This is a genomic window from Vibrio ostreicida (assembly GCF_013074385.2).
In the GTDB taxonomy this organism is placed as follows: Bacteria; Pseudomonadota; Gammaproteobacteria; order Enterobacterales; family Vibrionaceae; genus Vibrio; species Vibrio ostreicida.
On sequence record NZ_JABEYA020000002.1, the window covers coordinates 288358 to 403700 of the forward strand.

A 115343-nucleotide genomic window follows, 5' to 3' on the forward strand; every position below is an offset into this window, starting at 1 on the left:
AAGCGATCGAGCTTGCAAAAGTCTTCGCTGCAGAAGAAAGTCACAAGTTCGTCAATGGTGTTCTGGACAAAGCAGCACCGCACGTACGTAAAAAGTAATTCGTTTCGAATCGAAAAGGTCAGCAAGCGCTGGCCTTTTTTATATCCGAGAGTACATTGAATACTATGACTGGTGAATTTAATCTTATTGAACAATTTTTTATTGGACGTCAATCTTTGCGAAAGGATGTACTGTTGGCGGCTGGTGATGATTGTGCGTTAGTGAATGTGCCCGAAAACCAAAGCCTTGCGGTCAGTACAGATACCTTGGTGGCAGGCACCCATTTTTTGAACAGTGCGGACCCTGCTTTGGTCGCTCATAAGGCATTGGTGTCTAACTTGAGTGATTTAGCGGCGATGGGGGCGACCCCTGCTTGGGTTTCCTTGGCAATCACCATGCCCGAACCCGATCAAGATTGGTTATCTTTTTTCTGTGATGCCTTTTTTGAGCTTGCGGACGCTTACAACATCCAACTGATAGGTGGGGACACGACGAAAGGGCCCTTGAGCTTAACATTGACCGTTCATGGATGGGTTGATCCCAGTAAGGCTTTGAGACGTGATGGTGCTCAAATTGGAGATGGGGTTTACGTCACTGGTGATCTGGGTGACAGTCAAGCGGGTCTTGATGTCATCCTTAATACTGAGCTCAAAAGCCAGCCTTATGCTGATTTACTCGAACAGCGTCATTACTTGTCAACGCCTCAGGTACTTATCGGCCAGGCTCTACTGGGATTGGCGAATGCTGCCATTGATATTTCCGATGGTTTAATCTCGGATTTAACGCATATTTTACAGCGCTCCAAAGTTGGCGCAAGTATCGATGTCTCTCAACTGCCTATCTCCAATGAACTTGTCAAATATTGCGGTAGTCGAGCCAAAGCACAGCGATATGCCTTGTCCAGCGGAGAAGAATATCAGTTATGCTTTACGGTGCCAGAGCAACATAAACAGGCTTTGGAAGCCGCTTTGGCGCACTTTGACAGCAAAATTACCTGTATTGGGCAGATTGTATCTCAAAACGAGATTAAGCTTCATCATCAGGGCCGAGCTGTAGACTGGCGTCTACAAGGCTATGATCACTTTGAAAACAAGTAATAAAATGACAAATCCACTTTCTCTCATTTCGTTAAAAAACCCTTGGCACCTGCTCGCGACGGGCTTTGGTAGCGGCCTTTCCCCAATTATTCCAGGGACGATGGGAACACTCGCGTCCATTCCGTTTTATCTGTTATTGGTGCAACTGCCTTTGCCTGCCTACCTTGTGCTGGTGATTGTATCTTGCCTGATCGGTATCAAAATATGTCAGATCACATCCGATGATATGGGAGTGCATGATCATGGCTCAATCGTATGGGATGAATTTTCCGGTTTTTGGATCACTATGCTAGTGGTTCCTATATTTCATCTCCCAACGACAGATTGGAAATGGCTTTTGAGCGGATTTGTGTTATTTCGGTTCTTCGATATGGTCAAGCCTTGGCCCATAGGCTGGTTAGATAAGCGAGTTCATGGTGGTATTGGGATAATGCTAGATGATATTGTTGCTGGAGTTATGGCGGGTGTTGCGCTTTACCTTGTTGGGTTGTACGCGGGTTGGCTCCATTAGTCATTAAGAGTTGTGAGAACAAAACTTTATACGATTAACGTTGCCAACGCCATTGATACTCTTGTTGCTATTTTAATTTGTCTAAATCGGCCTCAATTTCTGCAATTTTGCTAGAAACGACTTTTTCCAGATGATGCAGATCAGACAAAATTTTCTTTTTCACATCGAATTCTTCTAACTGAGCGGGCTTGGTGATTTTATTGAGCTCGTCAATGACCAACGTTAGGTTACGGTTGATCTCTGTAACTTCTTTGTATTGGTGACTGCCGCTATCCACGAGAACATTTTTTACCTGACGCGGGTATTTAAATTTAACGCTTTTGGCAAACAATTCGCCTTTCTGCTTGCGGAAATAGATTTTTAACACATCTTTGTGGGCTTCTTGGCGAAGTGAATAGCGCTCAATCTGTTTGGGATCTTGAATGCCTAAACCAGTGAGGTGTGGGAACATAGGCTACCTCTAAGTGTTGATAAAACGTCACATTCAGCCTGTTTGCTGAACAGAAGTATAACGTTAACGTGACTATAATTTAGCAGCCCATAAGCATTGTAGATAGTCGATTTTCGGGCCACCTTAGTAACTTGTGGGCTAGATCGCTTACGGCGCTAATTTAGCGACATTGGCTATCAAACGTTCGCTTAAACCGCTTTCTTGCTCTGGAGTTAGCTTGCCGCCGTGAACACCTGTAATGATAAATAAATCTTCAGCACGTTCCCCTATTGTGGTGATTTTTGCCCCATGAAGATGCAAGCCCATGTCAGAAAAAGTGGCGCCAACGATAGCAAGTAAGCCGGGGGTATCAAGCGCGACCAGCTCTAATAAGGTACGCTTTTTACCTTTAGTTGGTAAGAAATCTACGCGTGTTTTTACTTTGAAATGTTTTAAGTTCGTAGGGATTCGTCGTGTCTTTATTTTGGTTGGGCGGCCATCTTGCAGTACATGGATAAGGTGCTTTATTACGGCTTTATGGCGCCCTTGATCAATGACGTCCCCATGTTGGTCTAAGACAATAAAGGTATCAAGTACAAAGCCATCTTTGCTGATCATGACTTGAGCGTCATGAACGTTGAGATTGCGTCTGTCTAGCTCTGCGACGACAGTAGCAAACAAAGCATGTTGATCTCGGCTGTACACGAAAACTTCGGTCCCACCACGGGTGGCATTTTTTGAGATCAGGATAAGTGGCTTAGAGTGGTCTTGATGACGCAGAAGGTGAGTGCAATGCCAAGCAATCTGTTTGTGTGTGTGGCGCAGAAAATAGTCGGCTTTGAATCTCTGCCAGAGAAGGTGAATTTGTTGTGTACTAAAGCCTTCTTTACGCAGTAAAGCAGTAGCCAGTTGTTGGTTGTGCCGTATACGATCTCGGACATCGACAGGATTTTCAAGTCCGCGTCGCAGTGCTCTTTGTGTCGAATAAAACAGTTCTGCCAATAGCGTTCGTTTCCAACTATTCCAAAGCTCTGGGTTAGTGGCGCAAATATCGGCGACCGTCAGACACACTAAATATTCGAGGTACTCTTCATCACGTACCTTCTTGGCGAACTCTGTGATCACCTCAGGATCATAGATATCACGCCGTTGAGCGGTTATAGACATGAGAAGATGGTGTCTGACCAGCCAAGCGACCAGTTTTGCCTCGGGTTTGGATAAGCCATGCTCCATGCAGAACTGGTACGCTTCAACTTCGCCAATCATCGAGTGATCACCACCGCGGCCTTTGCCGATATCGTGAAAAATAGCAGCAAGTATCAGCAGTTCCTTTTTCTGAATCCTAGGATAGACTTCACAACATATCGGATGCTTTTCGTGATTTTTGGGATTGCTAAAGGTATGTATGTGATTTAATAAACGAACGCTGTGTTCATCGACCGTGTAGACATGGAACAAATCGAACTGCATCTGACCCACGATTTGGCTCCACTGTGGTAAGTAGGCCGCCAGAACACCAAGCCGATGCATTAAACGAAACGCCTTGTGCAAAGCATTAGGGTGGCGGCAAAGTTTAATAAATGTTTCTCGTGCTTTGGGAATAGTATGAAGAAACTTGTTGAGGCGCCGACGTGCACTGCGCAATTGCCTCAAGGTGGGTGGAGCGACGCCTTCGATACTAGAATCATTCGCTATATGGATGAACATGTCGAGGATCGTTTCCGGTCTGGACTGGAATAAGGCCGGTTTGCGTGCTTCTATCAGATGGCCTCTGCGCTGAAAGTCGTCGCTCAGCGGCAGTGGCTCACACTCCAACCCATTATTTAAAATTGCCTGATCGAAGAGCTTTAGTAGCATTTTATTGAGCTCCGCAACTCGCCGTAGCGTCCGATAAAATTCCTTCATCATCATTTCTACACCACGGTTACCTTCTCCCTCAAAACCGAGGCATTGAGCAACTTGAGCTTGGTGGGCAAACGTCAGGCGGTTGTCGTATCTTTTCAGTTGGAGGTGCAGGGCAAAGCGGACACGCCAAAGGTAGTCCTGACATTCGACCAATTCTCGGTATTCTGCATCGGTCAGGAAACCATATTTACTCATTTCAAGTAACGAGGTTGCGCCGAAATGACGACGTGCTACCCAGCTTAACGTATGAATATCGCGCAAACCACCGGGTGTGGATTTGATATCAGGTTCGAGATTATAGGTAGTATCATGGTATCTTGCGTGGCGTTCACGTTGCTCACGGACTTTCGCTGGATAGAAGGTATTGCTAGGCCAGAATTCGGGAGAATCAATTTCTTGTCGCAGTTTTTGGAATGTCGCTTCACAGCCGCAAAGTAAGCGTGCTTCTTGGAGATTAGTGGCAACGGAGAGATCTTCGCGGCCCAGTGCAGTGCACTCTTCAACGGTACGAACGGCATGGCCAATTTCGAGTTTCAAATCCCACAAAAGGGTGATGAAATTACTGACTTTACCCGCGAGTGTCGTCGATAGAGAATGCCGAGAAACCACCAAAATATCGATGTCCGATAGGGGGTGTAGTTCGCCACGTCCGTAGCCACCAACGGCAACCAAACTGATGTTAGGTAAGTGTGAAAATTCAAAATGTTGCCACAAACGATTGAGCAATAGATCGACATAATCTGAACGGCCAAGGACCAATTCAGTCACCGGTTGTTGTTTGAGAAAGGCTTCCTTCTGATAACGAGCGAAATCCTCGAGCTGGGACTTGAGTTCATTGATTGAAATTTGCTCGTCAGCAAAGGTTAAAGGAGACTGAAAGAGCATACTGCAATTCCTTGCAAAAAATCCATGTCGTATCAATTTAGCAAAATAATACCGATAAAAAAATATCCCCGCTAAGCGAGGATATTCATAAAGTATAGCGTGATTAGAGATTGTTCATTATTTTCGGTATGTTGTCGTCGCTTCGTATTGTCATGACTTCACAACCTGTCGCTGTCACCAAAATAGTGTGTTCGTACTGAGCGGATTTTTTGCCGTCTCCAGTATAGACAGTCCAGTCATCCTCGGCGTCGACAGATACGCCAAACTTACCTGCGTTAATCATCGGCTCGATAGTGAAGCACATTCCTTCTGTCAACACACGGCGATCATTGTTTTTGTAATGGACGATCTGTGGCTCTTCATGAAACTCATTGCCAATGCCATGTCCACAGAAATCTTTAACGATAGAAAATTTGTTGCGTGGATTCTTTTTGTTATTGTCCTTTATGTATTTTTCAATCGCGGTTCCAATATCTCCAACGGTTGCGCCGGGTTTGACCTTACGCATACCGACATAAAGCGCTTCTTGTGTCACCATGCACAGACGTTTGTCCGCAGGCGATACTTCTCCGACGAAGAACATCTTAGACGTATCGCCATGGTAACCCTCTGGACGCACACTTAAGTCGGCCTCTGGATCGTTAGGTACGATCACAGTGATATCAACATTGATGATGTCGCCATTTCTCAGAATCGCGGGTTTGGCTTGACCATTACTGCCAATCTCGTCCTCGGAAGCTGGAATACCATGACAAACAATATGATTAATTGAAGTGCATATCGATTTCGGGAAGCCATGATAATCAAGTGGAGCGGAGTAGGCCCCTTTTTCTATTCCGTAGTTGTGACAGATTTGATTGAGTTCATCTGTGGTCACACCTTCTTTGATATGAGGTTCGATCATCTCCAGGATTTCAGCGGCCAACGCGCCCGCTATGCGCATACGTTCGATTTCTTCAGCTGTTTTGATCTTGATTGACATCGGTTTTCTCTATTTCATTCATGGGCACTTGACGGTGCAATTGAGCGCATTCTAGCAGGAAGCGAACATAATGAGAATGATTCTTCCTGCATCCTTGTATACGTAAAAGGGGTGATTGAGATTCAATGAGCTTGCGTATTACCATTTTTTTACTAGCCATATAGGGCAATAATATGATATAAAGCGCGCCGGAAATGCTGTCAGTTCTCTCCAATTTGGCGAAGCGGGCGGCGTCCAATAAACTTTATCTTTAAATCACACACATTCCGTCACATATTCCGGGGTGCTGGGCTAAGACCTGGTCGGAATTATGGGGAGTGTGGAGGCCTAACCCCATAGAGGATTTTAAAATGGCAACTGTATCAATGCGCGATATGCTTAAAGCTGGTGTTCACTTTGGTCACCAGACTCGTTACTGGAACCCAAAAATGAAACCATTCATCTTTGGCGCTCGTAACAAAGTTCATATCATTAACCTAGAAAAAACTGTACCCATGTTCAACGACGCTCTAGCTGAGCTAGCAAAAGTTGGTGAGAAGAAAGGTAAAGTTCTTTTTGTAGGTACTAAGCGCGCAGCCTCTGAAGCTGTTAAAGAAGCGGCTATCGCGAGCAACCAGTTCTACGTTAACAACCGCTGGTTAGGTGGTATGCTAACGAACTATAAAACAGTTCGTCAGTCAATCAAGCGTCTAAAAGAGCTAGAAAGCCAATCTCAAGACGGTACTTTTGATAAGCTTACTAAGAAAGAAGCTCTAATGCGTACTCGTGAAATGGAGAAGCTAGAGAAGTCTCTTGGTGGTATCAAAGATATGGGCGGTCTTCCAGATGCGCTATTCGTTATCGATGCGGACCACGAGCACATCGCAGTGAAAGAAGCGAACAACCTAGGCATCCCAGTTTACGCTGTTGTTGATACTAACTCTAACCCAGATGGTGTTGACTTTATTATCCCAGGTAACGATGACGCGATCCGTGCAGTGCAGTTATACCTGAACGCTGCAGGTTCTGCAGTTACCGAAGGTCGTAACAAAGATGTTGCTATCGCGGCTGAAAAAGACGGTTTCGTAGAAGCTGAATAATAGCGGCTCCTTGTCGAACTTAACCGTGCGTAATCTCATTGTCGCATAGGCTAAGTTATAGTTATCAGCAGGGGCCAAATATAGAGGCCCCTGTTTTTTACCCAATCCAGAATAAACTGAGGAATAGAGAATGGCTGTGACTGCTGCTCTAGTTAAAGAACTGCGCGACCGTACTGGCGCAGGCATGATGGAATGTAAGAAAGCGCTTGTTGAAACGGATGGCGACATCGAAGTAGCGATTGAAAATATGCGTAAATCAGGCGCGGCAAAAGCGGCTAAGAAAGCCGGCAATATTGCTGCTGAAGGCGCAATTATTATCAAAGAAGAAGCGGGTGTCGCGGTTCTTCTTGAGGTTAACTGCCAAACTGATTTCGTTGCTAAAGATGCTAACTTCACAGCCTTTGCTGAGAAAGTAGCCCTTGAAGCTCTAGCCACGAAAGCAAGCGTTGAAGCGTTGCAAGAAAAATTTGAAGTTACTCGCGTTGAGCTAGTGGCTAAAATTGGCGAAAACATCAACATCCGTCGTGTTCAGTACGTTGAAGGCGCTGTTATCGCATCTTACCGTCACGGTGAGAAGATTGGTGTTGTTGTTGCTGGTGAAGGTGAGACTGAAACGCTGAAGCACGTAGCGATGCACGTAGCGGCTTCTCAGCCTGACTACCTAAACCCAGAAGACGTCCCAGCGGATGTTGTGGAAAAAGAAAAAGCGGTTCAAGTTGAAATCGCAATGAACGAAGGCAAACCAGCTGAAATTGCAGAAAAAATGGTTGTTGGCCGCATGAAGAAGTTCACGGGTGAAATCTCGTTGACTGGTCAAGCATTCGTTATGGAACCGAAAAAATCTGTAGGTGAGATCCTAAAAGAGCGCGGGGCTTCTGTCTCTACATTTGTTCGTCTAGAAGTCGGTGAAGGTATCGATAAAGGCGAAGAAATGAGCTTTGCTGATGAAGTTGCAGCGGCTCAAAAAGGTTAATCCTTAGAGACGCGAATAATGTTTAGACCGTAGCCAAGGCTGCGGTCTTTTTACGACTGATGATATAATGATGAGCGGTAATTGATACGGATTTGAGTATGATAAGTCTCTATCTGTGACTGTTAATCGACAACTTCTTTCGGAAGGAAAACTCCATGACTACGAACCCTAAACCCGCATATCAACGTATTCTGTTAAAATTAAGTGGTGAAGCACTTCAAGGCGAAGAAGGTTTTGGTATTGATCCTACGGTCCTTGATCGTATGGGACAAGAAGTAAAAGAACTGGTTGAACTGGGCGTTCAGGTTGGTGTGGTTATCGGCGGAGGTAACTTGTTTCGCGGTGCTGGACTCGCTGAAGCGGGAATGAACCGTGTTGTTGGCGATCATATGGGTATGCTCGCCACGGTGATGAACGGTTTAGCGATGCGAGATGCACTGCACCGAGCTTATGTCAATGCGCGTGTGATGTCTGCAATCCCTCTAAAAGGCGTATGTGACGACTATAATTGGGCCGACGCAATTCGTGAGCTGCGTCAAGGTCGCGTAGTGATTTTTTCAGCGGGAACAGGCAATCCCTTCTTTACGACGGATTCAGCTGCTTGCCTGCGTGGTATCGAAATTGAAGCAGACGTGGTTCTCAAAGCCACCAAAGTTGATGGTGTATTTACGTCTGACCCAGTAGCCAACCCAGACGCAGAGTTGTATGATAAGTTGAGTTACGCAGAAGTTCTTGATAAAGAACTGAAAGTGATGGATTTGGCAGCATTTACACTTGCTCGTGATCACAAAATGCCAATCCGAGTATTTAACATGAATAAACCAGGTGCCTTGCGTCGCGTGGTCATGGGTGAAGCTGAAGGTACGCTAATTAGCTCTGCTGAATAATTTCCACCATAGCCGGATAGTCCTGCTATGGTATTGCCTTTTGAAGGTGCCTAACAAGGCGATCTTCTGAAAAAGAACGACATATCAAGGTGATATTGTGATTGACGAAATCAAACAAGACGCTCAAGAGCGTATGGAAAAAAGCGTAGAAGCGCTCAAAAACAACCTTTCTAAAGTACGTACTGGGCGTGCGCACCCAAGTTTATTGTCAGGTATCTCTGTAGAGTATTACGGTGCTCCAACGCCGCTTAACCAAGTAGCAAACGTTGTGGCAGAAGATGCCAGAACATTAGCGATTACGGTATTTGACAAAGAACTGACTCAAAAAGTTGAAAAAGCCATTATGACGTCAGACTTGGGTCTTAACCCAATGTCTGCTGGCACTATCATCCGAGTTCCTCTTCCGCCATTAACAGAAGAGCGCCGTAAGGATTTAGTGAAGATTGTCCGTGGTGAAGCGGAAGGGAGTCGGGTTGCGATTCGTAATATTCGCCGTGATGCTAATGGTGATTTAAAAGGTCTGCTTAAAGACAAAGACATTTCGGAAGATGAAGATCGTAAAGCTCAAGACGAAATTCAAAAACTGACGGATGCCGCGGTGAAGAAAGTCGATGAGACTCTAGCATCAAAAGAAAAAGAATTGATGGAAGTTTAAGTCGATTCGCTTCTGAAATTAGAGACGCTGTGCTCACGGTACAGCGTTTTTTATGCTAATCTTTGACCCTTGCTGGTAATCATTAATCCTTGTATGCAAAACTTTCAACTCTCCCCAGAACTACTGCCAAAGCATATTGCAATCATCATGGACGGCAATGGCCGTTGGGCAAAATCACAGGGTAAACCACGTGTATTTGGTCATAAAAGCGGCGTAGCCGCGGTCAAAAAAGTCATCTCCTCCTCAGCGAAACTTGGGATTCAAGCGGTCACACTCTTTGCTTTCAGTAGTGAAAACTGGCAGCGTCCGGAAGAAGAGGTGGGTATGCTGATGGGACTGTTTATTACGGTTTTATCAAACGAAGTAAAAAAACTGCATAGGAACAACCTTCGGCTGAGAGTCATTGGCGATACAAGCCGCTTTAGTGATAGTCTGCAAAAGAAAATTGCTCAGGCTGAAGCCCTAACCGCAGACAACACTGGGATGGTCATCAACATAGCGGCTAACTATGGTGGAAAATGGGATATTGTCGAAGCCACAAAAAAGATTGCCTCGAAAGTAGAAAGCGGTGAACTTCGCGCTGAACAGGTGGATGAGTCCATGCTCACTCAACACTTAACCATGTCCGATTTACCAGAAGTCGAGCTCTTGATTCGCACCAGTGGAGAGTGCCGTATTAGCAACTTTATGCTGTGGCAAATGGCTTACGCAGAAATGTACTTTACCCCCGTTTACTGGCCTGAATTTGACGAAGATAGCTTAGTGGAAGCGGTGACTTGGTTTGTCAATCGAGAAAGACGATTCGGTTGCACCGGCGAACAAGTCAAAGCTTTATTGCAAAGTGACCAAAGGACCCAAGTTTGAAACAAAGAATTATAACAGCGCTTATCCTCGCTCCTTTAGTCATATTGGGTATTCTCGAGTTGCCTCTTCCCTTATTTATTCTTGCTGTTGCTGCCGTAACGCTAATTGGATTCTGGGAGTGGACTCAGTTTGTTGACCACAAATCCCGATGGATTGCGTTGATCCCAGGTGTTCTGGTGAGTTCACTGACCTTAGCTTTGATCCCCTTTGATGCTCTGAGCTTGAATATGGTGACACAAACACATTTTGCTCTCTTGATTGCGGGTGTGCTGTGGTGGTTGGCCTCAAGTAGTTTAGCGATTACTTACCCGACCTCTGCTCAATGGTGGACACATTCCAATGTACTTCGCCATCTTTTTGGTATGTTAACCTTATTGCCCTTTTTCTGGAGTGTGTTACTTCTCAGGGCAAAAGGGATAGAACAAGACGCTTACCACGGTTCAAAACTGGTACTGTTTGTCTGTTTGATTGTCTGGGCCGCCGATAGTGGTGCTTATTTCGCAGGTAAGACTTTTGGTAAACGTAAAATGGCGCCTCATGTTAGCCCAAATAAAACGATTGAAGGTCTTGTCGGCGGGATGATAACAGCCACCGCTGTCGCCTGGTGTGCCGCCAATTGGTTCGAAATAAAATTCAGTAGTTTTACCGCTATGGTTATCATCACTTTAATTACAGTGATCATCTCAGTTCTTGGTGACTTGGTTGAGAGTATGTTCAAACGTGTGTCTGGCATAAAAGACAGCAGTAATATTTTGCCAGGCCATGGTGGTGTTCTCGATCGGATTGACAGCTTGACCGCAGCATTCCCCGTCTTTGCGCTTCTATACTTTATTTTTTAATTCTTTAAGGTAGTCGATGACGGCCTCACATTTACGGGTTCTTCACTATGCGTAAGTTGACAATTTTAGGTGCCACCGGATCGATTGGTGAAAGCACTTTTAAAGTTATTGAACAGAATCCTCAGCAGTTTTCTGTGGTTGCCCTCGTTGCGGGCTATAACGTGGATAAAATGCGTCAGCTTTGTCAAAAATGGCAACCTAAGTATGCTGTCATGTCTGATGAGAACACCGCGCTTAAGTTAAAAACACAGTTGCAACAATTAAAGTTAAATACCGAGGTCTTAGCGGGGCAGGACGCGATGTGTCTTGTTTCTTCAATGGATGAGGTAGACACTGTGATGGCGGCGATTGTCGGGGCGGCAGGGTTGTTGCCTACTATGGCGGCCGTCAAGGCAGGAAAAAGGGTTCTTTTGGCCAATAAAGAAGCCTTAGTCATGTCGGGTCAATTGCTCATGGATGCCGCAAAAGAACACGGTGCAGAGCTTATGCCTGTCGATAGTGAGCACAACGCTATCTTCCAGTGCTTACCCGATAATATTCAAACTAACCTTGGCCATTGTGACCTTGATCAGCAAGGTATTGATCATATTCTACTGACGGGCTCGGGCGGTCCTTTTCGCTACAGCGATCTCAGTACTTTAGCCACCGTCACTCCAGAGCAAGCCGTGGCACACCCTAACTGGTCGATGGGGCCGAAAATTTCAGTTGATTCGGCGACTATGATGAACAAAGGTTTGGAGTACATTGAAGCAAAGTGGCTGTTTAACACGGTGCGAGAACAGTTGAAAGTCTTGATTCATCCCCAATCGGTTGTCCATTCAATGGTTCAGTACAAAGATGGCTCCGTACTGGCCCAGATGGGGCAGCCAGATATGGCGACGCCCATTGCGCTGACGCTTTCTTACCCAGAGAGGATTGCGGCAGGAGTACCAGCATTGGATTTTACCAAAGTTGGCCAACTGACCTTCTTAGAACCTGATTACCAACGCTATCCTTGCTTAAAACTTGCCATTGAGGCTTGCTATCAGGGGCAGCACGCAACGACAGCATTGAACGCGGTGAATGAAATGGCGGTGGATGCGTTTCTTCGTCGCAGGCTGTCATTCACTGATATTGCAGTGGTTAATGAGAAAGCGGTTGAAAAAGTTTGCTCTGATCATCGTGATTCTCAATGTGATAGCTTGGAAAGCATCTTAGAGCTAGATAGAATGTCGCGAGAATTCGCAGGACACATTATTAAAGAGCGTGCGTTATGACTGGCATTTTATGGAACTTCGCGTCTTTTATTATCGCGTTAGGTATTTTGGTGGCTGTGCATGAGTTCGGTCATTTTTGGGTCGCTAGGCGATGCGGCGTAAAAGTCGAGAAGTTTTCCGTTGGCTTTGGTAAATCAATCTGGAGTAAAATCGGCCGTGATGGCACTGAATATAGCCTTTCCGTTATTCCTTTAGGCGGCTATGTAAAAATGCTCGATGGACGAGTCGATGATGTCCCAGATGAGTACAAAAACCAAGCGTTTGATAGGCAGCCCCTGTGGAAAAGAACATCGATCGTTGCTGCGGGACCTGTATTTAACTTTCTCTTTGCGGTCTTTGCTTATTGGCTCGTATTTCTGATCGGTATCCCTGCGGTTAAGCCCGTTGTTGGGCATGTGATTCCGCAATCTATTGCTTCTCAAGCTGGATTGGAAGCCGGGATGGAACTAAAAGCCGTCTCTGGCGTCAAAACAGCGGATTGGGAGTCTGTTAATATGGGGCTCATCTCACACATTGGTGACTCTCAATTAACGATGACAGTCTCTCCAGCTGGTAACATAGGCTCAGAGCAAATTAAGACGTTGGATTTAAGTGATTGGAGCTTTAACCCAGAAACCGAGTCTGCTATGTCAGCCTTGGGCTTTAAACCCTACACACCTGAAGTACTCACTGAATTGGCTCACGTCTCATCAGGCGGGGCAGGGGAAGCGGCGGGGCTGAAGGCTGGGGATCATTTGCTTGAAGTCAATGGGCAAGTCATTAAGAGTTGGGCGCAGATTGTAGAGATCGTTCAAGCTCATCCAAATCAGAATATTGATTTGAACGTCGAGCGTTCTGGTCAAACCGTGGCCATGGTTTTGAGACCGAATAGCCGTGAACTTGGTGATGGGCAAGTGATAGGTTTTGCCGGAATCTCTCCGCAGGTCGCAGAATGGCCGGATAACTATCGCTTCGATTTAAAATTTGGTGTAATTGAATCTATTGGAAAAGCGGTTGAAAAAACAGGACAAATTATTGATCTGACGGCTAGCATGTTGAAAAAGCTGATCGTTGGTGATGTGGGCTTAAATAACCTCAGTGGGCCGATCTCAATTGCGAAGGGGGCAGGAACGACCGCAGACTATGGTCTGGTTTATTTTCTTGGTTTCCTAGCGTTGATCAGTGTTAACTTGGGGATCATTAACCTAGTGCCATTACCTATGTTGGATGGCGGACACTTATTGTTTTTTGCTATTGAGGCCGTGATCAGGCGTCCAGTACCTGAACGAATTCAGGAAATGGGCTACCGTATTGGCGGAGCAATTATTTTCTCTTTAATGGCAGTGGCGATATTCAATGATTTTGCTCGTCTCTAACTTGAGCAAAGGTTGTAGTAAGGAATAACGAAAACAAACATGGCGATAAATAAAATTCTATTTGCAACGCTATTGGCAACCAGCGTAGCGGCAAATGGTGCCGAGAACTTTGTTGTTGAAGACATTCAGATTGATGGTTTACAACGGGTTGCTTTAGGGGCGGCTCTACTGAAAATGCCCGTTCGTATTGGCGATTCAGTAAATAGTCAAGATATCTCTGATATTATACAAGCGCTCTACGCATCGGGTAATTTCGAAGATATTAAAGTCTTGCGTGATGGAAACCAGCTGCTTGTTCAAGTCAAAGAACGACCAACGATTTCCAGTATTTCGTTTTCAGGCAATAAGGCAATTAAAGAAGAACAATTACAACAAAATCTGGATGCTTCAGGTATTCGGGTTGGGGAAGCGCTTGATCGAACCACCTTATCTAATATCGAAAAAGGGCTGGAAGATTTTTACTATAGTGTTGGCAAATACAACGCAACAGTAAAAGCGGTAGTTACGCCACTTCCAAGGAATCGTTCAGACCTCAAATTTGTCTTTTCTGAGGGTGTCTCTGCGAAAATCCAGCAAATCAATTTTATTGGTAATAAGGTTTTCAGCAACGAAGAGCTGGTCAGTCGATTCAATCTAAATGTTGATGTGGCTTGGTGGAATTTTCTCTCGGATGATAAATACCAGAAACAGGTATTGGCTGGCGATATTGAGGCTTTAAAATCCTATTATTTGGATAGAGGTTATCTGAAATTTCAAGTGGATTCGACACAAGTCTCTGTTTCCCCAGATAAAAAAGGTGTTTACATTACTCTTGGCTTGTCTGAGGGGTTACCTTATCGAGTCAAAGGCGTCAAATTCCGTGGTGAACTGATTGGCAAAGAAGCTGAGTTTGAAGCCTTGGATCCTTTTGAAAGCGGTCAGGTATACAGTGGCTCTTTGGTTACAGTCTTAGAAGAAAATGTTAAACGTGTACTTGGAGAGGCAGGTTATGCTTATCCAAAGGTTCGTACTATTCCTGAGTTTGATGATGAGACACAAGAAGTTTCCTTGGTCGTCAATGTTGAAGCCGGCAAACGAATTTACGTTCGTGATATTCGTTTTACTGGTAACAACGCAACAAAAGACGAAGTCCTGCGTCGTGAAATGCGCCAAATGGAAGGAAGCTGGCTGAATTCGAAATCTATCGAAACAGGAAAAGGTCGACTGAACCGACTTGGGTATTTTGAAACTGTGGATGTGCAAACAGTGCGTGTTCCGGGCAGCGACGATCAGGTAGACCTTGTCTACAATGTCAAAGAAGCAAACTCGGGCAATGTTAACTTTGGTATTGGTTACGGCACGGAATCAGGGATTAGCTTTCAAGTCGGTTTGCAGCAAGATAACTTCTTAGGCTCAGGCAATCGTGTTGGTATCAATGCGATGATGAATGATTACCAGAAGAATATTAGTCTTGATTATCGCGACCCCTATTGGAATTTAGATGGGGTGAGTTTAGGAGGGAAAATCTTCTACAATACCTTCGAAGCTTCGGAAGCGGGCATCGTCGACTATACCAACGAAAGTTACGGAACCAGCCTATCATGGGGATTCCCTGTGAACGAGCTTAATAACCTTGAGTTTGGTATTGGTTACACACACAACAAAATTGGTAATGTCCCGACTTACGATCAGGCAAAATTATTTGCCCAAAGTATTGGCCAAGCTGATGGCGACATTATGACCAATGACTTTGACTTGAATATCTCGTGGACGCGAAATAACCTTAACCGAGGGTACTTCCCAACGGCAGGTAACTATCAACGCGCGTCTGCCAAGGCGACAATTCCTAGCTCAGATGCTCAGTACTTTAAACTCCAGTACGATGTCAGACAATATATTCCATTGACCAAAAAGCATGAGTTTACCTTTCTAATGCGTGGTCGTTTGGGCTATGGCAATGGCTATGGTAAGACGGATGGGAATGACAACCTATTCCCATTTTATGAAAACTACTATGCAGGTGGCTTTACCACTTTGCGTGGATTTAGCTCGAACTCTGCGGGACCTAAAGCGGTGTACACTACCAATAACGGAACTTGTGGAAACAACGGTTGTGTGACAGCGTCTGACGACTCTGTCGGGGGCAACGCGATCGCTTTGGCCAGTATGGAACTGATTGTTCCTACGCCATTTGCCTCAGATGAAGTCCGCAGTCAGGTTCGCACCAGTATCTTTGTCGATGCTGCAAGTGTCTGGGACACTGAATTCGTGCATAATGCTGCTTACGATAACTCACGATATTATGAAGATTATTCGGACCCGACTAACTATCGAGCGTCTTACGGCGCAGCACTGCAGTGGATCTCTCCGATGGGGCCGCTTGTCTTCTCGGTAGCGAAACCTATTGAAATCAGCGAAGGTGATGATGAGGAGTTCTTTACTTTCACCATCGGTAGAACCTTCTAAACCCAAAGGAACATAATGTGAATAAAATGATTAAATCGGCTGGTTTGAGCCTAGTTGTACTAACTTCTTCTTTCTTTGCTAATGCTGCTGAGGCGGCGCAGAAAGTTGGGTACATTAATACCGCTCAAGTTTTTCAGGCATTGCCTCAGCGCGAGGTAGTCCTGCAAAAAATGCAAGAAGAATTCAAAGATAAAGCGGGTGAACTAAAGTCTATTCAGGCCGAAGCGAAAACGAAAATTGAAAAGCTCAACCGTGATAAAGAACTGATGTCGTCTGAAGATCAGGAAAAACTGCGCATTGAGATTGCTCAGTTGGACAACGAATTTAAGCTCAAAGGGCAAGCGTTTGAGAAAGCACAGCAGCGCCGAGAGATTGAGGAAAAACAAAAGCTGTTTAAAGTGATTCAGGGCGCGGTTAAGACAGTCGCTGAGAAAGAAGGCTATGACATGATTGTTGATATTCAAACCATGCAGTACGGTAAACCTGAATACAATATCTCTGACAAAGTAATTAACGCACTGAAATAGTAATTATGACCACATTGACTTTAGAGCAGTTAGCAAGCATTACAGGTGGCGAACTTTGGGGTGACGCGAGTGCTGTCATTTCCAAAGTAGCGCCGATGGACAAAGCGCAATTGGGCGATGTGACGTTTTTGTCCGATTCTAAGTATGCGAAATACTTATCTGACTGTCAGGCGACCGTTGTTATGGTGAAGGCGGAGCATAAAGATTTATGTTGCAACAATGCGTTGGTTGTGTCGGACCCTTACGTCGCGTTTGCTCGTGTCGTGCAAGCCATGGATACGACGCCCAAACCTGCTGAAGAGATCGCCCCGAACGCCGTTATTGCTGACGATGCAGTGATAGGTAAAAACGTGGCGATTGGTGCTAATGCTGTGATTGAGTCTTGCGTTAAGCTAGCAGACAACGTTGCGGTAGGTCCTGGCTGCTTTATTGGCAAAAACGTTCAGATTGGTGAAAACACCAAACTGTGGTCGAATGTAAGTGTTTACCATGATGTTACTATCGGTTCATCCTGTTTGATTCAAGCGAATACAGTGATTGGTTCTGATGGCTTTGGTTATGCGAATGAAAAAGGTGAATGGATTAAAATTCCTCAGCTGGGTTCAGTGCGCATCGGTAATCGTGTTGAGATAGGCGCATGTACTACCATTGATCGCGGTGCTCTCGACGACACGATTATTGAAGATAACGTGATTATCGACAACCAAATTCAAATCGCTCACAACGTACACATCGGATATGGTACGGCTATGGCGGGTGGCACCATCGTTGCTGGCAGCACTAAGATTGGTAAATATTGCGTTTTAGGCGGCGGTTGTGTTGTTAATGGTCATATTGAAATTACCGATGGTGTGACCATTACCGGTATGGGCATGGTCATGCGCGGTATTGACGAAAAAGGTATTTACTCTTCGGGGGTGCCCTTGCAGCCTAACAGAGAGTGGAGAAAAACAGCCGCTCGTGTTCATCGGATTGATGCGATGAATAAACGATTGAAAAATTTAGAAAAACAGCTGGAAAGCAACGATAACAAGTGATGTTATTTTTGTTCGAAAAGGCTCGCAAAGTGCGAGTCTTTTTTTCTGATTTATTATGAAATTTGCCTGAGCCAACTTTAACGTAAAGCCAGCACTTGCGCTTAGCATATTGAGATGACTCAGGTATAATAGCGGCCAGTTATTTAAGCCTTCAATATAGGAACAAGACCTTGACTACTGAAAACAAGACGATGAACATCACTGAAATTCAGGAATTGTTACCCCATCGCTACCCATTTTTGCTAATTGACCGCGTGATTGATTTTCAAGAAGAGAAATACCTAACAGCGATAAAAAATGTTTCAGTGAATGAGCCTCAGTTTACAGGTCATTTTCCTCAACTCCCTGTCTTTCCAGGAGTTCTGATTCTTGAAGCGATGGCACAAGCGACAGGATTGTTGGCGTTTAGATCTTTTGGTGCCCCTTCGGACAACGAACTGTATTACTTTGCTAGTGTTGATAAAGCAAAATTCCGTAAACCCGTTGTTCCCGGTGACCAATTAGTTATTGAAGTCGAATTTTTAAAAGAGCGCCGTGGTATTGCTGCCTTTAATGGTGTGGCGAAAGTCGACGGTGAAGTGGTTTGTTCAGCAGAGCTAAAGTGTGCTCGTCGAGAGTTTTAATATGATTCATGAAACGGCTCAGATTCACCCATCAGCAGTGATTGAAGGTGAGGTTAACATCGCGGCAAATGTAACAGTTGGGCCGTTTACTTATATCTCCGGTACGATTGATATTGGTCAAGGGACCGAAATCATGTCGCACGTTGTCATCAAAGGTCACACAACCATTGGTGAAGATAATCGTATTTTTCCGCATGCGGTAATTGGTGAAGAGAACCAAGATAAAAAGTACGGGGGTGAGGACACGACAGTCGTCATCGGCGATCGCAACGTCATCCGTGAAGCGGTTCAGATCCACCGAGGAACGACACAGGATAAAGCCACCACGGTTATTGGTAATGACAATTTGTTGTGCGTCAATGCTCATATTGCTCATGATGTTATTATAGGGAACCATACCCACCTAGGAAATAATGCGATACTAGGTGGTCATGTCACGGTTGAGGATTATGCAGGGATTATGGCGCTTTCTGCAATACACCCATTTTGCAAAGTTGGTGCTTATAGTTACGTTGGTGGATGCTCTGCTGTTGTTAAGGATGTGCCTCCCTATGTTTTGGCACAAGGCAATCATGCCACACCATTTGGGCTGAATTTGGTGGGTTTACAGCGCAATGGTTTCGTCAAGGCGGAGCTTCGTGCTTTGCGCAACGCTTATAAAGAATTCTATCGTGCAGGCAAAACCCAAGCCGAAGCGAAAGAAGTTCTCGAAGAAATGTCACAGCAATGGCCCTCGATTCAACATTTTTTGGATTTTGTTGAAAGCTCTGAACGTGGCGTTATTCGTTAATCTAACATCTTGAACCAACAAAAGATCGCACTCATAGAATGCGATCTTTTTTGCGTTTTATAGCAATGAACTAAACAGGTTGTTCAGCAATGGAAAAGCCATTACGAGTTGGAATTATCGCGGGTGAACTGTCGGGAGATACCTTGGGAGAGGGGTTCATCAAGGCGGTGAAACGTCGTTACCCGAATGCCGAATTTGTTGGCATTGGTGGGCCGAAAATGATTGAACAGGGCTGTGAATCTCTTTTTGATATGGAAGAGTTAGCGGTTATGGGGTTAGTCGAAGTTCTGGGGCGATTGCCAAGACTGCTCAAAGTGAAGGCCCAGCTACTGCGTTATTTTATCGATAACCCGCCGGATGTTTTTGTGGGCATTGATGCCCCTGACTTTAATTTGCGTTTGGAACTCGATCTTAAAAACGCAGGGATCAAGACCGTTCATTATGTCAGCCCTTCGGTTTGGGCATGGAGGCCAAAACGTATCTTCAAAATTGATGCGGCAACGGATTTAGTATTGGCCTTCTTGCCATTTGAAAAGGCGTTTTACGATAAATATCAGGTCGCGTGTGAGTTTGTAGGCCACACACTTGCGGATGCGATACCCCTAGAGCCGGATCAGGCTCAAGCAAGAAAACAACTTAATTTGGCCGAAGACAAACAGTGGCTTGCCGTATTGCCGGGGAGTCGAGGTGGTGAAGTCGGTTTGATCGCCAAACCATTCATTGACACCTGCCGTGAGATCAAAAAACGACACCCAGAGATTGGATTTGTGGTTGCCGCGGTTAATGATAAGCGCAAACAACAGTTTGAAGAAATTTGGCAGCAAACGGCCCCTGAACTTGACTTTGTTGTCGTTCAAGATACCGCACGAAATGTCATTACTGCCTCAGATGCGGTACTATTGGCTTCGGGTACGGTGGCTCTGGAATGCATGTTACTAAAGCGGCCTATGGTTGTCGGCTATAAGGTCAACAGGTTGACAGGTTGGCTGGTGCAAAAATTGGCGATAACTGAGTTCGTCGCCTTACCGAATATTTTGGCAGGAGAGGCGTTAGTGAAGGAATTCATCCTAGAGCAATGTTCTCCTGAATATCTGGTGCCAGCAGTGGATGCGATGTTGAGTGAGTCTAACAAGGCGCTGATCGAGCGTTTTACAGAAATGCATCAATGGATTCGAAAAGATGCGGATGCTCAGGCGGCGAATGCCGTCCTTAAACTGATTAGCCGAGATTGAACTGATGACAGATAGCAGTCAGGTATTTGCTCCATTTGTCTACCCTCAAGGCTACCACCTTGTCGCGGGGGTTGATGAAGTGGGTCGAGGCCCCTTAGTCGGCGACGTTGTGACGGCCGCGGTCATTTTGGACCCTAATCAGCCGATTGAAGGGCTGAATGATTCCAAAAAATTATCTGAGAAAAAGCGCTTAGCGTTATTTCCTGAAATTAAAAATAAAGCGTTAGCATGGTCTATTGGCCGCTGTACGCCTGAAGAAATTGATCAGCTCAATATTCTTCAAGCTACCATGGTAGCAATGCAAAGAGCGATTGAAGGGTTGATTATTCAACCTGATCTGGCCTTGATAGATGGCAATCGTTGTCCAACGTTGATGATGGATTCGCAAGCCGTGGTCAAAGGAGATTTACGCGTTGCTGAAATCAGTGCGGCTTCGATCATGGCCAAAGTCGTACGAGATCAGGAAATGGAAAGTTTAGATATATTGCATCCTCAATATGGTTTTGCACAGCACAAAGGCTATCCCACCAAAGCCCATTTTGAGGCTATCGAACGTCACGGAGTGATAGCCCAACACCGTAAAAGCTTTAGGCCAGTTAAACGGGTGCTTGGTCTAGAGTAGAAACCCTTACCGTGGGGTGTATAAGTGGTCAATTTTCACTTAAAATACCCCTTACTTTCCGATTAAGTCACTTTTTGGACGCATTCATGTCAGACCCAAAGTTTATTCACCTTCGAGTCCACAGTGACTTTTCCATGGTTGACGGCCTGTCAAAAGTCCCGCCCTTGGTGAAGACAGTGGCTGAAATGGGAATGCCAGCTGTCGCTCTTACCGACTTCACCAATTTATGCGGACTCGTCAAGTTTTATAGCACAGCACATCGCTGTGGTGTTAAGCCAATTATTGGTGCAGATTTTGCCGTACAGTCGGAAGATTTTGGTGAGCAATTAACCAAGCTGACAGTCTTAGCCGCAGACAATGAAGGCTATAAAAACCTTACCCTTTTGATCTCAAAAGCGTATTTACGTGGTCACGTACAACACCAACCGGTCATCGACAGACAATGGTTAGTTGAGTTTTCTTCGGGTCTGATTATTTTGTCTGGCGGGAAAAGTGGTGAAATAGGTCAAGCGCTGCTCAAGGGAAATCAGCAGGTCGCAAAACGTTGTGCCGACTTTTACCATCAATATTTTTCTGAGCGTTTTTTCCTTGAGTTGACTCGTACGGGGCGTGCTGATGAAGAGACTTATCTGCACTTTGCGCTGGAATTTGCCGAGAAGAATGCCTTGCCTGTCGTCGCAACCAATGACGTCGTAATACTGGATGAGCAACTGTTTGAAGCCCATGAAATTCGCGTTGCCATTCATGACGGCTACACGTTAGAAGACCCCCGCCGTCCGAAACACTATAGCCCTCAGCAATACTTGCGAAGTGAAGCGGAAATGTGTGAGTTGTTCGCTGATATTCCCGAGGCGCTTGAAAACAGTGTTGAAATTGCCAAGCGTTGTAATGTGACGGTGAGACTCGACGAGTATTTTCTTCCTGCTTTTCCGACTGATGGGATGGAAGAAACCGAGTTTTTGGTGAATAAATCACAGCAAGGACTTGAAGAACGACTCGCCTTTTTATTTCCAGATCCTAAAGTGCGCGCGTCGCGTCGACCTGAATACGATGATCGACTCAACATTGAATTAGAAGTGATCAATAACATGGGTTTCCCCGGTTACTTTCTGATCGTCATGGAGTTTATTCAGTGGTCAAAAGACAACGATATTCCGGTTGGCCCAGGGCGAGGTTCTGGTGCAGGTTCATTGGTGGCGTACGCTTTAAAAATTACCGATCTCGATCCGCTTGAGTATGATCTTCTATTTGAACGTTTTCTGAACCCTGAACGTGTTTCCATGCCCGATTTTGACGTCGATTTTTGTATGGATAAGCGAGACCAAGTGATTGACCATGTCGCCGAAATGTACGGCCGAGACGCGGTATCGCAAATTATTACCTTTGGAACTATGGCGGCGAAAGCCGTAATACGTGATGTGGGGCGGGTACTGGGTCACCCATTTGGTTTTGTTGATCGTCTTTCTAAGTTGGTGCCACCCGACCCGGGTATGACCTTGGAAAAGGCGTTCAATGCAGAGCCTGCTTTACCCGAGCTGTACAATGCCGATGAAGAAGTCAAAGCACTTATCGACATGTGTCGTATCCTTGAAGGCTGTACTCGTAATGCGGGTAAACATGCTGGTGGGGTCGTGATTTCACCAACAACCATCACTGACTTTGCTCCGATTTACGCAGATGCAGAAGGCCATTTTCCGGTTACTCAGTTCGATAAAAATGACGTCGAAACGGCGGGTCTGGTTAAGTTTGATTTTCTGGGGCTACGTACCCTAACCATTATTGATTGGGCGATAGGACTCATCAATCCGCGTTTGGAAAAGCAAGGTCAATCACCGATTAATATTGAATCGATTCCATTGAAAGATGAGGCGTCATTCCGGCTGCTCCAGAACTCAGAAACTACGGCAGTATTTCAGCTTGAATCACGGGGCATGAAAGAGCTAATCAAACGCCTTCAGCCTGACTGTTTCGAAGATATTATCGCACTGGTTGCCTTGTTTCGACCTGGACCACTGCAATCCGGTATGGTTGACAACTTTATCGACCGTAAACACGGGCGAGAGGCTGTCTCATACCCAGACGAAACTTGGCAGCATGAATCGCTCAAAGAAACCCTTGAACCTACGTATGGCATTATTCTTTACCAAGAGCAGGTCATGCAGATTGCCCAGATTTTAGCAGGGTATACTTTGGGTGGCGCAGATATGTTGCGCCGAGCGATGGGTAAAAAGAAACCGGAAGAAATGGCTAAGCAGCGAGCCATCTTTGAGCAAGGGGCGATCAACAATGGCGTTGATGGTCAACTTGCGATGAAAATCTTCGATTTGGTAGAAAAATTTGCGGGATATGGTTTCAACAAGTCCCACTCTGCTGCTTATGCGTTAGTGTCATATCAAACGCTGTGGCTAAAGACGCATTATCCTGCTGAGTTTATGGCGGCGGTTATGACCGCGGACATGGACAACACAGAAAAGGTGGTGGGCTTAGTTGACGAATGCCTTCGCATGAAGCTTAAGGTACTGCCACCTGATATCAACGCGGGTCTTTACCGTTTCAATGTTGATGAACAGGGAGCGATCGTTTACGGTATTGGTGCAATTAAAGGGGTTGGTGAGGGGCCGATTGAAGCCATTCTTGAGGCTCGTAATAAAGACGGACATTTCAAGGACTTGTTCGACTTCTGTGCCCGTATCGACCTTAAAAAAGTCAATAAGCGTGTGATTGAAAAGCTGATTTACTCTGGGGCATTGGATCGCTTAGGTCCTCACCGAGCGGCGATGATGGCTTCATTAAATGATGCGGTTAAATCGGCCAGTCAATTTCATCAGGCTGAAGCGTTTGGTCAAAGCGATCTGTTTGGTGTCCTTACTGAAGCGCCAGAAGAAGTTGAACAGAAATACACTCAAGTTCCGGCTTGGCCAGAAAAAGTATGGCTGGAAGGAGAACGTGATACACTTGGATTATATTTGACTGGGCATCCCATAAATGCCTACATAAGGGAACTGGGCAAATACACCAGTTGTCGATTAAAAGACGCGACGCCAACAAGACGTGATCAGACGGTCACCATTGCAGGGCTGGTGATTGCAGCCAGAGTCATGACGACCAAGCGAGGTTCACGTATTGGACTGATGACTTTAGACGATCGCAGTGGTCGCATGGAAGTGATGCTATTTTCCGATGCGCTAGATCGATATGCGGAATTACTGGAACAAGATAAAATTTTAGTGGTTTCCGGACAGGTCAGCTTTGATGATTTCAATGGTGGTCTTAAAATGTCCGCTCGCGAAGTCATGGAACTGAGCGCAGCGCGAGAGAAACACGCGCGTGGATTGTCAGTATCGATTAAGGAATCTCAAATCGATGGTCAGTTTTTTGAGCGCTTCAGTCGAATACTGGAGCCTCACCGGGCAGGGAGCATCCCTGTCCATGTCTATTATCAACGTAGTGATGCTCAAGCACGCTTAACGTTAGGAACGGAATGGCGCGTAACGCCGAGTGATGAACTAATAGACAATTTGAAACAGTTGCTTGGTAACAGCCAAGTGGAACTCGAATTTAACTAAGTTCGGCAGCACACTGCCGAACCAGAAAGGATCTTTAGATGAGCCTGAACTTTTTAGAATTTGAAAAGCCTATCGCAGAACTAGAAGCGAAGATTGAAGCACTTCGTGGCGTATCTCGTCATGGCGGTGATTCTGGTGTTGATCTAGAAAAAGAGATTGAACAACTAGAGAAGAAAAGCTTAGAGCTGAAGAAGAAAACATTCAGTGACTTAGGCGCTTGGGAAACTGCGCAGTTAGCACGTCATCCTTTGCGTCCTTATACGCTAGACTACATTGAACACGCTTTTACGGAATTCGAAGAATTGGCTGGTGATCGAGCCTATGCGGATGACAAAGCGATCGTTGGCGGTATGGCGCGCCTAGAAGGGCGTCCTGTGATGATCATCGGTCATCAGAAAGGCCGTGAGACGAAAGAAAAAGTAAAACGCAATTTCGGTATGCCAAAGCCTGAGGGTTACCGTAAAGCCCTTCGTCTTATGGAGACTGCTGAGCGTTTTAACATGCCGATTATCACCTTTATTGATACGGCGGGTGCTTATCCTGGTGTCGGCGCGGAAGAACGTGGTCAATCAGAAGCGATTGCGAAAAACTTAAAAGTAATGTCTGGCCTTAAAGTCCCTGTGATTTGTAATGTCATCGGTGAAGGCGGTTCTGGTGGGGCATTAGCGATTGGGGTTGGCGATTATGTGAACATGCTCCAATATTCGACCTATTCGGTGATTTCACCTGAAGGCTGTGCGTCTATCTTATGGCGTGATTCTGATAAAGCGCCTCAAGCGGCAGAAGCGATGGGGCTAATCGCTCCACGTCTTAAAGAATTGAGCTTGATCGATGAAATTATTGAAGAGCCTTTAGGAGGCGCTCATCGTAATCCTGTGCAGATGGCGGCCAACATGAAGGCAACATTATCTAAGCAGCTTAAAGAGCTTGAACACTTCGATAACGAGGCGTTACTTGAACGTCGCTATCAGCGATTGATGAGTTACGGCTACTGTTGATCACTCATTATTTATCGAAAAGGCTGAACTGAGTTCAGCCTTTTTTGTTGGCAGTGATAAAATACCAGTATTAACTTCAAATGGCGTAAGTGATGAGTATCGAATCGACTTTTCAGACTGTGATAGAGAGATATTACCAACCAAAAGGCCGAATCGTTCTTGGGCTCAGCGGCGGGCTTGATTCGCGGGCAATGCTTGAACTGATGTCCAGTTATTGCCAAGAGAGACAGATTGAATGTGCCGCGATACATGTGCACCATGGTTTAAGTGTCAATGCAGATCTTTGGGCTGAGCAATGTCGTCAATGGTGCAAAGAAGCCGGAGTTGCCTTGAAAGTTAAAAAAGTGGCACTTGAAACAACGGGAAAAAGCCTTGAAGAAAGTGCACGTGAAGCAAGGTACGGCGTGTTGAGACAGTATCTGAGGGCTAAAGATCTGCTGTTAACCGCTCAGCATGGTGATGATCAAATCGAGACATTTCTGCTTGCGCTGAAGCGTGGCAGCGGTCCCAAAGGATTGTCGGCAATGGGTGAGGCGACGCCATTTGGTGACGCTACGTTAGTACGACCCTTGTTAACCGTCACTCGAATCCAAATCGAAAATTATGCTACGTCTCGTCAACTCACATGGGTTGAAGATGAGAGCAATCACAACATGCGTTTCGACCGTAATTTTCTTCGCCATTCTATTACTCCTACACTCAAGACACGTTGGCCTCATTTCTCACAGGCTGTGCATCGCAGTGCGGAGCTATGTGCTGAGCAGGAAACGTTACTTGATGAGTTGTTGAGTGAGCGTTTACAACAATCTTGCCATCTCGATGGCAGTTTACACATTGACTCTTTATCCAAAATGAGTGCCTTGATGCGTTCTCGTTTGATCAGAATGTGGTTAGGGCTCTGTAAAGTACGTATGCCTAGCCGACAACAGCTCGACATCCTTTGGCAAGAGGTGGCACTTAGCCGATGTGATGCAAACCCTGTTTTTTCTTTGCCTAATGGGCAAGTGAGGCGCTTTGAACAGCGTTTGTATTGGGTTGAGCAATGGCGAGATATCTCTCAATGGACGCAGAGCATTGCTTTTGATCAACCGATAGACTTGCCGGACCATTTAGGGACACTTTTGCTAACAGAGAGTCATCACGGAAGGTTATCTTTTAAGTCGTTGGAATCCAAACCGCTCATGGTTATTTTTGAACCGCAGGGATTGATCGCTCGGCCTTCTGAGCGAGCCCATAGCCGAAAACTGAAAAAATTGTTTCAGGAGTACTCAGTACCAAGTTGGTTAAGACGTCGTTTGCCGATCCTAATGTGTGGTGAGCAGTTGGTCGCCGTGGCGGATTTATTCGTTGAACATCAGTTTTCAGGCCAAGACTGTGAACTGATCTGGGACAAAGCGACATCAGTTGTGACAAAATTGCCGTTATAAACCATACAATAAAAATGGGCATAAAGGTGAAGCAATGAAAAACTATGTAATGGGAATGGCACTCTTGCTGGGTATGGTCAGTGGTCCAATTTTCGCGGCGGGTGATGTTGCGGCGGGCAAAGCAAAATCCTCAGTCTGTGCAGCCTGCCATGGTGCGGATGGTATCGCTATCATCCCAGGATACCCCAATTTAAAAGGCCAAAATGAACAGTACCTTGCTTCCTCGCTCAAAGCGTATCAAGCTAAACAAAGAAAAGGCGGGCTTGCTGCAGTGATGCAAGCTCAGGCCGCGATGCTCAGTGATGCGGATGTTGCGAATTTGGCGGCCTTCTACGCCAGTTTAAATTAGTTCGTCTCTTTGGTTGGGGCCAGTCGGATCGTCCTCGGGCTTTTTATTAGCGCTCGATCGTGGGATAATAACGAAAATTGCTTAAGTTTAAGGGATTAACATGAAAAAGATCGAAGCCATTATTAAGCCATTTAAGTTAGATGATGTTCGTGAAGCACTGGCGGAAGTTGGTATCACGGGCATGACGGTGTCTGAAGTTAAAGGGTTCGGCCGACAAAAAGGTCATACAGAGCTCTACCGCGGAGCGGAGTATATGGTCGATTTCCTGCCTAAGGTTAAGTTAGAAATTGCGGTTACTGATGATGTTGCGGATCAATGCGTTGAGACCATCATTGAAACCGCCCAGACTGGCAAAATCGGGGATGGTAAGATCTTTGTCACTGAGATTGAGCGTATCGTTCGGATCCGAACGGGTGAAGAAGACGAAGACGCTATCTAAATAGTTGAGAAGAGTCGTTTGACTCTTTTTTATTTTGGGGGCGTACGTTGAAGTTTCGAATTCTTCTGTTTCCGATTGCCCTAGTTGCCATTATGGTGACGGCTTTCGAAACCATTTTTACTCGTCCAGAATCTGCGCCGATCGTATCGATCTCGGCCCATGCCCAAAGCTCTTCTTTCACGTGTATTCACCACGATGATGCCCTCTCGATTGATAAAGAACGGCAAATCAATTTGTTGGTTTGGAATCTGTATAAGCAAAAGAAACCACACTGGCAGCAAAGTCTTGGCCAATATTCAATGGATAAACAACTGGTGCTACTTCAAGAAGCCAGTATGACTCCAGAATTCAAGCATTGGGTGATCCAACGACCATGGTTTGCAAATCAAGTCGAAGCCTTTAAGGTTTTTGACGTCAGTACGGGTGTCCTTAACTTGGCAGCGCATCGTCCGGCATTGGCATGTGCATTTACTGAGTTAGAGCCTTGGCTTGGTTTACCCAAATCAGCGCTCTATGAACAATACCCCTTAAGTAATGGGCAGAGTTTAGCGGTGGTGAACATTCATTCAGTTAACTTTACGTTTGGAATAAAAGAATATCAAACACAGCTGGACACCCTAGCTGCTCAACTGGCACGGCACGCAGGGCCTATGATTGTTGCTGGGGACTTTAATAGCTGGAGTGAAGAGCGGTTTGATGTACTGACCCGTGTGGTGCAAAAACTCGGTCTTAAAGAAGTCGAATATCGTCCGGATCGCCGTACACGGTTCCTCACCGGACTGCCCCTTGATCACGTTTTCTTTCGTGGTTTGACGCTTAAAAAAGCAGAAACGTCGCTATCCGACGCTTCTGATCATAACCCAATTGAAGTGACGTTTGAGTTAACTAAGCAAGATATAAAGCGCCCAAATCAGGTAGCAGGCAAGCCAAGGCAGCGCGGAGATCACCAGTGATTGGCCACGTGCAAACCCTGTCCAGGTGCTGACTGCGGTATAACCGAGCGCAATGTACCAAGGCAACAGCAGTGGCACAGCTCTGGCAAAATGGGACCATTCATTGGTGAGCGGGAGTTTGAGTAACCCATTTAAGCTGTTCAAATCTGCCGCAAATATCATGACATAGCCATGTTGCATCAGGACACTGGTGTAGCTGGCGATATCACCGATGACCGCTGGAAAGACAATAACACAACTTGCGGCGAACCAACGCCAGAACCCCTGCGGTACTGAGCTGGATTTTGTGGCGAAATAGAACCATACCGAGAGCATGAAGATCGTTAAGGTCCTTCCCGCCACATCACTAATGATTTCAATGGCCATCAGTGTGTTGGCATTGAGTAATTCCAGTTGTTGGGGTGCGTTTTGCGCGAGCTGGGTGGTTAGGTTTTCCTTCAACCAGACAAATGGAACGAGATCAAAGTAGGCACTCCAAAAAACAAAGGGCGAAATTATCAGCACTAAGTAAGCTTGCCAGCCCCATAAACCTCTCTGACTAAGCGCAAGAAAACAAGACACGGGCGAACGAAAAATATCCAGCAGCATGCTTATTGGATTGACAGATGGGTTCATACACTTACCTTGGTGACATCAATGTAGAGTTTGAGCCTTTGCCCAGGTTGCAAATACTTATTTTTACTGAGATCGTTCCATTTTAGGATGTCATGGGATTTAACTTTAAACTTGCTGGCGATACCGCTGATGGTATCGCCTGATTTGACACTATAAAAAACAGTTCGAATGACCAAAGCGTCAGAGTTGCTTTTCCAAATGACCAACTTCTGACCTACCCGCAGTGTATCTTTGGGTCCCATCCCATTCCATTTGGCAAGTGACTGATGCGACACTTTATGCGCACGCGCAATACTCCATAGGCTGTCTCCAGAACGCACAGTCTGCGTGAGTTTATATTGACCTTGAGAGACAGACTGGGTTTTTGCCAAACGATTAGTGGCACTTAACGTATAGGCTTGGCCCGCTTGTGAGGAGGTTGGGATCATCAGGTACTGACCGACACGAATACGACTGTCGGGGAGGTTATTGGCTTTTTGAATAACTTGAGCAGTTGTCCGATATTGCTTGGCAAGAAAGAGCAGACTGTCCCCAGACTTTACTCTATATCGGACCACTTTCATCCCTTTTCCGCGATTTTTCTCAACTTGTTGTGTGAAATTCGCTACTGTTTCTACAGGCAGAAGCAGTTGATGTGGGCCATCAGGCGGTGTCGCCCATTGATTGTAGGCTGGGTTAAGGTTTTGCAGCTGTTTTACACTGATGCCGGCATAGTTCGCGGCAATCGCCAAATCCAATTGTTCCTTGGGATCGACGAGTGAAACAGCCACTTGATTGTCTATCTTAGGCATTTCAAGGCCATATTCTTCTTGATTGGCGATAATATCAGCTAATGCCAGCAACTTCGGTACATATCCACTGGTTTCTTTTGGAAGATCCAAAGAGAAAAAGTCGGTTGGCCTACCGAGGTTTGTATTGTGACGAATGGCACGAGAAACGCGACCACCGCCACTATTATAGGCCGCAATCGCATGATTCCAGTTGCCTTCAAAACGTCGGTTGAGCGTCTCTAAATAGTCGAGTGCAGCATCGGTGGCGGCGGAGACATCACGTCTCCCATCATACCAAAAGTCTTGTTTTAATCCGTAATATTTCCCCGTACCAGGAACGAACTGCCAAAGACCCGAGGCACTCCCATGTGAATAGGCAAACGGGTCAAAAGAACTTTCGACAATCGGCAGTAGAGCCAATTCTAATGGCATATCACGTTGCTCAATTTTTTCTGTGATCAGATACAGAAAAGGTTTGGCGCGCTCAGAGACGGTTTTTAGGTGATTGGGGTGCGTAAGGTACCATGTACGATAGTAATCGACCATCTTGTCATCTGGAATAGGGAAGCGCAGTTGTAGGGCAATCCGTTGCCAGACATCTTGTTGGGACTGGGGATCGACGAGGGCATTAGACGTTGCTCCCGAGACATGATTCGCAGAACGAGTTGGTTCCACGGTCGATGTTTGATTCGTGACCGGAGATACGACGTTTCCGGTTTCAGTCTGCTGGGTTAGCTGACATCCTGTCAAAAGCAGTGCCAAGACCCAACTGTGTTTTACTTGCATTGCACAGCCCTTCTTCAAATTGGCTGCTGATAATACGTGTGTCATTGTGCCACTGACAAGTTTCAAAACGTTAAAATTCGTTTTTCCACTCACGCAATGCAGTAAAAATGGCTAAAGAGTCTGTTTTTTGCGTGCGATTTGCGACGGAGTGAATCACACTCGGTTGATCGGTTCTCAAAAACGGGTTGATCCATTTCTCCCTACGAAGAGTGGTGGGCAATGTGGGTTTGTCGTGGGCCCTCAGGCGATTGACTTCGTCCCGATATTGCTGCAATTGGGAATTTGTGGGCTCGACCGCCAAAGCAAAGGCGACATTACTCGCCGTGTACTCGTGAGCGCAGTATACTTGAGTTTCTTCGGGTAAGGCTGCGAGTTTGGCTAGGGATGTATGCATTTGCTCCATGGTCCCTTCGAATACCCTGCCACAGCCTGCTGAAAACAACACATCACCACAAAAAAGTTTCCCGTCACCGACAAAACCTATGTGTCCACGGGTGTGACCTTCAAGCCCTAAAACAAAAAAGATTTCACCGAACAACTCGATCTGCTGGCCTGGCTCTACGGCGTGTGTCAAAGTGGGGACCGGTTCGTTTGCAGGCCCGACAACATCGATATCGGGAAACTGTCTGACTAACTCAGGGACGCCACCAATATGATCGTTATGATGATGAGTAATTAATATCGCGTCTAAGGTTAATTGATGTTGCTTTAGGTAGGCGAGTACTGGTGCAGCGTCCCCAGGGTCGACAATAGCACAACGCTGATCGCTATTTTGAATCAGCCAGATGTAATTGTCGCTAAATGCAGGTATGCTTTTGATATCTAACATAGTTGTCTCTCCATTTGCCAAGAGTGAAGCAGGGTTAATATGACGCCAGCACGCAGCAGTAAGACACTAGAAAAGCCTCATTCATGGTCACAGCTCAAAAATGGCCAATGGGTGAGTGAGTCACTCCAAACCCGTTTCGATGAATGGAGCCCAAAACTATTTGGCTATCATATGCTTAAGTTAGGTGGACTGAGTTGCGAGTTAACCAGCTTTAACTGCAATATTCAACATCAAGTTCACCTTGATACCCAAAACCCTTTGCACAATGTGATTGCTGATAGCTACCATTTACCTTTTCTTGAAAAAAGTTTCGACACGGTTGTAATGGCACATCAACTCGACTTTTGTCATGATCCTCACCTCATTCTTAGAGAAGTCGACCGAGTGATGATTGATGATGGCTATCTTATCATCACAGGCTTTAATCCTATCAGTTTAACGGGTTTGGGGAGTTTGATGCCATGGCGACGCAACAATTTGCCGTGGAGTGGGAGGATGTTTACCCCAAACAGGGTCAAAGATTGGCTCAGTTTATTGAACTATCAAGTCATTGAATGTGATCGCTATGCGTTGTTTCCGATGCAAAAATATCGGACCTTTTGGACTTGGTTGGAAAACAGCCTCGGAGAATGGGCTTCTCCTGCTGGGAGTTTATATTTTATTGTTGCTCGAAAACGGACCTACCCACTTAATCCGATCAAACCTTACTGGAAGCTCAAACGAAAATTGACGCCTGTTGGCGTCAATTACAACATATCGAATCAGTGAGGCAATATTAGCTTGGCTGGTACCCAGTATCTTCATCGGTTGGGTTTTCTGCGGCCGTTCTGGCTAAGTCGTCACACATTTCGTTTTCTCTGTGTCCAGCGTGACCTTTTACCCAGCGCCAGTCGATTTGATGGCGTAGCGCTTCTTCATCAAGGGCTTTCCAAAGATCAGCGTTCTTGACTGGCTTTTTATCTGATGTCTTCCAGTCGCGCTTTTTCCAGTTATGAATCCATTGAGTAATGCCTTGTCGAACATATTGGCTATCGGTTGTGAGAATGACCTCACAGGGTTGAGTGAGGGTTTGCAGAGCCACAATGGTCGCCATCATCTCCATGCGATTGTTGGTGGTCAGGGCATAGCCCTTTGACAGTGTCTTTTCTACCTGTTTGTAGCGTAAGACGATGCCATAGCCGCCAGGCCCCGGATTGCCTAAGCAAGAACCATCTGTGAAAATTTCCACCTGTTTGGTCATGATTTGATACTATTGGGTTAAGCATATTATTGACATAGTCTGACACACAATTTGTTATGAATACCAGCAACAATTCTAATCAAAATCGTATCGTTGTTCTCGATACTGAAACCACGGGTATGAACCTGGAAGGTGGGCCGCATTATCAGGGGCATCGGATCATAGAAATCGGTGCTGTTGAAATCATTGATCGTAAGCTGACCGGTCGGCATTTTCACGTCTACATTAAGCCGGATAGACAGATCCAGTTAGAAGCGATAGAAGTTCATGGTATTACGGATGAATTCTTAGTCGACAAGCCTGATTATAAAACAGTGCATGATGAATTCTTAGCGTTTATCAAGGGGGCTGAGCTTGTCGCTCACAATGCCTCGTTTGATACTGGCTTCATGGACCATGAGTTTGCGATGCTGGATCCGAGTATCGGTAAGACAGAGCATTATTGTAAGGTCACCGATACCCTTGCCATGGCGAAGAAAATCTTCCCAGGCAAGCGCAACAACTTGGATGTCTTGTGTGATCGCTATGGTATAGATAATTCTCACCGTACGCTCCACGGGGCTTTACTCGATGCTGAAATTTTAGCTGACGTCTACCTTCTCATGACGGGCGGACAAACGTCACTTCAGTTTCATGCTGGTCGAGCCGAGGGAAGTGATTTGGGGGGAGAAATGATTAAACGTGCGGCTGGTGGTCGAAAAGCGCTAAAGGTTATCCATGCAACGGCCGATGAACTAGAAGCACATCAAAGTCGATTGGATCTGGTTGCGAAGAGCGGTAGTTGTCTCTGGCGTCAGTAGGAGGAGGAATGTTGAAGATTTGGTTTGCCCTATTGGGTCTGTTCGTCAGTACGTTTGGGTATGCTGAGGAATCTTCAATGTCGTTACTCGACAACCGTTTCCGCGTCGACCCGACGATCAAACAAATTACGTTTGTCATTTATCGGGCAGAGCGTTCCAAGCCAGTGGTATTGGTTCGTCCTGACGGTAAAAAATATTATGCTTGGCGAAGCCCAGATAACGTTCGTTGGTATCAAGAACCAGCAATGGATATCATATCAATCGAAAAGCCAATGCCAGGCCCATGGCAAGCGATAGGTAAAATCACGCCCAAAAATAAGATTACTTTGATCTCCCATCTTGAGTTGACTACTGACAAGATGCCCAATCGGTTATTTCAAGGAGAGTCGATTAAATTCACCGCTCGCCTCAGCGCTGATGGAAAGCCGCTGGTGCTGAGAGACTTTCTTGACCGTGTAAACTTGATGGTGACCTTTACTAAATATATTGAAAATGAAGACACCTTGATCCGAGAGGCGAAACCAATACCTTTTAAAATCGGTGAGTTTGCCGACGATGGCACAGGATTGGATGAAGTTGCGGGTGATGGCGTTTTTACCGTTTCTTTAAATATTTCCCCTGAACCGGGTAAATATCGGGTGAGAGTGACCACGGGCAATGGGGTGTTTTTGAGAGCACAAGAACAAGAAGTGCTTGTCTATCCAACGCCAGTTCAAGCCACATTTATTCAAAGCAGAGAAGAAAGTATCGCTCATAAGATTGTCATTTCTGGTGAGAAAGGCATGATCATGCCCGGTACGTTGGCGGCACAAATTGAACATCAGTCACCTGATGACAGCGACTTTAAGGTGTCTGGCAGCGCAGAGGAAGACCAAGAGAAAATGGAACTCGAGATCCCTTACAACGATACTCTCGGCAACTACCTTTGGCAAGGTAAGGTCTTCGCGACTGAAATGGGGTCAGGCCGAGCGCTGGCCTTCTCGCTAAAGCCACGTGGTTACAGTGTGCTTAAGGAAATAGATTTCGCAGAAACCCGCAGGTTGCAGGAGGAAGAACGAAAGCTGCAACAAAGAGAGATGGAAAAAATGCGTCTTATTCAGGTAAGGGAAGACAAACGCACCAGAAGTATCATTCTGATTGCAGCAGGTAACGTGGTGATGGTGATACTGGGGCTAGTGGCTTGGTTTATCAGGCGCAAGCTGAGAGCGACAAAAGAAATGCTTCCCGAAATGCAGCTCGATATGCCGAAGAAATAGCTATTACCATGACTTTCTAACGGGTGTCAGGTTTTCGTTTTCCGACGTTGTACCGTGATCTGGGCGAAGACGATATTGAGAGAGTAATAAAAAACCCCCGATAAAGAGTTTGTTCTTTATCGGGGGTTTTTATTGACCTTTTGATGTTGCTTAATGTTTTTGTGTTGGCACTTTATCCAGAGATGCTCACGGCCATTAAGGGCTGTGAGCGTCATTGTTTAGGCGACTTCGTCCATTTGAGTATTGGACTCAAGAGGTTTGGCCGCTAAGTCCTTTGGGTCAAAGTCATCCACATTGATCACATACAGACGATGAGTTTCTGCATCACGCAGCAACTGAGCATCAGCCGAATCGATAATGCCTTTATCCAAACCGATATCTGCAATCAAGTCGAGACGCAGGAAGGGGCGTCGCTCGTTAATTGACTTACACACTTTATTAAACACAGGCTCTGCTTCAATAATGATGTGCAACGCTTGTTCAATTTTTCCGGCTGGATTGTGTTCACTTGCCTCAAAGTATTGGTTGCGACCAATGCGATCGCGCGTCGCTGAGGGGGTTTGAAGAATTTGAGCGACCTGACTGTCTATCTTATCACTTGGCGCTTTGCGGATGCGGCCAAATGGCAGCAGAAGCACGCGAAGTGCTTTCCCTAACCATGGGTTAGGGAAATTAGCCAGTAGCTCATCAATTGCGATCTCTGTTCGTTGAAGGCTATCCTGAAGGCCCCAGTGAACCAAAGGGAGATCGTCGGCAATTCGACCCTCACTTTCATAGCGTTTGAGAGTCGCCGAGCTCAGGTACAATTGACTGAGAACATCACCTAAACGCGCCGAAATACGTTCTTTACGTTTCAGTGAGCCGCCAAGCACTGCCATAGAAACATCGGACAAAAATGCAATATTGGCACTGTAGCGATTGAGCTGCTGGTAGTAACGTGTCGTGGCATCTTTAACAGGGGCTGAAGAAAAACGTCCATCAGTCAAACCGAGCCATAAACTACGAACCAGGTTACTCATCGTGAACCCAACATGGCCTGCTAATGCGGCATCAAATTTGTCGAGTGCATCGGGTGAATCAGAATAAGCCGCGTTCATTTCTTCTAACACAAAAGGATGGCAGCGAATCGCACCTTGTCCATAAATAATCATCGAGCGAGTGAGGATATTTGCGCCTTCAACCGTGACTGCGATTGGTGCGCCTTGATAGCCACGAGCGAGGAAGTTCTTAGGACCGAGACAAATGCCTTTGCCGCCAACAATGTCCATGGCGTCAATGACGCTATGCTGCATTCGATGCGTACAATGATATTTGACGATGGCAGAAATAACTGAGGGCTTTTCGCCCATGTCGATTCCCGCGACCGTTAAGTTACTCGCGGCATCCATGACGTAGGCATTTCCGCCCAAACGTGCCAGTGGTTCTTCGATGCCTTCCATTAGCCCTATGGGTTGTTTGAATTGGCGACGGATACGTGCGTAAGCGCCCGTGGCCAAAGCCGCTGTCTTGATCCCACCTGTTGAGTTGGAAGGGAGTGTAATGCCGCGGCCGACTGACAGGCATTCAACCAACATACGCCAACCCTGTCCCGCCATTTTCGGACCGCCAATAATGAAATCAAGAGGGACGAACAGGTCTTCACCGCGCGTTGGGCCATTTTGAAAGGGCACGTTCAAAGGAAAATGACGAGTCCCGATCTCGACACCTTTTAGATTGGTCGGTATGAGCGCACAAGTGATACCAATTTCTTCTTGTTGACCTAGCAAATTATCTGGGTCACGCAGTTTAAATGCTAAGCCTAGTACTGTGGCTACGGGCGCTAACGTGATGTAGCGTTTATTCCACGTTAAACGCATACCTAAAATGTCTTTGCCTTTCCACTTGCCCTTGCAAACGACGCCGTAATCCGGAATAGAACCCGCGTCAGAGCCAGCTTCAGGGCTTGTTAGAGCGAAACAAGGGATTTCTGTACCTTCGGCAAGGCGAGGTAAGTAGTGGTCTTTTTGCTCGGTGGTGCCATAGTGTTGCAGTAGTTCACCTGGGCCAAGAGAGTTGGGAACCCCGACGGTGGAGGAGAGAACACTTGAGACGCCAGTCAGTTTTTGCAGTACCAGAGATTGTGCGTAGGCTGAAAACTCCAGACCTCCGTATTTTTTCTTGATGATCATGGCAAAGAACTTATGATCTTTAAGATACTGCCATACTTCCGGAGGCAAATCCGCTAATTCGTGAGTGACTTGATAATCGTTGACCATGGCACAAACGTCATTGACTGGGCCATCGAGAAAAGCTTGTTCTTCGGTGCTTAACTTTGGATCGTCAATCGCATGCAAGTGGTCCCAGTCAGGTTTGCCCTTAAACAATTCCGCTTCCCACCATACAGTGCCAGCGTCGAGCGCTTCTTTTTCGGTTTGTGACATTTCAGGAAGAACGGTCTTAAACATGTCCAGTGCTTTTTGGCTGATGAGGGATTGACGAAGAGAAGGGATCGCCAAAACCGCGCTCGCCGCAATAAACAAAACCCAACTCACGGAGCCAGCGGTGCCGATAAACGACAACATGGCCAAAGTGACGGCTAATAGTGAGATAGATTTGACCAAGGTCATTCGATGATAGAGGCAGACAGCCAACACAGTGGCGAATCCAAGTACAGAGAGCAAGATATCCATAGTATAAGTTCCTTGTCAGCGTTTCGTATTGAGGGTTATACGCTGTTATCTAAATAGAGGTCCAACCAGTTAGAGTGTAATCAATTTATTACAGAAATGTAAAACATAATTTAGAGTAAAAAGTGATCTTGGTAGAGTCATAGCTCTAAAAAGCTCAAAGAAATGAATTTGTCGATGAAGAAAGGGAATAAAGACGCAATTGTTTGCGGGCAGCTATCGACAGTCAGGATTGTTTGAGTAAACTCTGACTATAAACGTGGCGGCGGAACACGTCGGCCTTTTGATGGACAATAATTAGAGAAAAATCTATGTATCAGGATCTGATTAAAAATGAACTAACCGAAGCGGCGGACGTTTTGAACACATTTCTTAGCGACGAACGCAATATCGCTCAAATTGAAGCGGCGGCGACATTGCTTGCGGATTCTTTCAAGCAAGGCGGGAAAGTCTTGTCTTGTGGTAACGGTGGTTCGCACTGTGACGCGATGCATTTTGCTGAAGAGCTGACGGGACGTTATCGTGAAAATCGTCCTGGTTTTCCTGGCATCGCTATCTCTGATCCGAGCCACTTGTCTTGCGTAAGCAACGACTTTGGCTATGATCATGTGTTTTCTCGTTATGTTGAAGCCGTAGGTGCAAAAGGCGATGTTTTATTTGGGCTGTCAACGTCAGGCAATTCTGGCAACATTCTTAAAGCGATTGAAGCGGCCCAAGCAAAAGGGATGAAGACCATTGCCCTGACAGGTAAAGACGGGGGCAAGATGGCCGGGCTCGCGGATATTGAAATTCGTGTCCCTCATTTTGGTTATGCTGACCGAATCCAAGAAATCCATATTAAGATCATTCACATTGTGATTCAGCTGATCGAAAAAGAAATGGAAAAATAATTTTTTAAAGTGGTGTAAACAGTATCAGCGCCGACGTTGATACTGCTGTTGTTTATAGGAGCCTCTTAGGTCATGTGTGAATTGCTCGGAATGAGCGCCAATGTGCCAACGGATATTTGTTTTAGCTTTACGGGGCTGATGCAGCGTGGTGGTAATACCGGGCCGCATAGCGATGGCTGGGGAATCACTTTTTATGAAGGTAAAGGTTTTCGTAACTTTAAAGATCCCAAGCCAAGCTGCAATTCAAAAATCGCAGAATTAGTACAAAATTATCCGATTAAAAGTTGTGCGGTGATTAGCCATATAAGACAGGCCAATCGCGGTGAGGTTAACCTCGAAAATACACACCCTTTTACTCGTGAATTGTGGGGACGTTACTGGACTTTTGCCCACAACGGACAGCTTTGTGATTATCAAGACTTGCAAACAGGTCGCCATAGGTCGGTGGGTCAAACAGACAGCGAGCTTTCATTCTGCTGGTTAGTCAAACAGATGGAAGAACGCTACCCCCAACCACCTCAGAACATGGTGGAAATGTTCCGTTTTATCGCTGATTGTTGCCAAACACTCAGGCAGAAAGGCATATTTAATATGCTGCTGTCTGATGGCGAATACGTGATGACGTTCTGCACCAATCATTTATATTGGATCACCCGTCGTGCGCCTTTTGGTAAAGCGTCACTGATTGATGAAGATATGGAGATTAACTTTCAGGAAGAGACCACGCCCAATGATGTCGTCTCTGTCATTGCAACACAGCCATTGACCGACAACGAAGAATGGCACCGAATGAAGCCCGGTGAGTTTGGTATTTTTCATTTTGGTGAGTTGATTGATGGCAATGCGGATGAGCTGAAAGACGTTGCTTACGCGCCAAAGAAAGTCAAAAGCCAGGCGCCAACGGGCCCTTTGTCCTAACGGTGATTTGCAATAAAAAGGTTGATGAAATGCATCAACCTTTTTTATTTTTATTGCATTACGCTAGCTGTGCTTTGATATGTTCAAGGATGTCGTTGGTCGCAATGGCCGTTTTCTCGCCTTCGCGGCGATTCTTATATTCGACGTTGCCTTCTTTCAATGAACGGTCACCAATCACGATAGTGTGTGGGATACCAATGAGCTCGATATCAGAAAACATCACGCCCGGACGTTCTTTACGATCATCGAACAGGACTTCGATACCCAGTGCGGTCAGCTGTGAATACAGTGATTCTGCTGCTTGTTGCACCTCTTCTGATTTATGCATGTTCATCGGCACGATAGCGACTTGGAAAGGCGCAAGAGCATCTGGCCATATGATGCCGTATTTGTCGTGGTTCTGCTCAATCGCTGCCGCAACCACGCGCGAGACACCGATGCCGTAACAACCCATCTCAAGGATGGCGTTCTTGCCATCTGGGCCTAGGACGCCACAGTTCATTTTTTCTGAGTAATTGGTCCCCAACTGGAAGATATGACCGACTTCAATACCACGTTTTAGCAGAAGGTGACCGCTGCCACACGGGCTGGGATCCCCTTCGACTACATTGCGTAGATCTTCGACTTGGTTGAGCTCAACGTCGCGACCCCAATTGATACCAAAGTAGTGTTGGCCATCAATGTTGGCACCGGCTCCAAAATCACTCATTACGGCGACAGAACGGTCTGCGATAAAGGGAACGTTTAAACCCACAGGTCCTAATGAACCGGGACCGGCACCGACCAGGGCACGAATTTCTTCTTCCGTTGCCATTTCCAACGGCGCAGCGATCTGAGGTAAATTTTCTGCTTTGACTTCATTGAGTTCGTGATCACCACGAATAAGGAGGGCAACGAGCGGTGCATCGATGTTGTCTGATGCTTTTACAAACAGCGTTTTGACTGTTTTTTCGATCGCCAATCCATGTTGTTCAACCAGCTCTGCAATGGTTTTTGCATTGGGTGTGTCGACCAGCGTCATGGTTTGAGTCGCTGAGGCATTTTGCCCAGCAGGAGTAAGCGCTTCTGCCTTTTCGAGGTTTGCTGCGTAATCTGACTGTGATGAGAATGCGATCAAATCTTCTCCGCTTTCTGCGAGGACATGAAACTCCTGAGAGCCGCTGCCACCAATCGCTCCACTATCAGCCAGCACCGGACGGTAATCAAGGCCCATAAGGTCGAACGCCTTACAATAGGCGTCATGCATCGCTTGGTAGGACTTTTCCAGACCGTCTTTGTCAATGTCAAAGCTGTAAGCGTCCATCATCGAGAATTCACGTGCGCGCATCACTCCAAAACGTGGGCGGCGTTCATCACGGAACTTAGTTTGAATTTGGTACAGATTCAGTGGAAGCTGCTTATACGAGTTGACTTCGTTACGTACAAGACTCGTGATGACCTCTTCCGCGGTTGGGCTGAGTACAAACGGACGATCATGGCGGTCACTAAGGCGAAGTAATTCGGCTCCCATCTTCTCAGAACGACCGGTTTCTTCCCAAAGTTCAAACGGTTGAACCACGGGCATCAAGGTTTCAACGGCACCGGCATTATTGATTTCCTGACGAACGATGTTTTCGACTTTACGCAACACGCGTAGACCGGTAGGTAGCCAGGTGTAAAGACCTGAAGCCAGCTTACGGATCATACCCGCACGTAGCATGAGCTGGTGGCTCATAACTTCGGCGTCGTTTGGAGTCTCCTTCAGGGTAGAAAGAAGATAGTTACTGGTACGCATCTCATTTATCCGTTTTTATGATGTTTTTTAGAACCCCTCATCGTGAGGGAATAAAATTCAGCCCACTATAATATCAGCCATTGGCTTTGGTCAAAAGGCTTCAATCGCCGTCACCGTCACTAAGTTATCGTTGGCCGTGAATTTTACGTTCATATCGAACAAATTAACCGCATATTCTTTGTTATCACCTTGGCTTTTTTTGTAGGCGGGGCGTGGATCTTGTGCCAATACTTGCTCGATAACGGCCTGCTCGTGATCGCCAGAGGGTCTTTTACGGAGAATGTCGAGCGAGGCTGCTGAGAAATGTACGTCCGAGATGGGCGGTTGCTCGCTGGCGTACCCACCACTTGCGTTATCGATGGCGTCAGAATAGGGAATATAAGGCTTGATATCGATAATGGGCGTATTGTCGACCAAATCAACGTTACCAAGTTGCAAATAGACATGCCCATTTTCCACATTGACGCCCCTCAGTTCCACGGCTGACATGCCGATACCGTTGGGGCGAAATGTCGCACGAGAAGCAAAAACGCCAATACGTTGATTACCGCCAAGGCGGGGAGGGCGCACGGTGGGTTTCCAGCCCGCACTGAGGTTTTGGTCAAACATAAACAGCAGCCAAATATGGCTAAATTGCTCAATACCTCGCGTCGCTTCAACGCAATTGGCTGGGCCGACAAGTTTTACCCGAGACGTCGCTGTTGGGACCAACCCCGGTTGTCTTGGGACCGCAAATTTCTCTTTGTAAGGACTTTCAATGAAGCCAATCGGCTCAACTTGGTACATGAATCGGCACTCGCTACTTTCTGGTATTTGGCAAAAATATCACAAAATGTCTTGCAAAACTTCTTGATAATAGTTATCAAGTATTATGTTATAACATAACGTTTATGTATGAGGTTACTATGAAAGCAAACATTCATCCTGAATACCGTACTGTGGTGTTCCATGATACCGGAGCTGACGCGTATTTCTTGATAGGCTCCACGTTAAAAACCGACCAAACCATTGAATGGAAAGACGGTCAGACGTACCCCTATTTCACCGTGGAAGTCTCGTCAAAGTCTCACCCAGTTTACACAGGTAAACAGCGAGTGATTCAAAAAGAAGGACGTGTCGCGAATTTTACCCGACGTTTTGGCCTGTTTGGAAAAGGAGAAGAATAATGAAAGTAGTTAAGTCGTTAAAAAGTGCGAAGAGTCGACACCCTGACTGTCAAATCGTTAAAAGAAGAGGCCGTTTGTATGTTATCTGTAAATCGAACCCCAGATTTAAAGCAGTCCAAAAGTGATAATAATATCAATTTAATTATGAGTGCGTGTAATCTATAACACTGATGATTGTTTCATATCTGGATGATACTGCTGATTTTTTATTTATTTGACGTTGAATATAATGATCTAGATAACATTTTACAACATTTTGGATTTATTGCTGACCTCTTTGTCTAGTAACCTGCGCGGGTTTGTTGCAGCTCGTCACAAGACGTGCAGGAATTACTTCAAGGAGGAAACAGATGAGTTCATCTGCTTCAATAAAACAAAAATCGCCCAAGAAACCCGTCTTTACTCGCTTCTTGGACGGGGTCGAATATTTGGGGAATCTACTCCCTCATCCAATCACACTTTTTGCCATTCTTTGCGTTTTTATCTTGGTTGCATCGGGTATCGCTGGTTATTTTGACGTTGCCGTGGTCGACCCTCGACCTGAAGGGGCCGCCGGACGTGCCGCCGATGGTATGATACGAGTCGTCAATTTGTTGAGTGTCGATGGATTGCAGTTAATCGTCACTAATTTGGTCAAGAACTTTGTCGGTTTTGCGCCGCTAGGCACCGTGTTGGTTGCGTTGCTAGGGGTCGCAGTTGCCGAGTCTTCTGGTTTGCTGTCCGCTGCGATGCGTGGTTTGGTCATGGGTGCGTCAAAGCGCATGGTGACCGTGACAGTGGTGTTTGCAGGGATAATATCTAACACGGCATCTGAGCTGGGTTATGTGGTGCTGATCCCGCTGGCTGCGATGTTATTTCATTCTTTGGGGCGTCACCCTTTGGCGGGTTTGGCTGCCGCGTTTGCAGGCGTTTCCGGTGGGTATTCGGCCAATCTACTGATTGGGACAGTCGATCCCCTGCTTTCTGGTATTACAGAAACCGCCGCGCAATTGATGGACCCAAACTATACTGTTGGCCCTGAAGTCAACTGGTACTTTATGTTTGTGTCGACCTTTTTTATTGCAGGGGTGGGGGCGCTGGTCACGGAAAAAATCGTTGAACCGAAATTAGGCAATTATAACGATGAAGATGCTTCGGAAGATTTGAGTAAGGATACCTTGGGCAAGTTGTCTTCTATAGAAAAGAGGGGCCTAAAACTGGCCGGACTGGCTGTATTGTGTGTGTCCTTCCTGTTGGCGTGGACCATTGTGCCTGAAGATGGCGTTCTGCGTTCCGATACGGGGACAGTCGCGGGTTCGCCGTTTTTGAAAAGCATCGTCGCGTTTATTTTTGTTTTCTTCGCTATTCCTGGTTTGGTGTATGGCAAGGTTGTCGGGACCATGAACAATGATCGCGATGTGATTGACGCCATGTCTAAATCGATGTCATCGATGGGCATGTATATTGTTTTGGTCTTCTTCGCCGCTCAGTTTGTCGCGTTCTCTAAATGGAGCAACTTTGGTCAGGTGTTTGCAGTAGGAGGAGCGACCTTCCTGCAGGAGATTGGTCTGACTGGACCCATGTTGTTTTTTGCATTTATTCTGCTTTGTGGTTTTATCAACTTAATGATCGGTTCGGCCTCTGCACAATGGGCGGTGACAGCACCTATCTTTGTCCCGATGTTGATGCTGGTGGGTTATGCTCCCGAAACTATTCAGGCTGCGTACCGAATTGGGGATTCTGCCACCAATATTATTACGCCAATGATGAGCTATTTTGCTCTTATCCTTGCGGTGGCGACTCGCTACATTAAGAACTTAGGGATCGGGACGTTGATTGCGACGATGTTACCGTACTCTTTGTGCTTTATTGTGGGCTGGAGCCTGCTGTTCTACCTATGGGTATTTGTATTGGGTTTACCCGTGGGGCCAGGGGCGGCAACTTACTATACCCCTTAGACGCTAAGTTGGTCATATTGAAACCGGAAGCTTTTACGCTTCCGGTTTTTCCCTCAAGGGTTATTTAACGTCTGTCCTACCGCGACAACGTTAGTGTCCATGCCAAGGCAACTGTTTAGCTATTGATTGTCTTCACATGCGCTTTGCCATCGTTATCGATACGAATCGCCTGTTTTTGATGTACGCCTTGACGTTCGCGGTGACTAGGATCTGCCGTTGGTGGTGTTGGCGCTCTTAACATTTGAAGGCGAATCTCAATCTCTCTGTCAATGATCCGACCAGCTGCCTGTTGGGCCGCTTTCTCTGCCGCTTCGCGTGAGGCTTTTTCGGCTGACTTTTGCGCTTTGTTGGCTACGGCCTCTATACGATGATGTACCCGTGTATCCGCAGCACTCGACATGCGGCTATTTATTTGAGCGGTAGGTCCTGTAACTTGATCCATAGGTGGGATTATTTGCCAACGCTTTAGTCTCGACATAGTTACGCACTGTCTCTATAGTTTTCAGTTCGCGCATCACATCCTCAAGGGCATTGGGTGGCGGCGTCATCGGTAACTTGTCAGCCGCTTCCTGATAAACATTCGCATCTGTTGGCACTGACAGCACCTTGGGTATTGATGAGCTTAATAGAGTGAGGATATGGCCACAGTCATTGGTGCTAAAAGGATAAGAGAATCATGACTATGGTTAGGAAAGGCTGATACCTCAGGTATCAGCCTTCTGGGTGAGGCGTGCAATGATTACCAGCCTTTCACGACACCACCGTGGAAGATATCAGACGCTGCTGAGTAGACTTCATCGGTTTGGTAAGACTTGATAAAGTGCTGCACATTCTCTGCGTTGACGTTGTCTTCACGCGCGACAATGAGGTTAACGTAAGGAGATTGTTTATCTTCAACGAAGATTCCGTCTTTCTGTGGCGTCAGGTTAATTGAGCTTGCGTAAGTGGTATTAATAACCGACAGTGCGACATCATCCAGAGAGCGAGGCAGTTGGGCGGCATCCAGTTCAAGGATGTTAAGGTTCTTTGGATTTTCAGTAATATCACGAACCGTCGCCAGCAGCCCAACGTCTTCTCTTAGCTTAATCAGGCCCTGCTGTTCCAATAAGATCAATGAGCGCCCCAAGTTAGTTGGGTCATTAGGGACAGCGATCCGAGCACCATCTTTAAGATCGGCCACAGACGTCACCTGTTTTGAGTAGCCAGCGATCGGGTAGACGAACGTGTTGCCAGCCACTGAAAGTTTATAGCCGCGGTCGATGACTTGTTGATCTAAATACGGCTTGTGTTGGAAAGCGTTGATATCAATTGAACCATCATCAAGCGCGGCGTTAGGGGTGACGTAATCGGTAAAGGTCACCAGTTCAACGTTAAGACCATATTGCTCCTTGGCCACTTGCGCCGCCACTTCGGCAACTTGAGCTTCTGCACCGGCCATAACACCGACTTTGATTTTGCTGTTGTCTGTTTGCTTTTCACCACAACCTGCAAGAACGAGTGCAGATGCTGCCGCTGCTATTGTAAGCAGACCTTTTAAACCGAATTTCATGACTTTCTCCTTAATGTAAATCTGAATTTTTTATCTGTGGTCGACACGACGGACAATCGCATCGCCTATCGACTGAATGATTTGGACTAATACGATCAGCATGACCACGGTGACGGCCATGATCACGACATCGTAACGGTGGAAACCATACCGGATCGCGACATCGCCCAACCCGCCACCGCCAACGGTGCCCGCCATCGCTGAGTAACTGACCAGCGTCACTAAGGTTATGGTGACGGAGTTGACAATGGTTGGCATCGCTTCGGGTAGCAGTACCTTATGGATGATTTGTATCGGGGTTGCCCCCATCGATTGGGCGGCTTCCACTAGGCCTGATGGTACTTCCAGCAGTGCCCCTTCAATTAAACGAGCCACAAATGGAATCGCGCCTATGGTTAAGGGAACGATGGCGGCAGTTGTGCCAATAAAAGTGCCCAGCAACAGTTTAGTCAGAGGGATAATGGCCACCATCAGAACAAGGAAAGGCACCGAGCGACCGACGTTAACAACAGCACCAAGCACGCGGTTGAGTAGCGTATTTTCCAGTAAGCCACCGTGTTTAGAAGTATGCAGTATGACACCCAGAGGGATACCAACGGCAAAACCGACGACACCTGCGACAGACACCATATAAAGGGTTTCCCATGCAGCGCCCATGAGGAGGTTGCTGTTTAGGCTTAGCCATTGTGAAACCGTATTAAAGAACATAACCCAATACCTCTACTTTTACATTGTGCTCACGTAGGAACTCGATCGCTCCGTTATCGTCTTGCTCGTTGCCAAAGAGTTCTGCGACCATCATGCCAAATTTCACACCGCCCGCGTAATCAAGGTCTGAACTCAAGATACTGACATCAATATTAAATTTACGTGCAATTTGTGTCATTAGAGGAGCATCAACAGTTGCACCCGTAAATTCAAGGCGAACCAAAGGATAGCTGCCTTCCACACGGTTGGGTTGTAAACGAGACTGGTAATCTTCTGGAATAGAAAGATCCAACGTTGAGCGGATAAACTCGTGTGCCAGCTCTGTTTTGGGGTGTGCAAAAATTTCCCCTACTGTGCCTTTCTCGACCAAGACACCATCACCGATGATCGCCACCTGATGGCAAATACTTTTCACCACGTCCATTTCATGAGTGATCAGCAAAATAGTGATGTTGAGATCGCGGTTTATCTTTTTGAGGAGCTCCAGAATCGATTGGGTCGTCGCAGGATCGAGAGCGCTGGTCGCTTCGTCACACAACAACACTTTGGGGTCTGAGGCCAGAGCGCGGGCGATAGCCACACGTTGTTTTTGCCCTCCACTGAGATTCGAAGGGTAGCTTTCGTGTTTATCATCCAGTCCAACCAAGGTCAGCAATTCGGTTACTTTGGTCTCAATAGATGCTTTATCTGCTGACGCCAGTTCCAGTGGTAGTGCTACGTTTTCAAATACGGTGCGAGAAGACAGCAGATTAAAGTGCTGAAAAATCATCCCTATATTTCGTCGAGCATCGCTGAGTTGACGCTTTGACAATGTGGTTAAGTCTACGCCATCGACAATGATAGACCCAGTGGTGGGGGCTTCAAGCATGTTTACACAGCGAATAAGGGTACTTTTTCCGGCGCCTGACGAGCCAATAACACCGAAAATGGTGCCTTCAGAGATGTGCAGGTTAATGTCCTTTAAGGCCGCTATTTCCTTCGTTCCCTGAAGGAAGACTTTATTTACTTGATTCAATTCAATCATTGAGAAATCCGCTATCAGACTGCTTAGGGGAATAATAGATAATTTTGAACTATCTCTCATTTAGTCTTCGATGCTATGGGTTTGCGTTAAGAGTGTCAATAGATATTTTTACGTCTAGACGTCTAAACGTTTTTTTGTTTAAACGGATGAGTAATTAGATAGTGATGAAAGAAATAAACCATGTAATAATTCTGATATAAATCGCAGATAGAGATGTATATTTTGGCAAAACCCGCAGTCTTTTTAGATCGTGATGGCGTACTCAATGTTGATCATGGTTACGTTCACGATGAACACGACTTTGAGTTTATTGAAGGCGTGTTTGAAGCGACAAAAGCCCTCAAAGAATTAGGCTACCTGCTGGTATTGGTCACGAACCAATCTGGTATCGCGCGAGGTAAATTTAGCGAAGAGCGCTTCTTGTCGCTGACACAGTGGATGGACTGGAACTTTGTTGACAATGGGGTTGAGTTTGATGGCTTCTATTATTGCCCTCATCATGCGGAACATGGAAAAGGTCAGTACAAACAAGAGTGCCAATGCCGTAAGCCCCAACCGGGGATGTTTCTTTCTGCGCGCGATGATTTGCACATAGATATGGCCAATTCCGTCATGGTGGGTGATAAAGCCGAAGACATGATGGCAGCGCAAGCGGCCGAAGTCGGGACACGTATATTGGTGCGAACCGGCAAAACGGTCACTGAGAGAGGGCAGGCTTTGGCTTGCGTGGTGCTTGATAGCATTGCTGATGTCCCCCAATACTTAGCCAAACCCGCTGTTTGAGAATGAGGTCGCTTCCGCGGCCTTTTTCTATTGGAGAGTCTGTATGAGATTGATGCAAGGATTGAGCGTAGCGCTCGCGTTGATAAGCTTGGGGTGCAGCCCGTCTGGGGCTGAACATCTTTACCCGAACTCGGCTGAATTTGTCGCGTATGACTGTATGGCCAATCAGAGATTTGATATTGCGCTTTTACCTGACCAACAAGCCGTTATACTGCGTTTTGCTGATCAACGCCTGCGTCTGACTCAGGTTCCGTCGGGATCTGGTGTGAAATACGTGCGGTACGACCACGAGTCACTGCATCATCCTGCTGTGATTTTGCACACGAAAGGTGATCAAGCATTGCTTGAAATAGACGATCTGGTTTACAAAAACTGCAAGACCCATTAGCGTTAACGGGCTGCGTAGCGCGATTTTTTCAATTCACTCTATTGATATTATGACTAAAAAACTGACCATTCTCGATATTGCAAAGTTATCCGGTGTCGGAAAATCGACGGTATCACGCGTTCTGACCAATGATCCTAAAGTAAAGCCACAAACCAGAGCGAACGTTGAACGGGTGATTAAGGAATCCGGTTATGTGCCTTCAAAATCGGCTCAGGCGATGCGGGGAGGTAGCCAGAAAGTCGTGGGTGTGATTATTTCTCGATTGGATTCTCCTTCAGAAAATAAAGCCGTCGGAAGTATGTTGCAAGCGCTTTATCGTTTTGGCTACGATGCGGTGATCATGGAAAGTCAGTTTGATCGCGACAAGACCAATGAGCACCTTGACGTCCTTAATAAGCGCAACGTTGATGGCGTGGTCGTCTTCGGTTTCAGTGATTTTGATATCGAACGTCTCGAAAGTTGGTGCCATCGCTCCTTGGTCATTGCGATGGATACTAAAGTGACCTCCTCGATTAATTACGATAACGAGGGCGTGATCCGCTATGCGCTTGAGCATCTGATCGAAAAAAAAGTAACAAAGACGGCTTTTATTGGTGTCCACCCATCGGATCGCACCACTGGTAAATTGCGTCTTGAGGCCTATTTGAGGTGGTGTGACAAGTATCAATTGACCGCCAATTACCAGACCGGACATCTGCATCATGAAAGTGCTTATCAGCTCGTTGATAAAGTACTTACATCGGATATTGAGGCGATTGTTTGTGCCAGTGACACGCTGGCGCTGGGCGTGATTAAGCGCTTGCAGGAATTGGATCGGGAAGACGTTTTGGTGACAGGGGTCGGGGGCAATGAGCTGTTGTCTTTTCTCTTCCCTAAGGTGTTCAGTATTGATCCTGGTTACGCGCAAGCGGGAGAAAAAGCGGCTCAACTTTTGATTTCCCAGCTAAATGGTGACGCTGAAATCGTCCACATAACCCAAGCCCCTATTCTATAATAACGTTCTAATTATTATGAAACTTATAAATATAATGTGATCCCTCTCAATTAATAGGATTGTTCCCATTTATGTCTCAGGATGGCTTTGGCAGTATAATATATAGGTATGGGAATGTTCCCATAATGATTTTTACGCTTGTGATCAGAGAACTCTGATACCCGTTAAGAGCCAATCCAAGGTGGACAATGATATGAGCAAGATTGCGCCTAAGCAAGTAGAGCGTCTGGTGGAACTGGTGGGCGGTCGCGATAATATTGCGAGCGTGAGCCACTGCCTGACACGCCTTCGTTTTGTACTAAACGATACCGAAAAAGCGGATCAAAAAGCCTTGGAAAGCTTGCCGATAGTAAAAGGTTGCTTTACCAATGCCGGTCAGTTTCAAGTTGTCATCGGCACAGAAGTTGACGATGTCTATAAACAACTCGTTGCATTGACAGGGCAAAATGAAGCGTCGAAGGACGAAGCGAAGCAAGCTGCCCGCCAGAATATGAATGTATTGGAACGGGGAATTTCCCATCTGGCTGAAATCTTTGTCCCTTTGCTTCCCGCCATTATTACCGGAGGGTTAATCCTCGGTTTTCGTAACGTCATTGGTGACATCAAAATGTTTGATGGCCAATCATTGACAGAGATCAGCCAGTTTTGGGCAACGGTTCACAGCTTCTTATGGTTAATTGGCGAAGCGATCTTCTTTTTCCTGCCTGTAGGCGTGTGTTGGTCGACAGTGAAAAAACTCGGTGGAACTCCGATTTTGGGGATTACACTCGGTGTGACCTTAGTGTCACCGCAATTGATGAACGCGTATTTGATTGGCAAACAAATACCAGAAATATGGGATTTTGGCCTGTTTACGATAGAAAAAGTCGGCTATCAGGCGCAGGTCATTCCGGCGATGCTAGCGGGCGTCGCGTTGGCATTTATTGAAACCAATTTGAAGCGTATTGTGCCGTCTTACCTGTATCTGGTGGTCGTGCCTTTTGTCTCTATTATTGTATCGGTGGTTTTAGCGCACGCATTGATTGGCCCATTTGGTCGCGTACTGGGTAATGGGGTTGCCTTGGTGGCTAAAATCGCAATGACAGGCGATTTTGCGGTGATCGGGTCAACACTATTTGGCTTTATATACGCCCCCTTAGTGATCACGGGTATTCACCACACCACCAACGCTGTTGATTTACAGTTGATGCAAGAATTAGGGGGTACCCCAATTTGGCCATTGATTGCCTTATCGAACATTGCTCAAGCTTCGGCAGTCGTCGGGATCATCATCATTAGCAAAAAGCATGGAGAACGAGACATTTCCGTTCCGGCTGCGATCTCGGCCTATTTAGGCGTCACTGAACCAGCCATGTATGGAATTAACCTCAAGTATAAATTCCCGATGTTAAGCGCCATGGTTGGTAGCGCCATTGCAGCAGCGATCTGCGGCAGTGCAGGGGTCATGGCCAATGGGATTGGAGTTGGTGGATTGCCGGGGATCTTATCAATTCAACCCCAGTTTTGGGGCATCTTCTCGCTGGCAATGCTGGTGGCGATTACCGTTCCCGTTACGTTAACTCTATTCCTGTACAAGCGGGCGCAAAGTAAGGGTGAGCTTGCTTCTGCGAGCGTCTAATGATTTTGTTTAGGAGTGGCCATGGGCGGCTCCTTTTTTATATTGTTTTTGGTAAGTGAGTTTTGTAATGACAACCATGGTCAACAATGACAACTGGTGGAAAACGGCGTCTATCTATCAGATTTACCCGAAAAGTTTCTGTGACAGTGGCAGCAAGGGAACAGGCGATATTCAGGGTATTATATCCAAGCTTGATTACCTAAAATTATTAGGGGTTGACGCCATCTGGTTGACCCCAGTCTATCAATCACCGATGATCGATAATGGGTATGATATTTCAGATTATTATGCCATTAACCCAGACTTTGGCACCATGGACGATTTTGACCAACTCTTGGTCGAGGCCCACCAACGGGGAATTCGTATTATCATGGATATCGTGGTTAACCACACCTCGACACAGCATCACTGGTTTCAGTCTGCGCTCGGTGATCGACAAAGCCAATACCGTGATTATTACATCTGGAAAGATCCAAGCAATGGTGAAGTCCCGAACAATTGGCAGTCTAAGTTTGGTGGCAGTGCTTGGGAATTGGACGAACAAACCGGGCAATATTTTCTGCACCTGTTCGCAAAACAGCAGGCAGATTTAAACTGGGAAAACCCTCAGGTCCGCACTGAAGTGAAACGAGTGATTGATTTTTGGGCGTCAAAAGGTGTTGATGGTTTTCGTCTTGATGTCATCAATTTAATTTCAAAACAGCAAGATTTTCCCGATGATGACGAAGGGGATGGTCGACGTTTTTATACCGATGGTCCGCGGGTACACGAGTATTTGCAAGAGATAAGCAAAGCGGTATTTGACAAGTATGGGAGTGTGACGGTCGGTGAGATGTCCTCGACCACCTTAGAACACTGCCAACAGTACTCTTCATTGGATCAAAAAGAGTTGTCGATGGTATTTAACTTCCATCACCTGAAAGTTGATTACCCAAATGGAGATAAATGGACGCAAGCTCCTTTTGACTTTATTCAGTTAAAAAAGATATTTAACCATTGGCAAACGGGACTGAATGGAAAAGGGTGGGGGGCACTATTTTGGTGTAACCACGACCAGCCGCGGATTGTTAGCCGTTTGGGTAATGACCAAGAATATCGTGTTGAATCCGCCAAAATGCTGGGTGCGTCGATCCATATGATGCAAGGGACGCCGTATATTTATCAGGGGGAAGAAATTGGCATGACCAACCCCGGATATACCCACATTGATCAGTATCAGGATGTTGAAAGCACCAACATGTATGACATTATGGTCAATGAACACGGAATGCCAGCCGATGAAATGTTGGGTATTCTTGCTCAGAAATCGCGTGATAATTCCCGTGCACCCATGCAGTGGAGTGATGAAACGTATGCAGGGTTTTCGGCGGCCGTTCCTTGGCTCAAAGTCGCGGACAATTATCCTGATATCAATACTCGCCAAGCCATTGCAGATAAAAACTCAGTGTTCTATTTCTATCAGCGTTTGATCCAGCTAAGAAAACAGTTGGAGGTGGTGACCTGTGGGGATTACCTTGACCTCTATCCCATGCATACCTCGGTATTTGGGTATCAGCGCCAGTCACAGACTCATACGCTTATTTGTCTCAATAATTATTACGGTGAAGAAGCGGAATGCGTATTGCCTGAAAGCTTTGATACTGCCCAAGCGCGCTATGTGCTGGGCAACTATCCGCTTTCAGGGGTTAACGTGACTCAGCATCAGGTGCTGCGTCCGTATGAAACCCGAATTGTCCTTTTAGAGAGTTGAGGGGTAATTTGATAGCACCTGGCCCCGTGAGTTCGGGGCACTTTGCGTCGCGCTGATCGAAGGTTAAATCTCAGTCAATCTAAAACAAAAAAAACCAGCTCAATGAGCTGGTTTTTTAATGTGGTGGAGGGGGACGGATTCGAACCATCGAAGGCAGTGCCAGCAGATTTACAGTCTGATCCCTTTGGCCACTCGGGAACCCCTCCAAGGGTGTGTTCCGGCTCTTCGCAGAACAGGCTTAACTGATGATTTCCCAACTCAGCAGTTAAGGGGCCTCTCAATGAGAGAAAAATGGTGGAGGGGGACGGATTCGAACCATCGAAGGCAGTGCCAGCAGATTTACAGTCTGATCCCTTTGGCCACTCGGGAACCCCTCCAAGGGTGTGTTCCGGTTCTTCACAGAACAGGCTTAACTGATGATTTCCCAACTCAACAGTCAAGGGGCCTCTCAATGAGAGAAATATGGTGGAGGGGGACGGATTCGAACCATCGAAGGCAGTGCCAGCAGATTTACAGTCTGATCCCTTTGGCCACTCGGGAACCCCTCCAAGGGTGTGTTCCGGCTCTTCACAGAACAGGCTTAACTGATGATTTCCCAACTCAACAGTTAAGGGGGCTCTCAATGAGAGAAATATGGTGGAGGGGGACGGATTCGAACCATCGAAGGCAGTGCCAGCAGATTTACAGTCTGATCCCTTTGGCCACTCGGGAACCCCTCCAAGGGTGTGTTCCGGCTCTTCACAGAACAGGCTTAACTGATGATTTCCCAACTCAACAGTTAAGGGGGCTCTCAATGAGAGAAATATGGTGGAGGGGGACGGATTCGAACCATCGAAGGCAGTGCCAGCAGATTTACAGTCTGATCCCTTTGGCCACTCGGGAACCCCTCCAGGTATTTTTATACTTAGCTAATGATTTCCCAACCCAATAACCAAGTGCGGGGCGCATGATAGCAAACTCGCCAATGCTGTAAAGACTTTTCTTATGATTTTAAATTGAATGATGCCTTTTTGGACAAAGGTGCGAGGAATTAAGCGAAAAGGTCAGATAATCAAGGTATAAGCTTACAGTTTATTGCTCGCTCTTTACATTCCTTGACGTTTTGGGCGCGTATAAACCAGTACTATAGAATTCGTTTTAAGAGACAGAATAGAATCCATGAAAAACAACATTATTTTGAGTGTTTTATCACTATTGATAATGGTGATCTCACCGCTAACTCAGGCAAAACGTCCGGGCCCCCAGTCGGTCACCGTGGTGACGGAGCAAGTGCAAACCCACCAAGTTTCTCAGTCGTTGTCACTCGTCGGTAAGCTGGAGGCTGAGCAGTCGGTAACCATTTCCTCGGAGGTGACGGGCAGGGTTGAGCGCATCGCATTCAAAGCGAACCAAAACGTAAAGAAAGATCAGTTACTTGTTCAGTTGAATAGTGACAAAGCGGCGGCCACGGTTGCTGAAGCGAAGGCGTACCTCAATGACGAGCAGCGTAAGCTGAAAGAGTTTGAACGTCTTCGCACACGTAATGCTATTACTCAAACTGAAATCGATGCACAGCAAGCGAGCGTCGCGATTGCCAGAGCTCGCTTGGATGGGGCGAATGCTGACCTCAGTGATCTGACCATTACTGCCCCCTTTTCTGGCACGGTCGGCTTTGTCGATTTCAGTTTAGGGAAGTTGGTTAATGCGGCCGATCAACTGGTGGTCTTGGACGATCTTGCTGTAATGCAACTCGATTTACAGGTGCCTGAACGTTACTTAGCTCAAATTGAAACGGGTATGGTCGTCATGGCGACCACTGCGGCTTGGGATAAAAGGAATTTTGAAGGGCAGGTGGTAGGGATTGATTCAAGAATTGATCAGGAAACGCTCAACCTTAGAGTTAGGATACAGTTTGATAATGCGGACCGAGCCTTAAAGCCGGGTATGCTGGTCGCGGCGCAGATTGACTTTCCGCCAGTTGAGGCGCCGATTATCCCCGTTCAGGCTCTGGAGTACTCTGGCACGAAACGGTATACCTATGTGGTGGGCAACGACAATAAGGTTAAGCGCACCGAAGTGTTCCTTGGCGCTCGGATTGGCAATCAGGTTGTTATCGAACAAGGGTTGCAGATTGGGCAGAAAATCGTCGTTCAAGGCATCGTCAATATGCGTGATGGCGTGAGCGTGAAGGAAATGAATGCCGATGGCAACACTCAAATGAGTGAGCAAGAAGGAAACAACTAATGTGGTTATCTGATGTTTCCGTTAAGAGGCCAGTGGCAGCGGTGGTGCTAAGCTTACTTTTGTGTGTGTTTGGCCTTGTTTCTTTCAGTAAGCTGGCGGTTCGTGAAATGCCGGACATTGAAAGCCCAGTGGTGTCAATCAGTACGCGATATGAAGGCGCTTCGGCGACCATCATCGAAAGCCAGATTACATCGATACTGGAAGATCAATTGTCGGGGATCAGTGGCATTGATGAAATCGAATCGACAACCCGCAACAGCATGTCTCGGATCACGATCACCTTTGAACTGGGGTATGATCTTAATACTGGGGTCAGCGATGTGCGGGATGCCGTGGCGCGTGCTCAGCGTTCACTGCCTGACGAGGCAGATGATCCGATTGTTTACAAAAACAATGGTTCGGGTGAGGCGTCCTTGTACATTAACCTCAGCTCCTCACAAATGGACCGCACGCAGCTGACCGATTACGTTGATCGGGTGTTGCTTGACCGATTCAGCCTCATCAGCGGAGTGAGCTCGGTCGACGTGTCGGGAGGGTTGTACAAAGTCATGTACGTCAAACTCAAACCCGCTCAAATGGCTGGGCGGGCCGTGACGGCCTCTGACATAACCACCGCGCTAAACAGTGAAAATATAGAAAGTCCCGGGGGTGAAGTCCGTAATGACCAGATTGTCATGTCGGTGCGCACCGCAAGAAGCTATCAAATGGCCAAAGACTTTGAGTATCTAGTCGTTAAACGAGCCAGTGACAATAGCCCGATTTACCTCAAGGATGTCGCCGACGTTTATATTGGGGCAGAGAATGAGAACTCGACATTCAAAAGCGATGGCGTAGTGAACGTGAGCATGGGGATCGTGCCACAATCTGATGCCAACCCTCTCGATGTGGCGGATGCCGTTCACCAAGAGGTCGAACAAATCCAGCAATTTCTGCCAGCAGGGACCCGTTTGGCGATCGATTATGACTCCACGGTATTTATTGACCGTTCAATTAGCGAAGTTTACAGCACTTTATTTATCACAGGTGGACTCGTGATTTTGGTTTTGTACATCTTCATTGGACAGGCCCGAGCGACCTTGATCCCAGCGGTTACCGTGCCCGTGTCATTGATTTCCTCATTTATTGCCGCTTACTATTTCGGTTTTTCAATTAACCTCATTACATTAATGGCTTTAATCTTATCGATTGGACTTGTCGTTGACGATGCGATTGTTGTCGTGGAGAACATCTTCCACCATATTGAACGTGGCGAGAAACCTCTGCTTGCTGCCTACAAGGGCGCGCGTGAAGTCGGGTTTGCTGTGATTGCCACCACGTTAGTCTTAGTGATGGTTTTTCTGCCCATTTCCTTTATGGATGGAATGGTTGGGCTCTTATTTACTGAATTTTCAGTTCTTTTAGCAATGTCTGTGATTTTCTCTTCACTGATTGCTTTAACATTGACGCCGGTGTTAAGCAGCAAGCTTCTGCGGGCGAACGTCAAACCGAATCGTTTCAACCGTTTGGTGGACAAGGTGTTTGCGCGTCTTGAATCGAGCTATCGACACTTACTCGGTAAAGCACTCAAGTGGCGATGGGGCGCACCGGTTATTATTATGGCTTGTGTGGGTGGCAGTTGGGGCCTGATGCAAAACGTGCCCTCACAATTGACGCCCTCTGAAGACCGAGGTGTAATTTTTGCGTTTGTGCGTGGTGCCGACGCCACCAGTTATAATCGCATGGCGGCCAATATGGATATCGTAGAAGGCCGCTTATTGCCGATGCTTGGTGAAGGCTTTTTGAAATCATTCAGTATTCAGTCACCGGCTTTTGGTGGCAACGCTGGTGATCAGACAGGGTTCGTCATCATGATTTTGGATGATTGGAATGATCGGGACATCACTGCGCAGCAAGCGCTAGGCGAAGTAAGAAAAGCCCTAACAGGGATACCGGATGTCCGAGTGTTCCCATTTACGCCTGGTTTCAAAGGGGGCTCAAGCGAACCGGTCCAGTTTGTCTTGGGAGGTTCTGATTACCCCGAACTCAAACAATGGGCGGAAAAGCTTGAACAGTTGGCCGAAGCGTCACCGATGATGGAAGGCGCGGATATCAATTACTCCGAGCGAACTCCTGAACTGGTGGTCACGGTTGATAAACAGCGTGCCGCTGAATTGGGCATCAGTGTCGTGGAGATCTCCGATACGCTTGAAATCATGCTTGGTGGGAAAAGTGAAACGACCTTTGTTGAACGCGGCGAAGAATATGACGTTTACTTGAGAGGCGATGAAAACGCATTCAACAATGCGACCGATTTAAGTCAAATTTACTTAAGAACCGCAGCCGGTGAATTAGTGACATTAGACGCAGTGACCCAGATAGAAGAAATTGCTTCCTCGATTCGCTTATCGCATTACAACAAGCAAAAATCGATTACCGTGACAGCAAACCTGTCAGACGGTTATACCTTGGGGCAGGCATTGGACTTTCTGGACCAAAATGCGATCGAGATTCTACCGGGCGACATTTCAGTCAGTTATTCGGGTGAATCAAAAGATTACAAAGAAAATCAGTCAAGTATCGTGATTGTCTTTAGCCTTGCTTTGTTGGTGGCATTTTTGGTGCTGGCGGCGCAGTTTGAAAGTTTTATCAACCCATTGGTGGTGATGTTTACGGTTCCAATGGGCGTCTTTGGTGGCTTTTTAGGTTTGTTTGTTATGCAGCAGGGGCTCAATGTCTACAGCCAAATAGGTATGATCATGTTGATTGGTATGGTGACCAAAAATGGAATCCTGATCGTCGAGTTTGCCAATCAGCTGCGTGATCGAGGTTTTGAATTTGAGAAAGCCATTCTTGATGCTTCCGCACGCCGACTGCGGCCAATCATGATGACCGCGTTTACCACACTCGCCGGGGCGCTCCCACTTATTTTGTCGAGTGGGGCGGGCTATGAGAGTCGGGTCGCGGTCGGGACAGTCATCCTATTTGGAATGGGCTTTGCTACCCTAGTGACCTTGTTTGTCATCCCGGCAATGTATCGTCTGATCTCGGCCAGCACCCAATCGCCAGGGCATGTGGAAGCTGAGTTGAATCGAGAATTGAGTCATGATGTTAAAGCACGGACGTCTCACTGATTCAGTCAAACCCTTTAAGCGCCCGTTTTAACGGGCGTTAAAGGGCGACACGCTGTCGTGATAATGCCAAATAAAGCCTTTATGCGGTTAGTCGTGGTTGAGCAAATCTTACTTATCGGCTTCGGCGCGAATAGACACTGAGATATCGATGATAGCGGCAATGACAGCATACGAACCGAGACCCAATATTAGGTATGGCGACTACCGATAATTGACCGAATAGCGCGTCGGTTTATGGTTCATAGCGAGGACCATATTGAGTAAAACAGCGCCAAAAATCGACAGGCCTATCACCAACGGCGAGACAAAAAAGCATGATGCCGCCAGAATGCAACCATCGATGGCCAGTTGGGTTTTACCCACAGAAATACCGAATTTGTCCTGAATGAATAAACACAGCACGTTGAAGCCACCAAGGCTTGAGCGGTGGCGGAATAATATCAACATGCCAAGGCCCATTAAGAGCCCGCCCGCGACGGCGCAGTAGATGGTATTGACAGCGTCTAGGCTAATGACTAAATACAAGTGATCAGTAAAGATTGAGACCAAGGCGCCAGAAATCACACTATTAAAGGCAAATCGTGAACCAAACCGCTTCCAAGCGAGTAAGTAGAAGGGACTGTTGGCGATAAAATACAGCGTGCCAAAAGAGAGAGAGACAAACTGGCTCATGAGCAGAGCAAGGCCGGTGGTCCCGCCTGTCAGCAAATGTGCCGACTGAAGAAAGAAAACACCCTGAGCGACCAGAAATGTCCCAGTTAAAATTGCAATCCAGTCTTCTTTGTGTGTGTGTTTTTCCATCAATTTATAATTTAAACAGCAACTAGTGGCGCGCATACTAGTTAAAAAATGAGGATTTCGGTAGCTTGGGAGACAAATTTAAGGTAAACCTATGTAATTATAATTTTACGGGTGTAAAGGACAAAGTTGACACTTTTCTCATTTGGTGACCAAAAGAAAAGTGACATCATGATAATCCTTTTTGAACCTTATGAAAAATCTGCATGAGAAAAGTCTATTTTTCTCTTTATGACTGAGGTCAAATTATGTAGAATTTGCGCTATTAGCGTGATGCAAACGTTTGCTTTGTTGTCATTAGTCGATTTTTTGCAATTTCTAATTGAGTTTGAGTCAGGAGATACAGATGCTAAAGCGTGATATGAACATCGCAGATTACGATGCGGAATTGTTCGCAGCCATTGAGGAAGAAACCCTTCGTCAGGAAGAACACATTGAACTGATTGCTTCTGAGAATTATACCAGTCCTCGAGTGATGGAAGCTCAAGGTTCTCAGTTAACCAATAAGTATGCGGAAGGCTACCCAGGTAAGCGTTATTACGGTGGTTGTGAATTTGTGGATAAAGCCGAAGCACTCGCCATTGATCGTGCTTGTCAGCTGTTCGGTGCAGAGTACGCAAACGTGCAACCACACTCTGGCTCTCAGGCCAATAGTGCGGTTTACATGGCACTACTCAATCCAGGTGACACTGTTTTGGGTATGAGTTTAGCTCATGGTGGCCACCTGACTCACGGCTCTCCAGTTAACTTTTCAGGTAAGCACTATAATGTGATCCCTTATGGCATCGATGAAGCTGGCCAAATCAACTATGATGAAATGGAAGCGTTGGCGCTTGAACATAACCCTAAGATGATCATTGGCGGGTTCTCGGCTTATTCTCAGATTGTTGATTGGGCGCGCATGCGTGAAATCGCTGATAAAGCTGGGGCTTACCTTTTCGTCGACATGGCGCATGTTGCTGGCTTGATTGCGGCAGGTGTGTACCCAACACCGGTTCCTCATGCGCATGTGGTGACGACTACCACACATAAAACGCTTGCGGGTCCACGCGGCGGGCTTATTTTGTCTAACGACGGCGAAGACATGTACAAGAAGCTTAATTCAGCGGTCTTCCCTGGTGGGCAGGGCGGTCCATTGATGCATGTGATCGCGGGTAAAGCGGTCGCGTTTAAAGAAGCAATGGAACCAGAGTTTAAAGAGTATCAGGCGCGCGTCGTTAAAAATGCAAAAGCGATGGTTGCTCAATTTCAAGAGCGTGGATACAAAGTTGTATCGAATAGTACAGAAAACCACCTGTTTCTTGTCGATCTGATTGATAAAAACATTACAGGTAAGGAAGCCGACGCTGCGCTCGGTTCTGCCAATATTACCGTGAATAAAAACTCAGTGCCTAACGATCCTCGCAGCCCTTTCGTTACTTCAGGTATTCGTATTGGTTCTCCAGCGATTACGCGCCGTGGTTTCACTGAAGAAGACGTGACTCAACTGGCCAACTGGATGTGTGATGTGTTGGATAATATCGGTAACGAAGACGTGATCGCGTCAACAAAAGCCAAGGTGCTCGATATTTGTAAACGCTTGCCAGTGTATGCCTAGCGACAAAGCATCATCGGTTTTTTAAAGGGGCTTGTTTGTCCCTTTGTCGACGATAATGATGTGAAATAAAAAGGGCCGATAACATGTTATCGGCCCTTTTTTGATTTCTGGTTTGCTTACTTTGCAATGCTGAGTAAGGTGCCTGATTTACATTTAAATGAGTAGTACTTACGGCTTTCATTGAACTTGCCTAAGCCTTCACCATCACAGTAATCGATATTGATATCTCGCATGGTTTCAAGGGTCGCTTCCGTCGTTAGCGCGAACTTTGAACCATCGGCACAAACGATACGTACGCGGCCATCATCACTGACAGAATACAGATCGACTTCAGTGTTACACAGCTCAAAAGAAGCCTCACGGAAATTGTCTTGCTGTGTATTAGAAGCACAACCTGCCAGCAGGGTGGCCAACGCGACGGCGATAAAACCGAATCTTTTCATAATCATTCCCTAGTCGATATACTTTTATTTATATTGTTACGGCTAAGCCTATAGAAGAGTTGTGTCTCAATCAAGAAACCCAGCGCAAAAAAGACCCTAGGTTAGCCATTCTAAACGATGCGAAAGTCGACATTACGTCACTTCGATACCTTGCGCTTGCAGATCAGCATGATATGAAGAACGGACGAAAGGACCACAAGCGGCATGAGTAAAGCCTAACTCAAGGGCGATGTCTTTAAGTTCATCAAATTCAGCGGGTGGTACATAACGCTCTACGGGTAAATGGTGTCGGCTCGGGGCCAAATATTGGCCAAGGGTCAGCATGGTAACGTCGTGTTCACGAAGATCCTTGAGAACTTCAATGATTTCTTCTTTGGTTTCACCTAGGCCCATCATCAGGCCAGATTTGGTCGGAATATGGGGGTGTTGCTGCTTAAACTTTTTCAGCAATTGCAAAGACCACTTGTAATTCGCTCCAGGTCGAGCTTTACGATACAGCCTCGGTGCGGTCTCAAGGTTGTGGTTGAAGACATCAGGTGGATTGTCTTTCATCAACTCTAATGCCACATCCATACGACCTCGAAAATCAGGGACTAACGTTTCAATTCGGATGTTGGGGTTGAGAGCTCTAATTTCACGATTGCAATCGGCAAAGTGCTGGGCACCGCCATCACGGAGATCGTCTCGGTCTACTGAGGTGATGACCACGTACTTTAGCTTCATATCAGCGATCGTTTGCGCCAATTTTGTCGGCTCGTTGGCTTCTGGAGCCACTGGTCGGCCATGAGCTACGTCGCAAAAAGGGCAACGACGGGTACAAATTGCACCCAAAATCATAAAGGTGGCCGTGCCGTGGTTAAAACATTCGGCAAGATTCGGGCAGGAGGCTTCTTCACACACTGAGTGAAGGTCGTTTTTACGCATTGCCGATTTAATTTCTTGAATTCGTTTGCTGTCTGCCGGAAGTTTGATCTTCATCCAATCTGGCTTGCGCAGGATCTCTTTTTGCTCGGTTGGCATGTTCTTAACCGGAATCAGTGCCATTTTGTCAGCGTCACGATACTTAACGCCTTTTTCCATTTGGATTGGTTTACTCATGCTTTATTTACTTCTCGTTGCTTTCATCGCTTAGAAGGGGCTGTGTGCTGAATTCCACGTGCTCATAACCGAGCAAAGTGACCAGTTCTTCGACCAGTGCCTCTTCAACCTGTGTAAGATTATCTGGGCCGCCAAGTTGGCTGACTTGAGCCATTTCCATTCCCGCATACCCACATGGGTTTATACGTTGAAATGGAGATAAGTCCATATTGACATTGAGAGCCAGACCATGAAATGAGCATCCTTTTCGGATCCTCAACCCCAAAGAGCAGATTTTCTTGTTATCGACGTACACGCCCGGTGCATCTGGCCGTGCTGCTGAATCAATGTTGTAGCGCTTGAGCGTATGGATCACGAGGTTTTCGATATGCGTAACCAGATCTCTCACACCCAGTTTCTTGCGGCGCAAATTAATGAGGAAATAAGCCACAAGTTGGCCGGGCCCATGGTAGGTAACCTGACCACCCCTATCGCTCTGAACGACAGGGATCTCACCGGTGTTAATTAAATGTTCAGATTTTCCGGCTTGCCCCTGAGTAAAGACAGGGTTGTGTTCCACCAACCAGATTTGGTCAAGGGTGTCATCATCACGTGTATCTGTGAAGTCGTGCATCGCTTGCCAGATAGGCTCATAATCTTGCCTGCCCAGACGCTTTACAACTAACTGGTTTTGCATGTGTGATCCTATTGCCGGTCTTTAACGTGACCGGATTATAAACCGGAACAGGTCTATGAACTATATACCTGTAACACAATTTTAACCCTTAACTCTGTGTAGGATTGGTATCTGGTTGATATCGATAAAGAAAGCAGCAAACGCTGCTTTCAAAATAATTTTATTTTATCAAATAAAACTATAGTACCATGCGTACAATATCGATTTCGCCCAATTCTTTATAAAGGGTTTCCACCTGCTCGATGGACGTCGCCGTTATGGTGACGGACACAGAATGATAGTTGCCCTTGGCACTCGGCTTAACATTGGGTAAATAATCTCCCGGAGCATGGCGTTGAATCACTGCAACCACCTTCTCTGGTAGTTCTGGCTTGGCGTAGCCCATGACCTTATAGGTAAAGGAACAAGGGAACTCAAGCAAGTCTTTCAGTTTTGCATCTGAGTTGATAGTCAACATTATATTACTCCAAGTTGAACGTCATTTTCATCGCGCGAAATAGTACTGCCATTGAGCCTAAATCTCAAGATGCCCGTTTTCAGGTGAACTAAACGGAACAAAAAAGCCGCATTAAAGCGGCTTAGTCTCTTTGTCTTAGTGTTTACAAAAAGCTGTTAAACAGCATCACAATGTAATCCCACAAGCGACTGAAAATCCCGCCTTGCTCGATATCTTCCAGAGCTAATAGAGGGTATTCAGCCACATCATCTCCCTCTAGTTGGTAGTATAGCTTACCCACTACATCACCTTTACTAATTGGAGCTTCAAGCTCTTTTTCTAGAACGAAACTGGCCTTCAGGTTTTTTGCCTGACCACGAGGAAGAGTCACGTAGGTGTCTTTATCTAAGCCCAGTGCCACTGTGCTTTTATCACCCATCCAGATTTTTTCTTCAACGAAGGTTTCGCCGGCTTTATGTGGAGCAACCGTTTCAAAAAAGCGGAAGCCATAACTCAGGAGTTTTTTACTCTCTGACTTACGCGCGTTGGCACTTTTAGTGCCCATTACCACAGCAACAAGGCGCATTTTTCCTTCTGTTGCTGAGCTGACAAGGCTGTATCCCGCATTGTTGGTGTGGCCTGTTTTAATGCCATCAACATTCATGCTTTTATCCCAAAGCAACCCGTTGCGGTTGTATTGGGTAATGCCGTTGTAGGTGAATTTTTTCTCCGAGTAAATACGGTACTCTTCAGGAACATCGCGGATCAGAGCTTGACCCAATAGAGCCATATCATACGGCGTTGAGTAGAGGTTAGGGTTGTCGAGTCCATGGACATTGGCAAAATGAGAGTTTGTCATGCCAAGCGTTTTGGTCCATGCATTCATTAGGTCTACAAACGCATCTTCGGAGCCTGCAATATGCTCGGCCATAGCGACACAGGCATCATTTCCAGATTGGACAATAATGCCGCGGTTAAGATCTTTAACTTTAACGGTTGTGCCGACTTCAATGAACATCTTTGAAGACTCGGGGAAATTCTTAGCCCAAGCCTTTTTACTGATCGTCACGTCATCTTCGAGAGAAACGTTACCACGTTCTATTTCTTGTCCGATGACATAACTGGTCATCATCTTGGTTAAGCTGGCTGGAGAGAGTTTGGTATTCATCTCTTTTTCCGCCAGTATTTTCCCTGAATGATAGTCCATCAGAACATAGCCTTTTGCGGCAATCTGAGGGGCATCTGGGACAACAATAGGGGTTGCGAATGAGGAGGCTGCGAAGGTTGCACAAAGCGCAATAGAAGACGCAAAAACGGATTTACTTAGCGTTGTTTTTTTCATATTGACTACAGGTTTTTGAAAACTGTCCATATATTAGCAGAAACAATCGGTCAAACCAGCGCAGGGTTGCCCTTGCACTAGAATGAGTACTAGTGAGATCTTACAAATGCACTCGAATAGCCCATCAGTTTAACCTTTTCTAACGCGGCTTGCGTCAGCATATAGTCATCAAATGGACCCAAAAAGACTTTATGAGTGCCTTTGTTCGAATTGATATAGCTTTTGACTGATAATGTTTGACTTAAATCTTGAGCCAAAGTTCGCACTCTATCTTCGTATTTTGATGAAGCGACTTGGATAACAAATTTCGCTAAGGCTTTTTGTTTGTGAACTTCTGTTGGTTTCTCGACAGAAATGACCTCAATTGCGACATTGGCTGTCCCGGTTTTAATCACATCCAGCTTCGTGGCTGCGGCAAAACTGAGATCGATAATACGGCCTGGGTGGAAGGGGCCGCGATCATTAATACGGACAATGGCTGTTTTATTATTGTCTTTGTTCGTCACCTTGACATAGCTCGGAATTGGCAAGGTCTTGTGTGCTGCCGTCATCGAATACATATCGTAAACTTCGCCATTTGACGTCTTATGGCCGTGAAATTTTTTGCCATACCAAGATGCCTTCCCTTCTTGCTGAAAGCCTTCCGGTTGCTTGATGATTTGGTAACGTTGTCCGCGCAATGTGTAATCACTGTTACCACCCAGACTATAGGGTTCATACTGAGGATGAGCATCTTCGATATGTTCAACGGAAATCGGCGCCTCAGGGGCGATATCATCATCAATGCTATAACGCTTTGAAGGTGTAGAGGAACAGCCAGCCAAAAGAGTGATCGTGCATAGGAACACGAACAGGGACGTTTTTATTGTCATTTATGTTGCCTTCGAGAATGCTTTTCTATGAGTATGAATGGACATCAGGATGCCGAAGCCAGCCATTAGAGTGACCATGGAGGTTCCCCCATAGCTTATGAGAGGGAGTGGAACACCGACGACGGGCAAAATACCACTGACCATCCCTATATTGACGAATACATAGACGAAGAAGCTCAACACGACACTCCCTGCCATCATTCGGCCAAACGCGGTTTGCGCTTTACTGGCGAGTATCAGGCCACGACCAATGATAAACAAGTAAAGACTAAGTAACACAAGGATGCCTGCTAAGCCCCATTCTTCGGCAATCACCGCAAAAATAAAGTCGGTGTGCCGCTCTGGCAAAAATTCCAACTGGGATTGTGTTCCCTGTAACCACCCTTTGCCTGAAATCCCGCCAGAGCCAATCGCGATTTTACTTTGTATGATGTGATAACCAGCGCCAAGGGGATCAGATTCAGGGTTAAACAGAGTTCTGACTCGGACCTTTTGATATTCTCTCATCAGAAAGAACCATAACACAGGTAAGAAGGCCCCAAGGCCAATCAGGGCAGCAAAAATAATGCTCCAGCGAATGCCTGCTAGGAAGACCACAAAGATACCGGAAGCGGCGATCAGAATGGAGGTGCCCAGATCCGGTTGTTTGGCAATCAAAATGGTCGGTACAAAAACCATGACCAAAGAAATCACTAAGGTTTGAAAAGTCGGGGGAAGCGCCCGTTTACCGATATATCGAGCTACCATCAAAGGCACAGCCAGCTTTAGTAATTCTGACGGTTGAAAACGCACAAATCCGAGATTAAGCCAGCGCTGCGCCCCTTTTGATGATTCGCCAAAAAATAATACGCCAAACAAGAGCATGACGCCCAGAGTAAATAACAGGGGCGCGAGCGTTTCATAGGTTCTCGGTGGGATCTGGGCAAGGGCAATCATGACGCCAAGAGACAACAACATGCGCATGGCTTGTCGTTCCATCATGGCAAGGCTTTGGCCACTGGCACTGTACATGACGACCAATCCAAATCCCATGAGCGCTAGCATCCCTAAGAGAAGAGGTAAGTCAATATGAAATCGCTCAAAAAGCGCTCGGTTTTGGCCTGTGGCAGGATCAAAATCCATTATTAGTTAGCCTCTTTCTGCTGTGCATTTTCACTCTTTGGGTCAAGCATATGATCAAACACTTGTCGAACGACGGGAGCACCTTGAGAGGAGCCGCCGCCTGCATTCTCTAGGACCATAGAGACCACAAGCTTGGGATCCTCCAGTGGCGCAAATCCAGTGAATAACGCATGATCACGCAGGTGTTCTGGAATTTCATCGGCATTGTATTCTTCGTCTTCGGCAAGGCCAAAGACTTGCGCGGTGCCGGATTTACCACCACTTATGTAAGGGGTATTGTAGAAAGAACGTCTGGCGGTGCCTTTTTTACCATGGTTGACCAAACGCATACCTTCAATGGGCAGGTCCCAAAATGATTCTTTGACCCCGTCGATAGAAGGAAAACGTTTTCCCTTAGATAACTCAAGTGAGTCAAATGTTTGGCCATTTTTTATCGTTGCTCGCAGCAACTGCGGTGCGTTGACTTTACCTCGGTTGACTAACACGGAGGTGGCTTTGGCTATTTGCATTGGGGTTGCCGTCCAATAGCCTTGACCAATGCCTACTGGGATCGTATCGCCTTGATACCAAGGGATACGATGTCGTGTCATTTTCCATTCACGGGTGGGCATATTGGCGCGGCTTTCTTCGAAAATATCGATCCCGGTTTTTTTGCCAAATCCGAACATCGTCATCCAGTTCGATAGGGTATCAATCCCCATGTCATACGCAATTTGGTAGAAGAAGGTATCGACGGACTCCTCGATCGATTTGACCAAGTTGACTTTACCATGGCCCCAGCGTAGCCAGTCCCGAAACGGTTTTGTTTTAGAGTTAGGAATTTTCCAGTAGCCAGGATCGTTACGCGTGGTGGACGGCGTAACAATACCCTCCTCAAGCGCCGCAACGGCAATGAAAGGCTTTATCGTCGACGCCGGAGGGTAAATGCCGAGTGTGGCACGGTTAACCAGTGGCCGGTTAGGATCACTGAGTAAAGCATTGTAATCTTTTGAAGAGATACCGTGCACAAATGCGTTAGGATCGTAGCTTGGGCTGGAGACCATGGCTAAGACCCCGTTGTCTTTAGGGTCGAGTACGACAGCACTGCCCCGGCGGCTATCAAAAAGTTGATGAATATACAACTGTAGATCGATGTCGAGGTTGAGCACCAGATCTCTCCCAGGCGCTGGCGGGACGTATTTGAGGGTACGAATAATGCGACCACGGCTATTGACTTCAACCTCTTGATATCCGGCCGTGCCGTGCAGAGTGTCCTCGTAGTAGCGCTCTATACCCAGTTTTCCGATATCACGTGTGGCCTGATAATTAGAGTCTTTTTCCTGTCGAATTAGACGCTTCATATCTTTATCATTGATGCGTGATACATAACCAATGACATGAGTGAGGACGTCTCCAAAAGGGTAGTGACGTTTCAAACTGGCATTGACAGAGACACCGGGGAATTTGTGTTGATTAACCGAAAATATAGCCACCTGCTTTTGGGTCAACTGAGTCAGGATGGGGACTGATTTGAAGCGGCGCGTCTGGCGTCGTTCTTTTTCAAAACGCTCAATTTGTTCGGGGGTAATGGTCACGAATTTTTGCAAACGAGCAAGGGTTTCTGACATGTTTTTGATTTTTTCGGGGGTTATTTCCAAATTAAAAACAGGTTGGTTTTCTGCCAAAAGTTTGCCATTTCGGTCGTAAATTAAACCTCGATTTGGGGCAATCGGAACGATTTTGATGCGATTGTCGTTGGAGCGGGTTTTGTAATCCTGATACTGATTAACTTGTATGTTATACAAATTGGCAACCAATAGACTGACCATGACGACAATGGCAAGGAAAGCGACAAAAGCACGGTTTTTAAATAGCCGTGCTTCTTCTTGATAATCCCTAAAGCGGGTGCGCTTCCTTAGCATCGATACTTATTCTCGGTGATAGGGGTGGTTGGTGGTGATACTCCAAGCTCGGTATAAGCTTTCAGCCATCACGATCCTCACCAGTGGGTGAGGTAAGGTTAGCGCCGATAGGGACCAGCTTTGTTCTGCGGCTTCCTTACAGGCGCAGGCCAGACCTTCAGGCCCGCCAATAAGAATAGAGACATCCCTACCATCTAACTTCCAGCTTTCGAGTTGCTGTGCCAATTGCGGGGTGTCCCATTTTTTACCGGGGATATCAAGAGTCACAATACGATTGCCTCTCGCCACCGCCGCTAACATCGCTTCACCTTCTTTTTGCAAAATTCTGGCGATATCGGCGTTTTTGCCTCTTTTTCCTGCTGGAATTTCGATGAGCTCCAATGGCATATCATGAGGAAAGCGTCGCTTGTACTCTTGAAAGCCCTCTTCAACCCATTTCGGCATTTTGGTACCGACGGCAATTAATTGGAGCTTCATCAGTTTAACCCCAGAGTTTTTCTAACTGATAGAGCTCTCTTTGTTCTTCTTGCATCACATGCACAATGGTGTCGCCCATATCGAGTACAACCCACTCACCTTCAGTTTGACCATCAATGCCTAGAGGATCCAGTCCGGCCATTTTAGATTCTTTCGCGACATGTTCAGCGATGGAAGCAACATGGCGTTTTGAAGTCCCTGTACAGATAATCATGAAATCAGTAATGCTGGATTTGCCAGTAACGTCGAGCGTTTTTATGTTGAGTGCTTTCATGTCATCGGCTTTGTCTATCAGAAAATCGTTCAGTGCTTCAAGTTGCAAGGTTTGTTCCTCGGTTATCATTTAAGTAGTGTCGATCTGGTCAGTATATCACGCTTTTTCCAGCTTCACTTGCGGCAAGCACATCTCAACGCTCAACTGATGTAATAACGGCCAAGCCGAGGTCTCGTACTGCGTCTTGGACACTACTTCAGCCTGAGCTATCAATTGTATAAGTTGCATAATTCGAGCAGTGGACAGGCGATCGAGCGCCGCCGAATAGTGCGGCCTTTTGGATGGCCAGATTTTATACTGCTCAAAGACCTGACTGATGGGCTGGTGAGCGGCTAAGCGTTTCATGGACAGTAACTGGGTCAGTTCTTTTTGTATGGTTCTCAGTAACATCACCATTTCTACGCCCTCGGCCTCCAATTGACGCAAAACACGCTGAGCTCGCTTGGCTTGACCTGCTAGCAAGGCATCAGACCAGTGAAAAGCTGTAAAATGGTTATGGCGACTTAAGGACTCTTCTAATCGGATCAAATTAAGTTGTTGATCTGGGTAAATCAAAGCCAATTTTTCGAGACTTTGAGTCAACGCAAATAAGTTGCCTTCGTGCCATTGTGTGAGCATTTTTATCGCTTCAGCGTCTGCTTTCAGCCCCATTTTTTTGCATCGGTCTTGAACAAATTTCGGCAGCCGAGATAAATCTGGTGAAAGACAATTGACCCAACAGCCTTGAGCGGAGAGGACCTTAAACCATTTGGCGTTTTCCTGAGCTTTGCTGAGCTTAGTGCCGATAACGACGAGAATCACATCACTGTGCAGTTGTTCCGAAAGTGACACGAGCTCCTTGGCTATGCCTGCATTCACACCGGCTTCGGGTAATTCTAACTCGATGAGTTGTTTCGCAGAGAAAAGGCTCAGAGCTTGGCAACAGTCGTAGACACGATGCCAAGCGAACGTGTTATCTATCGTGAAACGATGGCGTTCTTCAAAGCCTTGAGTCAATGCAGAGGTCTGAATCGCTTGACGGGATTCTTGCAGCAGTAAAGGCTCATTACCAAACAATAGATAGATTGGGTGGAGTTGTCTATTGAGCTGATCCACGAGTCGGTCGGCAAAGATTCGCATACGGCGGTCACTGAACTCTGATGTTGGTTTCAGATGGCGACTGATCTGATACGAGAGTCTCAATCTGATATTGGCCGTCTGAGGTCTCTGTATCACTTTCTTGTTGCGTCGTTATTTCGAGTTCGTTGGCTTCAATATCTGCTTTGATTCGCGCCAGCTGACGAATGATTTGTGTCGCAGCGAGCTTGCGCATTTCATCTTCTATCATATCACGCTCAACCGATTTCGCTAATGCAGTGAGGGGGTTGTCGAGGTAGCTGCGCGTCACTCTCGTTGATAGGATGGTGGTGCCCACATCAGGGAGTGTGACGCGGTAAGAGGCATAAAAAGTCAACTCTTTTTCAGCCGCGCGCGTATTTTGGTACAAAGACAGAGTTCGCTCGCCGATGCTTTCTGAGATGAGGTGCAGATTAGGGACATCGTCGGCAGGTGGAACGACCTTTAACTCGGTCATGCGTAACTGAGCCTTCATCAATCGGGTGAACTTACTGTACTGATCGTAGCTGGTTAATGAGAGGGTATTCAACTCTTGTGGAATAGAATAATCCCCACGGAAATGAAAACCGCAAGCAGATAATAAGCTTGCTGTAAGGACCACGCTGGTGAGCTTGGCCATAGAGAATGAAAATAGGCGCATTGGTTGTTAGTTCTCGATTATTGGAATACTTATCTTAATGGACTGAAGCCAGAACATTAAGATAAATAAAACAGGGCAGGCGACTGCCCTGTTTAGGGGAGTTTAACAGATCAGTTCGCTACAATATTCAGAAGTTTACCTGGGACGTAAATGACTTTACGAACCGTTTTTCCTTCGGTGAATTTTGCCACGTTTTCATCGTTAAGCCCCAGAGCTTCGACTTGCTCTTTAGACGCATCCGCTGCGACGGTTAGCTTCGCACGCAGTTTACCGTTCACCTGCACGACGATGGTTTTCTCATCTTCGATTAGGGCATTTTCATCGAACGTTGGCCAAGTGGTCGAATCAATATCCGATTCACCTAGTGCTACCCAGAGTTCATATGAAAAGTGTGGGGTCATTGGGTAAAGCATCGCTACGATGGCCTTTAGCGCTTCATCAAGAATGGCACGGTCCTGAACCTGACCTTGAGGTGCTTTGGCCAACTTGTTCATCAGCTCCATAATCGCGGCAATCGCGGTGTTGAACGTCTGACGACGGCCGATATCATCGGTGACTTTAGCGATGGTCTTGTGTACATCACGGCGAAGGGCTTTCTGGTCACCCGTCAACGCTGTGGTATCCACGGCTTCAGCCGCGCCTTGTGTTGTGTGCTCTTTCACCAATTTCCACACACGTTTCAGGAAGCGGTTGGCACCTTCTACGCCAGATTCTTGCCATTCAAGCGTCATATCTGCAGGAGATGCAAACATCATAAACAGGCGAACCGTGTCCGCTCCGTATTTGTCTACCATCTCTTGTGGATCAATACCGTTATTTTTTGACTTGGACATTTTGATCATGCCAGAGTGCTCGACGTTGCGACCTTGGTTGTCGACTGCTTTCTCGATACGCCCTTTACCATCACGTTCGATAGCGACGTCCGTCGGCGCTATCCATTCTTTGGTGCCTTTCTCGTTGGTGTGATAGAAAGCGTCAGCCAGAACCATGCCTTGACATAGCAGTTGCTTGAACGGTTCATCAGACGTCACGTAACCAGCATCACGTAGAAGCTTATGGAAGAAACGAGAGTAAAGCAGGTGCATACAAGCATGCTCGATACCACCCACGTACTGGTCAACGGGTAGCCAGTAGTTTGCTTTTTCAGGGTCAAGAATATCATCGGCCTGTGGGCTACAGTAGCGCGCATAGTACCAAGATGACTCCATAAAGGTATCGAAGGTATCGGTTTCACGCAGTGCAGGTTCGCCGTTTAACGTGGTTTTAGCCCACTCTTTGTCCGCTTTGATTGGGCTAGTTACCCCGTCCATAACCACGTCTTCAGGAAGGATCACTGGAAGTTGGTCTGTGGGGACTGGGTGAACCTCACCATCTTCGGTAGTCACCATAGGAATGGGGGCTCCCCAGTAACGTTGACGAGAAACGCCCCAATCACGCAGACGGAAGTTTACTGTCTTCTTACCTTTGCCTTCAGCTTCAAGCTTCGCAGCAATTGCATCGAATGCTTCTTGGAACGCAAGACCATCGAATTCGCCTGAATCAAACAGGACACCTTTCTCTGTGTAAGCCGTTTCAGAAACGTCTAGTTCAGAGCCATCTTCAGGTTTGATTACTGGGATGATCTCGATGCCGTACTTAGTTGCGAACTCGTAGTCACGTTGATCGTGAGCAGGAACCGCCATTACCGCACCTGTGCCGTAATCCATAAGTACGAAGTTTGCTACGTATACAGGAACAACACGACCGTTAAGAGGGTGGATAGCCGTTAGGCCAGTATCCATACCTTTCTTTTCCATGGTCGCCATTTCGGCTTCAGCGACTTTGTTGTTCTTACACTCTTCAATAAAGTCAGCCAGTAGAGCGTTGTTTTTCGCGGCTTCAGTAGCAAGTGGATGACCAGCCGCAATGCCGACGTAGGTAACACCCATTAAGGTGTCTGGACGTGTGGTATAGACCTCCAAATCGGCGTGATCGGGTACCGTAAAGGTCAGTTCAACGCCTTCCGATCGCCCAATCCAGTTACGCTGCATGGTTTTGACCATTTCGGGCCAGCCGTCGAGGTTGTCTAGATCGTCTAGAAGTTCCTGAGCGTATTCTGTGATCTTGATGAACCACTGCGGGATTTCTTTCTGTTCAACGGGGGTGTCACAGCGCCAGCAGCAGCCATCTTCAACCTGTTCATTGGCCAACACCGTTTGGTCATTAGGACACCAGTTTACTGACGAGGTTTTTTTGTAAACCAGACCCTTTTGGTAAAGCTTGGTAAAGAACGCTTGTTCCCAACGATAATATTCAGGTGTGCACGTCGCAAACTCACGATTCCAGTCATAACCAAAACCAAGCAATTTGAGTTGGTTCTTCATGTACTGGATATTCTCGTAAGTCCAAGGCGCTGGCGCGGTTTTGTTTTTGACCGCTGCGTTTTCTGCTGGCAGGCCGAAGGCGTCCCAACCAATAGGTTGCATGACATTTTTACCCTGTAAGCGCTGGAAACGAGAAACCACATCACCGATGGTGTAATTACGCACGTGACCCATGTGAAGTCGACCGCTTGGGTATGGGAACATAGACAGACAGTAGAATTTTTCTTTATTTGGGTCTTCACTTACAACAAAGGTTTTGCTGTCGTCCCAGTGCTTTTGAACCTTTTGTTCAATATCTTGCGGGTTATATTGCTCTTGCATCGATGATATCCGGTTATCTTGGAAATTGTGAGTTCAGTTAGAACAGACATAAATAGATCGTCATAGAATACCTAAAGGAGAGGAGCACAACAATAGCCGACGAGGCTCATTTACACTCAGTCGTCACAAGGAGGCCACTATGCCGAAACCCAAATCAGGTTACGAGGAATTGTTCGAGGATGTCGTTGAGGTACTGAAACATAGTCCTGAAGAAGTAAATCATGTTTTTGAAACATCAGGAAAGTTGGTTGAAGCGGCAAATAATCTGAGCAAAGATGAGATGGCGTTAGTCAGCGCTTATATAAAATCGGATCTCAAAGAGTTTGCGGAAAGCTTTGAGGAATCGAAAAGTAGCCCATTTTATGTGATGGTTGCCGATTCTATTTGGCAGGGGCTGCTGGAAATTACTGATCGGGCCAAGGTGGAGTGGGTCGAGCTGTTTGCAGACCTCGATCATCAAGGGTTATACCAGTCGGGGGAGCTGATAGGTTTGGGGGTGCTGGTGTGTGATGAGTGTGGAAATAAAACTCAGTATAATCATCCGACGGAGATTATTCCGTGCATCAAATGCGGCCATAAAGGGTTCAGTCGGCAGGCCTTGAAGCCCTAAACAGAGACGATTGTCTCGTGATTAGGGTGGCTGGTCTCTCTCGTATTACCGACTGAGGTGAAGTTGCTGATAGGTGCTGTGGCGCCGACGTTGATTAACGTTGCTCCGCTGTACGTCGACATCGCCACCCGATCAATAAACTGACCACGACCCAAATATACAAAGGCCATGAGCCGACACGATGATAAGGGGTCTGCCCCGTTGTTGACATAATGTCTGCGCGCAGAACAGCAATCTCAAACTGGGGAGCCTGAGCAATAATCTTCCCTTTGTAATCGGTGATCGCAGTCACTCCATTATTGGTTGAACGAATAACAGGCTTGCCTAACTCAAGAGCTCGCATTCGAGCAATTTCCATATGTTGGAGTGGGCCGATGGATTTTCCAAACCACGCATCGTTAGATAAGGTCAAAATAAAATCAGTTTCGGCGGTCACGTTTCGACGAACCTGTTCGTTAAAAATGATTTCATAACAAAGAGCGGGGGCCAGATGACGGTTATTGGCAACGATATTCGGTTGAATGAACTCCCCACGGCTGAACGAAGACATCGGCAAATTGAAGATTGGCGCGAGGGGCCTGAGTAGGGTTTCAAACGGTACAAATTCGCCAAAAGGCAACAAGTGATGCTTATGGTAACGTTGAGACATATCAAATTGGTAGTCACCGTAAGGGGTTTGCCCGACGGTGAGTATGCTGTTGTAAAACTGCCGGTCTTTTGCTTGGTTTACGACCCCTGTGATGACTGCGCTGTTGTTGATTTTTGCTGCGGAGTCGAGATTGCTGAGATAAGAGGGTATTTCAATTTCTAACGCTGGAATCGCAGCTTCAGGCCAGATGATGATATCCGCATCCCAATTTTCTCGGGTCAAATCCGTGTACTTCATGATGGTTGGCCAGCGTTCCTGAGGCAGCCATTTTTTTGCTTGATTGACGTTACCCTGAATCAGCGCCAATTTGGTGGTACGGTTTGAGTCTGGGCTCACCCAGTTTGCCGATGTTAGGCCATAACCTGCGGAGAAAATAACAACGGGGATCATCAGTGTAAGCCAATGTCGATAAAGAATGGCATAAACGATGGACCCTGCGCAGAATATGGCAAGTAAGGTCAGAAGTTCAACGCCACCAATCGGTGCAAAATTTGCCAGAGGGCTCTCTATCTGGCTATAGCCGAGCCACAACCAAGGGAAGCCTGTCATAAACCATCCTCTTAGCCAGTCTAAGATGAGCCAGAGAGCGGGGGCGGCCAGCAGCAAGCGTGTGCGGTTTGCGTTGGGAAAATAACGGTTGAGACACCAAGCAAAACCACCAGAGAAAATAGCGAGGTAACCCACCAATAAAGCCATGAGAAAAACACTGGCAATTTTGGGCAAACCACCAAAGTTATCGATACTAATGTGCACCCAACTAATGCCAGTGGCAAATTGTCCGATGCCCCACGCATAGCCTATCCATAATGCATGTTTGGTGGTTTGATTTTGGAGTAATAACAGCAGAATAGCTGGGCTGAGTATTGCGAGGGGCCAAAGCTGATAGGGGGCAAAGGCCAATGTCGTTAAAGCGCCAACAAAAACGGCCGCAAGCGGCCGTTTTAGGCGATGATAAAGCGTAGTAATCATCGTTAAGTTTATTCTCGGAACCCTAAGTTAGGGAAATTAGCGTGGCTCTTCCGCCGATTCTGGAAGAGGCTCTTCATCGGGGATTGTTACTTGCAACTGCAATACCCGACGATTGTCTGCAGCGGTGACTTTAAAGTTATAGTGTTCGAGTTCGACGACTTCGCCCCGTGACGGAAGGTGACCAAAGGCGGTCATAACCATACCACCCACCGTATCCACTTCTTCATCGCTGAAACGGGTACCGAAGGTTTGGTTAAATTCCTCTATGGTCGTCAACGCTTTTATGGCATAGGTATGCTTACTGAGCTTGCGGATGTCAACCTCTTCCTCATCGTCGAATTCATCTTCAATTTCTCCGACAATTTCTTCAAGAATATCTTCGATTGTCACCAGACCAGACACACCACCAAACTCATCAACGACAATCGACATGTGGTAACGTTCTTCTCGAAACTCTTTGAGCAAGCGATCAACGCGTTTGCTCTCAGGAACCACCACCGCCGGACGGATGACCTGTTCGATATCAAACTCGGCGCTGCCTGAGCCCAAATATTTAAGTAAGTCCTTCGCAAGGAGTATGCCTTCAACATGGTCTTTATCTTCACTGATCACAGGATAACGAGAGTGCTGTGCGTCGGTGATAAGGTCTATCAAAGCATCCAAATTGTCGCTGCGTTCAACAGTGACCATTTGAGAGCGAGGTAGCATGATATCACGCACCCGCATTTCTGATATTTCCATTACCCCTTCGAGCATGTCACGAGTATCGTGGTCGATAAGGTCATTTTCTTCCGAATCACGGAATACCTCGACCAACTCCTGACGATCTTTGGGATCAGCTTGAAAGATTTGTCCTAGGCGTCCAAAGAAGGACTTTCTACTCGGACCTTCCGATTTTTCTTTTTTACCTTCTAGAGAAGAGGGCGAATTGTCTTCGTTCATTGTTTCTCAATTAAGTCGCGCTATCAAATGTGTGATAGCTCACATAGAAAACTGATCGGGGTATAGACCGTCAGTTTCCGAAACGGAACCGTGCTAAGACGGTTCTTTCTCCGCGAGATATGGATCTTCAAAGCCCATGTCTTGCATGATTTCGGTTTCGAGCGATTCCATCTCTTCGGCTTCATCGTCGTCGATATGATCATAACCTAGCAGATGGAGGCTACCATGTACAACCATATGCGCCCAGTGAGCCATCAAAGGTTTGGATTGAGTTTGAGCTTCCTGTTCCACAATCTGGCGACAAATCACTAAATCACCCAGTAGATCGATGTCGATACCAGGAGGGGCTTCAAAAGGGAACGACAAGACGTTGGTTGGCTTTGCTTTGCCGCGATATTCGTGGTTGAGTTGGTGGCTCTCCTGTTCATCTACGATTCGGACTGTCACCTCAGCCTCGGCTTGAAACGGCTTAATTGCGCAGCTCAGCCATCGCTGGATATCATCAAAATGCGGTAACCCTTTCTCTTGTTCGACGGCGATTTGCAGATCAAGTTCAATCGTCATTGCGGTTTTGTCTCCGATGTCGCTCTTGATGGCGGAGATAGCGTGTCGTCGGCCTTCGTTCCGTGTTCTTCTCGGCGGCGCTTTTCGTATTCTTTGCGCTCTTTCTGATCCTGAGCTTCCCACTTTTCATAAGCATTCACAATGCGAGCAACAACCGGGTGGCGCACGACATCATCCGCTTGAAAGAAATTAAAGCTGATTTCATCGACTTCATTGAGAACTTCTATTGCATGTCTTAGGCCAGATTTAGCGCCACGAGGAAGGTCAATCTGGGTGACATCCCCAGTGATAACCGCCCGTGAATTGAAGCCAATACGGGTTAGAAACATTTTCATCTGTTCGACGGTTGTGTTCTGGCTCTCATCGAGGATGATAAACGCATCATTCAGAGTTCGGCCACGCATATAAGCCAATGGGGCGACCTCAATTACGTTGCGTTCAATGAGTTTTTCGACTTTTTCAAAGCCGAGCATTTCAAACAGAGCATCATAAAGGGGGCGAAGGTAAGGGTCGACTTTTTGGCTGAGATCGCCCGGTAGGAAACCTAATTTTTCACCTGCTTCTACCGCTGGACGGGTAAGCAAAATACGACGAATCTCCTGTCGTTCTAATGCATCGACGGCCGCGGCCACGGCGAGGTATGTTTTTCCCGTGCCTGCTGGGCCAATACCAAAAGAGATATCGTGTGTGACCATATTGACCAAATATTGCCCCTGATTTGGGGTGCGGGGTTTAATGACCCCTTTCTTGGTCTTGATTAAGACTTCTTTGCCATGTTCAATATTGGCGTCGAGATTTTGCTCCAATACCCCCGATTCCTTGATCGCAAGGTGGATTTGGTCGGGTTCTATATCCGGAATATTGCCACGGACTGGTGCGGTATGTACATGAAGTGTTTTGATGATATCAAGGGCGGCGGCGCTGGTATGAGGTTTACCGACAATCGTAAACAGGTTACCGCGATAGCTAATTTCCACGCCTAACCGGCGTTCAAGATGTTTGATGTTGTCATCGAAAGGGCCGCAAAGGCTGGCTAGGCGGCGATTATCAGAAGGTTCTACATTGATTTCTAGCGTAACAATTTTATTGCTCAAATTTGCCTCTCATTTGTGAGAGCCCGATTGAGACCGGGCTCCTAATGATCTTATTGACCTTACTCTAAGATGGATACTCAGAGCGATATTTTCAAGCTTAAGGTGTGAAAGTGGCGACACCAAGCTCATCTTCACGTTTTGTTTTGACCATCATTTGTGTCGGTGAAATCACACTACGTAAATCCATGTCTTTTTCGGTACGGATAATCTCTCCCCGAAGTGAGTTAGCAAAGACATCGGTGATCTTGACATCAACGAATTGACCGATCAGCTCAGCATTACCCTCAAAGTTGACGACGCGGTTGTTTTCGGTACGTGCTCTCAGTTCCATTAGGTTCTTCTTCGAGGGCCCTTCAACCAACACGCGCTGTTCTGTATCCAGCATTAAACGTGAGTAACGCATTGCTTGGGCATTGACGGTTTGTTGTAATTCGTACAAACGATCTTTCTTTGTTTGATCGGATACGTCACATGGGTAATCTGCCGCTGGTGTGCCAGGGCGTGGAGAAAAAATGAAACTAAAGCTCATATCAAAATCAACATCTTTGATAAGTTTCATGGTGTCTTGAAAGTCTCGGTCTGATTCACCAGGGAAGCCCACAATAAAGTCTGAGCTTATTTGAATATCAGGACGAGCTTTACGCAATTTACGAATGATGGACTTGTATTCTATCGCGGTATGAGGACGTTTCATCATGGTCAGAATGCGATCACTACCGCTTTGTACCGGAAGGTGCAGGAAACTGACCAGTTCAGGGGTGTCTTCATAGACGGCAATGATATCGTCGGTAAATTCCAGTGGGTGACTGGTGGTAAAGCGAATACGGTCTATGCCATCAATGGAGGCAACTAAGCGCAATAACTCGGCGAAACTGCAAATATCACCTTCGTGTGTTGGGCCACGGAAAGCATTGACATTTTGGCCAAGAAGATTGACTTCTCGCACGCCTTGTTCCGCCAGTTGAGCAATCTCGAATAAGACATCGTCCATCGGACGGCTAACTTCTTCTCCACGTGTATAAGGTACGACACAATATGTACAATATTTCGAGCACCCTTCCATGATTGAGACAAAGGCGGTAGCGCCTTCTGCTCGTGGATCAGGCAGTCGGTCAAATTTCTCGATTTCAGGAAAAGAGATGTCCATTACCGGGGCGTCATCACTTAGAGATTGTTTGATCATCTCAGGCAAGCGGTGCAACGTCTGAGGACCAAAAATGACGTCGACGTAGGGAGCACGATCACGAATGTGGTCGCCTTCTTGAGTGGCAACACAGCCGCCTACGCCAATCACTACATCGGGTTTCTTATCTTTTAGTCTTTTCCAACGGCCCAACTGGTGGAATACTTTCTCTTGCGCCTTCTCTCGAATAGAGCAGGTATTGAGAAGTAATACGTCTGCTTCGTCTGGTTCCTCTGTCAACTCATAGCCGTTAGCCGCGTTCAGTAGATCGGCCATTTTAGATGAATCGTATTCATTCATCTGGCAGCCCCAGGTTTTAATTAGCAGTTTTTTACTCATGTAGTTCGCTCGATCGTTAGTTTAAATTAAGGGAGCAAATCGCCCAGTTTGGAACCGTATCAGCAGGCTTATTTGGCCGATTACTGATGATGTTTTTACCGCTATATTCTGCGGTTAGCCGCGTATTGTACTGGTTTAAAAACCTACTGACTAGTGCTGCTATTAAATCAATTATACGCTTTGTACATCAAGGGTTTTGACGGCCTGTTGCTTGCGGTTTTTGATTACATTTTGGTCTGGAAAAAGTACAATAAAAAACAGCGAGATAATCAATTCATAAAGTGCAAAATATGACCAAATATGAGGTTGCCGTCATCGGTGGGGGTATGGTAGGCGCGGCGGTTGCCGTTGGATTTGCCCAGCAGGGTCGGCGTGTGGTGTTGGTGGAAGGTCATCAGCCGCTCGCGTTTGAGTCAAGTCAACCGATGGATATCAGAGTCTCGGCGATTTCTGAGCACTCAGTCTCAATTTTGGAAAGGCTAGGGGCGTGGCAAGCCATTTCACAAATGCGGGTTTGCCCCTATCGCCGTCTGGAAACTTGGGAGCATCCTGAGTGCAGAACTCGTTTTCACTCAGAGGCGCTCAATATGAGTCAGCTGGGCTATATTGTAGAGAATCGGTTGATCCAACTCGGTTTGTGGGCCGAGTTTCAACATTACCCCAACCTTACCGTGTGTTGCCCTGATACACTTGAACACATCGAGTATTCTCAGCTCAATCGGCTAACGCTGAGCTCTGGGGAGTCCTTTGATGCGGATCTAGTGGTAGGCGCAGATGGGGCAAACTCGCAAGTGCGACAACTGGCGGGGATCGGTGTGACCGCGTGGGACTACCGTCAACACTGTATGCTAATTAATGTTGAAACACAGTCCCCACAACAAGACATAACCTGGCAGCAATTTACTCCCAGTGGTCCTCGTTCTTTCTTACCACTTTGTGGTCATCAGGGCTCGTTAGTTTGGTACGACTCTCCTGCGCGGATCCGTCAGCTGTGTACTTTGACCAATGAGCAGCTCCGTGAAGAAATTATTGCCCACTTTCCTTCTGAATTGGGTGAAATTACGGTGTTGCAGTCGGGGGCATTTCCTCTGATCAGACGTCATGCTCAATCCTACTCTGCCCAAGGGTGCGTGCTGGTTGGCGATTCAGCCCATACCATTAACCCGCTTGCGGGGCAGGGCGTCAATATTGGTTTCAAAGATGTTGACGTGTTGCTTTCCGTCACGTCTGATCAGGAAGGCTTATCGTCTCAACTGCTGCGAGATTATGAGCGTCAACGTCGTCCTGATAATTTGTTGATGCAATCTGGGATGGATTTTTTCTACAAGAGTTTTAGTAACGACATTACACCGTTTAAGCTGATTCGAAATGTGGCTTTAAAAGCGGCAGATAATGCAGGGCCACTAAAAAATCAGTTACTGAAATATGCACTGGGTTTGAAGTGAGAGAGAGAATAGATTAAAAAACGCAGCTAGCGGGCTGCGTTTTATGCGTTGATCGCCGTTTTATGTGTGGCCTAAAAAGACGTTATTTGGTGACTCGTAAAACGGGTGTTTCACCGACGCTTACAGAGCCAGAGAGTTTGCTCAGCTCTTTGATTTCATCCATGTTTGAAATCACAACAGGGGTAAGAGTTGATTTTGCTTTCTCTTCTAGTAGCGCTAAGTCGAACTCGATGACTGTATCGCCAGCAGTAACTGTTTGACCTTCTTCTGCAATACGCTTGAACCCTTCGCCTTTTAATTCCACGGTATCGATACCAAAGTGGACAAAGAGCTCTACGCCGTCGTCAGATTCAATTGAGAAAGCATGGTTCGTTTCAAAAATTTTGCCAATAGTGCCGTTTACAGGAGCGACCATTTTGTTACCAGCAGGCTTGATAGCAATGCCATCGCCAACAATTTTTTCTGCGAAAACAACATCTGGCACATCTTCGATATTTACGATTTCACCAGAAAGAGGCGCGATGATTTCAATAGCACCTGCATCAGCGCTGTCATCAGATACTAGCTTCTTAAGTTTGTCAAACAGACCCATTGTGTCATGCTCCTAACGTTTCATTTAATTCTATCGAATTATAGTATACCAAACTGGCCGAATAGACGACTATTTTTAGCCGTCTATCTTGTTGGTAATTATTAATTAATGAGATTTTTCTGCGATAAATTTTTCGACAACGGCTTCAATTTCAGCCGCGGTTGGAAGGGAGAGCGCCTCTTCTGCCATTGCTTTAACTTCATTGAAGTTAGACTGGCGAATCACTTTTTTCACTTTGGGGATAGAAATACCGCTCATGGAAAACTCATCAAGGCCCATACCCAACAGCAGTAAGGTCGCACGCTCATCCCCTGCTAGTTCACCACACATACCTGTCCATTTTCCTGCTTGATGAGACGCGTCAATGACTTGTTTTATCACCGTAAGAACGGCGGGGGAGAGGGGGTTATATAGGTGAGAAATCATCTCGTTACCGCGATCTACTGCTAAAGTATATTGCGTTAGATCATTGGTTCCAATAGAGAAAAAGTCGACTTCTTTGGCCAAGTGGTGGGCGATTGCTGCCGCCGCGGGTGTCTCGACCATCACGCCAATTTCAATCGTTTCATCAAAGGCAAGGTTCTCTGCACGCAGTTCTACTTTGTATTCTTCTATCGCTTGTTTTAGGGTGCGAATTTCTTCCACCGAAATGATCATCGGGAACATGATACGCAGTTTTCCGTGAGCCGACGCACGCAAGATACCACGTAACTGGTCACGGAGAATGTCGCGACGATCTAAGCTGATACGCACGGCACGCCAACCTAAGAAAGGGTTCATTTCTTTAGGTAGATCCATATAGGGCAGATCTTTGTCTCCGCCAATATCCATGGTGCGAATAATGACAGACTCGCCATTCATGGCCAGTGCTACATCTTTGTACGCTTGGTACTGTTCTTCTTCGGTAGGAAGCGCGTCGCGGTCCATGAAGAGAAATTCAGTGCGGTACAGACCGACACCTTCACCGCCGTTACGCAGAATACCATCACAGTCTTTAACGTTGCCGATGTTTCCACAGACTTCGACATGGTGACCATCGGTAGTTTTAGCGGGTAAATCTTTGAGCTTAGCCAGCTCTTCTTTTTCTGCAGAGAAAGCGGCTTTGACGGCTTTTGCATCGGTCAATTGGTCCTGAGATGGATTAACAATGATTTTATTGTTGATCGCATCAAGGATCAGCATATCGCCATTCTTGACCTGTGATGTAATATCATTGGTGCCAACAAGAGCCGGTAATTCCAGAGAACGAGCCATGATTGAGGTATGAGATGTACGGCCGCCGATATCACAGGCGAAACCTAGCACGTAGTCAAGGTTGATCTGAGCGGTTTCAGATGGTGTTAGGTCGTAAGCCACCAGAATAACCTCTTCGTCAATATCACTGAGCGAAACGATATTGATGCCCAATGCATTTTTGATAAAGCGAGAGCCAATGTCACGAATGTCAGTTGCACGCTCTTTGAGGTATTCATCATCAAGGGACTCTAACGCGCAGGCCTGCTCTTCAATAATGGTATGGATAGCGTGATCGGCGTGCATCTTGTCGTTTTTGATCAGTGCTAGGATCTCTTCTTCGAGCTCTTCGTCTTCAATCAGCATAATGTGCCCTTCGAAGATGGCTTCTTTCTCTTCACCGAAAGTTTCAAGAGCTTTCTGTTTGACGGTTTCCAACTGAGCGACCGATTTGTCGCGTGCTTCGAAAAAGCGTGCGACTTGTGTCTCAACTTGAGCTTCGGAAATAGAGTTTGTGTTTAGGACAATATCATCTTCTTGAAGGAGTAGTGCTTTACCAAAAGCAATACCCGGAGATGCTAGGATGCCTGAAATCATAGCCTTACCTTAAAATGGGTCAACGTTAAAACGGGAGAAAAAATGGATGCGCTAACGATAATGTTTAGCTTAAATCCTGATTTATTGCCAATAAAGCCACTTTGAAATCACAAAGTGGCTTTAGAGCAGGATGATGTGCTTAGTGCAGTTGATCCATTAAGGCCACGAGATGGTCGACCGCTTGTTGCGCCTGAGGGCCTTCAGCTGAAATGGTCACTTGAGTGCCTTTTACTAGACCTAAAGTTTGGAGCTTGAACAAGCTCTTAGCGCTTGCGCTTTTACCATTAGACGTCACTGTGATGTCGGCTTCGAAGCCTTTGGCTTCTTTTACAAACTGTGCGGCTGGACGAGTATGAAGGCCATTTTCTGCCGTGATTTCTACTTGCTTCTCGTACATGTTTTTACCCCAATTGATATATTTTTGTTAGTTTGTTAACCAGAGTCAGCATAACGCTTAAATCTTTGAGGTGCCAAAGACAGCGCGTTGATTTAGCGTGACTTTTGATACTGGTTGCAAATTGTCCCAGAGTGATTCCAATCTTTGCTGGATCTCATCACGGGTATAAATGGTCATTCAGCTTTTATTTTGAAGCTAAAAATAAACTGACCCGATATTACCAAAGGTGGGGCAGGGATCAACAAAAAAGCCCCATATCGGGGCTTTTTTCAGTGAAAAATTGATTTGGCAACGGGTTATTGTTGGTTTTCTTTTTCGGTAAATATGCCTGCGAACAGCGCTGAAGTGAGGTAACGTTCCCCAGAGCTGGGTAATATGGTGACGATAGTTTTACCTGCAAATTCAGGCAGTTCTGCAATTCTGTTGGCTGCCACAACGGCGGCCCCAGAAGAGATCCCCGCAAGAATACCTTCTTCTTCCATCAAGCGACGAGCCATGCTGATGGCTTCTTCCGATGTCACCGCTTCTACTCGGTCAAGAAGCTCTAAATCTAGGTTGTCAGGGATAAAACCTGCGCCGATACCTTGAATTTTGTGCGGAGCAGGTTGGATTTCCTCACCAGCCAATGCTTGTGCAATGACAGGAGACTCTGCGGGCTCAACGGCAATAGAAGTGATGTTTCTGCCTTTTTCTTGTTTAATATAACGGCTTGTTCCGGTAATGGTGCCTCCGGTTCCTACACCAGCGACCAGAACGTCGACTTCCCCATCGGTTGCATCCCAGATCTCTGGCCCTGTGGTCTTTTCATGAATTTGTGGGTTGGCTGGGTTATTGAACTGTTGAAGCAAAAGGTACTTTTCTGGGTTACTTGCTACAATTTCTTCAGCTTTTGAAATGGCCCCCTTCATGCCTTTTGCTGCTTCGGTGAGTTCCAGCTTTGCCCCCAGTGCTTTAAGCAGTTTACGACGTTCAAGGCTCATTGATTCTGGCATGGTTAATGTCAGCTTGTAACCACGAGCAGCGGCAACGAAGGCAAGGGCAATACCTGTATTGCCACTGGTTGGTTCAACCAGTTCGACACCGGCCTTGAGAGTGCCAGCTTTCTCAGCTTCCCAAATCATGTTCGCGCCTATACGGCATTTAACGCTAAAACTTGGATTACGTGCTTCGACTTTAGCCAGTACATTTCCGTTGCTGACCTTATTGAGACGGACCAGCGGTGTGTTGCCAATGGTAAGGGAGTTGTCTTCGTAGATCTTGCTCATGGTGTGATCCTTCATCGGTTTAAAGTTTGGTGCCTGACTTTACAGTAGACACCACACTGTTAACGGTTGTTCAGTATTTGAATGTATGGATTGAAGATTAGGCTAGGTAAAAAATCTAGTGAAGAAATAAAAAGTTATAACTTATTAGAATGAGAGCAAGTGCATGTTGTGAGGCCAACATGCACAGTGGTTTGTCAATCCTTGCACTCTGCGACCCAAAAGGCGGTGGCACCGCATACCGCCACAGGCATGACAATCAAGTTTAACAGCGGAATTGTGGTGAAGACTGCCACAAGAGCGCCAAAGCCGTAGGCTTTGCCCTGTTTTTGTTTCAATTTGTAACGCATGTCATTGAATGGGATCTTATGGTTATCAAATGGGTAGTCACAGTATTGTATTGCCAGAACCCAAGCGGTAAAAATAAACCACAACACGGGCCCAACCGTTTGGCCAAGGCCGGGGATCAAGAGCAACACAAATAAACCGATCGCTTTGGGCAACACGTAGATCAACTTACGCCATTCCCGTGCCAGAATTCTTGGAGTGTCTTTGAGCAAGGAGAGTAGGCCATCATCGTTGATTTTTTCTCCGATTAAATACTCTTCTACTTTTTCAGCTAACAAGCCATTGAAAGGCGCGGCAATAAAATTAGCCAGTGTGCTAAAGAAGTAGGTAAACGTTGCGAGTATGGTCATAATCATTAATGGCCATAACACATAACTGAGCCAGTCAAGAAATGAAGGGAGGTAGCTCATTATTTCGACTATCCAACCATCGAGGTGTGAGAAGAGATAGTAAAGAGCGCCACCAACAAGAAGGATGTTGGTCAAAAGGGGTAAAAGTACGAACTGACGAATTCCAGGTCGAGTGGCCAGCTTCAAGCCAAAGAAAAAATAACCAAAACCAGAACGCTGTTGTATGTTTGTATTCATAATTTAAAGGTGACTTATGGTGTAAAAACGAACGCTTTTTATCTTAACAAGAAAAAAGCGTGTTCAAAATCACAACATTGTGTGAACTTCTCACATTAAGTTGTTCTAAAACGGGTGAGAGTTTTGGTAGAGTTAGTTATAGATAGGTTTAACCAGATCCAGTATGTATAGTTGAAAGGCTAAATGTATTGAGTAGATGAGAGCGGAAAATGCAGGAATTGCGATTTGTACTCATAATTGTTGGAGCGTTAGCGATTGCCGCGCTATTGTTTCACGGTTTATGGACAAGCAAAAAAGAAGGGGCAGCCAAATTTGGTAATCAGCCACTTCGCCCGTTAAAGAAAGAAAAAGAGGCCGATTCAGAACCGTTGCCTGAGCGGGGGTTTGCGCCGGATGACGATTTTGAAATCATTCGCAAGGATCGTAAAACTCCGGATTTTGCCGAGCATAAGATTATGTCTGATCCTCTGATCGATGGTTATGTTGAGCCTAGCTCTGAACCAGAGTCGGCTCAACACCGATTTGAAGAGACCGCTGAACTTGAGATTCCGCCTATGTCGGCGCAACCTTTGAGCGAGAGCGTCGAGATACCAGAGACAGACACGCCCTTTCCCGTTTCTGATCCTATTGTTGATGAAACCCGTTTGGACACCGAGCCTGAAGCGACAGAGCAGCAAGAGATGCAAGTCATCGTTCTCAATGTGCACTGTGCGGGCACTGATCCCTTTGTTGGTACCAAACTCTTTGACAGTATGCAACAAAATGGCCTGCTCTATGGCGAAATGGATATCTTCCATCGTCATGCGGATTTATCGGGTACGGGCAAAGTGTTGTTCAGTGTGGCGAACATGATGCAACCTGGTACGCTTCAGCACAATGATCCTGCTGAATTTTCGACCAAAGGCATTTCATTTTTCATGACGTTACCTTGTTTTGGGGACCCAGAACAAAACTTTAAACTCATGCTTAAAACCGCGCAGCAAATAGCCGATGATCTAGGTGGTAATGTGCTGGATGATGCGCGCAATTTAATGACGCCCAATCGTTTGGATATGTACCGCTCTCAGATAAAATCGTTCAAGGCGTTATTGCCAGCATAATCGTCCTCTAGGCTCAAAGGGCTCCGATGTCGGGGCCTTTCTTGTTTGAAAAACGGGATGCTGGAGGATAAACCGCTTGCGATGGTGAGGTTTGTCTGCTTCACCTAAAATCACCGACGACTTAGCTTACGCACTCTTCAAGCAGTGCACCGCTTCTAGGATCTCACTAAAAAATAATCGGTAGTAAATAATGACAGAATTTAAGTTTAACAAGGATCAACTCTCCATCATTTCTAACTTGGACGTCGATCTGGATTTGAACACAGTAGAAGTGGCGATCAAAGACAACACTTTCTATCAGCTTGGCAACGAGGAGCAACTCTCTTACTTGATTGTTGCTAATGCTTGTTATCGTTCTGGCTTTCCAGTGCTCAGTGATCTTCAGTATGATGAATTTAGCAGTAAGTTTGCTGAGAATAATGCAGACCATCCTTTTGTAACCTCAGTTGAATCAGAAGTATTGAGCTTAGGCAAAACCGTTTCTTTGCCTCAGAAAATGTTGTCTACAGATAAAGCCTATTCCATAGAAGAAATTCAAAAATGGCTTGATAGGATCGTTAAAGCAGCCAATGAGCTTGCGCTTGATACAAAAGCCATAGAGATTAGAGTCACGCCAAAACTTGATGGTTACGCTGCGTTTGATGATGGTGAAAGACTGTATACCCGCGGTGATGGTGTGAGGGGGCAGGATGTCTCTAGAGCTTTTGAGCGTGGCCTGAAAGTTGCTCAAAATGGGAAGAGAGGTTTAGGGGCGGGTGAAATCGTTATCGACAAAACGTATTTCGAAGAAAATTTAAGCCAATACTTTGAAAATTCGAGAAATATACAAGCCGCGATTATTGCAGAAAAAAACGTAGATGAACGCGTGTTAGCGGCCATTGAAGAGGGGGCTTGTGTTTTCTATCCGTTTAGCTTAATTACTGACTGGAGAGGTCACCAAGAGGAGTTGATGGCCAATTTTGAGCGTATTATTGATCAAATTTGGAATGCGGTTGGGTATGATGTTGATGGTGTCATTTTGGAAGCGACGCACCCTCGCATAAAGGAACACATGGGAGCGACCAGAAAATTTCACCGCTGGCAAATTGCCTTCAAGATTAACGATGAGTCGGCGGAAGTCGAGGTTCTCAATGTGACGCCACAAACATCGAGAACAGGTAGAGTGACTCCTGTAGCTGAATTGGTACCGACTCGAATTAGTGGTGCGACCATTAGCCGAGTCACTGTTCACCATTACAACATGGTCAAAACCAATGGTGTGGGCCCTGGCGCGACACTGCAAATTGTTCGAAGTGGTCTAGTGATACCTAAAATTGAAAAAGTCATCAAGCCAACAGAGCCTCAAATCCCGCAGGCATGCCCTAGCTGTCAGTCTCATCTTATTTGGGAGTCTGATCATTTAGTGTGCCCGAATAAAAGTGACTGCCCTGCTCAGACAGAAAATACACTGGTGCACTTTTTCAAAACGCTCGGCAATAACGATGGTTTTGGTCCCAAAAATATCGAGAAATTATCAAACCTAGGGATTAAGCACATTCACCAAATGTATGGTCTTAAATCCCATCAATTTACGGCCTATGGGTTTGGAGAAAAAACGTCGAAAAATCTCTTTGAACAACTGCAAGCAAGCAGAGACATTGAAATAGAAGATTGGCGTTTTCTTTCTGCATTTGGTGTGAGTCGCCTAGGCGGTGGTAACGGTGAGAAGTTACTGCAGCACTATTCCTTGGTGGAGCTGTTTGAAACGAGTGTTGATGATCTTGCCAAAATTGATGGATTCGCGGCGGTGAGTGCAGAAGCGATTGTCGAAGGTTTAGCGAATATTAAACAAGAGTTTTTCAAAGTGTATGATCTTGGTTTCACTCTAAGCGTTACACCTAAGTTGTCAGAACAAGGGGGAGCTTCTTCACCGATAGCAGGTGCCACTATTGTCTTTACAGGCACCATGGTACAAGGCAATCGCGGAGACATGGAAAAGCAAGCTAAATCATTGGGAGCCAAAGTCGCCAAATCTGTTACCGGAAAAACGACGTACCTTGTGGCTGGGAGCAAAGTCGGAGAGACCAAGATAAAGGGCGCGAGAGAAAAAGGGGTTAAAGTCCTCTCTGAGCAAGAATATTTAGATTTGATTATTTAAGATCGGCTGACCATAGCGGTAATCGTTATCATTTTGAGCGAGTACCGCCATGGCAAGAGTAGCCTCAGCCCTGAAAGCGGAACGGAAGAAACCCAGTTCTATTTATCTTGGTGACTGGACATGTTTTTTTCCGCAATTTTAGGGAGATTGGCGGAGCACTTGAATGATTTGATTAGCTTCGCGCTCTTTATTAGAGAAAGATCACGAGAGTGAGGCTTGAAGTTGAGGCCCTATCGTTATGGATGTGTTTGCCATAGACGGTGAGATCCTTGATGAAAATAAGGCTCTTTGCGCATGGCAAGAGCCTGTCATATTATTGGATTTTTTCTTCAATGGTAAGAATAATCCCGTCGACATCGATGATTTCGACCAAGCTTCCTGCCGCTATTGGTTTGGTGGTTTGTGCCGACCAAGTGCTGTCACCGACTTTAATTCGATGTTTTCCAGGGGCGAGATCTTCCTCGACCACCAAGGTTTGCCCCAGTAATTGCTTATGTTTTTGGTTAAGATCTCGGTGGCGATCATCAATGGCGTCATGTTTGAATTGGCGTCTCCACCATAGCCATGTGGTGATTAAGGAAAATACCCCGAACGAAACCCACTGAAGCTGCCAGCTCATAGGCAATAAGCTCATTAACACCCCAACAATAAGTGCCGAGAGGCCAAGCCAAAGGAAGTAGCCTGCGGTTCCAAATATTTCAAATGCCAGTAAGGCTAGCCCCAAAGCCAGCCAGTGCCAGTAATTTAAAGATTCGAGTAATTCGATCAAGAGAGCCTCGTACGTTATTCGTTTTTATCTGATTTAAGCGCGAACATTTCAGCAATCCCTGCCACGGACCCCATAAGTCCAGAGGCCTCGAGCGGCAACATGATGATCTTGCCATTCTCGGCGGTACCAATACTACGCAGTGCTTCAGTATAACCCTGAGCAATAAAGTAGTTTACGGCTTTCATATCCCCTTTTGCAATCGCGTCAGAGACCATAGCTGTGGCTTTGGCTTCTGCTTCGGCTGCACGCTCACGCGCTTCTGCTTGAAGGATAGCAGCTTGTTTATCCCCTTCCGCTTTTAAAATTTCAGATTGTTTCTGTCCCTCGGCTTTTAAAATTTCAGCCTGACGGATACCTTCTGCTGAGAGGATGTCTGCCCGTTTATGTCGTTCGGCTTTCATTTGTGCGTTCATCGCAGCGGTCAAATCTGCAGGGGGCTGAACGTCCTTAATTTCGATTCGAGTGACCTTGACGCCCCAAGGGTTGGTCGCCTCATCGACAATATAAAGCAGTTTGCCGTTGATCATGTCACGTTGGCTTAGCATTTCATCCAGTTCCATCGAACCAAGTACGGTCCGAATATTGGTCAGGGTCAAATTACGAATGGCATGCTCAAGATCGTTGACTTCGTATGCGGCTTTTGGCGCGTCAATAACTTGGACAAAACAGACCGCATCAATGGTGACATTGGCATTGTCTTTAGAAATCACTTCTTGTGCTGGGATATCGAGCACACGTTCCATCATATTGACTTTATGGCCAATTTTATCAACAAACGGAACAATGATATTTAGGCCGGGTGTTAAAGTTTGGGTATAACGTCCAAATCGTTCTACTGTCCAGTGATTACCTTGTGGAACGGTTTTGACACTGGCAAAAATAAACGCAATCGCGACAACCAGAAAAAGACCGATTGTAATGAGCATTTGGGACTCGATCATGGGGGATTCCTTATATTTAAGTCTCTGGGGCTATTAAAATATGATAAAGGGCAATAGGTTAGTGTTATATAGCTCAATGAGGGTCGAGCTCAGACTCTATTATGCCGAAAGTTGCTTATTTTGATACGGTAGGGAAACCAAAGAAATGAGAGTTTGATCTAGAATATGTAAAAAAGCCGGATAAACCGACTTTCTTATTTGGTGTTTAAATATTAATACAGAATTGAATAGAGTTGACGGCGATATTTGGCGGCAACGGGGTTACTTTGGCCCAATGCGGATAAAATATCCATAAAGTGCTTTTTCAATTCACCATCGGCAGCATTGAGATTTGTTTGCAGCTGTCCCCACAGGAGCTCTAGTGCTTCTTCATCTCGATTGACCTGATGATAATTTAACGCCAGTTCAGAGATAACTTTGGTATCGTTTGGGGTCTCGTGAAGGGCTTGCTCTAGAGACTGAATTTCCGGACTATTGGCTGCCTGAGCATGAAGCTCCAGTTTGGCGACCAAGCCTTTGTAATAGTTATCTTGATATTCCAGAGGAATGTGCTCCAACCACGTTTTTGCCAGATCGAAGTTTTGGGTCTCAAGATAGCAATCAGAAAGCGCTAATTTGACATCACCAGTTTGCTTCATGTCTTCAGGTAGGGCTTGAAGCAATGGTAACGCTTGAGAGTGCTGGCCTGATTGAATGAGATCGAGCGCTTGTTTGAGGTTGAGTTCATCTTGACTCGGGAGGTGCTTGGTCAGCAGGTTTTGAACCGCTGTTATTTCCTGTGGACCGCCTAAGCCGTCAACCGCCTGACCATTGATGAAAAGCGCAATCGTGGGCAGAGTTTGGATACCAAATTGGCTGGCAATCATCTGTTCTTGTTCACAGTTGAGTAGAGCCAGAGTAAACGCCCCATTATATTGTTGGGCCAAGCTTTGTAGCTCTGGGATGATAAGCGTACTTTCTTGGCTCATCGGTGCCCAGAAATGGACAAGCACAGGGGTTTGCATTGAGCCTTCAAGGACTTGACGGAAATTTTGTTCGTTGAGTTCCACAATAAAAGGGGATTGCATCGGGTCATTCCTTGCCAAAATTGGATTATACCTTCAAACATATGGGCAGAGCTTAAAGATATCAAGGGACTAGGTCAGACAAAACACCGCGAAGGCGTGCGGTGTCTTTCAAATCTGATGTCAGCAAAGGTGCCTATAACACGATAAACAAAGTTAGCGCGATACCCACACCAAGCCAGTTCAATTGGTTTAATGTCATGTTTCTTTACCGAATGTAACGCAAGATAAAATATTAAAGAGAATAAGATCACAATTTAAATTTATCGTTGACGTGTTACGTTAACATGACATGGTGCATATTTAAGCCGCACGAGCCAATATCTGGTCGAGCAATCGCGTGGGCAGCAATCTTTTTAGGATGGCAAAGATCTTGGTGGGTGTTGTGATCCGATAACGAATCTTCGGCTTATTTGACTCAATCGCATCAATTAAAGGGGCAAGGCATGCATCGGCAGGAAGGACGAACGAGTTGTTAGAGGTCTCGTTATCTAGGCGGCTGAGCTGCTGTTGGTAGGCTTTTTGATGAACACTGTTTTGCGTGTCAATCCATTTCATCAAGGCCTTCAACGCATTGGATCGAAACTGAGTTTCAATCGGGCCAGGTTCAAGCAAACTGATTTTAATGTTCGAGTCGGCCAATTCTAGTCTTAGCGTATCTGTCCAGCCTTCAATGGCAAACTTAGACGCGTTATAGGCTCCGCGGTATTTCATTGCAGCAAATCCAAGCACAGAGCTATTTTGAATTATTCGTCCGTGCCCTTGCTGACGCATAATGGGCAGGATACCTTTCACTAATTCATGCCATCCAAAGACGTTGGTTTCGAATTGCTCTCTTAGGGCTTGAGTAGGTAAATCTTCCAAGGCGCCCGGTTGCCCATAAGCCCCATTATTGAACAAGGCATCCAGTTTCCCTTCGGTTATCGCTAACGTTTCTTGAATGCCTTTAGTGATGCTGTCGGTGTCACTGAGATCGAGTTGGATGCAGGTGAGGCCTTGTTCATTAAGTCGTTTGACATCTTGGGCTTGGCGGCAAGAGGCAATGACTTGGTAACCTCTGTTATGCAGGGCGTGGGCAGACACATAGCCGATGCCACTAGAGCAGCCTGTGATCAAAATTGATTTTGTCATGGTTTCCTTTTGTATAGAGTCCAGCATTAGGCTAGGGTAGAAGATTACTCATGATGTTGTAAGATATTTTTTAGGGCGGGTTCTAAGCGTGAATAGCTAAATCTAAAACCCAGCTCAGTGAGTTTTTTGGGTTTCGCGCGGAGGCTGTCGAACAGCAATATGGCGCTTTCCCCCATTGCAAGACGCAGTGTCCATTTTGGTGTAAACAGGAAATGAGGGCGATTGACCGATTGGGCCAGCGTTTGACTGAACTGCTTGTTCGTCACGGGGTGGGGAGCGCAAAAATTAAACTCACCACTGGCATGCTCGGTGTCCAGTAGGTAAACAATCCCTCTTGCCATATCCAGCATGTGGATCCACGGCATATATTGTTGACCGCTGCCGATCGGCCCCCCTAATCCTAGTTTGTAAGGCAAAAGCATTTTACTCAGCGCGCCGCCACCGAGTCCAAGAACGATACCGGTGCGAAGTAGACACACACGAGTTGACTCTGAGCGAGCATGGTTGGCTAGCTGTTCCCATTTGGCACAAACATGATGAGGAAAGCTATCTGATTGAACATGCAAGGCTTCATCGAAGGGGTGAGCTTGCTGATCTCCATAATAGCCGACAGCCGAACCACTAATAAATACGGAAGGTGGGCTCGTACTGGCATGAATTAAATCGACGATTTGTTCTGTTATACGCCAGCGGCTTTTACAAATAATCTCTTTTTGTTGCGCGGTCCAGCGTTTGTCAGCTATGGGTTCCCCCGCTAAATTGACCACGGCATCAAACTCATTGAGGTCATTGAAGCTGCTCAGTTCAGACACATAAGTGATATTGCCCATATCAGCATGATTGACGGCTGATTTCGCTTTGTCTGGGGAACGGGTAAGTAGAACCACTTCGTGAGTGGTCAAGTGCTTAAGCAGTTCTCGGCCTATAAAACCGGTGCCACCAGTGAGTAGTAGTTTCATGCCAATCTCCTTTCACCCTCCACTGTTGCCTGAATAATCAGTATACATCAAACCTCAAAGATTATAGCAAGTTAGCGGTTTTTACATTCATATACCATTAAGAAACTGTGATTATCACAGAATTCACACTCGGTGGCGTTGATTGGCTGTTTCGCCAAAGTAGTCACATTTTCTCGTGAATTCATTTGTCATTCTAAACAAGTACTTCATAGACTCGAGATCATTATGCAGGCGATTCTTGCGCTGTTGAAAGCGTTATTTGGGAGCTTAAGAGATCTTCTGCCTATTGTGGCTGTGATCGCTTTTTTCCAAGTGCTGGTGTTGCGTGAGCCCTTGCCCAATATGTTGTCTATCGTTGTTGGCTTAGTCTTGGTCGTGATGGGCTTAAGCTTCTTCATTTTTGGGTTGGAAATGGGGTTGTTTCCGATTGGAGAGTCTATGGCGCAGGCTTTCGCTCGAAAAGGCAGTGTTGGCTGGCTAATGGTGTTTGCATTTTGTCTTGGTTTTGGTACGACGGTGGCTGAGCCTGCCTTGACCGCGGTTGCTAAAGAAGCAGCGAATGTTGCTTCGGAAGGGGGAATGATCTCGGCAGAAACACAGGCGATGGAGGACTATGCCAATGGTTTACGCTATACCGTTGCTTTGTCTGTAGGTATTGCCATTATGCTCGGTGTCCTTCGGATACTTAAGGGGTGGTCGATACAATATATGATCATCGGTGGGTACATTGGAGTGGTTGTTCTGACGTTGTTTGCCCCTGATAGCATCATTGGCGTTGCGTACGATTCAGGCGGCGTGACGACGTCAACGATTACGGTGCCGCTGGTGACCGCATTGGGGGTCGGATTGGCGTCGGCTATAAAAGGGCGTAATCCCATGATTGATGGCTTTGGTTTAATTGCCTTTGCCTCGCTCTTACCCATGATGTTTGTGATGATCTATGGCATGGTGATCGCATGATTGACTGGTCTCAGTTTCTGGATACTTTTGGCAGTACAGTCAGCGATGTGATGCCGATTGCCAGTATTATTTTTGGTTTTCAATTTGCGGTATTGCGCCGTCCAGTGACTAACCTTCCCAAGGTATTACTTGGCTTTGCCTACGTTATTGTCGGTTTGTCTTTGTTTCTTATTGGATTAGAGATGGCGTTGTTTCCTTTGGGGGAAACCATGGCTATCCAGCTTACCAACCCCGAATTTATTCAGGCATCGAAAATCTCCCCATCAGATACCGTCGTCTGGAAAGACTATTACTGGGTTTACCTGTTTGCTTTTAGTATTGGTTTTAGCACCACGATCGCCGAGCCTTCCCTGATAGCAGTGGCGATAAAAGCCAGTCAGGTGTCCGGTGGTGCCATTAGTGTTAATGGTCTTCGTTTTGCGGTGGCATTCGGTGTGGCAGCAGGAATCGCATTAGGGAGTTATCGGATCGTTGTTGGAGACCCTATCCACTATTACATTATTGCAGGCTACATTATTGTGGTTATCCAAACTTTCTATGCGCCTCAATTTATCGTTCCTTTGGCTTACGATTCAGGTGGGGTAACCACGTCAACGGTTACCGTGCCTCTGGTGGCTGCTTTAGGGTTGGGGTTGGCTTCGACAGTACCAGGGCGTAATCCCATGATTGATGGTTTTGGGTTGATAGCGTTTGCTAGCTTGTTTCCAATTATTTCTGTAATGGGCTATGCCCAGATGACTCGTTGGCTGAGTAATAGATCAACGCAGGAGGACACCAAAAATGCGCTTTAAATTGATATTGGCTTTTGTGGAAGACGGTAAAACCGAGCGAGTACTGGATGCGGCTCGAAGTGCAGGCGCGACTGGGGCAACCGTGATTAATCATGCCAGAGGTGAAGGTTTGAATAAGAAGCCGACCTTTTTCGGTTTGACGCTTGAAGTGCAGCGAGATGTTTTGTTGTTTGTGGTTGAAGAGCATCTTGCTCGATACATCCTCGAGACCATTAGTGATGTGGGTGAATTCGATCAAGAATCAGGGCAGGGAATCGCGGTACAGATTGATATAGAGGATGCGGTAGGGGTTGCGCATCAGGTAGAAACGCTAACCAAAGTTGTAGGGGATGAGCTATGAGCGAACATGAAACTATCCGTGTCAGAGATGTGATGGGCAGCGCCTACGTTATGATTGATGGGTTAACAACAGTTCGAGAAGGCATTCAGTTGGCTAGGGCGCATGGGGTCAAAGCGTTGGTGATCAATAAGCGGAATGCTGACGATGAATTTGGTTTGGTCTTAATGAATGATATAGCGAAGAAAGTACTAGCAAAAAATCGCTCGCCTGATCGGACCAATATTTATGAAATTATGACTAAGCCAGCGTTATCAGTTCAACCTGATATGAATGTAAAATACTGCGCTCGTTTGTTTGAGCGCTTTGGTATTAGCCGAGCACCTGTGATTGAAAATGGCGAGATCATTGGATTGGTGAGCTATAACAATATAGTGATTAATGGTATGGCTCGAGATGACACTAACCTTGTATGACGCTTCAAACAAGGTGGCATCTTTCGCGTTTGGCTGATTTATGTTGTTTAGGTCTTATGACTATCTGAGTGACCGAGCTCGCGATCTGGTGCGATGATGTCCCTGACTTTTTGTTTCAAGACCTTGGCTTCAGGAAAACCTCCTTGTTGTTTTCTTTCCCAGATCAATTGGCCATTACAGTGTATCTCGAATCTTCCTCCCGTATCGGGGTGAAGGGAAACTGTGCCTATCTCTTCACTGAAGGTATGCAACAACTCTTGCGATAACCAGGTCGATCGCAGCATCCAGTTACACTGTCGGCAGTAATAAATATCAATGTATGCTTTGCTCATCTTGGCAGCAGCCTTTATTCGTGACTTAATTAGAAAACAAAACGGTAGAACCGTGGTTCAAGCTGGTTAGCAGCAGCGCTTTTTCATTCACAATATCGATGCGACGACTTTGTTGGGCATCCATTTTAAAGATCTGAGTAATCAAGTTGAGTTGGTCGGCGGTAAAGTCTTTACTCTGTGGTGAGGAGACATTTTTGAACTCAGTTGGAGAGATCAGCAAATAGTTGTCACTGATGTCCCATTCTCCTTTTTCCGAGATACTAATGACACTTTCGGCATTGGCGTTGTCGCCATAAAGACGTACGGTTGCGTAGCGATTGTATTTTCCGTTGGGCAAATATTTTACGTTTGAGTCGACATTCACGCGGCGCAGTGAGCCGACGGATTCTTCCTTAAGACTGTCGGAAATGACCGTAACCATCTTTGATTGCCACTCATTGGCGATAAGCACTTGTTCCAGCTTCAGATCGCTTCCCCAGTAAAGCCAACTGCTAAACAAGGCCGAGATAACCAGAATACTTGCTGCGAATTTTTGGTTCATATTGTTATTCCTATTGGCAGACACTACTTAAGTCCTGCTGCATTGCAAAAATGCGCACCGTAATGTTTTCACCAGAACTGGCGAGAGAGTGGATATAGTTAAGTATCAATTGATTGTTTTGTCCGCCCGTCGCAATGACTTCAACCGGTAATTTATCGATGTGAGCAGTATTGTAACGCTTGATACACTGTTCAATCGAAGGGTACCATTTACTTAAATCTGGGTGATTGAGAGGCGTCATCACTGGCGTATTGTCGTACATAGCTACTTGGCGAAACTTTGACTCTGCTGGGTTAGTAAACAGCAGTACGCACAACGGCAGTGTGACGGCAAGCGCAAGCATCACTCTGACTAACCAGCTTGATTTCTCTGCGGTGGTTGCGGAGTCTGAGATGCTCGACTCAGCAGTGGTAGAATCTAGACCTTGTTCTTTGGCCCTATCGTATGAAGAGGACGCCTTATCTGAAAGCTCGCCGAGATCGTCAGTGTCTAAGAGATCACCAGCCATTAGAGGCGTCGCTCGTTCTACGCTACAGATCAGTTGATAGCCGCGTTTTGGAACGGTTTTCACGTACTCAGGGGTTTTGGTGGAGTCCTGAAGCTGTTTACGCAGCGTTGAGATGGCCTGAGTCAGGCTTGAATCATCGACTTCAAAGCCTTGTTCACGCCAGACAAAGTCATGCAATTCATTGCGAGAGACAATATCATTGGGCTTTTCAGCCATTAATAGCAGGATACGGCTCTCATTACTCCCCAGACGGATGACCTCATCATCATTTAATTTGTCCACCAGAGAATTTGTGTTGGGGTCAAACGTAAATCGGTTAGCAAGATTAAACTTAGTGCCTATATTACTCATTTGTTGTGACCATAGTTGCGTATGAATATCATCAAGTGTTGGAAATCCCAGTGTTCTAGGGGGTCTTCTTTAGTTTTTTTGATTTTTTTGATGAGCAAGGATAGACAAAACCAGATCAAAAAAACAATGTTTTTATGATTTTTGACCTTGAATTTACAATTGTCACCCTCATGTTAATCCTCAGGTTATGTCAGTATCGAACCTGATTTTAGTCGTCAGGTTCGATCATTTTAAATGTTACGGAGCTAGCATGAGCGATACAGCAACACCAAACAAAGAAACTCGTGGCTTTCAATCAGAAGTAAAACAGCTACTTCATTTAATGATTCACTCTCTTTATTCTAATAAAGAGATCTTTTTGCGCGAATTGATTTCTAATGCCTCTGATGCAGCAGACAAATTGCGCTTTCAGGCGCTATCTGATTCAGGTCTCTACCAGGGTGATACTGACCTAGGGGTCAAATTGTCTTTCGATGAAGCGTCGAATACGTTGACTCTTTCAGATAACGGTATCGGAATGAGCCGTGATGATGTTATTGAACATCTAGGTACGATTGCCAAATCAGGGACAGCGGACTTTTTCTCTAAACTGTCAGAAGACCAGTCAAAGGACTCTCAGCTGATTGGACAGTTTGGCGTTGGTTTCTACTCAGCCTTTATCGTAGCTGATGCCGTGACGGTTCGCACGCGTGCTGCTGGTGTATCAAGTGATGAAGCTGTGCAGTGGCATTCTGCTGGTGAAGGTGATTACACCATCGAAACGGTCAAGAAAGAATCACGTGGTACGGATATTGTCTTGCATATGCGCGAGGAAGGAAAAGAGTTCCTTAGTGAGTGGCGTCTGCGCGAAGTGATCAGTAAATATTCTGATCATATTGGCATTCCAGTCTCGATCCAGACGGTTGAGCGTGACGAAGAAGGTAATGAGACGGGCGATAAGAAGTGGGAGCAAATCAACAAAGCTCAAGCGCTTTGGACTCGCAACAAGTCAGACATCTCTGAAGAAGAGTACCAGGAGTTCTACAAGCACGTATCACATGATTTTGCTGATCCCCTTTTATGGAGCCACAATCGCGTAGAAGGTAAAAACGACTACACAAGCTTGCTGTATATCCCGGCGAAAGCCCCTTGGGATATGATGAACCGTGACCATAAATCTGGCCTGAAGCTGTATGTTCAGCGCGTATTCATTATGGATGATGCCGAGCAGTTCATGCCGTCTTATTTACGTTTTGTGCGCGGTTTAATTGATTCAAACGATTTACCACTTAACGTGTCACGTGAAATTCTGCAAGATAACAAGGTCACTCAATCTCTACGTAATGCGTGTACTAAACGTGTGCTCACTATGCTTGAACGCATGGCAAAGAATGACGAAGAAAAATATCAGTCATTCTGGAAAGAGTTTGGTTTGGTGCTTAAAGAAGGCCCAGCGGAAGACATGGGCAACAAGGAAAAAGTGGCAGGGTTATTGCGCTTTGCATCAACAGAAGCGGATTCTGCTGAACAAACCGTGGGGTTAGAATCTTACGTTGAGCGAATGAAAGAAGGTCAGGATAAAATTTACTACCTGACGGCTGACAGCTACGCGGCGGCAAAGAATAGCCCTCACTTAGAACAATTCAAAGCCAAAGGCATTGAAGTGGTTCTGATGTTTGATCGCATTGACGAATGGTTGATGAACTATCTGACTGAATTTGACGGTAAGCCGTTCCAGTCAATCACGAAGGCGGGTTTGGATCTAAGCTCGTTCGAAGATGAAGCGGAAAAAGAAAAGCAAAAGGAAACAGAAGAAGAGTTCAAATCTGTTGTTGATCGCACCAAAGAATATTTGGGCGAGCGGGTCAAAGAAGTTCGTACCACCTTTAAGTTGGCTTCAACACCAGCGGTTGTTGTGACGGATGATTTTGAAATGGGTACGCAGATGGCGAAACTGCTTGAAGCAGCGGGTCAAGCGGCACCAGAAGTAAAATACATCTTTGAAATTAACCCAGAACATGAGTTGGTTAAACGCATGGCGGACGAAGCCGACGAGGAGGCCTTCGGCCGCTGGGTTGAGGTGCTTCTGGGTCAGGCGATGTTGGCAGAGCGTGGAGCAATGGAAGACCCATCACAGTTTGTGGGTGCGATTAATTCACTTCTGACGCTTCGTTAATCGGTCATTCTCCAATGAAAGCTCGCAAAATTGCGAGCTTTTTCAGCTCTACCGAGATTGGGTTAATAAAACGCCATGTGTTTGCAGTTGAATATGAGTGTTTCAGCACTGTTTCACCGTAAGTGACATTGGCAGTTTCAATTATGTGGTAGACTGCCATCTTGAAACAAAGTGATCGGGCGTGTATTGTGCACGCCTGTTTTATTGTCGTTACAAAAACAATTATACCGAAACTTACCGTGTGTCTGAGCGATGTGTCTTGAACCACCGCATAGTGAGCTTCGGTATAAATTATTATTATCTTTGAGAGGATTTAACATGCGCATCATTCTTCTAGGTGCCCCAGGTGCAGGCAAAGGCACACAGGCTCAATTCATTATGGAGAAGTATGGTATTCCACAAATCTCTACAGGTGACATGTTGCGTGCAGCGATCAAAGCAGGCACCGAAATGGGCAAACAAGCCAAAGCGGTAATTGATTCTGGCCAACTCGTGTCTGATGACATCATCCTTGGCTTAATCAAAGAGCGCATTGCTCAGAGTGATTGTGAAAAAGGATTCCTACTCGATGGCTTTCCTCGCACCATTCCTCAGGCGGATGGCTTGAAAGAAATGGGCATCACGGTTGACTATGTGATTGAATTTGACGTGGCCAATGATGTGATTGTTGAGCGTATGGCGGGTCGTCGTGCTCACCTGCCTTCTGGTCGTACTTACCATGTCACTTTTAACCCACCTCAAGTGGAAGGAAAAGATGACATAACAGGTGAAGCTTTGGTGGTTCGTGATGACGATAAAGAAGAAACAGTGCGTGCGCGTTTAGGTGTTTACCACGAACAAACGGCACCACTTATCGAGTACTATGGTAAAGAAGCACAGTTGGGCAACACTCAGTACTTGAAATTTGACGGTACTAAGCAAGTTGCTGAGGTGAGCGCAGATATTGAGAAAGGGTTAGCATAAATTGCTAGCGGCTAATTTTGAAAATTTGCTATAGTGAAAGCGACCCCTAACAGGGTCGCTTTTTTTATGCCTATACCTTGATCTATAAAGATCTTTGTTACGTACAACGTCAATTTTAGTGTCAATAGGAAACTATGCAAAGCAATAAAAAACAGGGTGTATTACTGGTTAATTTAGGAACCCCGGATGCGCCGACTGCGCCTGCGATTAAACGCTTTCTGAGTCAGTTCTTACATGATCAGCGCGTGGTTGATATGACGCGTTGGTTATGGTGTCCGATTTTACATGGTGTGATATTGCCCATTCGTTCGCCAAAAGTAGCCAAACTCTATCAGATGGTATGGATGGAAGAGGGCTCTCCTTTATTGGTTTATTCCCAAAAGCAGGCAGAAAAATTGGCGTTGAACGTCGATATCCCGGTCGAGTTAGGTATGACCTATGGCCGGCCTAGTTTGCAAATGGGCCTCGAAGCCTTGCTGAAAAAAGGTGTCGAAGAAGTGATTGTTCTACCGCTGTTTCCTCAGTATTCAAACACCACGACAGCGGCAGTCTCTGATGGTCTGACCAAAGCATTCAAACATTTGCCCGTTATGCCAGGGTATCGGCTCGTGCGAGATTATCATGACCACCCTCTTTATATTCGAGCTTTAGCGGACAGTGTCAGGCGTTCATGGGAAAAGAATGGGCGGGGTGATTATCTACTTTGTTCTTATCATGGTATACCGCAGCGCTACGCGGACAATGGCGACATCTATCCGCAGCATTGTGAGATGACCACTGAGTTGCTTGGCAAAGAGCTTGGATTGAACGCAGATCAGATTGGGATGACTTACCAGTCTCGTTTTGGTCGAGAGCCGTGGTTGCAACCTTATACTGATAAAACCTTGGAACGTTTACCTGCTAAAGGCATTAAGACATTGGATATTATGACGCCTGCCTTTTCATCCGATTGCCTTGAAACATTAGAAGAAATATCGCAGCAATGCCGTGAAATTTTCGAAGATGCAGGGGGCACTGAATTTAACTTTATTGCGTGCCTCAATGACGATGACCGGCATATCGAAATGATGGTCGATCTGATTAAAGGGTCTTAGTTTCTTAAATTGACATCTAGCCACTGTTTATTCAGTGGTTTTTTTTCGTTCAACGGATGGGATTATTGTTCCTCATAGGGCTGGCAAAATTGCTCAAGCCCTTGCCAAAGGACGGACTGAGAGTCATGAATAGCTTTGATATCGTGTAGGGCTTCCCGCCATAAATTGAGGCAAGAGTTTTGCCTGTCTGACGATGAGTAATGTTGCAACACCTGCTGCGCGGATAAAGTACTGGTCAAAGCCGATAATGCTTTGAGGTGGTAACTCATTGAGCGTTGTTGCTCACCCATTACCCTGCTGACGTTCGACTTTAGCGTAAAGACCAAGGCATTGTCAGGGATTTCCTTGAAGTATTCACGTTGTAACATTCGTAAACTGCGCTCGATATCTCCGGAACGATAAGTGAGCAGGGCGAGGAGTACATGTAAATCTGTATGGGGAACCGGGGTTTGCTGTCTGACTTTTTTTAGCCAGGCGGTGAAATCTTCTGGAGACACATCCATAAACAGCAATTCTCGGGTATAGAAAAAGATATCGATATCCGAGTGAGAGCGTAACAAAACCTGATCCAGAACCTCTGGTGACATTGGCTTAAATGTCTCCTCGAAGCTTAATGTTGCTTGGTCGATGGTTTTTGGTAGTTCAAAATATTCGCGAAGATCACCGTTAATTTGATTAACGGCCGTTGAGAGTTCGGTTGGCGCCATCGGGTAAACTTTTCGCCATGCGACGCGGGTCGATGCGGAGTAATAGAGCAGGCTTTCTAAGCTGAATGTCCCATTCGTATTAGTCCACAAGTTGAAATTGAGTGTGTAGTCTGAATCGAGTACGGCATCTGAACCGGGAAAGTGCTGATGCTCGCTTAAACTGTGCAAATAGTAAGACGGTGAAAGTTGGTTAGACAAATGAATATAGGGAAAGCGGCTTTGTGAGTACAACAGCAATGTCTTTAACGTCAGCGCGGTATCGGCAAGGCTTTGTTCTTCATAATTGACACTATCTAGTAACAGCCTGACCTGGGGAATGAACAGGGAACTATCTTGTTGTTTTATTTGGTAATGGAGCCAATTATGGTGAGCCAGTACACCACAAGCTATTAAAAGTGGGAACACGAGAAGCCAAACCCATCGATTCGAAACAAGAGGCTTGGTGTGAAATTGACTTATCTTAACAGCCTGTTGGTCTGTTTTTTGACTGCCTTTTTTTAGCTTGACACTACTTTCCGACAGAAAATAACCCCGTTTGGGGTAAGTGACGATGATTTTATTGGGGTCAGATTGTTTCGAATGCTGACGAAAAAGATTGCGTAGTAAGCTAATCCGATTGGTGACGACGTTATTTGAAATATGCTGGCTTTCCCACACTGATTCGATAAAGGTCTCGATAGAGGTCGGTTCACCGACATTGGAAAGCAAAATTTCAAGTAGGGCCAAATTTCGGGGTTCTAGGGCAATGTCAACTTGATTGGAACGCAACACCTTATCCGTTGGACTGTACGTTAGATCGGCAATTGCAATGTCACATTGTGCTATTTTTGCTTGTTCTAGTATGTTCATGCTGCTCTAATCACGGACAAGATCACGAGGAAAGCCGAACATTGTACCGAAGATGAGCGTTGCTGGTAAATGTCTTTTTTAAATGACTTGTCTCAAAAATAAGAATTCGACAGGGCAGATAGATGAAAGTGATAAAAATGGGCACAAGAACTGCGCCCAAGAGAATTTTTTAGAATGCGTAGCTTGCATTCAGGTAAGCGGTATTGGAGGCTTTGAACTTGGCCTCAGTGCCTTCGAATTTAAACTCATTGTCGTGGAAATAACTGTAACGATAGCCTAGCTCCATACTAAATTGCTTAGTAAAGTGATAGCCCGCACCTAAAATGACACCAGACGCCAGAACCGAATTTGAATCGTTGATATGGCGGCCAGTTTTTGTTCCTGAGATTTCAAATTTACTGTTGTGTAAACCAATATTGGTGCCAGCCAATAAATAAAAGTTATTAGAGACGTTGAATAGGTAGTCAGCACCGATACCTAACTCGTAGCTTGATATCGCAAACTTAATATTATCGCGAATATATTCTACGCTGGTTTCCCCGCCTGTTTGAACATAGCCATATGCTCTTAGGTTATCGCTAAAGTAGTGGCCGCCTTTTAAGCTGATAAATCCTGTGTTTCTCATATCGTTAACAACAGTACGAGCACCATCCGTTGCCGACACGTCATATGAGCCGTTACCGATTTCCAGTGCGACATAGTTTTGGCCAGCCAATGAAGGCAAAGAGATTAAGGCAGTACTTGCTGCCAATAGAATTGCTTTATTCATAAATATTAGCTTTTAAATGTTAGTGGAACAGAAAAAGCAAGCCTATCCCTACTCCGTGATTACGGGGGTGAGAGAGGAAAAGGCGTGCTCATAGATTGTCCGCTACGCTAGCTTTGAGAATGAATATTCGCTAATAATATAAATAAAAATATTTAAATTTGTTTGAATTTTATATATAAACCTTTGTTTTTATTTGATTATTAACTAATCTTTACTTTGATTTAATCAAGCCGTGAGAAAAGTTAATGACCAACATAAAAAGTTAAAACTTTCCTTTTGGGTAGGTTCGATACTCAAACGCTTGGTGTTTTTCATTAAAAGCATAGACAGAATAGGCGTCATTTTTCTTGCCGTACTCCATACCGGGCGAGCCCATCGGCATTCCCGGTACGGCGAGGCCTTTGGCATCTTTGGGTGGATTCGCTAAAAAAGCCTTGATATCTTGGGCAGGAACATGGCCTTCAAACACATAACCGTTGATTTCCGCTGTGTGGCAAGAGCTTAATTCTGGAGTGATACCCAATTTTTGTTTAATCGGAGCCATGTCCTGATGCAGTTCTTCTTCAACAGTGAATCCAGCGTCCCGCATGTGTTTACTCCATTCACTGCAACAGCCGCAATATGGGGATTTATGGTTTAATACCTCATTTGCCAAAGCGTGGCTGGAAACCAATGCCAGCGACAAGAAGGGAAGCAGTTTTGTTTTCATAGAGATCTCTCATTTTGATTATGATGGTTTAAATAATCTTAAGCGGTTAGCGTTACTGACCACAGTAATCGACGAAAGGGCCATTGCTGCCCCTGCCACTACTGGGCTGAGCAAAAAGCCAAAACTTGGGTACAATATTCCAGCGGCAATCGGGATACCTAGTGAGTTGTACAAAAAGGCGCCGAAAAGGTTCTGCTTCATATTGAGAACAGTGGCTTTCGACAGTTCTATCGCTTTCACCACCGCAAGCGGTGATGAATTGAGCAGAGTCATTTGGGCACTTTCGATGGCGACATCGCTGCCGCTGCCCATTGCGATGCCAATATCGGCTTGCGCTAACGCGGGGGCATCATTGACGCCATCCCCTATCATGGCAACGTGATGACCTGATGTTTGCAGCGCTTTGATGTGACCCGCTTTTTGATCCGGTAGCACTTGAGCGATCACTTGCTCAATACCGAGCTGTTTTGCAATTGACTCTGCAACATGGCGGTGATCACCACTGAGCATGACAGGGGTTACTTTGGCGGCAATGAGCGCTTCAACAGCAGCCTTTGCATCAGGTTTAATCGGGTCAGAAATTGCAATCAAGCCGATAACTTGAAGCTGTTGGACGACAATTACAGGCGTCCAAACGTGGCGAGAACACCGATCTAAGTCTGCTTGTAGGGCGCTAAGATCCCAACCTTGCTGCAGCGCATAAGGTAATGAAACTACGCCAATTTCTTGTTGTTGATGGTAGCCAAAGACGCCAATCCCCCTTTGGTTCCTGAACCCTTCAATTGCATACAGTACCTGTTGAGTTTTTTGAGAATGGCGTACGATGGCTTTGGCCAGAGGGTGCTCGGAACCCTGTTCAAGGCTGGCCGCAAGAACCAGTAATTGCTCCTCATTGCCGTTGGAGGCAAACAGATGTTGAACGTCGGGTTTGCCTTGAGTCAGTGTGCCGGTTTTGTCAAACACAACGGTATCTACCTTGCTGGCAGATTGCAGCACATCCGCATCTTTAATTAAAATACCCATTTCCGCGGCTTTACCTATTCCGACGGTAACTGACAGAGGCGTTGCTAACCCTAACGCGCAGGGGCAGGCGATAATCAATACCGTTGTGGCAACTACCAGCATGTAGCTTGCCCTTGGCTCCGGACCGACCATAAACCACACTGCGGCAGCAAGGAGTGCGATTGCCACGACGACAGGGACAAAGACGGATGAAATTTGGTCGGCCAGTTTGGCGATTGCTGGTTTACTGCTTTGGGCCTCTCTCACCATCGTAATGATCCGAGACAGCATGGTATTGCTACCGACACTTGTTGCTTGGATCATTAGGCTTCCATCTTGATTGAGGGTGCCCGCTGATACGGTGTCCCCGCTTTGTTTGAATACTGGGATGGCCTCTCCTGTCAGCATAGACTCGTCAATATAGGACTCACCGGAGACGACTTGCCCATCGACCGGGGCTTTTTCACCGGGTTTGATCCGCAAATGCATACCATTGACGATTTGGCTTATAGTGATGGTTTTATCACCTTGAGGGGTGACCTGCGTTGCCTCATTGGGTTGCAGGTTAACCAATGCCTGCAGGGAGCGGGTCGTCTTGGCTTTGGCTTTGGCTTCGATATAGTGGCCAAGTGAAATTAGGCCAACAATCATGGCACTGGCTTCAAAGTAGACGTGTCGAGAGGCCGCCGGAAACCAGTGCGGAAAAATCACGACTAACATCGAATACAGCCAAGCCGCTCCGGTTCCTAAGGCGACAAGCGTATCCATGGTTGCGCGTCGATGGATAAGCGCTTTCCATGCGTTAAGATAAAAATGTTGACCTGCCGTAGCGAGCAGCCACAAACAAAGTATACCAATGACGGCCCATCCCAGTTGGTTCTGGCTGGTGCTGATCATCATGTTGCCGCCCAACAGCCCCCAAAGCATTAAGGGGATACCGATGACCATCCCAGCAACGGCACTGCGTTTATGGTGCGATTGCAGTGCACTTTGCTGGGCCAGTTGCTGTGCTGGTAAATGGGTGGGATCGTCAATGATTTCGGCTTGGTACCCGGCTTCTTCAACGGCGGCAGTGATTGCATTGAGCGTGGTAGAATTATTAATGTTGGTAAAAACAAGAGCACGTTGTTCTGCAAGGTTGACTTGAGCACGTGCGACCTGCTGAACCTTGGTCAGGGCACGCTCAACCGACGCAACGCAGCTCGCGCAGGTCATGCCAGTGATCAATAAGTGGATAGAGCTTGCCGACTCGCCCGACATATCTTCTTGATGCTCTGGCGTTGCTAGGTCCCCCTCGGTGCGAACAGCAGACGTTACAGAAGAAGGGGAATTGGCTTGATAGCCCAGTGAGGCGACCATGTCCTCTATATTTTTTTGGCTCAATAATGTGGACAGCGATAACGTCGTTGTTGAAACATCAATCTCATCAATCAGTGAATTCGATTCAAGGAGGGATCTCAGTTTTGCGACACAACGGCCGCAGTTGAGTCCAGACAAGTTAAAGTGATATTGATGCCCAGCTTGATAACCTAATGAACGAATCGACGTCGCCAATGCGTTGAAATCACTGTCACTTTCAAGGAGTAGGTGCTGGGGTGATATTTCCTGAATGACGACCTGATGCTCAGAGACAAGCGCTTGCTTGACCTTTTCGACGCAGCCCATGCAATGTAGGCCTGCTAGTGGGATAGTAAACTGGTGCATTACTGGTAACCTCGACAATGATTTGTTGTTGAGGATAAACCTTGCCTTTGGGGTAAAGTCAAGGGGGGGAAGAAAATCAAGGGTATCATGGTGTTGTTTGGGGTATGTTGACTGACTGGGCTTGCCCCTCTAAAGAATCCGCATTTAAACGAACACAAGCATTGTAGATTTACCTTAGAGTGCTAAAATAACGCGCAATTTTCAGCACCCGCTGGCGGTGCGAACATCAGACAATCAAGGTATTTTTCATGACGGTTAAAACTCGCTTTGCGCCTAGTCCTACTGGCTATTTGCACGTAGGCGGTGCTCGCACAGCTCTTTACTCCTGGTTATATGCAAAGAATCAGGGTGGTGAATTTGTTCTGCGTATCGAAGACACAGATCTGGAACGTAATTCTCAAGAGGCCGTCGATGCCATTCTGGAAGGAATGCATTGGATGGGATTGGAATGGGATGAAGGGCCTTATTTTCAGTCTAAGCGATTCGATCGTTACAACGAAATGGTCGACAAACTGTTGGCGGCTGACAAAGCTTACCCATGCTACGCATCAAAAGAGCTTTTGGAAGAGATTCGCGCGGAGCAGGAAGCCAATAAAGAGATGCCACGTTATGATGCCAACCATCCCAAGGTGGTCGCGGCTAACCAAGCGGCTAAGCAGGGCGATCCTTGTGTGATTCGTTTCCGTAACCCTAAGCAAGGCAGCGTGGTTTTTGATGATCAAATTCGCGGCCGCATCGAGATAAGCAATGACCAGTTGGATGACTTGATCATTCGCCGTACAGACGGTGCCCCTACTTATAACTTTGTGGTTGTCGTGGACGACTGGGATATGGGCATCACGCACGTTGTTCGTGGTGAAGACCACATCAATAATACGCCGCGTCAAATCAACATTTATGAAGCCTTGGGTGCGCCTGTACCCACGTTTGCCCATTGTGCCATGATTTTGGGTGATGATGGCGCCAAACTTTCAAAGCGCCATGGTGCGGTGTCTGTGATGCAGTATCGCGATGAGGGCTACTTGCCGAATGCCTTGAACAACTACTTGGTTCGCCTGGGTTGGTCACATGGAGATCAAGAGATTTTCTCTCAAGATGAGATGATCAAGCTGTTCAGTTTAGATGCGATTTCTAAATCGGCCTCTGCATTTAACACCGAGAAGCTTTTGTGGCTTAACAACCACTACATCAAAACATCAAGCCCTGAATACGTTGCTCAGTATCTGCAATGGCATCTTGACAACCAGAAGCTCGATACGTCGAACGGCCCTGCAATCACGGACGTGATTCAACTGGTGGGCGAACGCTGCAATACTTTAGTTGAATTGGCAGAGCAGATTCGTTATTTCTATGAAGATTTTTCAGAGTTTGAAGCGGGCGCGGCGAAAAAGCACTTACGTGGTGTCGCCAGAGAGCCGTTGGAGCAGGCACTAGCGAACGTGGAAGCACTGAACGATTGGCAAACGGCCAGCATCAAGAAGGATGTCATTGGCGCCGTTTGTGAACAGCTCGACATCGGCATGGGAAAAATTGGTATGCCGCTGCGCGTTGCTGTCACGGGAGGAGGGCAGTCACCTTCTGTGGATGCCGTGATGGAATTGGTTGGTAAAGATCGCGTCGTGGCGCGTATCAAACAAGCGCTGGCGTTTATCACTGAGCGTGAAGCGAACGCGTAACACCTCTTCTTTAGAACAACCGCAGTGCAGGTCACACTGCGGTTTTTTTGTGCTCTATTTTAAGGCTATGCTGTTCAAGCGCCCCATAAATTCCAAGATTTCCAAATTGTCTTTATTGGCTTCCAACAACGCTTTCTTTGTTTTGGTATAAGCCGCGAGGCGGCCGTGTTTTTTGATCGAGCAAACCACGCTATTATAATGCAGTTTGCCTTCTTTGTCGTAGTGCCGCCATGCCGCGATATAGCACTCGTCTTTGGCCCTAGGATCGGATTTTGTCGGCCTAGGCTTAAAAATGACTTTCGGTTCAACAGAATGGGGTAGCCGGGTCATCAGGTATGGATCCTTTAAGAGCTTACGCCAGAACTTTCCCCACATCGCACTGCCAAGTTCATTTCGTAACTTGATTGCTTTCTTTAACCCCTTTTCCTCGCCAATACGCACGTAGCCGACCGAGCGATGCAGTACGGTATCGTCAGGGGTATGTATGTGTATCTTGTACGCAGTTTTCGCTTTAGAGATAAAGCGGTGGCCTGTGTTAGTGGTCAAGTTACTCTTCGTCATTATCTTTTATGAACAGTTTTGTTAATAACTATTTTAGTTGAATGTCGACAAATGGTGAAGGCTTGTTTTACAAACAGACGGCATACGGTATGAATTGGGAGAAGCTTAAACGGCAATGTTTACTTGAATAGCAATGACATCGGCTGACATTCTCTTACCTAAGTTCGACATGATTGTTTAATAAAACACCGTACATTTGTTCTTGTTTTCTATGAATTGTTCGAGTGATAACGAAGTTGAAACTATTTTTTACGCTTTTACTGTCTGTTGGTTTAGTGGCATGTGCCTACAATCAGCAGCCTATTGTTGATATGCAGGGTGTTGATGAAGAGCAATACCAGCAGGATTTTAACGACTGTCAGGGTTACGCAGATCGGGTTGATAAAGGAGAGGCAGCGAAAACGGGCGCAGCGAATAGTGCGGTGACAGGCGCGGTGATTGGTGCTGTCGTGGGGGTGATCGAAGATGGCGTGGGTGGTGCTGTTGTTGGATCTGCAGCTGGTGGTGCTGTCGGCGCGGGGGCGGGTGCTCTTGGCGGTGTCAGTGAATCTACTCAAGTGCAATCTTTGGTGCTACGTCAATGCCTAGCAAAAAAAGGTTATACCGTTTACGACCTGCAATAACTCTCAACAGAGACCGATGATGAAACCCGGAAAAAGAGGACTTAAACGCATACTGTATGCTGTGCGCTACTCGCTTAAAGGACTTAAAGCAGGTTGGTGCCATGAGGCAGCGTTTCGACAAGAAATCGTAATGTCGGTGGTGCTATCGATTGTTGCCTTTTTTCTGCCTGTGACTCATATGGAGCGAACAATGATGGTTGCCAGCCTTTGGCTGATCGTGATTGTTGAACTGATCAATTCCGCTGTTGAAGCAACGGTTGATAGGATTGGTGATGAATGGCACCCACTCAGTGGTCGCGCAAAAGATCTTGGTTCCTCAGCCGTTATGGTGTCGTTTTTACTTGCCGTGTTTGTTTGGCTTTCTATTTTGATTAAATGATATGAATCAGTATAAAAATACAGCGCCTTTTGGCATGAGTTATACGCGGTTTACTGCCTTGTTGGCCGCCTATTTTACGTTGATTGTTAACGTTCCGTTTTACAAACAACTTATTACCGTTTTTGCTCAATCCGAGGCGGTCAACATCGGTTTTGCCCTCTCTATCCCGGTATTTCTTTGGGCCATACTCAATGTTGTGTTCAGCTTTTTTAGTTGGCCTTACATCGGTAAACCGTTTTTCATCGTATTACTGCTTTGTTCAAGTGTGGTGAGTTATGCTGGCTATCATTATGGTGTCATGTTTGATCGAACCATGATGGCCAATATCTTTGAAACCGATAGCAGCGAGGCGGCTTCTTACTTGAGTTTGTCCGCCATTACATGGGTATTATTGATGGGAGTTGTCCCCGTATTTTGGGTCTACAGGGTGCATTTGGGGCCGAAAAGGTCATTACTGGTATTACTGCGAGGTAAGATGATCTCCATAGGGGTGTCTTTATTGCTGATCGCGGGGGTAGCCAGTGTGTTCTACCAAAATTACGTTTCAGTGGGACGTAACAATGTGACATTGAACCGAACTTTAATACCGACCGAATTTATCTCGAGTCTGATTCGCTACGTCAATACACAATACTTGACCGCTCCTGTGGCGTATAAGACCTTGGGGTTAGATGCACAGCAAACCGCGAAGGCGTTACAACAGGCTCAGATAAAACCGACCTTACTGGTGTTTGTTGTGGGAGAAACGGCGCGGTCGCAAAACTACCAGATAAATGGTTATCCTCGTCCCACTAATCGCTATACCAACCAATCTGGGATCATTTCATTTCAGGATGTGAGTTCATGTGGTACCGCGACAGCGGTGTCTGTTCCCTGTATGTTTTCTACCATGACTCGTCAACATTTTAGTCGTCAACAAGCGGATCACCAAGATAATGTGCTCGACTTACTTCAGCGCGCCGATGTTGATATTGTTTGGCGTGATAATGATGGTGGGGATAAGCAGGTCGCCAAACACATCAAACAGCTGCCCATAGAGGATGTGGCGTCAAACAAGCAGTGCAATGCTGGTAACTGTTATGACATGGCTCTGCTTGACGGGTTTGAGCAACATGTTGAACAACTCAAAGGCAATCGCTTGATGGTTTTGCATCTTAAGGGCAGTCACGGACCGGCATATTATCAACGTTATCCGAGCGAACACGCTCAATTCCTTCCTGACTGTAAACGCTCAGACATTGAAAATTGCACGAATGAACAAATCATCAATACCTACGACAACAGCATTCTCTATACCGATTACGTGCTCAGTCAGGCTATTGGTAGGCTCGAACGTTTGCAATCCAAGTATAATACCGCACTGATTTATGTGTCAGATCACGGCGAATCTTTGGGGGAAGAGGGGCTGTACTTGCATGGTTTGCCTTATCAATTTGCACCCAATTACCAGAAACGCGTCCCCATGCTGGTTTGGATGTCACCGAGTTTTCAAAACGCCAAAGCGATTGATGCTGAGTGTTTACGTACTCATGCACAGAAAAAGGGAACCTACTCCCATGACAATGTATTTCACACTTTGTTAGGGGCAATGGACGTTGAAACTCGCCAATATAACCCTAGCCTCGACCTGTTTGAACGTTGCAGACGCAATAATTAAAGGGTGTCGAGGACGTATTAGAGTCATTATGTGATGCCTCTCAAGCTATGCTTTCCGAGGCGGAGCACCGCTACCCTTCCAGCCCGATTGAATTCAGGCATAGTGATATTGCCTGATTTTCTTCGAGGGATGTCTATGATGTCATCATTTCAAATTCATCGTTTCAATGGTTTAAAGATTATGACGCCTCTTTAAAGGCGATGAGGCGTTGTTTGGCACCTAATGGACGGCTGGTTATTGAAACGCCTTACCGATAAATACACCTCTATACTAAAGCCTTTACATATTCTTTTTCTGCTACGGAGTTTAAACAATTTTTTATGTCGGGGGCTTATAAAGTCTACGCTCATGAACAAAGTTACACCTCCGCCCTTCCCATCTCTTTTGAACATGATCTTTTGGAGTATCTAAACCAAGAAATAAGAGAGGGGAAAATCTACAATGTTACCATTCATCGTTTATTCACCAGCCTGACTCAATGACTTGAACCGATAATGGTCCTTTGCACCAAATGAATCGTTTTTATTTTAAATGTGAGTCATTGGGTGAGTTTTTATAAAAATGATCTAATTAATAGTTAGGACCAATTCTTCCTAGCGCATCCAGCGACCGTTATTTATTACGCCTTGTACTCAATTTATATTGCCTTTCAATAGTGGGATACGCCGTTTATGGCATTCATGCACTATGACGCCATCGATGACATCAATCTTCAATAGACGAATAAATCACAAATAGATTGTTTTTTGGTCAGTTCGTTTATTTATTAAACTTTTATATTTTCATATTAACTAAATTATAAATAATTTATAGATTTTATGACTTCATTTATTGTTGTGAGTCTTGATAATCCCTTACCCAAGCCACCTACTGTTCAGCGTGTGAACAGGTGGAAAGGCTTATTTATTACATTTCGATATTGGCGACCTTTGTTGTGAGTGATTGAGCTATAAATATCGTCGTTAATAAAAATAGAGATCATTAAATAAAAGAGATGTTAATTTGAATTTACGATTTTATTGACCCTTATTGAATATTCATATCAATAGACTCTCTATATTCTTTGTATTTTTAAATAGCAAGTGTGTGGTTTTTATTATTCCTAAGGTGTTTGGTGGCCAATCATAAGATTGGCTAGGGGTAATAATGTTAAAATAAAATCAATAAGAAGATACGTTATGGTGAAGTTATTAAAGGAAATGCCGATTGTGGTCGTTATTATTTTGGTATTACTATTGGTAGGTTGCTCGGAGGGGCCGTCAGGGTTATTCAATAGAGGGAATTCAGGCGATAAAGTTGAACTGGAAAGTAT

Annotated in this window: 108 protein-coding genes, 5 tRNA genes and 1 pseudogene (2 of these 114 only partly in view); 57 read left to right on the forward strand and 57 right to left on the reverse strand. The window is 46.2% G+C overall.

The features are described from left to right. The 3 genes from nusB to pgpA all read left to right on the forward strand — a co-directional run. Positions 1 to 98: the final stretch of a transcription antitermination factor NusB gene (gene nusB, locus HLM86_RS04985; RefSeq protein ID WP_076586472.1), read on the forward strand. 370 nt of this gene lie to the left of the window's left edge; the window shows 98 of its 468 coding nt (coding positions 371–468); its start codon lies off the left edge, out of view; its stop codon occupies positions 96 to 98. Positions 99 to 164: 66 nt separating this feature from the next. Further along, a complete protein-coding gene (thiL, locus tag HLM86_RS04990) occupies positions 165 to 1136 on the forward strand; it encodes a thiamine-phosphate kinase (RefSeq protein ID WP_170882344.1) in 972 nt (323 codons plus the stop codon). Positions 1137 to 1140: 4 nt separating this feature from the next. Beyond that, positions 1141 to 1647, forward strand: coding sequence for a phosphatidylglycerophosphatase A (gene pgpA, locus HLM86_RS04995; RefSeq protein WP_076586780.1), 507 nt, complete (start codon positions 1141 to 1143; stop codon positions 1645 to 1647). A gap of 67 nt (positions 1648 to 1714) precedes the next feature. Here pgpA and HLM86_RS05000 read toward each other — a convergent pair whose 3' ends face one another. The 3 genes from HLM86_RS05000 to map all read right to left on the reverse strand — a co-directional run bounded on the left by HLM86_RS05000 (position 1715) and on the right by map (position 5849). Continuing rightward, complete coding sequence (locus tag HLM86_RS05000) at positions 1715 to 2098, reverse strand: DUF3461 family protein (protein WP_076586476.1); 384 nt, start codon at positions 2096 to 2098, stop codon at positions 1715 to 1717. Between the two features lie 147 nt (positions 2099 to 2245). After that, entirely contained in the window at positions 2246 to 4867 is a 2622-nt protein-coding gene (glnD, locus tag HLM86_RS05005; protein WP_170882345.1) for a bifunctional uridylyltransferase/uridylyl-removing protein GlnD, read from the reverse strand. Positions 4868 to 4970: 103 nt separating this feature from the next. After that, the gene (map, locus tag HLM86_RS05010; protein WP_076586480.1) at positions 4971 to 5849 is read right to left on the reverse strand and encodes a type I methionyl aminopeptidase; all 879 of its coding nucleotides are present in this window, start codon (positions 5847 to 5849) and stop codon (positions 4971 to 4973) included. A gap of 350 nt (positions 5850 to 6199) precedes the next feature. On the opposite strand from map, the gene rpsB reads away from it, so the two are divergent. The 21 genes from rpsB to HLM86_RS05115 all read left to right on the forward strand — a co-directional run bounded on the left by rpsB (position 6200) and on the right by HLM86_RS05115 (position 28765). Continuing rightward, positions 6200 to 6928 (forward strand): 30S ribosomal protein S2, encoded by a 729-nt coding sequence (gene rpsB, locus HLM86_RS05015; RefSeq protein ID WP_076586482.1) that lies wholly within the window; start codon positions 6200 to 6202, stop codon positions 6926 to 6928. A 130-nt stretch (positions 6929 to 7058) separates the two neighbouring features. After that, positions 7059 to 7901, forward strand: coding sequence for a translation elongation factor Ts (gene tsf / locus HLM86_RS05020; RefSeq protein ID WP_076586484.1), 843 nt, complete (start codon positions 7059 to 7061; stop codon positions 7899 to 7901). A gap of 155 nt (positions 7902 to 8056) precedes the next feature. After that, positions 8057 to 8788, forward strand: coding sequence for a UMP kinase (pyrH, locus tag HLM86_RS05025; RefSeq protein ID WP_076586486.1), 732 nt, complete (start codon positions 8057 to 8059; stop codon positions 8786 to 8788). 97 nt (positions 8789 to 8885) lie between these two features. Further along, on the forward strand, positions 8886 to 9443 hold the full coding sequence (gene frr, locus HLM86_RS05030) for a ribosome recycling factor (protein WP_076586488.1): 558 nt from the start codon (positions 8886 to 8888) through the stop codon (positions 9441 to 9443). A gap of 93 nt (positions 9444 to 9536) precedes the next feature. Beyond that, the gene (gene uppS / locus HLM86_RS05035; protein ID WP_076586491.1) at positions 9537 to 10307 is read left to right on the forward strand and encodes a polyprenyl diphosphate synthase; all 771 of its coding nucleotides are present in this window, start codon (positions 9537 to 9539) and stop codon (positions 10305 to 10307) included. Continuing rightward, a complete protein-coding gene (locus tag HLM86_RS05040; RefSeq protein ID WP_170882346.1) occupies positions 10304 to 11146 on the forward strand; it encodes a phosphatidate cytidylyltransferase in 843 nt (280 codons plus the stop codon). The genes uppS and HLM86_RS05040 overlap by 4 nt, the downstream gene beginning before the upstream one ends. 47 nt (positions 11147 to 11193) lie before the next feature. After that, positions 11194 to 12402 (forward strand): 1-deoxy-D-xylulose-5-phosphate reductoisomerase, encoded by a 1209-nt coding sequence (gene ispC / locus HLM86_RS05045; RefSeq protein ID WP_170882347.1) that lies wholly within the window; start codon positions 11194 to 11196, stop codon positions 12400 to 12402. After that, positions 12399 to 13757 carry a sigma E protease regulator RseP gene (gene rseP / locus HLM86_RS05050; protein ID WP_076586497.1) on the forward strand — a complete coding sequence of 453 codons (1359 nt, stop codon included), beginning with the start codon at positions 12399 to 12401 and terminating at the stop codon, positions 13755 to 13757. Before ispC ends, rseP begins: the two co-directional genes overlap by 4 nt. 39 nt (positions 13758 to 13796) lie before the next feature. After that, entirely contained in the window at positions 13797 to 16202 is a 2406-nt protein-coding gene (gene bamA / locus HLM86_RS05055; protein WP_076586499.1) for an outer membrane protein assembly factor BamA, read from the forward strand. A gap of 26 nt (positions 16203 to 16228) precedes the next feature. Continuing rightward, on the forward strand, positions 16229 to 16729 hold the full coding sequence (locus HLM86_RS05060) for an OmpH/Skp family outer membrane protein (RefSeq protein ID WP_076586782.1): 501 nt from the start codon (positions 16229 to 16231) through the stop codon (positions 16727 to 16729). Between the two features lie 5 nt (positions 16730 to 16734). Next, positions 16735 to 17766, forward strand: a complete 1032-nt coding sequence (lpxD, locus tag HLM86_RS05065) for a UDP-3-O-(3-hydroxymyristoyl)glucosamine N-acyltransferase (protein WP_170882348.1) — start codon at positions 16735 to 16737, stop codon at positions 17764 to 17766. A 170-nt stretch (positions 17767 to 17936) separates the two neighbouring features. Continuing rightward, a complete protein-coding gene (gene fabZ / locus HLM86_RS05070; RefSeq protein ID WP_076586504.1) occupies positions 17937 to 18389 on the forward strand; it encodes a 3-hydroxyacyl-ACP dehydratase FabZ in 453 nt (150 codons plus the stop codon). Position 18390: 1 nt separating this feature from the next. Beyond that, entirely contained in the window at positions 18391 to 19179 is a 789-nt protein-coding gene (gene lpxA / locus HLM86_RS05075; RefSeq protein WP_076586506.1) for an acyl-ACP--UDP-N-acetylglucosamine O-acyltransferase, read from the forward strand. A gap of 89 nt (positions 19180 to 19268) precedes the next feature. Further along, positions 19269 to 20411: a lipid-A-disaccharide synthase gene (lpxB, locus tag HLM86_RS05080; protein ID WP_170882349.1), complete on the forward strand. Its 1143-nt coding sequence runs from the start codon at positions 19269 to 19271 to the stop codon at positions 20409 to 20411. 4 nt (positions 20412 to 20415) lie between these two features. Continuing rightward, positions 20416 to 21033, forward strand: a complete 618-nt coding sequence (gene rnhB / locus HLM86_RS05085) for a ribonuclease HII (RefSeq protein ID WP_076586509.1) — start codon at positions 20416 to 20418, stop codon at positions 21031 to 21033. 86 nt (positions 21034 to 21119) lie between these two features. Beyond that, positions 21120 to 24599 carry a DNA polymerase III subunit alpha gene (gene dnaE, locus HLM86_RS05090; protein ID WP_170882350.1) on the forward strand — a complete coding sequence of 1160 codons (3480 nt, stop codon included), beginning with the start codon at positions 21120 to 21122 and terminating at the stop codon, positions 24597 to 24599. Between the two features lie 38 nt (positions 24600 to 24637). Then, positions 24638 to 25597 carry an acetyl-CoA carboxylase carboxyl transferase subunit alpha gene (accA, locus tag HLM86_RS05095; protein ID WP_076586514.1) on the forward strand — a complete coding sequence of 320 codons (960 nt, stop codon included), beginning with the start codon at positions 24638 to 24640 and terminating at the stop codon, positions 25595 to 25597. A gap of 89 nt (positions 25598 to 25686) precedes the next feature. Next, complete coding sequence (tilS, locus tag HLM86_RS05100) at positions 25687 to 27024, forward strand: tRNA lysidine(34) synthetase TilS (protein ID WP_497017377.1); 1338 nt, start codon at positions 25687 to 25689, stop codon at positions 27022 to 27024. Positions 27025 to 27058: 34 nt separating this feature from the next. Next, complete coding sequence (locus tag HLM86_RS05105) at positions 27059 to 27373, forward strand: c-type cytochrome (protein WP_076586518.1); 315 nt, start codon at positions 27059 to 27061, stop codon at positions 27371 to 27373. 100 nt (positions 27374 to 27473) lie between these two features. Beyond that, complete coding sequence (gene glnB / locus HLM86_RS05110) at positions 27474 to 27812, forward strand: nitrogen regulatory protein P-II (RefSeq protein ID WP_076586520.1); 339 nt, start codon at positions 27474 to 27476, stop codon at positions 27810 to 27812. A gap of 92 nt (positions 27813 to 27904) precedes the next feature. Beyond that, positions 27905 to 28765, forward strand: coding sequence for an endonuclease/exonuclease/phosphatase family protein (locus HLM86_RS05115; protein WP_390225852.1), 861 nt, complete (start codon positions 27905 to 27907; stop codon positions 28763 to 28765). Here the strand turns inward: HLM86_RS05115 and HLM86_RS05120 are convergent. The 3 genes from HLM86_RS05120 to gloB all read right to left on the reverse strand — a co-directional run bounded on the left by HLM86_RS05120 (position 28694) and on the right by gloB (position 31765). Then, positions 28694 to 29380, reverse strand: a complete 687-nt coding sequence (locus tag HLM86_RS05120) for a YIP1 family protein (protein WP_076586524.1) — start codon at positions 29378 to 29380, stop codon at positions 28694 to 28696. The two genes, HLM86_RS05115 and HLM86_RS05120, sit on opposite strands and share 72 nt — an antisense overlap. Continuing rightward, entirely contained in the window at positions 29377 to 30936 is a 1560-nt protein-coding gene (locus tag HLM86_RS05125) for a lytic transglycosylase (RefSeq protein WP_076586526.1), read from the reverse strand. Before HLM86_RS05125 ends, HLM86_RS05120 begins: the two co-directional genes overlap by 4 nt. 70 nt (positions 30937 to 31006) lie before the next feature. Then, the gene (gloB, locus tag HLM86_RS05130) at positions 31007 to 31765 is read right to left on the reverse strand and encodes a hydroxyacylglutathione hydrolase (protein WP_170882353.1); all 759 of its coding nucleotides are present in this window, start codon (positions 31763 to 31765) and stop codon (positions 31007 to 31009) included. Positions 31766 to 31804: 39 nt separating this feature from the next. Between gloB and HLM86_RS05135 the strand changes: the two genes are divergently transcribed. Next, entirely contained in the window at positions 31805 to 32533 is a 729-nt protein-coding gene (locus HLM86_RS05135; protein ID WP_170882354.1) for a class I SAM-dependent methyltransferase, read from the forward strand. Positions 32534 to 32540: 7 nt separating this feature from the next. Here the strand turns inward: HLM86_RS05135 and rnhA are convergent, their stop codons facing one another. After that, positions 32541 to 33005 (reverse strand): ribonuclease HI, encoded by a 465-nt coding sequence (gene rnhA, locus HLM86_RS05140; protein WP_076586531.1) that lies wholly within the window; start codon positions 33003 to 33005, stop codon positions 32541 to 32543. Positions 33006 to 33061: 56 nt separating this feature from the next. Here rnhA and dnaQ point away from each other — a divergent pair, with 56 nt between their 5' ends. After that, a complete protein-coding gene (gene dnaQ, locus HLM86_RS05145) occupies positions 33062 to 33805 on the forward strand; it encodes a DNA polymerase III subunit epsilon (protein WP_076586532.1) in 744 nt (247 codons plus the stop codon). An 8-nt stretch (positions 33806 to 33813) separates the two neighbouring features. Further along, positions 33814 to 35061, forward strand: coding sequence for a TIGR03503 family protein (locus HLM86_RS05150; protein ID WP_076586533.1), 1248 nt, complete (start codon positions 33814 to 33816; stop codon positions 35059 to 35061). Between the two features lie 218 nt (positions 35062 to 35279). On the opposite strand, the gene fadE is transcribed toward HLM86_RS05150, so the two are convergent. After that, entirely contained in the window at positions 35280 to 37730 is a 2451-nt protein-coding gene (gene fadE, locus HLM86_RS05155; RefSeq protein ID WP_170882355.1) for an acyl-CoA dehydrogenase FadE, read from the reverse strand. Positions 37731 to 38038: 308 nt separating this feature from the next. Between fadE and lpcA the strand changes: the two genes are divergently transcribed. Both lpcA and HLM86_RS05165 read left to right on the forward strand, forming a co-directional pair. After that, a complete protein-coding gene (gene lpcA / locus HLM86_RS05160; RefSeq protein WP_076586539.1) occupies positions 38039 to 38617 on the forward strand; it encodes a D-sedoheptulose 7-phosphate isomerase in 579 nt (192 codons plus the stop codon). 72 nt (positions 38618 to 38689) lie between these two features. Continuing rightward, positions 38690 to 39535, forward strand: coding sequence for a class II glutamine amidotransferase (locus HLM86_RS05165; protein WP_076586541.1), 846 nt, complete (start codon positions 38690 to 38692; stop codon positions 39533 to 39535). Positions 39536 to 39593: 58 nt separating this feature from the next. On the opposite strand, the gene HLM86_RS05170 is transcribed toward HLM86_RS05165, so the two are convergent. Beyond that, positions 39594 to 41309 carry a proline--tRNA ligase gene (locus HLM86_RS05170; protein WP_170882356.1) on the reverse strand — a complete coding sequence of 572 codons (1716 nt, stop codon included), beginning with the start codon at positions 41307 to 41309 and terminating at the stop codon, positions 39594 to 39596. A 90-nt stretch (positions 41310 to 41399) separates the two neighbouring features. Beyond that, a complete protein-coding gene (gene tsaA, locus HLM86_RS05175) occupies positions 41400 to 42095 on the reverse strand; it encodes a tRNA (N6-threonylcarbamoyladenosine(37)-N6)-methyltransferase TrmO (RefSeq protein ID WP_076586546.1) in 696 nt (231 codons plus the stop codon). A 119-nt stretch (positions 42096 to 42214) separates the two neighbouring features. On the opposite strand from tsaA, the gene HLM86_RS05180 reads away from it, so the two are divergent. The 3 genes from HLM86_RS05180 (at position 42215) to HLM86_RS05190 (ending at position 44412) form a co-directional block, all read left to right on the forward strand. Then, a complete protein-coding gene (locus HLM86_RS05180; RefSeq protein WP_076586548.1) occupies positions 42215 to 42475 on the forward strand; it encodes a type B 50S ribosomal protein L31 in 261 nt (86 codons plus the stop codon). Further along, positions 42475 to 42600, forward strand: coding sequence for a type B 50S ribosomal protein L36 (ykgO, locus tag HLM86_RS05185; protein ID WP_009847431.1), 126 nt, complete (start codon positions 42475 to 42477; stop codon positions 42598 to 42600). Before HLM86_RS05180 ends, ykgO begins: the two co-directional genes overlap by 1 nt. Before the next feature lie 225 nt (positions 42601 to 42825). Further along, positions 42826 to 44412, forward strand: a complete 1587-nt coding sequence (locus HLM86_RS05190) for an AbgT family transporter (RefSeq protein WP_076586550.1) — start codon at positions 42826 to 42828, stop codon at positions 44410 to 44412. Positions 44413 to 44527: 115 nt separating this feature from the next. Here HLM86_RS05190 and HLM86_RS05195 read toward each other — a convergent pair whose 3' ends face one another. From HLM86_RS05195 to metN, 5 genes are all read right to left on the reverse strand, one after another. Then, positions 44528 to 44854: a hypothetical protein gene (locus HLM86_RS05195; protein ID WP_170882357.1), complete on the reverse strand. Its 327-nt coding sequence runs from the start codon at positions 44852 to 44854 to the stop codon at positions 44528 to 44530. Beyond that, entirely contained in the window at positions 44817 to 45008 is a 192-nt protein-coding gene (locus tag HLM86_RS05200; protein ID WP_170882358.1) for a hypothetical protein, read from the reverse strand. The genes HLM86_RS05195 and HLM86_RS05200 overlap by 38 nt, the downstream gene beginning before the upstream one ends. A 143-nt stretch (positions 45009 to 45151) precedes the next feature. Then, positions 45152 to 45961 (reverse strand): MetQ/NlpA family lipoprotein, encoded by an 810-nt coding sequence (locus HLM86_RS05205; protein ID WP_170882359.1) that lies wholly within the window; start codon positions 45959 to 45961, stop codon positions 45152 to 45154. Between the two features lie 30 nt (positions 45962 to 45991). Beyond that, positions 45992 to 46669 carry a methionine ABC transporter permease gene (locus HLM86_RS05210; protein ID WP_170882360.1) on the reverse strand — a complete coding sequence of 226 codons (678 nt, stop codon included), beginning with the start codon at positions 46667 to 46669 and terminating at the stop codon, positions 45992 to 45994. Beyond that, positions 46659 to 47693: a methionine ABC transporter ATP-binding protein MetN gene (gene metN, locus HLM86_RS05215; RefSeq protein WP_170882361.1), complete on the reverse strand. Its 1035-nt coding sequence runs from the start codon at positions 47691 to 47693 to the stop codon at positions 46659 to 46661. The genes HLM86_RS05210 and metN overlap by 11 nt, the downstream gene beginning before the upstream one ends. Positions 47694 to 47915: 222 nt before the next feature. On the opposite strand from metN, the gene gmhB reads away from it, so the two are divergent. The 5 genes from gmhB to treC all read left to right on the forward strand — a co-directional run bounded on the left by gmhB (position 47916) and on the right by treC (position 53226). Then, positions 47916 to 48476, forward strand: coding sequence for a D-glycero-beta-D-manno-heptose 1,7-bisphosphate 7-phosphatase (gene gmhB / locus HLM86_RS05220; protein WP_076586784.1), 561 nt, complete (start codon positions 47916 to 47918; stop codon positions 48474 to 48476). A 43-nt stretch (positions 48477 to 48519) separates the two neighbouring features. Continuing rightward, positions 48520 to 48864 (forward strand): MliC family protein, encoded by a 345-nt coding sequence (locus tag HLM86_RS05225; RefSeq protein WP_170882362.1) that lies wholly within the window; start codon positions 48520 to 48522, stop codon positions 48862 to 48864. A gap of 49 nt (positions 48865 to 48913) precedes the next feature. Beyond that, a complete protein-coding gene (gene treR, locus HLM86_RS05230) occupies positions 48914 to 49858 on the forward strand; it encodes a trehalose operon repressor TreR (RefSeq protein ID WP_076586560.1) in 945 nt (314 codons plus the stop codon). Positions 49859 to 50051: 193 nt separating this feature from the next. After that, positions 50052 to 51476: a PTS trehalose transporter subunit IIBC gene (gene treB, locus HLM86_RS05235; protein WP_170882363.1), complete on the forward strand. Its 1425-nt coding sequence runs from the start codon at positions 50052 to 50054 to the stop codon at positions 51474 to 51476. Between the two features lie 67 nt (positions 51477 to 51543). After that, on the forward strand, positions 51544 to 53226 hold the full coding sequence (gene treC, locus HLM86_RS05240; RefSeq protein ID WP_170882364.1) for an alpha,alpha-phosphotrehalase: 1683 nt from the start codon (positions 51544 to 51546) through the stop codon (positions 53224 to 53226). A gap of 121 nt (positions 53227 to 53347) precedes the next feature. Here treC and HLM86_RS05245 read toward each other — a convergent pair. From HLM86_RS05245 to HLM86_RS05265, 5 genes are all read right to left on the reverse strand, one after another. Beyond that, positions 53348 to 53432 (reverse strand) — tRNA-Tyr (locus tag HLM86_RS05245). An 86-nt stretch (positions 53433 to 53518) separates the two neighbouring features. Further along, positions 53519 to 53603, reverse strand: a tRNA-Tyr gene (locus tag HLM86_RS05250). Between the two features lie 86 nt (positions 53604 to 53689). After that, a tRNA-Tyr gene (locus HLM86_RS05255) sits at positions 53690 to 53774 on the reverse strand. Positions 53775 to 53860: 86 nt separating this feature from the next. Then, positions 53861 to 53945, reverse strand: a tRNA-Tyr gene (locus tag HLM86_RS05260). Between the two features lie 86 nt (positions 53946 to 54031). Continuing rightward, positions 54032 to 54116: transfer RNA gene (locus HLM86_RS05265), tRNA-Tyr, on the reverse strand. Between the two features lie 268 nt (positions 54117 to 54384). Here HLM86_RS05265 and HLM86_RS05270 point away from each other — a divergent pair. Then, the gene (locus HLM86_RS05270; RefSeq protein WP_170882365.1) at positions 54385 to 55449 is read left to right on the forward strand and encodes an efflux RND transporter periplasmic adaptor subunit; all 1065 of its coding nucleotides are present in this window, start codon (positions 54385 to 54387) and stop codon (positions 55447 to 55449) included. Continuing rightward, positions 55449 to 58559, forward strand: a complete 3111-nt coding sequence (vexH, locus tag HLM86_RS05275) for a vibriobactin export RND transporter permease subunit VexH (protein WP_076586568.1) — start codon at positions 55449 to 55451, stop codon at positions 58557 to 58559. The genes HLM86_RS05270 and vexH overlap by 1 nt, the downstream gene beginning before the upstream one ends. 201 nt (positions 58560 to 58760) lie before the next feature. Here vexH and HLM86_RS05280 read toward each other — a convergent pair whose 3' ends face one another. Further along, positions 58761 to 59360: a YitT family protein gene (locus HLM86_RS05280; protein WP_076586571.1), complete on the reverse strand. Its 600-nt coding sequence runs from the start codon at positions 59358 to 59360 to the stop codon at positions 58761 to 58763. Positions 59361 to 59703: 343 nt separating this feature from the next. Here HLM86_RS05280 and glyA point away from each other — a divergent pair, with 343 nt between their 5' ends. Then, complete coding sequence (glyA, locus tag HLM86_RS05285) at positions 59704 to 60954, forward strand: serine hydroxymethyltransferase (protein WP_076586573.1); 1251 nt, start codon at positions 59704 to 59706, stop codon at positions 60952 to 60954. 116 nt (positions 60955 to 61070) lie between these two features. On the opposite strand, the gene HLM86_RS05290 is transcribed toward glyA, so the two are convergent. The 13 genes from HLM86_RS05290 to leuS all read right to left on the reverse strand — a co-directional run bounded on the left by HLM86_RS05290 (position 61071) and on the right by leuS (position 74035). Further along, positions 61071 to 61397, reverse strand: a complete 327-nt coding sequence (locus HLM86_RS05290; RefSeq protein WP_076586575.1) for a hypothetical protein — start codon at positions 61395 to 61397, stop codon at positions 61071 to 61073. Between the two features lie 132 nt (positions 61398 to 61529). Next, positions 61530 to 62495 (reverse strand): lipoyl synthase, encoded by a 966-nt coding sequence (gene lipA, locus HLM86_RS05295; RefSeq protein ID WP_076586577.1) that lies wholly within the window; start codon positions 62493 to 62495, stop codon positions 61530 to 61532. A 7-nt stretch (positions 62496 to 62502) separates the two neighbouring features. After that, on the reverse strand, positions 62503 to 63171 hold the full coding sequence (gene lipB, locus HLM86_RS05300) for a lipoyl(octanoyl) transferase LipB (protein ID WP_170882366.1): 669 nt from the start codon (positions 63169 to 63171) through the stop codon (positions 62503 to 62505). Positions 63172 to 63349: 178 nt separating this feature from the next. Then, complete coding sequence (gene ybeD, locus HLM86_RS05305; RefSeq protein WP_076586581.1) at positions 63350 to 63628, reverse strand: DUF493 family protein YbeD; 279 nt, start codon at positions 63626 to 63628, stop codon at positions 63350 to 63352. Between the two features lie 142 nt (positions 63629 to 63770). Then, on the reverse strand, positions 63771 to 64949 hold the full coding sequence (locus HLM86_RS05310) for a serine hydrolase (protein ID WP_076586788.1): 1179 nt from the start codon (positions 64947 to 64949) through the stop codon (positions 63771 to 63773). An 89-nt stretch (positions 64950 to 65038) separates the two neighbouring features. After that, a complete protein-coding gene (locus tag HLM86_RS05315) occupies positions 65039 to 65821 on the reverse strand; it encodes a septal ring lytic transglycosylase RlpA family protein (protein WP_076586583.1) in 783 nt (260 codons plus the stop codon). Further along, positions 65822 to 66943, reverse strand: coding sequence for a rod shape-determining protein RodA (rodA, locus tag HLM86_RS05320; protein ID WP_076586584.1), 1122 nt, complete (start codon positions 66941 to 66943; stop codon positions 65822 to 65824). It lies immediately after the preceding gene. A 2-nt stretch (positions 66944 to 66945) separates the two neighbouring features. Beyond that, a complete protein-coding gene (gene mrdA, locus HLM86_RS05325; protein ID WP_170882367.1) occupies positions 66946 to 68844 on the reverse strand; it encodes a penicillin-binding protein 2 in 1899 nt (632 codons plus the stop codon). A 6-nt stretch (positions 68845 to 68850) separates the two neighbouring features. After that, positions 68851 to 69321 carry a 23S rRNA (pseudouridine(1915)-N(3))-methyltransferase RlmH gene (gene rlmH, locus HLM86_RS05330; protein ID WP_076586588.1) on the reverse strand — a complete coding sequence of 157 codons (471 nt, stop codon included), beginning with the start codon at positions 69319 to 69321 and terminating at the stop codon, positions 68851 to 68853. 4 nt (positions 69322 to 69325) lie between these two features. Then, positions 69326 to 69643: a ribosome silencing factor gene (rsfS, locus tag HLM86_RS05335; protein ID WP_076586790.1), complete on the reverse strand. Its 318-nt coding sequence runs from the start codon at positions 69641 to 69643 to the stop codon at positions 69326 to 69328. Positions 69644 to 69691: 48 nt separating this feature from the next. Further along, positions 69692 to 70714, reverse strand: a complete 1023-nt coding sequence (gene holA, locus HLM86_RS05340) for a DNA polymerase III subunit delta (protein WP_076586591.1) — start codon at positions 70712 to 70714, stop codon at positions 69692 to 69694. 7 nt (positions 70715 to 70721) lie between these two features. Then, positions 70722 to 71351: an LPS-assembly lipoprotein LptE gene (locus HLM86_RS05345; RefSeq protein ID WP_076586594.1), complete on the reverse strand. Its 630-nt coding sequence runs from the start codon at positions 71349 to 71351 to the stop codon at positions 70722 to 70724. A gap of 110 nt (positions 71352 to 71461) precedes the next feature. Continuing rightward, positions 71462 to 74035, reverse strand: a complete 2574-nt coding sequence (gene leuS / locus HLM86_RS05350; RefSeq protein ID WP_170882368.1) for a leucine--tRNA ligase — start codon at positions 74033 to 74035, stop codon at positions 71462 to 71464. A 139-nt stretch (positions 74036 to 74174) separates the two neighbouring features. Here leuS and HLM86_RS05355 point away from each other — a divergent pair, with 139 nt between their 5' ends. Then, positions 74175 to 74645, forward strand: coding sequence for a zinc ribbon-containing protein (locus HLM86_RS05355; RefSeq protein WP_076586598.1), 471 nt, complete (start codon positions 74175 to 74177; stop codon positions 74643 to 74645). 94 nt (positions 74646 to 74739) lie between these two features. Here the strand turns inward: HLM86_RS05355 and lnt are convergent, their stop codons facing one another. The 5 genes from lnt to miaB form a co-directional block, all read right to left on the reverse strand. Continuing rightward, on the reverse strand, positions 74740 to 76263 hold the full coding sequence (lnt, locus tag HLM86_RS05360; protein ID WP_170882369.1) for an apolipoprotein N-acyltransferase: 1524 nt from the start codon (positions 76261 to 76263) through the stop codon (positions 74740 to 74742). A gap of 36 nt (positions 76264 to 76299) precedes the next feature. Beyond that, the gene (gene corC, locus HLM86_RS05365) at positions 76300 to 77205 is read right to left on the reverse strand and encodes a CNNM family magnesium/cobalt transport protein CorC (RefSeq protein WP_076586602.1); all 906 of its coding nucleotides are present in this window, start codon (positions 77203 to 77205) and stop codon (positions 76300 to 76302) included. A gap of 93 nt (positions 77206 to 77298) precedes the next feature. Then, complete coding sequence (gene ybeY / locus HLM86_RS05370) at positions 77299 to 77769, reverse strand: rRNA maturation RNase YbeY (protein WP_076586604.1); 471 nt, start codon at positions 77767 to 77769, stop codon at positions 77299 to 77301. Further along, the gene (locus HLM86_RS05375) at positions 77766 to 78863 is read right to left on the reverse strand and encodes a PhoH family protein (protein WP_076586606.1); all 1098 of its coding nucleotides are present in this window, start codon (positions 78861 to 78863) and stop codon (positions 77766 to 77768) included. The genes ybeY and HLM86_RS05375 overlap by 4 nt, the downstream gene beginning before the upstream one ends. Before the next feature lie 97 nt (positions 78864 to 78960). Then, the gene (gene miaB / locus HLM86_RS05380; protein ID WP_170882370.1) at positions 78961 to 80385 is read right to left on the reverse strand and encodes a tRNA (N6-isopentenyl adenosine(37)-C2)-methylthiotransferase MiaB; all 1425 of its coding nucleotides are present in this window, start codon (positions 80383 to 80385) and stop codon (positions 78961 to 78963) included. Positions 80386 to 80675: 290 nt separating this feature from the next. Here miaB and HLM86_RS05385 point away from each other — a divergent pair, with 290 nt between their 5' ends. Continuing rightward, entirely contained in the window at positions 80676 to 81830 is a 1155-nt protein-coding gene (locus tag HLM86_RS05385) for a 2-octaprenyl-3-methyl-6-methoxy-1,4-benzoquinol hydroxylase (protein ID WP_170882371.1), read from the forward strand. Positions 81831 to 81912: 82 nt separating this feature from the next. Here HLM86_RS05385 and crr read toward each other — a convergent pair whose 3' ends face one another. The 5 genes from crr to cysZ form a co-directional block, all read right to left on the reverse strand. After that, entirely contained in the window at positions 81913 to 82422 is a 510-nt protein-coding gene (gene crr / locus HLM86_RS05390; RefSeq protein WP_076586612.1) for a PTS glucose transporter subunit IIA, read from the reverse strand. Between the two features lie 105 nt (positions 82423 to 82527). Next, positions 82528 to 84252, reverse strand: a complete 1725-nt coding sequence (gene ptsI, locus HLM86_RS05395; protein WP_076586614.1) for a phosphoenolpyruvate-protein phosphotransferase PtsI — start codon at positions 84250 to 84252, stop codon at positions 82528 to 82530. A 139-nt stretch (positions 84253 to 84391) separates the two neighbouring features. Continuing rightward, positions 84392 to 84649 carry an HPr family phosphocarrier protein gene (locus HLM86_RS05400; RefSeq protein ID WP_076586616.1) on the reverse strand — a complete coding sequence of 86 codons (258 nt, stop codon included), beginning with the start codon at positions 84647 to 84649 and terminating at the stop codon, positions 84392 to 84394. A gap of 296 nt (positions 84650 to 84945) precedes the next feature. After that, positions 84946 to 85914 (reverse strand): cysteine synthase A, encoded by a 969-nt coding sequence (gene cysK / locus HLM86_RS05405; protein WP_076586618.1) that lies wholly within the window; start codon positions 85912 to 85914, stop codon positions 84946 to 84948. A gap of 194 nt (positions 85915 to 86108) precedes the next feature. Further along, positions 86109 to 86846: a sulfate transporter CysZ gene (gene cysZ / locus HLM86_RS05410; protein WP_076586620.1), complete on the reverse strand. Its 738-nt coding sequence runs from the start codon at positions 86844 to 86846 to the stop codon at positions 86109 to 86111. Positions 86847 to 87055: 209 nt separating this feature from the next. On the opposite strand from cysZ, the gene zipA reads away from it, so the two are divergent. Together zipA and HLM86_RS05420 are read left to right on the forward strand one after the other, a co-directional pair. Further along, entirely contained in the window at positions 87056 to 87946 is an 891-nt protein-coding gene (gene zipA / locus HLM86_RS05415) for a cell division protein ZipA (RefSeq protein WP_076586622.1), read from the forward strand. A gap of 190 nt (positions 87947 to 88136) precedes the next feature. Then, the gene (locus HLM86_RS05420) at positions 88137 to 90083 is read left to right on the forward strand and encodes a BRCT domain-containing protein (RefSeq protein WP_170882372.1); all 1947 of its coding nucleotides are present in this window, start codon (positions 88137 to 88139) and stop codon (positions 90081 to 90083) included. 313 nt (positions 90084 to 90396) lie between these two features. Here the strand turns inward: HLM86_RS05420 and HLM86_RS05425 are convergent, their stop codons facing one another. The 5 genes from HLM86_RS05425 to HLM86_RS05445 form a co-directional block, all read right to left on the reverse strand. Beyond that, the gene (locus HLM86_RS05425; RefSeq protein WP_076586626.1) at positions 90397 to 90852 is read right to left on the reverse strand and encodes an NfeD family protein; all 456 of its coding nucleotides are present in this window, start codon (positions 90850 to 90852) and stop codon (positions 90397 to 90399) included. Positions 90853 to 90866: 14 nt separating this feature from the next. After that, entirely contained in the window at positions 90867 to 91793 is a 927-nt protein-coding gene (locus HLM86_RS05430; RefSeq protein WP_245798158.1) for an SPFH domain-containing protein, read from the reverse strand. 212 nt (positions 91794 to 92005) lie between these two features. Next, positions 92006 to 92860 carry a co-chaperone YbbN gene (locus HLM86_RS05435; RefSeq protein WP_076586628.1) on the reverse strand — a complete coding sequence of 285 codons (855 nt, stop codon included), beginning with the start codon at positions 92858 to 92860 and terminating at the stop codon, positions 92006 to 92008. A gap of 300 nt (positions 92861 to 93160) precedes the next feature. Beyond that, positions 93161 to 93988 (reverse strand): SDR family oxidoreductase, encoded by an 828-nt coding sequence (locus HLM86_RS05440; protein ID WP_076586629.1) that lies wholly within the window; start codon positions 93986 to 93988, stop codon positions 93161 to 93163. Positions 93989 to 94032: 44 nt separating this feature from the next. Beyond that, the gene (locus tag HLM86_RS05445) at positions 94033 to 94947 is read right to left on the reverse strand and encodes a TIGR01777 family oxidoreductase (protein ID WP_170882373.1); all 915 of its coding nucleotides are present in this window, start codon (positions 94945 to 94947) and stop codon (positions 94033 to 94035) included. Between the two features lie 225 nt (positions 94948 to 95172). Between HLM86_RS05445 and HLM86_RS05450 the strand changes: the two genes are divergently transcribed. From HLM86_RS05450 to HLM86_RS05465, 4 genes are read left to right on the forward strand one after another with little or no spacing between them, the layout of a single operon-like run. After that, positions 95173 to 95907: a DUF1538 domain-containing protein gene (locus tag HLM86_RS05450; RefSeq protein WP_076586796.1), complete on the forward strand. Its 735-nt coding sequence runs from the start codon at positions 95173 to 95175 to the stop codon at positions 95905 to 95907. Beyond that, the gene (locus HLM86_RS05455; protein WP_076586633.1) at positions 95904 to 96698 is read left to right on the forward strand and encodes a DUF1538 domain-containing protein; all 795 of its coding nucleotides are present in this window, start codon (positions 95904 to 95906) and stop codon (positions 96696 to 96698) included. The genes HLM86_RS05450 and HLM86_RS05455 overlap by 4 nt, the downstream gene beginning before the upstream one ends. Further along, positions 96688 to 97038: a P-II family nitrogen regulator gene (locus tag HLM86_RS05460; RefSeq protein ID WP_076586635.1), complete on the forward strand. Its 351-nt coding sequence runs from the start codon at positions 96688 to 96690 to the stop codon at positions 97036 to 97038. Before HLM86_RS05455 ends, HLM86_RS05460 begins: the two co-directional genes overlap by 11 nt. Continuing rightward, the gene (locus HLM86_RS05465) at positions 97035 to 97451 is read left to right on the forward strand and encodes a CBS domain-containing protein (protein ID WP_076586637.1); all 417 of its coding nucleotides are present in this window, start codon (positions 97035 to 97037) and stop codon (positions 97449 to 97451) included. The genes HLM86_RS05460 and HLM86_RS05465 overlap by 4 nt, the downstream gene beginning before the upstream one ends. 47 nt (positions 97452 to 97498) lie before the next feature. Here HLM86_RS05465 and HLM86_RS05470 read toward each other — a convergent pair whose 3' ends face one another. The 3 genes from HLM86_RS05470 to HLM86_RS05480 are packed head-to-tail and all read right to left on the reverse strand — an operon-like array spanning position 97499 to position 99183. Then, the gene (locus HLM86_RS05470) at positions 97499 to 97783 is read right to left on the reverse strand and encodes an Rdx family protein (RefSeq protein ID WP_076586639.1); all 285 of its coding nucleotides are present in this window, start codon (positions 97781 to 97783) and stop codon (positions 97499 to 97501) included. Between the two features lie 25 nt (positions 97784 to 97808). Further along, entirely contained in the window at positions 97809 to 98324 is a 516-nt protein-coding gene (locus tag HLM86_RS05475; RefSeq protein ID WP_076586641.1) for a regulatory protein ToxS, read from the reverse strand. 10 nt (positions 98325 to 98334) lie between these two features. After that, on the reverse strand, positions 98335 to 99183 hold the full coding sequence (locus HLM86_RS05480; protein ID WP_170882374.1) for a transcriptional regulator: 849 nt from the start codon (positions 99181 to 99183) through the stop codon (positions 98335 to 98337). A 250-nt stretch (positions 99184 to 99433) separates the two neighbouring features. On the opposite strand from HLM86_RS05480, the gene htpG reads away from it, so the two are divergent. The 3 genes from htpG (at position 99434) to hemH (ending at position 103395) form a co-directional block, all read left to right on the forward strand. Then, complete coding sequence (gene htpG / locus HLM86_RS05485) at positions 99434 to 101338, forward strand: molecular chaperone HtpG (RefSeq protein ID WP_076586645.1); 1905 nt, start codon at positions 99434 to 99436, stop codon at positions 101336 to 101338. A gap of 318 nt (positions 101339 to 101656) precedes the next feature. Beyond that, positions 101657 to 102301: an adenylate kinase gene (gene adk, locus HLM86_RS05490; RefSeq protein WP_170882375.1), complete on the forward strand. Its 645-nt coding sequence runs from the start codon at positions 101657 to 101659 to the stop codon at positions 102299 to 102301. A 134-nt stretch (positions 102302 to 102435) separates the two neighbouring features. Continuing rightward, a complete protein-coding gene (gene hemH / locus HLM86_RS05495; protein WP_170882376.1) occupies positions 102436 to 103395 on the forward strand; it encodes a ferrochelatase in 960 nt (319 codons plus the stop codon). Between the two features lie 62 nt (positions 103396 to 103457). On the opposite strand, the gene HLM86_RS05500 is transcribed toward hemH, so the two are convergent. The 4 genes from HLM86_RS05500 to HLM86_RS05515 all read right to left on the reverse strand — a co-directional run bounded on the left by HLM86_RS05500 (position 103458) and on the right by HLM86_RS05515 (position 109135). Then, the gene (locus HLM86_RS05500; RefSeq protein WP_170882377.1) at positions 103458 to 104951 is read right to left on the reverse strand and encodes a winged helix-turn-helix domain-containing protein; all 1494 of its coding nucleotides are present in this window, start codon (positions 104949 to 104951) and stop codon (positions 103458 to 103460) included. A 169-nt stretch (positions 104952 to 105120) separates the two neighbouring features. Continuing rightward, entirely contained in the window at positions 105121 to 105720 is a 600-nt protein-coding gene (locus HLM86_RS05505; protein WP_076586653.1) for an outer membrane beta-barrel protein, read from the reverse strand. A gap of 262 nt (positions 105721 to 105982) precedes the next feature. Then, positions 105983 to 106429 carry a DUF411 domain-containing protein gene (locus HLM86_RS05510; RefSeq protein ID WP_076586655.1) on the reverse strand — a complete coding sequence of 149 codons (447 nt, stop codon included), beginning with the start codon at positions 106427 to 106429 and terminating at the stop codon, positions 105983 to 105985. 18 nt (positions 106430 to 106447) lie between these two features. Next, complete coding sequence (locus HLM86_RS05515; RefSeq protein ID WP_170882378.1) at positions 106448 to 109135, reverse strand: copper-translocating P-type ATPase; 2688 nt, start codon at positions 109133 to 109135, stop codon at positions 106448 to 106450. A gap of 248 nt (positions 109136 to 109383) precedes the next feature. Here HLM86_RS05515 and gltX point away from each other — a divergent pair, with 248 nt between their 5' ends. Next, positions 109384 to 110811, forward strand: a complete 1428-nt coding sequence (gltX, locus tag HLM86_RS05520) for a glutamate--tRNA ligase (protein ID WP_170882379.1) — start codon at positions 109384 to 109386, stop codon at positions 110809 to 110811. A 54-nt stretch (positions 110812 to 110865) separates the two neighbouring features. On the opposite strand, the gene HLM86_RS05525 is transcribed toward gltX, so the two are convergent. After that, positions 110866 to 111372, reverse strand: a complete 507-nt coding sequence (locus HLM86_RS05525; protein WP_076586661.1) for a Fe3+-citrate ABC transporter substrate-binding protein — start codon at positions 111370 to 111372, stop codon at positions 110866 to 110868. 311 nt (positions 111373 to 111683) lie between these two features. On the opposite strand from HLM86_RS05525, the gene HLM86_RS05530 reads away from it, so the two are divergent. The 5 genes and pseudogenes from HLM86_RS05530 to HLM86_RS05550 form a co-directional block, all read left to right on the forward strand. Further along, positions 111684 to 111995, forward strand: a complete 312-nt coding sequence (locus HLM86_RS05530) for a glycine zipper family protein (protein ID WP_254868770.1) — start codon at positions 111684 to 111686, stop codon at positions 111993 to 111995. Between the two features lie 19 nt (positions 111996 to 112014). After that, complete coding sequence (locus tag HLM86_RS05535) at positions 112015 to 112374, forward strand: diacylglycerol kinase (RefSeq protein WP_076586663.1); 360 nt, start codon at positions 112015 to 112017, stop codon at positions 112372 to 112374. A 1-nt stretch (position 112375) separates the two neighbouring features. After that, a complete protein-coding gene (locus tag HLM86_RS05540) occupies positions 112376 to 114031 on the forward strand; it encodes a phosphoethanolamine transferase (protein WP_170882381.1) in 1656 nt (551 codons plus the stop codon). A gap of 137 nt (positions 114032 to 114168) precedes the next feature. After that, positions 114169 to 114288: pseudogene (locus HLM86_RS20405) on the forward strand (class I SAM-dependent methyltransferase); the annotation flags it as partial. Positions 114289 to 115209: 921 nt separating this feature from the next. After that, positions 115210 to 115343: the 5' portion of an Ig-like domain-containing protein gene (locus HLM86_RS05550; RefSeq protein ID WP_170882382.1), read on the forward strand. It continues 2419 nt past the right edge of the window; only the first 134 of its 2553 coding nucleotides appear in the window; it begins with the start codon at positions 115210 to 115212; its stop codon lies off the right edge, out of view.

Bases quoted from the DNA above. Each gene is read 5' to 3' on its own strand.
- thiL (WP_170882344.1), top strand. From the start codon at position 165: ATGACTGGTGAATTTAATCTTATTGAACAATTTTTTATTGGACGTCAA.
- pgpA (WP_076586780.1), top strand. From the start codon at position 1,141: ATGACAAATCCACTTTCTCTCATTTCGTTAAAAAACCCTTGGCACCTG.
- HLM86_RS05000 (WP_076586476.1), bottom strand. From the start codon at position 2,098: ATGTTCCCACACCTCACTGGTTTAGGCATTCAAGATCCCAAACAGATT.
- glnD (WP_170882345.1), bottom strand. From the start codon at position 4,867: ATGCTCTTTCAGTCTCCTTTAACCTTTGCTGACGAGCAAATTTCAATC.
- map (WP_076586480.1), bottom strand. From the start codon at position 5,849: ATGTCAATCAAGATCAAAACAGCTGAAGAAATCGAACGTATGCGCATA.
- rpsB (WP_076586482.1), top strand. From the start codon at position 6,200: ATGGCAACTGTATCAATGCGCGATATGCTTAAAGCTGGTGTTCACTTT.
- tsf (WP_076586484.1), top strand. From the start codon at position 7,059: ATGGCTGTGACTGCTGCTCTAGTTAAAGAACTGCGCGACCGTACTGGC.
- pyrH (WP_076586486.1), top strand. From the start codon at position 8,057: ATGACTACGAACCCTAAACCCGCATATCAACGTATTCTGTTAAAATTA.
- uppS (WP_076586491.1), top strand. From the start codon at position 9,537: ATGCAAAACTTTCAACTCTCCCCAGAACTACTGCCAAAGCATATTGCA.
- ispC (WP_170882347.1), top strand. From the start codon at position 11,194: ATGCGTAAGTTGACAATTTTAGGTGCCACCGGATCGATTGGTGAAAGC.
- rseP (WP_076586497.1), top strand. From the start codon at position 12,399: ATGACTGGCATTTTATGGAACTTCGCGTCTTTTATTATCGCGTTAGGT.
- bamA (WP_076586499.1), top strand. From the start codon at position 13,797: ATGGCGATAAATAAAATTCTATTTGCAACGCTATTGGCAACCAGCGTA.
- HLM86_RS05060 (WP_076586782.1), top strand. From the start codon at position 16,229: ATGATTAAATCGGCTGGTTTGAGCCTAGTTGTACTAACTTCTTCTTTC.
- lpxD (WP_170882348.1), top strand. From the start codon at position 16,735: ATGACCACATTGACTTTAGAGCAGTTAGCAAGCATTACAGGTGGCGAA.
- lpxA (WP_076586506.1), top strand. From the start codon at position 18,391: ATGATTCATGAAACGGCTCAGATTCACCCATCAGCAGTGATTGAAGGT.
- lpxB (WP_170882349.1), top strand. From the start codon at position 19,269: ATGGAAAAGCCATTACGAGTTGGAATTATCGCGGGTGAACTGTCGGGA.
- rnhB (WP_076586509.1), top strand. From the start codon at position 20,416: ATGACAGATAGCAGTCAGGTATTTGCTCCATTTGTCTACCCTCAAGGC.
- dnaE (WP_170882350.1), top strand. From the start codon at position 21,120: ATGTCAGACCCAAAGTTTATTCACCTTCGAGTCCACAGTGACTTTTCC.
- accA (WP_076586514.1), top strand. From the start codon at position 24,638: ATGAGCCTGAACTTTTTAGAATTTGAAAAGCCTATCGCAGAACTAGAA.
- HLM86_RS05105 (WP_076586518.1), top strand. From the start codon at position 27,059: ATGAAAAACTATGTAATGGGAATGGCACTCTTGCTGGGTATGGTCAGT.
- glnB (WP_076586520.1), top strand. From the start codon at position 27,474: ATGAAAAAGATCGAAGCCATTATTAAGCCATTTAAGTTAGATGATGTT.
- HLM86_RS05115 (WP_390225852.1), top strand. From the start codon at position 27,905: ATGGTGACGGCTTTCGAAACCATTTTTACTCGTCCAGAATCTGCGCCG.
- HLM86_RS05120 (WP_076586524.1), bottom strand. From the start codon at position 29,380: ATGAACCCATCTGTCAATCCAATAAGCATGCTGCTGGATATTTTTCGT.
- HLM86_RS05125 (WP_076586526.1), bottom strand. From the start codon at position 30,936: ATGCAAGTAAAACACAGTTGGGTCTTGGCACTGCTTTTGACAGGATGT.
- gloB (WP_170882353.1), bottom strand. From the start codon at position 31,765: ATGTTAGATATCAAAAGCATACCTGCATTTAGCGACAATTACATCTGG.
- HLM86_RS05135 (WP_170882354.1), top strand. From the start codon at position 31,805: ATGACGCCAGCACGCAGCAGTAAGACACTAGAAAAGCCTCATTCATGG.
- rnhA (WP_076586531.1), bottom strand. From the start codon at position 33,005: ATGACCAAACAGGTGGAAATTTTCACAGATGGTTCTTGCTTAGGCAAT.
- dnaQ (WP_076586532.1), top strand. From the start codon at position 33,062: ATGAATACCAGCAACAATTCTAATCAAAATCGTATCGTTGTTCTCGAT.
- HLM86_RS05150 (WP_076586533.1), top strand. From the start codon at position 33,814: ATGTTGAAGATTTGGTTTGCCCTATTGGGTCTGTTCGTCAGTACGTTT.
- fadE (WP_170882355.1), bottom strand. From the start codon at position 37,730: ATGGATATCTTGCTCTCTGTACTTGGATTCGCCACTGTGTTGGCTGTC.
- lpcA (WP_076586539.1), top strand. From the start codon at position 38,039: ATGTATCAGGATCTGATTAAAAATGAACTAACCGAAGCGGCGGACGTT.
- HLM86_RS05165 (WP_076586541.1), top strand. From the start codon at position 38,690: ATGTGTGAATTGCTCGGAATGAGCGCCAATGTGCCAACGGATATTTGT.
- HLM86_RS05170 (WP_170882356.1), bottom strand. From the start codon at position 41,309: ATGCGTACCAGTAACTATCTTCTTTCTACCCTGAAGGAGACTCCAAAC.
- tsaA (WP_076586546.1), bottom strand. From the start codon at position 42,095: ATGTACCAAGTTGAGCCGATTGGCTTCATTGAAAGTCCTTACAAAGAG.
- HLM86_RS05180 (WP_076586548.1), top strand. From the start codon at position 42,215: ATGAAAGCAAACATTCATCCTGAATACCGTACTGTGGTGTTCCATGAT.
- ykgO (WP_009847431.1), top strand. From the start codon at position 42,475: ATGAAAGTAGTTAAGTCGTTAAAAAGTGCGAAGAGTCGACACCCTGAC.
- HLM86_RS05190 (WP_076586550.1), top strand. From the start codon at position 42,826: ATGAGTTCATCTGCTTCAATAAAACAAAAATCGCCCAAGAAACCCGTC.
- HLM86_RS05195 (WP_170882357.1), bottom strand. From the start codon at position 44,854: ATGGATCAAGTTACAGGACCTACCGCTCAAATAAATAGCCGCATGTCG.
- HLM86_RS05205 (WP_170882359.1), bottom strand. From the start codon at position 45,961: ATGAAATTCGGTTTAAAAGGTCTGCTTACAATAGCAGCGGCAGCATCT.
- HLM86_RS05210 (WP_170882360.1), bottom strand. From the start codon at position 46,669: ATGTTCTTTAATACGGTTTCACAATGGCTAAGCCTAAACAGCAACCTC.
- metN (WP_170882361.1), bottom strand. From the start codon at position 47,693: ATGATTGAATTGAATCAAGTAAATAAAGTCTTCCTTCAGGGAACGAAG.
- HLM86_RS05225 (WP_170882362.1), top strand. From the start codon at position 48,520: ATGAGATTGATGCAAGGATTGAGCGTAGCGCTCGCGTTGATAAGCTTG.
- treR (WP_076586560.1), top strand. From the start codon at position 48,914: ATGACTAAAAAACTGACCATTCTCGATATTGCAAAGTTATCCGGTGTC.
- treB (WP_170882363.1), top strand. From the start codon at position 50,052: ATGAGCAAGATTGCGCCTAAGCAAGTAGAGCGTCTGGTGGAACTGGTG.
- treC (WP_170882364.1), top strand. From the start codon at position 51,544: ATGACAACCATGGTCAACAATGACAACTGGTGGAAAACGGCGTCTATC.
- HLM86_RS05270 (WP_170882365.1), top strand. From the start codon at position 54,385: ATGAAAAACAACATTATTTTGAGTGTTTTATCACTATTGATAATGGTG.
- vexH (WP_076586568.1), top strand. From the start codon at position 55,449: ATGTGGTTATCTGATGTTTCCGTTAAGAGGCCAGTGGCAGCGGTGGTG.
- HLM86_RS05280 (WP_076586571.1), bottom strand. From the start codon at position 59,360: ATGGAAAAACACACACACAAAGAAGACTGGATTGCAATTTTAACTGGG.
- glyA (WP_076586573.1), top strand. From the start codon at position 59,704: ATGCTAAAGCGTGATATGAACATCGCAGATTACGATGCGGAATTGTTC.
- HLM86_RS05290 (WP_076586575.1), bottom strand. From the start codon at position 61,397: ATGAAAAGATTCGGTTTTATCGCCGTCGCGTTGGCCACCCTGCTGGCA.
- lipA (WP_076586577.1), bottom strand. From the start codon at position 62,495: ATGAGTAAACCAATCCAAATGGAAAAAGGCGTTAAGTATCGTGACGCT.
- lipB (WP_170882366.1), bottom strand. From the start codon at position 63,171: ATGCAAAACCAGTTAGTTGTAAAGCGTCTGGGCAGGCAAGATTATGAG.
- ybeD (WP_076586581.1), bottom strand. From the start codon at position 63,628: ATGTTGACTATCAACTCAGATGCAAAACTGAAAGACTTGCTTGAGTTC.
- HLM86_RS05310 (WP_076586788.1), bottom strand. From the start codon at position 64,949: ATGAAAAAAACAACGCTAAGTAAATCCGTTTTTGCGTCTTCTATTGCG.
- HLM86_RS05315 (WP_076586583.1), bottom strand. From the start codon at position 65,821: ATGACAATAAAAACGTCCCTGTTCGTGTTCCTATGCACGATCACTCTT.
- rodA (WP_076586584.1), bottom strand. From the start codon at position 66,943: ATGGATTTTGATCCTGCCACAGGCCAAAACCGAGCGCTTTTTGAGCGA.
- mrdA (WP_170882367.1), bottom strand. From the start codon at position 68,844: ATGCTAAGGAAGCGCACCCGCTTTAGGGATTATCAAGAAGAAGCACGG.
- rlmH (WP_076586588.1), bottom strand. From the start codon at position 69,321: ATGAAGCTCCAATTAATTGCCGTCGGTACCAAAATGCCGAAATGGGTT.
- holA (WP_076586591.1), bottom strand. From the start codon at position 70,714: ATGCGAATCTTTGCCGACCGACTCGTGGATCAGCTCAATAGACAACTC.
- HLM86_RS05345 (WP_076586594.1), bottom strand. From the start codon at position 71,351: ATGCGCCTATTTTCATTCTCTATGGCCAAGCTCACCAGCGTGGTCCTT.
- leuS (WP_170882368.1), bottom strand. From the start codon at position 74,035: ATGCAAGAGCAATATAACCCGCAAGATATTGAACAAAAGGTTCAAAAG.
- HLM86_RS05355 (WP_076586598.1), top strand. From the start codon at position 74,175: ATGCCGAAACCCAAATCAGGTTACGAGGAATTGTTCGAGGATGTCGTT.
- lnt (WP_170882369.1), bottom strand. From the start codon at position 76,263: ATGATTACTACGCTTTATCATCGCCTAAAACGGCCGCTTGCGGCCGTT.
- corC (WP_076586602.1), bottom strand. From the start codon at position 77,205: ATGAACGAAGACAATTCGCCCTCTTCTCTAGAAGGTAAAAAAGAAAAA.
- ybeY (WP_076586604.1), bottom strand. From the start codon at position 77,769: ATGACGATTGAACTTGATCTGCAAATCGCCGTCGAACAAGAGAAAGGG.
- miaB (WP_170882370.1), bottom strand. From the start codon at position 80,385: ATGAGTAAAAAACTGCTAATTAAAACCTGGGGCTGCCAGATGAATGAA.
- HLM86_RS05385 (WP_170882371.1), top strand. From the start codon at position 80,676: ATGACCAAATATGAGGTTGCCGTCATCGGTGGGGGTATGGTAGGCGCG.
- crr (WP_076586612.1), bottom strand. From the start codon at position 82,422: ATGGGTCTGTTTGACAAACTTAAGAAGCTAGTATCTGATGACAGCGCT.
- ptsI (WP_076586614.1), bottom strand. From the start codon at position 84,252: ATGATTTCAGGCATCCTAGCATCTCCGGGTATTGCTTTTGGTAAAGCA.
- HLM86_RS05400 (WP_076586616.1), bottom strand. From the start codon at position 84,649: ATGTACGAGAAGCAAGTAGAAATCACGGCAGAAAATGGCCTTCATACT.
- cysK (WP_076586618.1), bottom strand. From the start codon at position 85,914: ATGAGCAAGATCTACGAAGACAACTCCCTTACCATTGGCAACACACCG.
- cysZ (WP_076586620.1), bottom strand. From the start codon at position 86,846: ATGAATACAAACATACAACAGCGTTCTGGTTTTGGTTATTTTTTCTTT.
- zipA (WP_076586622.1), top strand. From the start codon at position 87,056: ATGCAGGAATTGCGATTTGTACTCATAATTGTTGGAGCGTTAGCGATT.
- HLM86_RS05420 (WP_170882372.1), top strand. From the start codon at position 88,137: ATGACAGAATTTAAGTTTAACAAGGATCAACTCTCCATCATTTCTAAC.
- HLM86_RS05430 (WP_245798158.1), bottom strand. From the start codon at position 91,793: ATGATCGAGTCCCAAATGCTCATTACAATCGGTCTTTTTCTGGTTGTC.
- HLM86_RS05435 (WP_076586628.1), bottom strand. From the start codon at position 92,860: ATGCAATCCCCTTTTATTGTGGAACTCAACGAACAAAATTTCCGTCAA.
- HLM86_RS05440 (WP_076586629.1), bottom strand. From the start codon at position 93,988: ATGACAAAATCAATTTTGATCACAGGCTGCTCTAGTGGCATCGGCTAT.
- HLM86_RS05445 (WP_170882373.1), bottom strand. From the start codon at position 94,947: ATGAAACTACTACTCACTGGTGGCACCGGTTTTATAGGCCGAGAACTG.
- HLM86_RS05450 (WP_076586796.1), top strand. From the start codon at position 95,173: ATGCAGGCGATTCTTGCGCTGTTGAAAGCGTTATTTGGGAGCTTAAGA.
- HLM86_RS05455 (WP_076586633.1), top strand. From the start codon at position 95,904: ATGATTGACTGGTCTCAGTTTCTGGATACTTTTGGCAGTACAGTCAGC.
- HLM86_RS05460 (WP_076586635.1), top strand. From the start codon at position 96,688: ATGCGCTTTAAATTGATATTGGCTTTTGTGGAAGACGGTAAAACCGAG.
- HLM86_RS05465 (WP_076586637.1), top strand. From the start codon at position 97,035: ATGAGCGAACATGAAACTATCCGTGTCAGAGATGTGATGGGCAGCGCC.
- HLM86_RS05470 (WP_076586639.1), bottom strand. From the start codon at position 97,783: ATGAGCAAAGCATACATTGATATTTATTACTGCCGACAGTGTAACTGG.
- HLM86_RS05475 (WP_076586641.1), bottom strand. From the start codon at position 98,324: ATGAACCAAAAATTCGCAGCAAGTATTCTGGTTATCTCGGCCTTGTTT.
- HLM86_RS05480 (WP_170882374.1), bottom strand. From the start codon at position 99,183: ATGAGTAATATAGGCACTAAGTTTAATCTTGCTAACCGATTTACGTTT.
- htpG (WP_076586645.1), top strand. From the start codon at position 99,434: ATGAGCGATACAGCAACACCAAACAAAGAAACTCGTGGCTTTCAATCA.
- adk (WP_170882375.1), top strand. From the start codon at position 101,657: ATGCGCATCATTCTTCTAGGTGCCCCAGGTGCAGGCAAAGGCACACAG.
- hemH (WP_170882376.1), top strand. From the start codon at position 102,436: ATGCAAAGCAATAAAAAACAGGGTGTATTACTGGTTAATTTAGGAACC.
- HLM86_RS05500 (WP_170882377.1), bottom strand. From the start codon at position 104,951: ATGAACATACTAGAACAAGCAAAAATAGCACAATGTGACATTGCAATT.
- HLM86_RS05505 (WP_076586653.1), bottom strand. From the start codon at position 105,720: ATGAATAAAGCAATTCTATTGGCAGCAAGTACTGCCTTAATCTCTTTG.
- HLM86_RS05510 (WP_076586655.1), bottom strand. From the start codon at position 106,429: ATGAAAACAAAACTGCTTCCCTTCTTGTCGCTGGCATTGGTTTCCAGC.
- HLM86_RS05515 (WP_170882378.1), bottom strand. From the start codon at position 109,135: ATGCACCAGTTTACTATCCCACTAGCAGGCCTACATTGCATGGGCTGC.
- gltX (WP_170882379.1), top strand. From the start codon at position 109,384: ATGACGGTTAAAACTCGCTTTGCGCCTAGTCCTACTGGCTATTTGCAC.
- HLM86_RS05525 (WP_076586661.1), bottom strand. From the start codon at position 111,372: ATGACGAAGAGTAACTTGACCACTAACACAGGCCACCGCTTTATCTCT.
- HLM86_RS05530 (WP_254868770.1), top strand. From the start codon at position 111,684: ATGCAGGGTGTTGATGAAGAGCAATACCAGCAGGATTTTAACGACTGT.
- HLM86_RS05535 (WP_076586663.1), top strand. From the start codon at position 112,015: ATGAAACCCGGAAAAAGAGGACTTAAACGCATACTGTATGCTGTGCGC.
- HLM86_RS05540 (WP_170882381.1), top strand. From the start codon at position 112,376: ATGAATCAGTATAAAAATACAGCGCCTTTTGGCATGAGTTATACGCGG.